Here is a 115,343-nt window from a genome sequence, read left to right as displayed (position 1 = left end):
ACCGCTCATTTCCCAAAGAACCTCCGTTGAAACAGCAGTCTTCGGCGCAAATTCAGGACTATCCAGGTAGCGAAAAAGGCTGTGGAACAACTGCCGCTTCACGAGACAATTCTCAGCCCCGCTCAAATCGAGGCCGCAAACCAACAGTTTACCCTTCCCTAGGGACGCTTCCCAGAGAAGCCCTAGATCTCGGTTCGTGTACCAGTCGTCGATAACCCTTACGATGGGATCGACCTGTCCCGCCAAGAGCTCTAGGTTCAATGGCGTCGCCCCTCGCAAGGCGTACCACCATTGCCAATCCGTGTGGCAGTCGGTCGGAAAGCGCTTCAGAGCTGGGTGCTCCGGATCGCAAAGGATCCCTAGCGTGTGGGGGGCTTGCTGCTGCGTGCAAGCGGTATTCCAAAAAATAGGGGTAAATCCGAGCGCAACGTCGCTGCCCATCCAAGCCGCATCTGCATACCAGAGAACCTTCATACCGGCTTCCATAGCCGTCAACGCGTCAGAACAATTGGATACGACAGCAACTCCCGAAGCATCCAAGGAGACGAGGGGGTCCGAGTAAACCCAGATATCCCAGCTGTTGGCGACAGACTCCCCTCCCGAGCTGAGCTCGACTTCGAGGCGACAGCGGCAGGCATTGACCACTTTGCTCAACGAGCAAGCTAAGCTTGCTACCTCCCGCAAGCCTCCTCGTTCGAGACTCGGAATATCCACCTCACCCTGATCCACGATCGCCCCCGCTTGCGAAACCAGCTTCCAGGAGAGTCGTGCTTCCTTCCAATCCCTCAGACCGAAATGAGCGACTTCGACGATCGCCTCCAAGCTTTCCGCAGCGGAATACACTCGCTTATCGAGGCGGGCCAAAACAACGACCTCTCCGCAGAAGCGCCGCATCTCAGCTGCTTCGAGATAGCCCTTGCTCTCCCAAAACGCGTCAAGCACCCCTACAGGGGCCGTTCCCTGCCCCGGAAAATCCTGCAGGCCCAAAAGCTGGAACCCGGCCATCCCCGGCGTACGCAGGGCCGACTCGATTTCTTCCTTGTAGCACAATGCCTGCAGCTTGCCGGAAGCCCGAACAAAGTCCGATACCCATTCCTCAAGGCCGCTGGCCGCCAGACCTGCGCCGAAGATCTCGTAGTTTCGTGCCTTCAAATGTCCACAGTATTTGCCTGTGTCATAAAGCGGTGGATACGCGGACCATTGACCATTTTCATGAGCGATGACCGGTACCTGACGCTTGGATACGCAATCGCGATAATCGTAGGTCGTCGCTGGAGGCGAACCGTTGAGTCGACAGTCTAGGCCATCGCCCCATTGATGCACGCGGGGCTCTGAAACCACTTGAAAATCGTTCGCGTCCAATTCCGGCCACCCCGCAGCCCCGGTGTAGAGGCGACGTGGGTCACGCTTGCGAAAGTGCTTCACCCACTTGGTCAGGAACGCCTCGTGCTGGGGACCGCCCGGCTCGTTCCCGCAGGCCATCATCACGAAACAAGGGTGGTTTCCGTAAGCCCGCAATACGCGTTCGCCCTCCCGATAAACCCAATCGTCCACCTCCTCGCCATCTCCGATCCCCGCTGGCGAATTGAAGGCGAGTACCGCTTCCGCGTTCGGCCAAACCGCGCACTCGACTTGAAAGTAGAGCCCCAGCTCGTCCCCCGCCTCGAAGGCCGCTTTCGGCGGACACCAGGAATGAAAGCGAACATGGTTAAATCCGTGGGCTTTGATGCGTCCTAGGATTTCGCGCCAAGAGTCCTGATCCATGGGGGGGTGACCCGTTTTCGGAAAAACGCAGCAATCGAGGGCTCCTCTCAAAAACGTCCTGCTTCCATTGATACAAAATTGGGTCCCTTCCACCGTAAACCTTCGCAGGCCAAAAACCTCCGTTCTCCGGAAATCCCCGCATCGAAGTTCCAACTCGTAAAGATGCGGGCCAAATTCATCCCAGAGCAACGCATCGGCTCCCAGCCGTATTTCACCTTCGAAAACGCCCCCCTCGCCTACCGCGGTTTCTTGCACCACCAGAGCCGCGCCACCTTGCACTTCCATCCCGCGTCGCGCCCGAACCGCGAGCTGCAGCGTCGCCCCTTGAAGGGCTCCTTGCAGGGCGCCTTCGACGCGGATGCTGCGGCTTTCCAGCAAGGCAAACACTTCCAATCGCTCGCAACGCAAGCCCTCCGTCGCCAACAATTCGATACGCCCCACCACTCCATTCCAGTTTCCCTGAGTATGGTCGCTGAGGCTGTGGGCGTTCTCTCCCAGCGGAATGCTGAGTCGATTGTCGACGCGAAGCGTGAGGCGATACCTTTGCCCCGCCTGCAAACGTCCCAAGTCCAGCTCGACCGCCGCGGAAAGACTCTCCCCGCTCCCGATCTCGCGTTCGTCCAGCCACGCTTGGACCTGCCAATGCACCCGCTCCAAAAAAAGAGTCAGCGCTTTTCCGTTCCACCCTTCAGGCACTTCGAATTCCTTCTGGTACCAAGCGACACCCACAAATCGCGTCTCAGGCTGCAGGCAAAACGGAACCTTGAAGTTGCTCCCCTCGCGGTAGGAAGCGTACTTTTCCGCATCGAAAAAGGAGCGATCGAATATCGTTCCAGTCCACTTGCTATTCAGATCAACAAGCTCCCCAATCCCCTGTCCATCGAGCGATCCCGGCAATTCGACTTCCCTCGAGAACGAACGGCGAAACCAATCTTCGGATACGCCCCGATCGTTTGGGTCCAACTCAAGCTGCCACGATCCCGCAAGGGAAAGCGAAACGGGAGACTCGTCGGAACTCATGACGCTTGCCTCCCCTCGGATTTGAAAGGCGTCAAGGGCGCGCGTTCGACAGTCTGGCTCTGGGGGCTTGTTGAGATAGGAAGCAACACGCCCCCCAGCAAGCCACCCAACGCCACAGCCTCAATGAAATCCTTTTCGGAACGTCCGACTTCCATCCGCCGGTCAGCCCGCTTCAATGGCAGTTCGCAAGCGGTCAATTTCGATGGGCACATTGTTGAGAAAATCTACGAATTTTTGAGCTTCCACGGACAGCACCATCGATCAGGTACACCAGACGTTCCTCCGCTCCGACTCCACGTCGGACAGCTGGGTGGTCTCAGCCACGAGCATGGAAACCGCCCAGGCCGGGCAGCATGAGAAAAGAGTTAAAAGACGAGACATGGGGAGGATTGGGGCACTTATCGCTCGCAAAATAGACTTTCCGCCATAGCTCGCAAGGAGTCGAATCGTCAGCGAACACTCTTACATGTGTGCCTTGTCAATGGCCGGCCATTCTTCCCGTCAAATTCTCGGTAGCCAAAACAAATGCCTTCAAACCCAACGCCGTCCCGCCCACCCAATCCTTCGCCCTGCCGGAAACGCTGCGAGCTGGACCAGCGTGGCGTCTGCCGCGGCTGCGGCCGCACCCTGCACGAAATCTCCCTCTGGAGCCGCGCCCCCGAAAGCCTGCGGGCGACCATCGCCCAAGCCGCTCGCCACCGTCTGGCAAAGGCCCCTTGAGTCTCATGCGGCAGATGCCCGTTCCATTCCGCAGTTGCTGCAACCGAATGCTGGAGATCTTCACGAAGAGCCCTCGAATCCAAGAAAAAGACTCGCCCTCATCCTTTTCCACCGCTTGATCATTGGGCTCTAGCGGACAAACCTGTAGCTGTCTTCCTCCCTCCTCCCGTTCTCGAAAGTTAGTAGTGAAATTCTTGGATCCGAAATACATCGTCGTCGGCAACTCGTCCGACGACCCCTTCGCAATCGATGTCGCTTACGGCATGGGACAGATCGAGGACGTGGCTGACAAAATCAGCATGAAGCGCTTCGCCAATACCGAGTTCTGCCCACGCTTCATTTCCGACGAAACCGACTTCGAAAACATCGGCAACAAGATGGCGGGCAAGTCCATCATCATCGTCAGCGCCAGCAGCCTGGGCATGAGCCGCCAGAGCCTCGCCATGCGCACCTTCATGATCGCCCGCGCCGCCAAGGAAAACGGCGCCGCCGAGGTCATCTTGGTGGAGCCCGACCTTTTCTACAGCGCCCAAGACCGCGGAGCCCGCCCCGAGCTCGGCAACACCGCCCACGACCGCGACAGCAAGGACCTCAAGAAATTCGACGGGCAACCCTTCACCGCCAAGCTCTACGCCGAGCTGCTCAAGCTCTCCGGAGTGGACGCCGTGCTCACCGTGCACAACCACTCCAAGTCCGTGCGTAGCATGTTCACCGAAGTATTCGGCGGACGCTTCTACGACCTCATCCCTTACGAGATCTACGTCGACTACTTCCTGAACTCCGACATCGTCGACTACGGCGACGAGGGAGAGGGCCTCGCCCTCTGCGCCCCCGACAAGGGAGCCCGCGAGTTCGTGAAGGAAATGTTCAGCCGACTTGGCCTGTCCAAGGCTAAGTTTGTCCTCCTAGACAAGGAGCGCACCGGCGAGCGCGAGGTGCAGATAAAGCTGCACGCGGAGAGCGAAACCACTTTCGAGGACATCCGCGGCCACGACATCATCCTCTTCGACGACATGGTCCGCACCGGCTCCACCGTCGTAAAGTCCTGCCAATTCCTCAAGCAGATCGAGCCCGGCAAGACTGTCTTCGCTGTCAGCCACTTCTACGCCAGCGAAGAGGGCCGCGTGAAGATGGCCAACACCGCCATCGACGAAATCCTCACTCTCAACACCATTCCCACCATCCTCAACCGCGACGTGCAAGGACGCCTGCGCAAGAAGCTGGTCGTGCTGAAGATAGAGAAGTGGCTAGCCCTCAACCTTTGCCGCATCCTCAATATCGAGGAGCCCAAGGGCGACGACGAAAGCCTGTACCAGATCGACATGTCTTCCAAGAATTCACGCTGGAAGCGCAAGATCTGGCTCAGCGAACAGCTCCGCACCCTACATCAGGAAAAAGGAGGAGCTCACGCTTCTCGAGCGTCAACACGGTAGCGTCTTCCGGACGCGGCGGGCTCCTGCGCCTCTCTCCCTCAATAATCGAAGACTCCCGTCGAAGGCCGGGCCAAGCGAGGTCCCTCAACCTTGGTTCGGACCGTCCGATGCGCCACGGTTCTCGACGTCTCCCGCGTCGTCCCGTCGCTTGTGCTGCTCGCTCTTCTTGACCTGCTTGAGCATTTCCTTGCGGGCCAGATAGACCACCACCACCATGATCGCGATCCCGAGCAGAGCGGAGAAAACGAAACCAACGAAATCCTCAAGCATCGTCCTCTTGGCCCCCTCCAAGTTCGAGCTCTCCGTACACTTCCTCGAAGGGGACCCAAGTGTCGTTCTTGAGGTCCGGCTCGTTCAAACGCACGATGTTCAAGCTTATCTGCAATTCCTTGAGGGCCGTGTCGAATCGGCTTTTGCTGCAGCCAAATCGCTCCATAGCCTCCCGCCTCACCTCAGCAGTCGTCCCCGGACTTAAGCGCACAATCTCGTAGACTTGCTGGGCGAGCGGCTTGCAGGCGGAAACCACATAGGCGTGCTTTGGGTAGTGCACTTCCTTGAAATACCGCATGCTCATCAAGGCCGCATGCCCTCCCTTGATCTTACCGTAGTATATGTCTTCTGGATACAAGGTGGGCAGCTCGATCTTCCACTCCCAAACCGCTTCCATGCGAGCTCCCCATTTGGTTCTCCCGCCACTACGATCCGGCAAGTCGACCGCATCGTAAAAGGAACCGATCCCCGGAACGCTCTCGCTGAAAATCGTGCAGATGCCCACCTTCTGGATAAAGTCGTAGGCTTCTTCGATTGTTTGCACACCCGCCATTGAAGGCTCAACAAATCGCTTCCTAGCCGAAAGAGAAAGCTCAAAAAGCGGCTTTGGCACGCGAACGCCTGCATCAGGCCAGGTCCAACACGCGCCGCAGGGAATCAAGCATGACGGGCTTCGGCAGGTAATCGTTCATCCCCACCATCAGGCACTCCTCCCTGTCGTGCTTGCTCGTGTAAGCCGTCACGCCAACAATCGGCACTTCGCGATTTATCGGACAAACCTCTCCCGAACGAACGATGCGCGTCAGGCTCAATCCGTCCATGCGAGGCATTTGCACATCCAACAGAACAATGTCGTAGGGATGCTCCGCCAACAGGTCGCGGGCTTCCAGACCATTGCGAGCATGGTCGGTATTCACGAACCCAAGACACTTGGCCATCGACTGCAGGACCTCCAAGTTCGTCTCGTCGTCATCGACGATCAGTACCCGAGAGCTCGCGCGATCTCGGATGGGAACGTCTCCCGGGCCGGAGGGATCGGCCTCGGTTACGTTGTCGAACTTGAGGTCGATGGTGAACACCGTCCCCTCGTTCAGGACGCTGCGGCAGGCGATCTCGCCGTCCATCGCCACCACGAGGCGCTTGACGATCGCCAAGCCCATCCCGATGCCCCCCAAGTTTCGTCCGCGCTCTCCGCTGACCTGGCGGAAGGGCTCGAAGATCTTGCGCTGATGCGCCTCCTCGATGCCGATCCCCGTGTCCTTCACCTCGATGAAAAACTCTGTGGCATCCGGCTCGATCCGGGAAAAGACCCGTACCTGTGCCCCGCCACGTTCCGTGAACTTGAACGCGTTTTGCAGCAGGTTGCTGACGACCTGGCGCAAGCTAACCGCATCGAAATGCACCGGCACATGGCGCCCCTCGAAACAAAAGTCCAAGACCAGGCCCTTCCCCCGATACATCTCCTCGAAACTCTGCACCGTGGAGCGCAGGACATCCAGCGGGTCCCCAGGCTTGTACCAGCGCTTCACGTCCCCGCTCGACAGGTGGGAGTACTCCAGCACGCTGTCGATCAAGCCCTTCATGTGTCGGCCGCTCTCCTCGATCGTCTGGGCAATGCCCTCGATTTCGCCGCCCACGGCCCGAGACTTCAGCAGCTGAGCGTAGCCCATCATGGCGTTCAAGGGGGTCCTCACCTCGTGCCCCATCATCCCTAGAAATTCGCTCTGCACCCGCTCCGCTTCACTCACCTGCTGGCGGGAACGCTCAAGCTCGTCCTGCATCTTGCGCATTTGGTAGGCGCTGGAAACGACTTGGGCAAACTGGCAAAGCAAGGGACCTGCGCGGTCGTTGACGCTCTCCGTATCGATCAAGTCGTCTACCGAGATGAAGCCGAATATCTCGGCCTTCGCCATGAGCGGAACCGTGATGCGCACTCCCCGCCCCACGACCGCCGAGTCCGCAGCCCTTAAGGAATCGATCGGCTTCTCGAAGTAATGAGGCGAGCGCCGCCACGCCTCCATCATGTCGCGAATGTAGCCGGAGTTGTCGAAGATCCGCTCCCCTCGCTCGTCGATGACCTTGCCTTCCATGTCCACCCCAAAGGTCCCGGTAGCGCAGGCTCCGTCGTCATCCAGCAGCCAAATGCCCATGCGAACGAAGCCTAGCCGTTCGCGCCCGAGGACCACGGAGGCTCTCATCAAATCGTCCACGCCATCGCAATCGCAGAGCGCCGTGGCGATCCCAGGCAGTTTGCTCAACTGGCCGGCAAGCCAACCTCGTTCCACTCGTGGCAATTGATTCCGGAAGCTGACACTGCGGTCGAGAGGCGAACGTTTGAGCATTGAAAAAAGGACTGAAAGATCGGGCCGGACCTACTTCATTGCAGCTGTCGCGGCTTTCCCGAAACCGGGAGCCCTATTGATAGCGACTTTTCGCTTATTTTCAAACGAAGCGCCCTAAGTTTTGTTCACACGCTCGCGCACCCCCTGGCCCCCTTAAGCTCCTAGCGGCTCCCCAGGCCGAGCGAGCGCCTTACTCCTTCAGCACCATGTCGATGCACATAACCGCCGCGATGATCAGCTTACGCAACGGATGGTCTGGCTCCAAGGAGGGAGCTACCTGCAGCATGTAATTGTCGGCCGATGTGAATAACTCTTTTCCGAAGCCCGACCACTGCTTGCTCACGTGAGCGAACTCCATGCCGTCGATCCCGAAGGAAAAATCCCAACCGGTCCACTTACCCTTGAGCGAGCAAAGCACCTCCCCCTCCGCCGAGTAGACGTCGAACTTTCCCCCGATGGAAAAGAACTTCTGCTTGAAGCTTCCCAGCAGGTTTCCCTCGCCGTCAAAAACTTCCACCTCGGAAAGCAGGAAGGAAACGCCCCGCTTGATCTCGATCAAGGTCTCGCCGCCCGGCTCCCGGATCTCGATGTGGAACGGCGTCATCCGCTTGTAGTCCGTGAAACGGAGCAACTTGGTGAAGCCGCCCAGCTTTTCCTCGCGACACTCCAGCACCAGCCGACCGCTCTGAGGATCGTACATGTCGAAATTGTTCGCCGCCTTGAACATGCCGACATGCTCCTTGACCACGAAGCTATTGAGCGAAAGAGGGGAATTGGCCCAGGGATCCATCGCCTCAAAAAAACGATCCCACTCTTCCCCGGCAACTCCCATTTAATTTTCCAGAAAACTACCCAGCGCCCCAGGTTCCAGACTGACCAAGTTCCTCTTGTGGACTCCTATTGTGGGAAGCGGCCTTGCGCCGCGATAAGGTCGCGCATTCTCTGAGCAAGGCCGCTTTCCACACCCTTTCGATCTGCCCACTGTGCGACGAATCCCAGTAAACCGCACTCGCCTTCACGCCATGAGCTCACTCAAAACCCAGAAAAACGCCCAAAGCGTCAGCGCCTTCCTCAACGCCATCGTAGATCCGCAAAAACGAAAGGACACCAAGACCATTTGCCAGTGGATGAAAACCGCCTCCCGAGAAAAACCCGCCATGTGGGGGGACGCCATCATCGGCTACGGCAGCTACCACTACCGCTACGCCAGCGGGCGCGAAGGAGACTGGTTTCGCATCGGCGTCTCTCCCCGCAAGCAATACCTCTCCGTATACCTGCTCGCCGGATTCGAGAACCAGCAAGACCTGCTCGCCAAACTCGGCAAGCACAAGACAGGCAGCTGTTGCCTCAACATCAAGCGCCTCTCGGACGTCGACGAAACCGTCCTGCAAGAACTCATAAACCGAGCCGCCCAAGCCAAAATTTGCTCCGAACAATAATCATCCCAAGAAAACAATTCCCCAAGTCACCAAAAACAAAAAATCGGTGCCAATCGTCCCCATCAGTGGTTCAAAAACCGCCACCAAAGCTCCTCTCCCCAATCCCCCCTCACCCCTCATCCTTCCAATTCCCCCTTCCTCCTTCAAAATTCCTCCTTCACTTTTCCCCCATCTCCGTCCATCAACCCCGCCTTCATGAGCGAAGCAAACGTCAGTCGAGCTAAGACGCCCCTTCCCGCCCCTATCGAGGCCGGACAGCCACTCACTGCCCTAGCGCCCATGCAGGATGTCACCGACAAACCCTTCATGGCGGTCATCGCCGACTGCGGAGCGCCCGACTATTTCGTCACCGAATACTTCCGCGTGCACGTGCAGTCGCGGCTTGAAAAGCACATCCTCGAAGCCGTTACCGAAAACAACACCGGACGCCCCGTCTTCGCCCAAATGATCGGCGAAGACATCTACCACCTCACCCGCGCCGCCAAGGACCTGCAAGCCCACCCCATCGCCGGCGTCGACCTCAACATGGGCTGCCCCTCCCCCACCGTCTACAAGAAGCAATGCGGCGGCGGACTCCTGCGCGACCCGCAAAAAGTCGACCAAGTCCTCGGCGCCCTGCGCGAAGCCGTGCCAGGACTTTTCACGGTCAAAATGCGTATTGGCTTCCAGGATACGGAAAACTTCGATGCCATCCTCGACCTCGTCAACAAGCACGAGGTTGACCTGCTCAGCCTGCACGGCCGCACCGTCAAGGAAATGTACCGCAGCCAAGTCCACTACGACTTCATCAAGCGCGCCGCCGAACGCGTGAACTGCCCCTTGCTCGCAAACGGCGACGTCACCTCCGCCGCCAAAGCCCGCTGGGTGCTCGACTATACCGGTGCCGCCGGAGTCATGGTCGGCCGCCACGCCATCCGCAACCCCTGGATCTTCCGCCAAATCCGCGAAGACCAAGCTGGCCTCCCTGTATCCAAAATCACCCTTCACCAAGTCAACCGCTACGTGAAGGATCTTTACGCAGCCGTTGCCAAGCCGCACGCCCCCGAGCAAGCCCAGGTCAACAAGATGAAGAAGTACCTCAACTTCGTAGGGCAAGGCGTCGATCCCGAAGGCAAGTTCCTCTACGAGATGCGTCGGGCCAAGACCAAGCAGCAACTCTTCGATATTTGCGACCGCCATATGCCCGAAGACGGCGACGCCCTCTTCGCCGACGAACCCTACTCCGGCGTCATCGCCCGCCCCAATTGCGAGAGCTAGACAGGGCCGCAACCCTATCCACTAATCTCCCAATCACCCAACAATGGATGCTTCAACTTGATGTATCCATCCGACGCCGACAAAACTGACCAGGGAGCCGCTGCCGCAAAATCTTTTCCCGCGTAGCTTAAGCTTACCAAGGTCACCGTTTCCAGTGGGGCCAATTCCTTGAGCAGCAATCCCGTAACATGCAAGGGGGCCTGGATGCTGCGACGCGGTCCATCCGCTTCGCTCGAGCGTTCATCAACGGCGGTCGAATCATAGCCTGATACCGCCTGCAAGGCGATAGCCTTTACGTCGGTTCGAGCTTGCACCCATCCCTCCTTTTCCTCGACCCTGATTGACTCGGAATCGTGATAGCTGAGCGGGTAAGACCCGAAGCGCAAAGTCACCTCTTGGCAGGATTTGCAACGGTGGACCGCCAACTGCCAGTCCCCCTTCCAGTGGAGATTCGTTTCAACCGAAACCTGCAAGCCATCGACCTTCCCCCCCAAGCTGTACATGCAAGCCATACGGTCGCTCTCCAAGACAAGCGGAACGGTGCCGTGCCGCCCATAAACAAATTCGCTTCCTTTCATTTGAGCGGTCAGCGATCCATCAAACGGATACACATCGTTGCTCCGAGGAATCGTAAATCCCCAACCGGACTTGTAACTAAGGCGGCCCCACTTGTGGGCCCCAAATCGAGTATTGGAGGAGCCGATCTGCGTGCCCGCATTGATGATCTCAGAGGCTCCGTTGACCTTGCGCACGATCAATTTCGGTCCCTTTAAAGCTACGCTACTATCGCTCGGCAGGCTCTCCTCCCCGTCCGTCCAAAACGGGTCGCTAGGAGGAAGCAACAAGGGGGCGAAGCCTTTGGCTGCCCAGTACGGGGAGCCTCCGCAAGAGTAGCTCTCGGTCAAATCTGGAAACGCATCCACCCAGCCCAAGGACAAGCACCCTTGGCTCTGCTCGATAGGACAGTCCAAAAAGAACTTTAGGTTTCGGGTGCAGAGTTCTCGCGACACTGCAGGGCTCAAGGGCGATGCCCCTTGTTGGTGGGCCAACGCAATTGGGGCCGACGCGTTGAAGCGGTAAGCAATCGAACGCCCAAAGGCAGGATGCTCCCCGCTATCCGCGAAGAAGCTAGCATACGTTTCCAAAAACAAGCGGGTTCGTTTCGCCAAACGCTCGCAGCGAGCGGGATCCTTTTCGCCATATAGACGTATCCACCACATAGGATAGAAGTGCCAAGCGTAGGCGTTGTAGAAATCGAAGGCCTGGTTGTTTCCGTCCATGTACCAACCGTCGCCCGCGTACATCTTTTCCAGTTCCTCGAAGTACCAATCGATAGCAGCCCGGCAACGAGCATTCTCGCCGCGCTCGGCCGCAAGAAACTCCAGCAAGAAAACGCCGAAAAAGAGATGGTTGTTCCAATGGTGCCCGTTGCCCGCATCCGATTCCAACCAAACCAAAACCTGTTCGCGCTCGAAATCCGAATACGATTCCCACAACCAGTTTCGACTCATCTCGAAGGCGATGCCGAGCAAGCCCATCTCAACCGAATGCTGGCGGTAGTTCGTGGAGTATCCAAAAAACTGATCCGACTCGGAATCCGTTCCTAAGAGCAAGGCCTGCCGAAACCACGCCTTGCCTTTTTCCAAGGCTTCCCTGTCGCTCTCCTCGCAGTGATGCCCTAGCGAGACCTCCCAATGGCAAAATAACAGAAACGGACGCGCAAACGCCTCCAAGCGATCCGCATCCAGGCAGTGATCGCTAGCCTTCCCCTCGATCGGCAGATGCGCTAACCCCGTTTGCATCAGGTCCAGCAGCGGCTGCAACAGCTCTTTCGCGGCGTCTTGCCAATAGCGGTAGGATGCGGGCACCGTAGCGCAAGTGAGATTCGATTGTAGGTTCATCAAAAAAGTTAGGTCGAGCGATCGTAGACTTCTGAGGTGATCGGCGCGATCAATGCCTCTCCCGACCGATAGCGTTTGAGATTTTCCAAAGCCCGATCCCCTGCATCGCAGCGGCGGTCCGTCGTCGGTCCACTCAAATGCGGCAAGAGGGTTACGTTGCGACATCCCCGCAACGGATGGTCAGCCGCCAGCGGTTCAGCGGCGAAAACGTCCAGCCCGACTTGCAGCTCGGTACTTTTCACCACCCGCAACAATGCCTCTTCATCGACCAAAGCGCCGCGGGCGACGTTGATAAAGGCGCCGCCTTCCGGAATGCTGCGCAGCAGGTCCTCGCCTATGATTTGATGCCGATCAGGCGTGAGGGCTTCTAGCTCGATGACTACATCGTGCTGAGAGAAGAGCTCTTGCAAGCTATTCGCCTTCCTTACTCCAAATTCTTGATACACTTCGTCCGGCATGCCTTCCGTGTAAGCAGAGATGCGCGAAGTGAAAGGTCTCAACAAGGGGACAAGCTCTTTGGCAATTGCCCCGAAACCGTGCAAGCCTACCCTCCGTTCGAAGAGAGAAAGCGTCACCGTGCTCGAATCTTTCCACCCCCCCTCGTCGTGCATCTGATGCGACCAATACGTAAGACGGCGCATGCAAGAAAGGGTCAGCAGCAGGGCGCACTCCGAAATGGTCCGGCTAATGGAGTTTCCCCAATTCGTAACGAGCAGACCTGCATCGATCTGCTCCCGAGAAACCAGATGCCGCACGGAGCCAGGCAGGTAACAAAGGTAGCGCAAGGCTGGAGCCAGGGCGCTCATCGTATCTTCCGGCAAGGGATGCATGCCCCACCCACCGACGATGATCTCAGGATTGCTCTCCGCTAAAAGCTCAGCCCATTCCTTTTTGGAGCAAGTTTCGGCATCCACTAGAAGACAGGGTTCCAACAGAGCTTGCAACGACTCGAGTCGCCCCCCCTTTAGGAAGGTGTCGCGTTCCCTATCCTTTAAGACAATCAGATTGGTAGAGTTCATGCGGATCCAGCCCTCCTCACTTCGTTTTTGGGGATCGTTTTCCCGTCTTAGCTAGAGCGTATCCAATTCCCAACAACACGCCGCCGCAAAAGAGGAAGGCGAAACGTCCGCTCGCGGGATTTGGAATAAGCGCCAGCACTGCAACGAAGCCACCGTAGATCATGGAAAGAATGCCCAGGGCCTTGCCTTGCGACGCATCGCGTTCTCCCGATCCCGTCTCGTTTGCCTCCACTGGCGTTTGCAGATTGGCGAAAAAGGTATCGACTTCGACCTTGCGCGACTCCTTGGGCTCCTTGTAGAGCAAGGAGGAGCCAAGGTAGACCAGTGAACCGAAGGAGATATTGATCACGACACCTAGAATCAGCTTGAGGTCGCCTGCCTCCCGATCGGAAAAGTCCGCATCCAAGCCAAGAAATTCGTGCACGAACTCTGGCGTCACCCAAGTCTTGACCGAGAAGGAAACGATGAGCCCCAAAAGGATCGACACCCAACTCGCCCAGTCCGGGACCCGCTTCACCACCAGCCCCCAAATCAGCGGCACCTGCATTGGAATCGCCACCAATGCCCCAAACTGCAGCATCAGGTCGAACAAGCCAATGTCCTTGAGTTGGCTGAATTGGATACCTGCGAAAATGATCGCTCCCCCCAGCACCAAAGTCGTGATTTTGCCCACCAGCAAAAGCTCCTTCTCATCGGCCTGCGGACGCAGGACCGGCAAATAGAAGTTACGTACAAAGATGCCCGCGTTTCGATTGAGGCCACTATCCATGGAAGACATGGTAGCCGCAAAAATTCCAGACATGAGCAGACCGAGCATGCCAGCTGGCAAGGTCATGATGCAAATCGCCACGTAGCTCGCTTCCTCGGGCTTCTTTAGCTGCGGAAACATTTCTCCAAGATCTGGATACAGGATTGCGGACGCCATGGGAGGGATGAACCAGACAACCGGGCCGATGACGAAAAGAGCCGACGCCAACAAGGCTCCCTTGCGCGCCTCCTTCGTGTCGCGAGCGCAGAGGTAGCGCGACGCGTCCATCAAGTTATTGGTAGAAGCGAATTGCTTTATGATGATGACCACCACCCAGATCCAAATGAGCGAAGAGTAGTTCGTGCCCCCGCCAAAGAGACGTTCGGCCGGGAATTCCTCCACGAAAGCGCTTACGCCCCCTACTTCCTTCAGGGCAAAGAATGCGCAAACGACACTGATCGGCATCAGAACCAACACTTGCATAAAGTCCGAAGCGACGACCGCCCAGCTTCCTCCGGTCACCGAAAGGAAGAGCACTACCAAGCCCGTCACTAGAACGGTCGTCTCTATATCGAACCCAAAAACGGCGGCGAAGAATACGCCCAATCCGTTTAACCAAATTCCCGCGTAGAGAGTCCCGATGGGAAGCTGCAGCCAGGTGAACATCTGCTCCGCTGTCTTTCCGAAACGGATACGCATCGCCTCCACCGGCGTCACGACCCGAGACTGGCGGCACTTCGCCGCAAACCACCAGAAGTTTCCGAGAAAGCCGATCGCATTGCCAAAGAAGATAACGAGGATCAACACTCCGTCCTGATAGGCCTTGCTGGCTGCACCCGTGAAAGTCCAGGCGCTGAACTGCACCATAAAGGCGCTGCTGCCCGCCATCCACCACGCCATCTGCCCGCCACCGCGGAAGTAATCGCTGGTGTCGCCGATAAACTTCCGAAAGAGAAGCCCTATCGCCAACATGAACAGGAAATAAAAGGCGACTACGCCGTAGTCGAAATTGGTAAGCGAAATATCCATGAAGACCTAATTTTCGGAGGAGCTCGCACCCCAAAGGGCAAGTTCCTTCTCCAAATGCTCAGGCAATCCACCCAAGCGAAGGGAAAGCTGAGCCTCGAAGAGCGATTCTGGTTTTACCGGCGAACCGAGGCTTTCTATCGCACCTAGGCTAGCTTCGTTAAATTTAGTTTCGATTCCGTGAAATCCCACGAAGTTCGCATCGAGAAACAGGTCGCGCTTGTTGTATTCCTGTCTCCAAAAATTGAATTCAGTTTCTTTTCCGCCCGTTCGCTCGAAATTCCAAACGGTCAAGCCGCGCAGGTGATTCGGCATGCCCTTGAGCGGACCTCCACTACGACCGTACATCCAACCACCGCGGCAAGCATCCAGCAAGGTCGCATACGGCCCCGTAGAATGGGCATCGAAAGAGTTGTTGGGCGTGTGCTCGCAACGCCAAAAAACGGTCGACGCGCTCATGTACCCGACTCCAGGACCGTGATAATGCCCCGCCCTATCTTCAATTAACCCGAAGAGAACGCCGTAACCGCCTCGAGCATGCATGGCGTGATGCCCCAGCGTCCCACCGAAACGCACTCGCAAAACACTGAAAGCGGAACAATCGTCTAGGCGGATCCCATAGTTCCAGTCATTCATCACTACGTCGCGTATCCATCCATTCCTGACACTGCGCACTCGTATGCCGCTCCAGCCGCCATCGTCCAAGGCACTGCGGTGGTGAACGAAGCTCCCCTTCCAGCCGCCCACGAAGCGAAGCCCCTCGATTCCGATTTCCTCCAAAGCGGGATAGTCGCATACCGTCCAATCAAAAACGGCGTCAACCGTCGTCTGCAAGGGAGCGCGCAAGGCGAGCCGACTCCCCTCAACGCTCACAATTTGATGCCGTTCGGAAACGCCAATCCCTTGGGTCTTCAGCCTTTCCCAATCCGGCTGGACGGGACGATCTCCAAATACGGACGGCACCGCTTTCGGATCCTGCAGTCGCAAGGTAATCCAGTCTCCCGCAGCGAACGCCTGCGGATTCGTGACGCTTAGCTCGAAGGAGCCACGCTCGGATCTTCCAAGCACCTTCGACAGCGTTTTTTCTTCCGTCGTCGACGGTTCGATATGGAGCACGAACGGGGTCGAGTACATCCGATCCGGAAACTCTGGCTCCAAATGCCGCTCGAACACCAGCTGCGTCCCCTCTTCTCCAGACCCCGCGCCTCGAATCACCACGTTTCCCTTGCTCAAACGAAGCGGCTTCTCCGATCCTCCAGTTGTATTCAACAAATAACGACCGTTATTGAAACGTACCACGCCACCTGCGACAGACGCCGCATCGAGGGCGGCCTGAACCGCATCGCGATCCGATTGGCCATCGTCCGGCTTCGCCCCGAAGGCTTCTACCTCGAAGATAGGGCCTGGACCTTCTGGAATGGGTGACTCCAAGAAATCGTAGCCCGCATAGGAATAGTCCGGCAAAACGCCCGCTTCGCCGCGCGCCTTCGCCTGCGCGAACTCCTTCCACAAGACCGATTGCTTCCCCTCGCTCGTGCAAGCATTGAGGTAGAGAATCGAGGCAGAAAGCGCCAGTGTCGAAATGTACTTCATGGGAATAAGCCGCGCAGCGCCTTCGCAGGGTCAAAGGTCGCTTCGCTTTCTTTGCGTAATCGAATGAGGATTGGGCCTTAAATCAGAAAAGCCATGTGCAGGGTTTTAGCAATCAATTGAATAAAAAGGGCGGGAAACCTCCCGCCCTCGAATACAGATTTTCGAACAGGACCTACATCTTCACGCGGTAGCGGAAAATGAATCGCTGCGGATCACCCCGCTTGGCAGAGGCTCGCGTGTATTCCTCGTCGAAGATGTTCTTGGCGGTCAGCTGCAAGGTGTGCTTGCGATCCTGTCCCCAGTTGTAGCCAACGCCACCTTCGAAGAGCGTGTAACCGTCTTGGATAATCGTTTCGCGGCCGCCCGAGTTCGAGTAGCGAGACTCGCCGGTGTCGCGAATGCCGAAGGTATAGAACAAGCCCTTGGCCTTCCCCTCGCGGATCGAGTACTTCATTACGATATTGGCGCTGTAGTCAGGAATCTCCGCTACTGGCAATCCTTCAAGGACCGCATTGTCCGTGATCGCAATTTCCGAATCCACAAATCCAATACCACCGGTAATGCTAAGGGCCCGAGACGCTTGGAAGTTGAAGTCAAACTCGTAACCCGTCGCTTGCTCCAAACCGTTTTGCGCCTTGTAAGTGAAGGTTTCTCCCGGATTGTTCGGATCCGGCGCGCTGACGTTGATGACCACATCCTCGCGCTTGATGTCGAAGTAGGCCAGCGTGAAGCTTAGCTTGTCGCCGAAGCCGTCCCCCTTAAAGCCAATCTCCATTCCGTCGCCCTTCTCGTTTTCAAAGATCTGAGCTTCGGCGAGCGGCTCGCCCGTGACCGGATCAACCGTATTGAAGTCGCGGCTCGGCAAGAAGGAGGTGCTGGTGTTTCCGTAAACCATCAAGCCTTCGGCAAGCTTGTAGTTGATGCCGAACTGGTAGGTTTCTTCGGAAACGGATTCGCTCGTGGTGCTGGGCGCGCTTTGCGCGGAGGAGCTCAAGCTGAACGGTGCGTTGTAGAGATCGGTCGTCACTTCGTCATAGCGAACGCCCATGTTGATATTCAAGTCGCCGTCGAGAGCCTTCATCTGGTTCGCGATGAACACGCCTTCCACATCAACTGTACGGTCGGAATTTGTATCAATAACTCCAATACCGACGGGGTCGGTGTTGTCACCCACAATTCCGAAGGTGTCCGTTTCGCGAACGAGGTCGCGGGACTGCTGGTCGATCCAGCTGTAGTCGGGATTGGAAACGTCGAAGCGACGGTCCTGCATCGCGTTGAAGAAGGAATTGCGGCGCAGGTCCTTGTTCGTAATGTCGATGCCGAAACGCTCTTCCAGCATCGCCTGCTGTTCGGCAGTGGTATTGCGGTTCAAGCGCGAACGCACGCGGATGTCACGCTGCTCGTTCTTGTCGAAGGTGACCAAGAGTCGGTTTTGGATACGCTCCGTGTTGAATTCCTTCAGGAAGTCGACCTGGAAGGAATCGCCGGATTCCCAAATCTCGTAGTTTACAGGTTCGACGAAGCGAACAACGCCCTCCTCCATCACCACCTCTGCAGTGATTTCGCTCGGATCGCGGCCGTCCACGTCGATAGCGATTTCTCCCGGGTAGCCTGTGAACTGATCGAAGTAGCGATCGTAGTTGTTGTACGCGGCTCGCATCGAAAAGGTCTCGCTGAACTTGTGCGAGAAACGGAAGTCGGTGGTGTCGATGTCGCGGTCGTTGATTTCGTCCGGGCCGAGGAAGCTGTAGTTGTAGAGCTCCGTGGCGAGGCGAAGGTAGTCGCGAGAGCCTCCGCTATCGCGTATCGGCAAAAGCGAACGCCCGCGCGATTGAGCGCGTTCCAGGTACTCCTTCTCCAGGGTGAACTGAGTGTTCTCGGAAAGGTTGTACTCCAGTACGCCAGAGACGGCAAACTGTTCGCGACCGGTGAAGCCCCAGTCGTCGCGCGTCAGCCAAGCGCTGTCCAATCGATAGAGCAGCTTCTCGTCCTTGGTGATCGGACCGGTAGTTGCCAAGGCAAGACGCGTGTAGTCGTCCGTGCCCACTTCCACCGAGTACTCTTGCTGAGGCGTGGAAGAAGGCGACTTGGTGACGATGTTGATGATGCCGCCTGGGTTGATCTTGCCATAGCTGCCTGCCGCAGGGCCTTTGATGACCTCCGCCCGCGATACCGTTACACGATCGATGAGACCGAGACGCGTGAACCCGTTGCGCAACTGCGTCTGCTGCTTGAATCCACGAAGCTGATACCAGCCTTCCACCTCGTCGCCCGCAAAGGAGCTGACATAGGCAAACTGGTCGTCGAGGGAGTCGGCTGCGAAGTCTTCCAAGAACTCGTTCGTCACCACGTTTACCGCATAGGGCAATTCCGCGATGCGAGTCCGAATGCGCGAACCCGTGATCGACTCCGCAGCCGAGTAACCACCTTCGTCCGTAGCCGTTACCGAAAACGGACTCAGAGTGAACACTTCTTCCTCGCCCTCCTGGGCGAAGCTAGGCATCGCCAGCAAGGCGACGAGCAAAGAACCGGCAACGGCCGATCCTAGTACGGACCCACGAGAGGTCCTCAAGTCGGGGGGACTAAATTTCATGATGAGATGTAGGGTTGGGGTGTTCTGGCAAATCGCGTGGACAGGCCCCGCCTGCCTTGCACGACCGAAGAAGCGCCCAGGAGCGCCGCCTCTAGTAGGATAAGAAGCCACCACGTGCGACCGCAGCGACCCCGCAACTTTCGCCCCAAGGAAGCTTCGCCGTCAATCGAAAATTAATAGTTATTAACTTTTACTTTCATATTATTAATTCAAGCACTCTCATACTCGGCCCTCATTAATAACACTATACCCTATCATTCAGATACTTACAAAGTTTCTGAAAATTTATTAACTAACACTTGCTACTAATAAACTGATACCTATTAATTGGCCCCGATCATGAGCTCCAAATCTAATAAACGCGTATCCCAAGCCCAAATCGCCCGCGAGGCGGGCTGCTCGCAGGCTCTCGTTTCGCTTATCCTCAACGGCCGCACCAAGGGGATCGCCGCCAAGTCCCTGGAGAAGGTGAGGCGCATCGCCGCCCAGCACGGCTACTCGCCTCGGGGCATGAAGCTCGACGAAATTGTGGGGGCCGACCCCATCCGCACGGTAGGCTATCTCCTCCGCTCCCCCCTGAAGCTGGCGAACAAAAGCAACTTCTTCAGCCACATCCACCAAGGCCTTCACGAGCACCTCAGCCAACACCAAATCAAGACCGTCTACCTCGGCTCCGAGGACGACTTTACCGGCGAACGCCATTCTCTGAGCGAGCACCTTCCAAGCGCCCTCAAGGCGATTGCGGTCATGGGCCAGATCAATCCCGGCCTGCTGGAGGAACTCCGCCTGGTCGGAAAGCCGCTCGTTTACATATCCGCTCGCGCTACCGGCAAGTGCCACTCCGTGCTCTCCAACGAAGCGGATTCCGCCGAGCTCCTGGTTGACCACCTCTACGAACTAGGGCACCGCAGCTTCGCTTGGATCGGCGGCACGCCCATCGGCCGTCGCGAGGAACGCCTGACTGCCCTGAAGGCCGCCCTCAAACAAAGGGGACTGAAGCTGGCTCCCTCTTTCAACATCGCCACCGTGGAGGCCGACCGCAACCAAGGCTTCGACGCCGCCCAGCAAATCCACCAGACCGCCCTCTCGAAGGGACTGGAGATGCCCACCGCCTGGATCGGCTTCAACGCGCTCATGGCCCGCGGAGCCATCAACTACCTCTTCCAAAACGGATTCCGTATTCCCGGCGACATGAGCTTCGCCGCCTTCGATATGACTCGCGTCTGCACCGAGGAGCGGCCTGAAATCACCTCCGCCGGCTCCGACCCGGAAAAGATCGGCAGGGAAGCGGGACGCATCATTTTGCAAGCAATCGAGGAGGAGTCCGAATCGTTGTGCGACCTCACCCTCCCCGCTCACCTCAGCGTGCGAGACACGACCGCGGCCGCCAAGCCCGCCGCCCGAGGGTAGGGCTGTCTGGTCTAGCCTGAACAAAGGTCGAAGGGCCCAGACAGCCGCGTCGATCCAAACGAGAGAACTTTGGACACTAGCCCAAGGAACGCATCCAAGCGACGTATGCCGGCAAAGCCACCTCCGGCTCCTCCAAGTCCGCGTGCCAGCGCTTCTCGTGTTCGAAAACGTACCACCCTTGGTAGCCCACTGACTGCAGCACGGAAACCGCCTCCTTAAGAGGAAGCTGCCCTCGGCCCGGCAAGGCATAGCGCCAACCGTCCTTCATGGCGAATTCCTGATTCTCGTCGAAGATCGCATCCTTCAGGTGCACGCAGGGAATTCGGGACCCGAGAGCCGCAAAGGTCTCCATGGGTGACTCCGTCCCGATGCGGGTGGTGTGACCGATGTCCCAGAGGATTTGAAAACGGGGATGGTCCACCCCGTCGATCAGCAAGCGGCAATCCGAGGAGGCGACCCAATAGTCGTGCATCTCCAGCAGCCAGTCGATTTGATCCGCCCCATCCAACTCCAAGATCGCGCCCATGCATCGCACTCCCTGCCGCACGCGGTCTTCGGTCGAGGCGTCTTCGTCGCCGTATCCAAAAACGCGGACTTGCTTGGCGCCGAGGGCTAAAGCCACCGGAATCGTCCGCTTGGCCTCTTCCAAGTTGCTTCCAAACTTGTCGGTATCGCAAATGCGGATACTCGAACTCACGCCGCTAACCACTAGCCCCTTGTCCTCGATGCGTTTACGCGTCGCCTCGATACCCGTGGTGAAAGCGGATTGCGTCGTCACGTCTATCCCCTCGCTGGTTCCACGAAAATCAATACCATCGAAGCCGTAATCGGCCGCGCTATCGATAATTGTCTCCAAGTCCCAACCGGGACACGCCAAGGTCGTAAATGCTAACTTCATCGGAAGACCACTAAACCGCTATCGCTTAGGTCGAGTCGATAAACTTTTCCCCCGCAACGAGCGATGCCTTGGAGCGGAACCGAGGTGGAGAAATAAAAGTAGACGCCATTCCTGCTCGTTTCCGTAGCCATCGTAACCGGACCATTGAACTCAAATTCGACGCCCTCGCCGACGCGGAGGTAAGTAGCCTCTACCGCAGCTGCCCGCAGCCGACCTTCCGTTCCTGATCTCACAAAAGTGAACAAGGCGTCAGACTCCCAGCCGCCTTCGCCGATTCTCGCCCGAGTGGCGTTGGCCGCGATCCACTCGCTTCCTTCGCTGTTGCGAACCACGATCGTGGTATCCGACTTTCGTTCATAGGCGTAATCGACGCCCACTTCGCTTTTAGCAACGGGGTCCAAGAGCGTCAGCCCGAGGCCGTTCGCTCCCTGCTTCTCATGCTTCACGTACGGAAAGGCGGCGTAATCGCCCTTGATGTAGGTCAGCTCGCCAGCGAGCTCTTTCGTCTTAAACCCTTTTCCCCAGAACCACTGCCTCAATCCAGCAGCCGGTCCGTAGTCGTCGTCTTGATACGTCCAGGCCATCAGCTCCTCGCCGCGATCCAGGCTCGCTCGCCCGCCGTGCATCACGATTTCCATGCGTCCCGGCTCCGGCAATTCAACCAAATCCAAGATAGCGAAGCGATCCCCTTCCAGCATCGCGACCAAACGCTGGTGACTGCCCCCCGCCGCGTAGGGAGCCTGCTTTATCTCGCTGGAGAAAAAAGGCGACATCAGCTGCGAACGCGACAATGGAGCCAAATTCGCCGCGACATCGACCGGGGCCTCGCCATTCGCCAAAACGACGTTGTGAGCCTCGGCCGTCAGATACCACTCCTTGCGCATTGGCTCGCCGTAACTCTTCCTCGTGTATCCAGCGTCCGACGACATCATTTGATTTTCCGCATGCAAGACGAAGCTCAAGTGGTCGTAGTGCTCGTGATTGTCAGCCTCCGCGACACCCTGAAAAATCAGGGTACGCGACTTCGGGTCGCCCGATTTCCAGTCGCTGCGAAACACGCTTTGCCCCGAGCCCAAAAACTGCACCGGGGCCACGTCCGGAGCCGTCGCCGCGATGCTGGGCTCATAACAGAGGTATTCGACAAGGGCCTTTGGATAATCCCAGCTCGCTCCCGTGTAGTTGAAGCCCGAACGCTCCTCGGACTTGTCGAAGGCTTCATAGTCCGTGTTCCGAAAATTCCACTGCAACACCTCAGAAAGAGGAGCCTCGGTGTGCAATCGGGTCGGAGCGTAACGATACGCCTTCGCGACCAGCTGCGATGGATAGGGACGAATGAAACTGTCCTCGAAGTTTGGCATCCACCCCTTGCCGTTGCGGGTCAAGACGGGCCACTCGAAGGCTGGCTGGAAAGGCCCAAACGCGTTGTATCCGCTCGTGTTCTCGTAATGATAGAGAAACGGCAGAAAGTTGATCATCGAGAAAATATAGTAGTGCGATCCCTCGCGATAGATGCCGTCTCCACTGAAGAAATAGCGCGTATTCGCGTTCGAGGCGGCCACCGCTCGCTCAAGCCAAGCCTTGGCCTCCGGATGGTCCGACAAGCACAATGCCGTGCTGCCCAATCCCCATGCGGGCTTGGAAAGATGGTTGTGCGGGCTGCTGGCCCAAGACCAAAGGTTCTCGTACATATAACGGGCATGCTCCACCAAGTGCCCTCGAATCAGTGCATCGTCTTCAGCTGACAGAGCCGGTTGCACCCAGTCGTAAGCGGCCGCGAAGTTCTGGGCCCAAACCCCTTGGTAGATCTCATCCACCGCGCTGCCTTTCACGATAGGATCGAGCTGGTAAAGCGGTCCCGCGTATCCGCGCTTCAAGGCTTCCACCGCCTTCTCGAGGTAAGCCTGCTTCTTGTCGTCATTGCTCACTTGATACAGGAAGGCGTTGTAGGCCGCAACCTGCGTCAAGGTTCCGTAGTACTTGTGCACAACCTGCTTTTCGTCCTCCAGCCTTGGGATCGGGGGAAGTTGGGCCAACACGTACTCGCTGTTCAAAACAGCCTCCCAATAGGCCCTGGACACCTCGTCGCCGGAACGCTTTTGGGAGATCGCCCAGATCTCTTGCTCCGAGAACCAAAGCGATGGGTGCACCTCTTCCTCCGGCATGACAACTTCCGCCGGAAGCTCGAAACCGTCGTAGGTATGGTAAAACTCTTCCTCGTCCAAACCGAACGCCGCGGCACATGCCCAGGCACCCGCCAATACTAGTGAAATCGTTTTAGCAGCCATACACGCCTCCGTTGATGTCCAAAGTCGCGCCACTAATGAAACCGTCGTATTCAGAAGCTAAGAACAGAACCGCTCGAGCCACGTCGTCCGGATTGCCCGCTCGCTCGAGCGGGAGCGAGCGAACCGTTGCGTCCGCCGACTCTTGCGTCGTGTGCGTGTTGTGAAAAGAGGTTCCCAAGATCAGACCGGGAGCCACCGCGTTCACCCTCACCCCTTTGGGTCCAAGCTCCGTGGCAAGCGACCGCGTCCAAGTAAGGATTCCTCCCTTCGCCGCCGAGTAGACGATCGACCCTGCGTGTCCGCCTTTGCGGCCCGCCAAGGACGAGAGGTTTACGATACTGCTCCCCTCGTTCTCCACCAGGAGATCGAGCACCGCTTGGGTAATCAGGAAATTCGAAGTCACGTTGACATCCCAAACCGACTTCCAGAACGCGTCTTCGATATCGCTTAAATCGCGGCGGCCGATCAAGGAGCCGGCATTGTTGACCAATACGTCGAGGCCGCCCAAAGCGGACCTTACCTCGGACGCAACCCGCTTCGCATCCTCGCGCTTGCTAAGATCGCCTTGTACCGCCACCGCCTTCAAGCCCTTCGACTCGGCCAGCTCGACCAATGATCGAGCCACCGTGTCACTGGAAAAATAGTGAACCGCCACATGGGCGCCCGCTTCAATAAAGCGTCGCGTGATCGCCTCTCCAATTCCTTGCGCCCCTGCTGTCACCAGTACGCGCTTACCCTTTAACTTCTCAGATATCATAACTGAATCTTTCGTACCTTAAATCAATCTACACTCGGAAGAGAGTCGTCTTCCACGGTCCACTCGCCCAGCAATGGGTGCTCTAACTTCCAAAGCCCCTCGCTCAGCGAACTCACAGCCCAAGCCTGTCCCTCTTCCTCGTTCGTTCCTGCCCAGTGCAGGAGCGCCAAATCCCGCGTCTCGTTGGCGCCCAATTCAGCCTCCAAGATCGCAGTTGCATGAAATGGCGTTTGAATGTGGCGACGCGGTCCATCCGCTTCCTTCAAGCGATTATCGTAGCTGGCATTGCCGAATCCACAAAGCGAATACAGAGCGACCCCCTGACTTCCGTTGCTCGCCGACACCATCGGAAAAGACTCGGACAAACGCGCCTCCTGATCATTTGAAACAGGCAAAGCATAACTTCCATGGCGAAGCGTAGCAGCATCCTTGGCGATCGCCCGATGCACGATCAATTGCCAATTCCCCTTCCACCAAACCCGAGTTTCCACCGAAACCTGAAACTGCTCGAGCTTACCGCCCAAACTGTAAAGGCAGCCCATGCGATCTTCCTCGATGGAAAAGGGAGCTGTGTAGTGGCGCCCGTAAACAATCTCCGATCCTCGTTTCTGAGCCGTCAATCCTCCGTCGAACGGATACAGGGAGGCATCCTTGGCCAAGGCAAATCCCCAAGCGCTTTTGTAGCTGAGGCGACCCCATTTGTGGGGGCCGAAACGCGTATTGGTGGAGGCGATTTGCGAGCCGGCATTGATGATTTCGACCTCCCGATCGGCCTTTCGCACGATCAAGCACGGCGCCTTCAAAGCGATAGCCGATCTAGCGCTTCCACCTTCCGAACCAGCCTCATCTTCCGCCCAGAACGGATCGTCCGGCGAGAGGAGCAGCGGCGAAAAAGCCTTGGCCGCCCAATAGGGCGAACCTCCTGTCGAGTACACTTCGACCATAGGAAGAAATTCGTCGTACCAACCGAGCGACAGGCAGCCTTGGCTTTGGGCGATCGGCTTGGAGAGGAAAAACTCGAGGCTTCTCTGGCAGAGGCCGCGGGCCGCGGCTGCCTCCATCGGCAAAGCTCCCATCGCTTGAGCCAATCCAAAAGGAGCGGTGGCATTGAAGCGATAAGCGATGGATCGACCAAATGCTGGATGCTCTCCGCTATCGGCGAAAAAGGCGGGATAATCCTGCAAGAAGCGACGCGTCCGAACCTTGAATCGATCGCAACGCCCCGTATCCGATTCGCCATACAAGGCCACCCACCACATGCTGTAGTAGTGCCAGGCGTAGGCATTGTAGAAATCGAAGGCTTGGTTCATACCGTCCATGTACCAGCCTTCGTCCGCGTACATCCCTTCCAGCTCCTCGAACCAGCGGTCTACCACTCCACGATAGGCTTCGCGGAGGCGTCCTTCGCGCTGCAAAAACTCGAGCACGAAAATACCGAAGAACATGTGGTTGTTCCAATGGTGCCCATTTCCCACATCCGACTCGAGCCACGAAAGAATTCTTTCACGTTCGCTCGCGGAAAGCTCATCCCATAGCCAATCGCGGCTCAACTCCAGGCCAATGACCAACAAACCCATTTCCACGGAGTGCTGATGGAAATTGGCTGAGTATCCAAAAAACTGATCCGACTCGGGGTCGCTTCCAATCAACAACGCTTCGCGAAACCAAGCCTTGGACTTCGCCAACAAGCTTGCATCCCTTTCGTCTTGGTACGCCTTGGTGGAACGCTCCCAGTGACAAAAAAGAACGAAGGGCCGAGCAAGCGCCTCCAAGCGATCGGCATTGGCGTCGTGGTCGCTGGCCATTCCTTCTATGTCGAGCTGCGCCTTGCCTGGCTCCATCAACGCGACAAGCGGCTCCATCAAGGACCGGGCATGATTCTGCCAAGTCCTAAAGGACGCAGGCACCGCATCGCGGCGGACATCTGCGTGATCAAAGAAACGCGGTGTTAATTCTTTCGTATCCATTTTTCTGTAAATTCGTTCAAGTCGAGCGATCGTACACCTCAAGGGTTATAGCGTCGCGAAGCGGCTCATCGCGTTGGAAGCGACGAAGATTCTCCAAGGCTCGATCTGCAGCATCGCGGCGACGATCGGTGGTAGGACCTCCCAAATGCGGCAGCATGTTAATGTTGCGACAGCCTCGGAACGGGTGGTCCGGCGGCAAGGGCTCCACCGAATAGACATCTAAGCCCACCTGGATGCGCCCTTCTTCGGCAACCCGCACCAATGCGTCCTCGTCCACAAGCGCGCCGCGGGCTACGTTGACGAACGCGCCTCCCTCCGGAATGCTTCTGAGCAGCTTCTCGCCCACGATTTTGTGTCGCTCCGGCGTCAAGGCCTCCAATTCGATAATCAAGTCGTTCTCGGCAAAGAGGCGCTCCAGGCTGTCCACCTTGCGAATTCCATGCTCCTCGAAAACAGCTTCCGGAACGCCTTCCGTGTAGGTTGAAATTTCGTTGGTGAAGGGACGCAAAAGCCGCAGCAACTCCTTGGCGATCGCTCCGAACCCATGGATGCCGACCCGACGGTCAAACAAGGACTGCGTCTGCGTCGTCGCGTCCTTCCAGCCTCCTCGGTCGTGCATCTGGTGGGCCCAGTAGGCCGCTCTCCGCATGCACGAAAGACTGAGCAACAAAGCGCATTCCGCTACGATACGGCTTATCGAAGAGCTCCAATTCGTAACTTGGACGCCCTCCTCGATCAATTCCCTCGGAACGAAATGCCGAATCGAGCCCGGCAAATAGCAAATGTACTCCAAGGCCGGAGCGATCGCCGAGCGGGTGTTCACCGGCAACGGCTTCACCTTCCAACCCGCTACCAGGATCTTCGGATTGGTCTCCCGCAACAGTTCGATCCAGGATTCCTGCGAATAGGATTCCACGTCAACGACCCGACAGGGAGCGACTAGCCCTTTGAGTTCCTCGAGCCGACCGTCCACCAAAAAAGTGTCACGCTCGACGGATGTTACAACGATGAGATTGGTAGAAGTCATCAAAATGTTCCTCAGAGGACTGGCCCTGCAAGTTCCAGAAACTCGAGTCCAGCATGGGTTTTAAAGCTTACTTCGCCAGCCTCTGCGGCTACGAACACACGGTCATACTGCTTCAATTCGCAGACTTGCCCACCTATTTCCACCGTTCCCGATCCCGCTGTCACGACCAAGATGTAGAACCCATCCTCGCTTTTCGTAACCGCTTTCTCAATACGAGTGGATCGAGCCTCGAAGCAGCGAGTGCGATCCTCCCCGATCAGCAGCTTCTGCACGGAGCCGTCCGCAAATTCGTGCAACACCCGCGGTTGGCACGCAAAGTCCGCAACCGATTTCGGGCGCAGATCGAAAACGTTCAGGCAAAAGTCCAGTCCGCGCCCCATGAAGCGTGACTCTTCCGGAAGCACATATCCGCCGCGCTCGAATTCGAAACGCACCACCAGGTCACTCGCTTCCATGAGCTCGACCATCAAGATCCCCTCGCCAAGCGCGTGCGGACAACCGCCCGGAATGAGGAAGACGTCGCCAACCTTGACAGGTATCTTGTCAAAACAAGCCTCCAAGGAGGCGATGTCTTGCGTCTCGATCCACTTCCTCAACTCCCCTTTGCTCGGCGGACGCTGAAAACCCGCGTAGATGTAAGGCTGCTCGATTTCGTCGCGGATCGCCAAGATGACATAGGCCTCCGTCTTCCCCTTGTTGATGCCAAGGTTTTTCGCGGAGAATGCCGTGGTGGGATGCACCTGGAAATGCAAGCGGATCGCCGAATCCAAGTACTTGGCAAGTATCCTCATATCCGTACCGAAACGAGCGACATGCTCCTTGCCCAAGTAAAACTCGGGGTCGCTCTCGACCAAATCTGAAAACAGAACCAATTCGCCATCCTCGTTGGTGAGCTTAGCCAAGCCTTCGTCCGGGTCCCCTTGCACCGGATTGTTCGCCAAGGTTAAGGAAGCAATCCAGTCTTCCGGAAAGTTGCCGTCAGCCGGTTGCGGTTGGCCCTCGATCTCATCCAAGGATCGCCCCCCAAGATAGCTCCGCCAAACACGATTCGCTTGCAGCGGTAGCAGGCAGTTACGTGTCAGCTTCATGCCTTAGCCTTTCCTTTTCCTTGCTGCGCGAGAGCGTATCCAATCCCCAACAACACCAAACCGCAAAAGACAAAGGCAAGGCGTCCAAGCAGTGGATTGGGAATTGCTGCCAAGAGAAAGACAAACCCGCCGTATATCATCGACAGAATGCCCAGCGCTTTTCCTTGAGAGGAGTCACGCTCCGCCGAGCCGGTCTCGCTCGCTTCAACTGGAGTGTTCAGGCTTACGAAGAAATCGTCTACCTCCTTCTTCCGATGCTCAGACTGGTCCTTGTAAAAGACGGTAGAGCCAAGATAGACCGCGGAACCGATCGTCAGGTTGATAACGACCCCGAGGATCAAAGAAAGGTCGCTTCCTTCGCGTCCCGAAAAGGGAGTATCCAAACCGAGGATACCTTGAATCCAATCAGGCGTCATCCACGTCTTGATCACGAAGGAGACGCAAAGCCCCACCAAGATCGTCACCCAACTGGCCCAGTCCGGCACCTTCTTCACCAGAATACCCCAAATCAAGGGCACCTGCATAGGAATCGCGATCAGGGCGCCAAACTGCAGCATAAGGTCGAACAAGCCAATGTCCTTCAATTGGCTAAACTGGATACCCGCCACGATGATGCACAAGCCGAAGACCACCGTGGAAACCTTGCTCACAAGCAGCAGTTCCTTCTCGCTCGCCTGCGGCCTGAGAATCGGCAAATAGAAGTTGCGCACGAATATGCCGGCGTTGCGGTTTAGACCACTATCCATGGAAGACATGGTAGCCGCAAAGATGCCGGACATCAACAGTCCCAGCATGCCTGCCGGCAAAGTCATGATACAGATCGCGACGTAGCTAGCTTCCTCGGGCTTCTTGAGCTGCGGAAACATTTCTCCAAGATCTGGATACAAAATGGCTGAGGCCATTGGCGGAATGAACCAAACAGCCGGACCGATGACGAAGAGAGCGGACGCCAGGAGAGCTCCCTTGCGAGCCTCCTTCGAGTCCCGAGCGCAAAGGTAGCGGGAGGCATCCATCAGGTTGTTGGTCGAGGCAAATTGCTTGAGCAAGATCACTACCACCCAAATCCAGATCAGGGTCGAATAATTGGTGTCGCCGCCCCAAAAGCGATCCGCCGGAAAACGTTCCACCAGTTCGCCAACGCCCCCCACTTCCTTCAGGGCAAAGAATGCCGCCACCACGCTGATCGGCATCAGCACCAGCACTTGCATGAAATCGGAAGCGACGACCGCCCAGCTCCCTCCCGTAACGGAGAGAATGAGCACTACCAAGCCCGTAACCAAAACGGTCGTCGCGATGTCGAACCCAAATACGGCGCTAAAGAACACGCCGAGTCCATTTAACCAAATACCCGCGTAAAGCGTTCCGATCGGCAACTGCAGCCAGGTAAAGACCTGCTCAGCTGTCTTGCCAAAACGGATACGCATGGCCTCAACCGCCGTAACGACACGCGTTTGCCGACACTTGGCCGCAAAATACCAGTAGTTGGCGAGAAAGCCGACTGCGTTGCCCAAGAATATGACCAAGACCAAAAGCCCATCCTGGTAGGCCTTGCTCGCAGCCCCCGTAAAAGTCCAAGCGCTGAACTGCACCATGAAGGCGCTGCTGCCAGCCATCCACCAAGCCATCTGGCCGCCGCCACGGAAAAAGTCGCTCGTGTTGCCGATGAACTTCCGAAAAAGCAGACCAATGGCCAACATGAACAAAAAATAGAAGGCGACGACGCCGTAGTCGAACTGAGTGAGGGTAGTATCCATCGAGCTGATAAGTATTGGGTAGGAGCCGATTCGATCGGCCCTAATTGAAGCGGTCAAAACAGGGGTTTCGCTTAAAATGACCAACTTATAATTATCAGCTATTATCAGAGTCAACTCTTTTAGGCGGAATCTATGCGCTCCGATCCTTGCCGCAGCAAGATTTGCAGCTTCACATCCACAGATTCTGATATATATAAAGAGGAAACTGATAAATTCAGACTTCCTCGAATGACCCAACCCAAGAAGAAACGCATTTCCCAAGCCCAAATCGCCAAGGAGATCGGCTGCTCCCAAGCCTTGGTATCGATGGCGCTCAACGGCCACACCAAAGGCATCTCCGAAAAGACCTACAACGCCATCCGCGAACTGGCAGCCCAGCAAGGCTACACCCCCAAGGGCATGAAGATCGAGGGCTCGCTGGGCGAATTCCAGCAACGCACCATCGGCTACATCCTGCGTTCCCCGCTGAAGCTCGCCAACAAGAGCAACTTTTTCAGCCACATCCACCAAGGCCTCCACGAGCACCTCTTGGAGCACAAGCTCAAGACCGTCTACCTCGGCTCCGAGGACGACATCAACAGCTCGGCGGGCAGCTTCGCCTCCCATTTCCCGGAGTCGGTTCGCGGCATCGCTATCATGGGCGAGGTCAGGCCCACTTTCCTCAGCCAAGTGCTGGAGACGGACCGGCCAGTCGTCTATGTGTCCGCCCGAGCTTCCGGACAGTGCCACTCCGTGCTCTCGAACGAGTTCGAATCCGGAGAGCTCCTAGTCAAGCACCTCTACGATCTAGGCCATCGAAGCTTCGCTTGGCTGGGCGGCGGCAAGCCCAAGGGGCGACACGACGATCGCCTGACAGCCGTAGAAGCTGCCTTGGCCAAAAGAGGGCTCAGCTTGGAAAAGCCAGCCAAGGTCACTCTCGACGGCGCCGACCGCAACGAGGGCTACCAAGCCGCCAAACAAATCATTTCGCAGATGGATCCCTTGCCCACCGCATGGATCTGCCTGAACGCCTTGATGGCCCGCGGAGCCATCAACCGCCTGCTGCAGCATCAAGTCGAAATCGGAACCACTGTCAGCATCGCCGCCTTCGACATGACGCGGGTCTGCGAGGAAGAGCACCCCACCCTCACCTCCGCCGGAGCGGACCCCGAGGTCATGGGCCGGGAAGCTGGCCGTATCCTAACGCACTCCCTGGAGACGAAATCACCAGGCCTCACCGACGTCACTCTGCCCGCAGTCCTGAAAGTCAGAGAATCGACCGGACCGGTCCCTACCGCAGTCGCAAGATAGCGGAATTAGCTCTCGCATAGCGGACGACAAGGAGGTCCTCCCACCATCGATACACGTCCGGGAGGGATCGATGAACGTGTCGCTACGCTCGGCACTACCCGGTCCGACGCGCAGGATCAGCTTCCTCCATAAACCAACAAAAAAAAGCGCGCAGCCGCTCGGGCTACGCGCTTGTAGTCAAAACTCAGATACTGAACCTATGAGTCGCTTGGCTAGAACTTCCCCTTGACGCCCACCGCCCACTGGACGCCGAACTCTTCAATGCGGTCCGGCACCATGATGCTACGGTCCGCGTTGGCAACGAACTGCTTCTGCTCCTTGTTGAAGATGTTACGTCCGCTGACGAAGATCTTCGCCTTGTCGTTGATCTTGTAGTCAATGTTAAGGTCAACTTGCTCGAGCTTGTCGCGGTAGAGCTGGAAGTTGCTCACGAAGTCTCCGTTGGAGTCGAAGGTCCTCATGTCCGAGAATCCGCCGACCAGCTGCTCGCCCTTGCTGTTGAACTTCAACTGGATCTTCAGCGGATCACGGTCGTAGGTCAGGCCGAGGTTGTAACTCTCTTCCACCATGTCTTCCAACTCGTTGATGACCGTTCCGTTGATGTTGCGCTTCACGTCGATGAAGGTCGCGTTGGCCAAGACGCTGAAGCTGCTCAACCAATCCGGCATGCCGCTGCCGTTCAAGGAACGGAAGTAGCTGAACTCCATGCCATCGATTGTCGCCTCACCGCCATTGATTTGAGTTTCGAACTGGTACTCCGGCGTATCGGCCAAGAAGTTCGGCAAGTCAAAAGCGGCAAACTCCGCATCGCTGAGCTGGCTCAAGATACCATTGTATCCAATGATGTAGTTCGAGATCTCCTTGCGGAAGAGACCTGCGGAAATGGTGCCACCCGCATCTGGATAGAACTCGAAGGTCAAATCGTAGTTGTCCGCATCCTGCGGTTTGAGGCCCGTGTTGTTGAACTCAACAGAACCGTCCGACTCCATCTCGCTTTCGTCTGGCGTGTCGATTTCGATCTGGGGAATGATGGAGCTGAAGTCTTGGCGTCCGATCGTATTCGCGTAAGCAAGACGCATCAAGAAGTGCTCGTTGAAGTCGTATACGAAGTGAATGCTTGGATACAGATCGTCGTACGAAGTAGAGGATACCTTGCGTTGACTCCACTGAGCCATCAAGCGCTCTGTTTCGTCCGTGATTCCGTCCCCTAGCGACTCGTTGAAGAAGCCGCCCTCGCCTGTCATCTCCGTTTTTTCGTAGCGGAAACCACCAGTGACCTTGAGTTTGGAATCCATGAAGTTCAACTGCCCCATCATGTAGGCCGCTGAGATCTTTTCTTCCGCAGTGTAGAGCTGGTTCGCCATCTCGACGATGTTTTCCTCCGTACGGCTGCCCCATTCGAAGTTGTCCTGGTTCGCCGCGTAGTAGTCGTAGATATCCTCGTAGTCGGGCCATTGGATAATGCCAGGGCCAATGTGTATGGCGCCTTCCCCGGAGTAATACTGCTCAGCTGGCAATCCAGTGTCGTCATAGGTCGAGCTAACGTGGCGCAAACGAGTACGGTTACGATCCGCGTGACGCTCCTGCTTTTGGTAGCGAACTCCCATCTTGAAGTAGCCCGTGCTGTCGCCGACTCGGATGTTACGCTTCATGTCGAAGTTGAAGCCAGTGAAGTCGTCCTGAGCGTCTTGCTCGCGTGTTTGCACTTCGTCGAGGTCGAAAGTGGAGAGGCTACCAACGCCGTAGGTTGGGTCCACAGCTCCACTGGAATCGTAAAGCGTCAACGTAGGGGTATATTCAATACGTCCTCCCATCGGATCGCCCAGATTGCTGAATTCGAAGCGGCCCGTGTAGTCGTCATCGCCGATCACGGCCATGATCATGCCCTGCGAAAAGTCATCGTAGAAGTTGGTTGCCGTCGAAGAGAAGGCTCCCGCTTCGTAGGTCCAAACGTCGCCGTAGTGCTTGATCTTGAAATCGCCATGCCAGGTGTCCCCGTACTTGTTTCTCCAGGAACCGCCGAGGTCGATGTCGCCACGTCCCACGTCGCCTAGCATGTAATCAGGTGAAATGACCGAATCCGCGTCGTTGCCGTCGCTGTCGGTCGTGCTCGTGATGTTCGTATCCCAAGTGATGTTGCGGTTGCGGAACTCGGAAGAGTAGTCGTTGAACTGCAAGCTACCGGAAATCACCGTGTTCTCGCCGAGCTTGTAGTCGGTCTTGACATGGTACGACTCGCGGTGCGTGTACTTGGGCCCGTCCTGGATCTGGTAGCGACGCAAGATCGGCGTGCCGATCCCCTCCCCGGAGTTGTCAGTTACCCAACGCGAACGAGCGCGGTGCTGTTCGTTGAACTGGTTGGAGTTCGTGTAGTTGAAGATAACCCCCAAGGTTCCGTCCTTGAAGACGTCGGAATAAGTCAGGTCGAAACCTGGCTTGATCTTGTGGCTGGTGAAGTCGCCATGACCTGGAGTCGACCCCAAGTCCAAGTCCTCGCTGTTGCCGCTAAAGTAGACTCGGTACTTGATCTCACGGCCATCGCGCTCGAAGGCGCTCTTGCTCACGAGATTAACCGCGCCTCCCAAAGAGTCCGCTGCGATGTCCGGAGTGGGCACCTTGGCCACTTCCACACGTTCGATGTTGTTGATGGAAAGCTGCTCCAGCTCGAAGTCGCGAGCCTTGGCGCCCGATGCGGCGCTCGCCATGCGATTGCCGTCCACTGTGACCGGCGTAAAGTTGTCCGCCATGCCCCGAACCGTGATGGTGCGAGCGTCCGCCGCCACGTAGTTGATGTTCACGCCCGGCAGGAACTTGACGAACTCGCCCACGTTGCCCTCCGTCACGTCGCCGAAGGCGCCCGAGTCTACCACGTTTACGTTGTAGTCGGACACCCGCTGCTGGTTGATCGCGCGGCTGTAAGCGTCGGCTTCGTTTTTCACCTCGAAGGCCTCTAGCTCGAACACTTCGTCGCTGTCATTGAAGGTGTTGCGGCTTTTGAGAACGACGGTAGCAGGGGTCGCGGTCTGTCCCGCGGTGACCTCTACCATGATCGAACGCGAAAAGTAGCCCACGTGCTCGATGTCCAAGGAGTAGGTTCCTGAGGGCAGCCCCGACAAACGGTAGGTTCCGTCCGAAACGGTTCTTACCGAATCGCCAGTTTCCGTCACCGTCACCGTCACGTTTTCCATGTAGCGATCGGACGAGGCATCCTGTACACGCCCAGTGATGCGACCATTGTCCTGGCCAAAGGCGCTAATACCCATGGCCATCACGGCCACGAATAGGCTTAAAAAGCGAGGCAACGCACACGCGTTGGCAGATACTCGCGCAAATCTCCCACGAGAAGATAGTTTCATAAGTCGATAGGGTTAGGGTTGTCTTATTGGGGGGTAATCCAATCGGCCGAACATTACCCAAGCCGGCCAACTTGGCTCCTTATAATTATCAGCAAACGCACCCTGTCAATGAAATCTGATATTTATAATTCCAGACCTGATAGTAATAACCCCATTTTAAAGCAGCCCCGTAGGCGTTTCCGTCGGCATACAAAAAAAGCGACCCGCTGGCTGGCGGGTCGCTCTTCGCAGAAATAAACTGGCTAGGCCTCAGGTGATTCCGAGGATCTTGCGGCCTTCCTCCGAAATCATCTGGGGATTCCAGACGGGGTCCCAGACGATGTCCACCGTCGCCTCCGCGACCTGGTCCAGCTGCTGGATGCGGGTACGGGCATCTTCCGCGATCACCGGCCCCATGCCGCAACCTTGGGCCGTCAGCGTCATCTTCACAAAGACCGACGACTGCCCCCCCTCCGCATCTTCGATGCGCAAGTCGTAAATAAGGCCGAGATCGACGATGTTGATGGGAATTTCCGGATCGAAGCACTGGCGCAGGGCGCCCCAAACCTGATCCTCCAAAGACTCGCCAGAGTCGACGCCCGCAGCGTCGTCCTCCCCTAGCTCTACTCCCTCCAAGGCATCCACGTCAAAGCTGGCGATACGAAACAGACCGCGGTCGGTCCGCACCGTAACGTTTCCTCCGAGGGTTTGAGCGATAAATACTTGCGTGCCCTTTTCTAGCGTCACCGCGTCGCCGGCCGGGATCGCCGTCGCGCTGCAGTCTCGTGTAAGTACCGTTTCCATTTCTATTTGTTCTAGCAGGTGATTATTCTGGTCAGTCGATCGAAACCGTGTAGGGCAAAACCGCGTACACCCCCTTCGGATCGTTGAAGCGAGCGGTCATTTCACTGGCTTCCCGGTAGAGGTCAACCAAAGGCTGCAAGGCTACGTTGGCGGACGCGTCCGCCGTTTGCTGGGAAACGTTCTTGAACAGCTCGTCGAGGAAGTTCTTCGCCCTGGGAAGCTCCATCACGGCAGGCGCCTCCCCTAACCCCGCCTTTTCGCCGGCAAAAGCGATGGCATCGCCCAGGCCGCCCAGCTCGTCGACGAGCCCGATGTCCAAGGCGTCCACACCAGACCAGATCCGCCCTTCCGCAATCTTGGCTACCTCCGCAAGCTCCAGGCCTCGCCCTTCCGCCACCTTGGCCAGAAAAGAGTCGTAGACGAGATCCACCTGACGCTGCACCAACTCCATCTCTCGATCAGTCTTGGCTCGGAACATGCCCATAAAGTCAGCGTGCTCGGTGGTCTTCACGGTATCGAAATTCACGCCATGCTTGGCGGCCAACTCTTCATAGTTGAAAAAAACGCCGATCACCCCGATCGACCCGGTCAAGGTGTTCGGCTGGGCGTAAATCTTGTCCGCGTATGCAGAAATCCAATACCCGCCCGATGCCGCGAGGCTCCCCATGGAGACGACTACTGGCACCTTTTCCTTGGCTAGGCGCATTTCTCGCTGGATGACCTCGCTCGCTAAGGCGCTGCCGCCCGGCGAGTTCACTCGCAGGACGATCGCCTTTACCTTGTCGTTCTGCCTCGCCTTGCGAATTTCGCGGGCGAGCGAACTTCCGCCCACTTGCCCGTCCTCGCCTTCTCCATTCACGATCGACCCCTCCGCGTAGATAACGGCGACAAAGCCTTGGCTCGAATACTCAGGGCGAACCGATTCCAGCAAATAATCGTCCAGCGAGGTTTGCGCGAAGGACTGCGTCGCTTCGTCCACTCCCGAAACCGACTGCATCTTGGCGATCAACTCGTCGGTGTAGAGCAGCTCGTCAACCAAACCCAGTTCCTGAGCATCCTTGGCTACCAGCATGCCGAGCTCGTTCAGCTTCGCCTCGTAACGTTCCGGGGCGATTCCCGACCCTTCCGCAAGGGCTTCGAGGTACTCCGCCCAAAAGTCTTCCAACACGGCTGCATTCGCCTCGCGAGAAGGGTCGCTCATGCCTTCCAGCACGAAACTCTCCGCCGCCGCCTTGTAATCGCCAGCACGCGTCACCTGCACTCCGATCCCATACTTCTTCATGAACCCACCGAGGTACGGGTAGCTCATCGACATGCCGGTATCCGAAACCACGCCCTCCGGATTCATGTAAATCGTGTCAGCCACCGACGTCACGTACATGTCCCGAGCGCTTGGATACACGACATAGGCAGCTACCGGCTTGCCCGACTCCTTGAACGCTTCGATCGCTTCTCTCACTTCCTTCAGAGCCGCGAAACCCGAACCGTAGCCATCCACCGAAAACGAGCCGGTGAGCAGCAATCCTTCGATGCGATCGTCCTCTCCTGCCGCAATCAAGGCCCGCTTCAAGGACAGGAGCGAAAAGGCCCGCTGCCGCTTGCCTCCGATCGCCTCGTCGATGATCGCGTCGCGCGTCATGCCGACCGGGCGATCTTGCACCGTCGCCGACATGTCGAAGACCAGCACGCTGCCGTCGCGCACCTGAGGCACCGGCTGGCTCATCGCAGCAAGCATGCCGAACAAGACGACAATGAACAGCGCCAAGCCTCCAGCGGCGAAAACGATCGCCAACAAGGACGCGAGAAACGTCTTAAAAAATCCCTTCATAGCTACAACAGTTAGGTAAAAACAAAATCCCAGCCCATAGGGGCCGGCAACACTAGACACCTTCATCGGCCTCCAGTCGCAAACCTAAACTGCCAGCCTCCTCCTATCAGAGCGCCGATCAAAACGGTGTCCTGTATTCGCGAGGGTAGGGCTGTCTGGCCCAGACAGCCGTGTTGCAGGATCATCCATCCACGGCGGACAGAGCCAGTCCGCTCTAGCTACGCACAGGCTTAATCACACCTCTACTTCAGAGCGCCGATTTATAAATGGCACCCCGCGAAACCGGATTCTTAGCAAAATCCGCATCATTCCCGGAATAGCGGAAGTCGCGAGACCTTCGAAGAATCTCTAGCACGACCGGCCACCATCTACCTGGGACCCTCGTCGAGGCAAAGGCTCCAAGGCTTCCTCCAAAACGCCGCGGGCCCTAGGCCAACAAAGGATGGCTTCCGCCACCATCCACACCTCTAGAGCAAGCGTGGCCACGGCGATGAAAATGAGCGGCCAGTTCTTGGTTTCCTCGGCAAGCCATCCTCCTTCCGTGAACAATTGGTAGCCCATCGCCCAAGCCGGCATCACCAGCATGAAAACCGTCGGGATCGCCACGAACCAAACCGGCAGGCGGCGCCTCCACATCCAAAAAGCGATCACCAGAAAAGCCAAGCCGCCGAGCAGCTGGTTCGTCGCCCCAAACATCGGCCACAAGATCAGCCCGCCTTTGCCGACGTTGCCCCAGGTCCAATCCATTCCTTGCGGAGGAATGGCCGCCACCCAAAAGGCGAGGATCACCGCAAAGATAGTAGCCCCGTGCTTGTCCGTCAGCCAAAAGAGCGGATTGCCCGACAGGGCCGTCTTCCCTTCCCCATCCTTGGCCACGAACGTGCTCGCCAACTCCTGCACGACGTAGCGTTGCAAACGGCAGGCCGTATCGAGGGTCGTCGCCGCGAACGAGGCCACCAATACCCCCATCAGAGCCACCGCGAACTGGGGAGCCAGCCCTAAGGCCTTCAGGAAATTCGCGGCCCCGTCCACGAAAGCGCCTACCTTGGCAGCCAGACCGCCAGCTGCCGCCCACGACTCGTAGCGAGCCGCATAGGCGGCTTCGCCCAAGAGAACCTCTCCCCCTGCTCCTTGAATTCCAAGCCCCAAGCCCGCCACGCAAGCCAGGATCACCAGGGTCGCCAAGAAGCCTTCGAGCAACATCGAGCCAAATCCCACGAACTGGGCATCCGTCTCGCAACGCAGCTGCTTGCTGGAAGTGCCGCTGGACACCAGGCAATGGAACCCGCTGATCGCACCGCAAGCGATGGTGATGAAAAGGAAGGGAAACATTACGGGAGCGCCTGCCACGCCGGCGCGAAAAGCCGGAGCCGCAATGTCCAAGCTGGGGCGCAATTCCGAGTCGCCGATCGGGCTACCGCCAACAAAAGCAGCAACCACCAAGCCCACGACGACCAGAGCGAGAGCGGTGATCAGCTGCAGGCTGTTGATGAAGTCCCGCGGCTGCAGCAAAGACCAAACGGGCAAGACCGAAGCGATGTAGGAATAGGCAAGCAACAACGCCACCCAGTGAGCCACCGGCCAGGCAGCCAAAGTCATATTGAAGCTATGTATCCAGCCTTCACGGTCGCCAAAGACCACTGAGAGATACATCAGCGCCAAGGCGATCAAAGAGGGAACCATCAATCCAATCCCCTTGCGATGAAGCCAAACGCCGATCGCCACCGCGAGCGGGATCTGCACCAAACATGGGAAGATCGCTCCCGGATAGGTCTTGAACACGACCGCGATCACCAGCCCGAAAATCGCCAGCACGATCGTCAGAGCCAGGAAAAGGATCAGCAAAAAGAGGAACCGTATCCGAGGATTCAATACACGCCCCGAAATCTCGCCAACGGTTTGCCCGCGATTGCGCATGGACACCACCAAGGAGCCAAAGTCGTGCACGGCCCCCAGCAGCACGGACCCGAACAGCACCCACAACAATGCGGGGACCCATCCCCATATCACCGCGATCGCCGGTCCCACGATCGGCCCCGTTCCTGCTATGGACGTGAAATGATGCCCAAAAACCACGAACTTGTCAGTCGGCACAAAATCCTTGTCGTCGTTCAAAGCCACGCTCGGCGCCTCCACGTCGTCGCGCAGCTTGAAGATCCTGCGGGCAAGGAAACGACCGTAGGTATGGTAGACGACAAGGTACAGGGCGCCGACGCCGAGGGCGATCAGAAGGGTAGACATAACGCAAGCAGGGGTCTCGGTTCAAAAAGGAGTAAGCCCAGCCATGTAATCCCCCGCAGCGACCTAAGCAATCCTTTTCGCCCGGGCGTCCAGACACGCAATTGTCGCTCACAAGCCCGATCCCAGTTTGACTCATCGGTGAGCCCCGTAGAAATTGCCAGCTCAGACGCCTAAACAACGACCTAAGACCACGAACATGGAAACCCACGCGGAACCACAAGAGTTTCTCACCACCAACCGCAAGGCCCTCACCATCAATCTCGACAACGAGAAGTACGGAACCTTCGCCGAAATCGGAGCCGGACAGGAGACCTGCCGCAATTTCTTCCAAGCCGGCGGAGCCGCCGGAACCATCGCCAAGACCATCTCCGCCTACGACATGACCTTCAGTGACTCGATCTACGGGAAGGTCGGCCGCTACGTTTCCCTGGAACGCGTCATCAAGATGATCGACCACGAGTATGCCCTGCTGGAGGAGCGGCTGAAGGAGGATGTTGGGGAAGAAAAAACCTTCTTCGCCTACGCGAACACGATGAAGGCCAAGAGCTACAAAGGCGGCGACGACACCCACGGCTGGATGGGCATCCGCTTCCAGACCTCACCGGGCTGCGAGCCCAGCGAGATCTACCTGCACTGCCGCATGTGGGATCCCGAAAACGTGCAGCAACAGCACGCCGTAGGCATCCTCGGCACCAACTTGATCTACGGAGCCTGCTACCTGAACGAAAACGTGGAGGCCTTCATCGAGTCCCTCGTCGACAACGTCGGGAACGAACGGATAGAGGTCGACTTCATCAAGTTCCGCGGCCCCGCCTTCAAGGGCGTTGACGACCGCATCGCCAACCTGCACCTCGTTCGCCGCGGCCTGACCAACGCCGTCCTCTTCTCGCCCGAAGGCGAGATCACCCAGCCCTCCGAAGCCCTCTACAAAAAAGCGATTCTCGTGGAGCGCGGCAGCTTCCGCCCCGTCACGCGCGTCAATATCGACATGCTCAAGTGCTCCGGAGCCCAGTTCATCCAAGAACCTTCCGTGCAAGGCAAAGACGTCATCGTGCTAGCGGAAATCACCATGAACAACCTGCTCGCATCCGGAAAGCTCGACTACGAAGACTACCTGGCCCGCATCGACACCATCGGAGCCACCGGCAACTACGTTCTCATCTCCAACTACTTCGAGTTTTATCGCCTTACGTCATACTTCCGTCGATACACCGGCGAGATGATCGGCGTTTGCATGGGCATCAACAACCTCCTCGAAATCTTCAACGAGAAATACTACGCCAACCTCGCTGGCGGCATCCTGGAATCCTTCGGCCGGCTTCTCAAAAACTCGGTTCGCCTATACATTTATCCCATGAAACAGAAAGCCTACCGCCGCTATCTGAAAATCCACAAAGGGGAAGGAAACGGCGAAGACTCTCCCCCAAAAAGCGCTTCCTCCGAGACCAAAGGCAGCCTCACCGACGACCTTCTCATCACCTGCAACAACCTGCGCGTAAAACCGCAGCTCTCCAACCTTTACCTCCACCTCCTGGAAAACGGATACATCGAACACATCCGCGGCATCGACGACCAGCTCCTCGAGATATTCTCTCGAGACATTCTCGCCGCCATTGCCGACAAAGACCCGATCTGGGAACAGATGGTACCACCGGCAGCCATCGAATTCATCAAGTCGAAACAACTTTTTGGATACACCCACTAGTGCCGCCCCGCCAATCTACTACGCCTATGACAGACGCTCCAGAACCACGTACGGACAAGCCGGCCAAGTCGCCGCTCAAGCTCCTCGCTCAAAAACTCGGTGTCGTTCAGCGCGAGGCCGGCAGCCTCGGCATCCCTAGCCTCGTCATCATCGAAGGGCTCGACGCATCCACAAAAGGAAAACTGCTCAACCAGATCCTGCTCGAGATCGATAGCCGCTCCTTCAAGGTCTACTCCACGCATGCCTCGCACGAAGAGCCGCGCAACTATCCCCTGCTCCACCGCTTCTGGAACAACACCCCCGCCAAAGGCAAAATTCAATTCTACGACCGGGGACCCTACTACCTCGTGCTCGACGCCTGGGCAGAAGGCAAGCTGCACGAAAGCCAGCTTGGGCAGTACTGGAGCGATATCGTAAACTTCGAACGGCAACTACATGACAGCGGGGTGGAAATCATGAAGATCTTCCTCGACGTATCCAAAAAGTCCCAAGCCAGACGCTTCCGAAAACTGGAAGAAAACCCCAAGACATCATGGCGAGTGACCCCAAAAGACTGGCGTCGCCATCGCCAGTACCGCGGCTACCGCGACACCGCCCTCAAGGCCATCGAAACCACCGATCGCGATTACGCAAAGTGGCACATCATCGATACCGAACACTTCAAGGGCGCCCTCGTCGAAATCTACAATCGCATCATCGATAGCCTGCAGTCTGCCATTAGCCGCAAAAAGAAGGAGCTGAGCAGCCCCGCCGCCAAAAGCGTCACCAACGCCTGGATACCCTACAAAGGACACAACTTTCTGGCCGACACCGAATTCCAAGGCCCCATGGACCGCCAAAAGTACAAGGCGACCCTGAGGAAGCGCCAGGAAAAGATACACGAGCTCGTTCACGAAATCCATACCCACCAAATCCCTGTCGTCATCGTATTTTGCGGATGGGATGCAGCCGGAAAAGGCGGTTGCATAAAACGCCTCGTGCAAAGCATCGACCCGCGTGGATACGACGTCACTCCGGTCGCCGCCCCCACGAAGGTCGAGCTCAGCCACCACTACCTCTGGCGGTTCTGGAAAGAAATGCCGCGTCGCGGCAAGATCGCCATCTTCGACCGCTCCTGGTACGGACGCGTGCTCGTCGAGCGGGTAGAAGCGCTCTGCACCAACGACGAATGGAAAGCAGCCTACCAAGAGATCGACGAAATGGAGCAACACCTCGTGAACTACGGCACCACTATCGTTAAATTCTGGCTCCATATCGACAAGGACACTCAGCTGGAGCGCTTCGAAGCTCGCCAAGTCGATCCGCTCAAGAACTGGAAGATAACCGAGGAAGATTGGCGCAACCGCGAGAAATGGGAAAAGTACGAGGAATCGATCAACGAGATGATCGAAAAAACGAATACGCCTTACGCCCCTTGGCACATAGTGCCCGCAACTTGTAAAATGCGTGCCCGCATCGAAGTTTTAGATACAGTGATCCACGCCCTCAAAAAAGCGATCAAGCGAGCCCACAAGGCCCCTCTCTGAGCCGCGAGCCGCAGCCGCGGAGGAAACGCAGCTAGCCTGCATCTTTGCCATTGGGGAGGGACCGGCTCCACCCGTTCCGCTTCTCGGGAGTAAATGCCGCGCGCGGAGTCAAGCGCCTGAAGACAGGCACCATCATCCACTGCCAATACGAGCGAAAAAAAAAGCCGAGGCTCACGAGCCTCGGCTTTGTTTTTGAAAAGGATTGAAGCGATTACTTCTTCTTTTTCTTGGCGACCTTCTTAGCTGCCTTTTTGGCAGGCGCCTTCTTGGCAACCTTCTTAGCAGCCTTCTTAGCTACTTTCTTGGCGGCTTTCTTAGGAGCTGCCTTCTTGGCGGCTGCCTTCTTGGGAGCTGCCTTCTTAGCGGCTTTCTTGGGAGCTGCCTTCTTGGCGGCCTTGGTTGCCGCTTTCTTAGCTACCTTCTTGGCAGCTTTCTTGGCAACCTTCTTAGCTGCCTTCTTAGGAGCAGCTTTCTTTGCGGCCTTCTTCGCAGCCTTCTTGGCAGGTGCCTTCTTAGCGGCTTTCTTCGCAGCCTTCTTGGCGGCCTTCTTGGCTGCCTTCGGCTTTGGAGCCGCCTTTTCGATTCCAGACTTCGCAGGAACAGTCGGCAACTTCTCGAGAGCTGCGCGAAGCAGTTCACCGATGCTTACCTTCTTGCCCTTGGCGAGCTTTACGAGGTCCTTCTTCTGGTCGAGCGGAAGACGTACCGAGATTTGACGATGGTCTTCAGCTGCTGGAGCAAATCCAGCGTAGTCAAAGCCGGCGATCGCGTGGCGAATAATTTCGCTTTTGGATACACCAAGCTGCTTTTGGTATTTGTCGAGGACAGCGATCAAGTCTGCCTTCAGATCGAATGTGAGAGGAGAACTCTCAGCGCCTTTTTTTGCGGCCATAACAGTATGTATGGTTTGGATTAACGGTTTATTCGGTGAGAAATATTAAACCTAAGGTAGCGTTCAATTACCGAAAAACCTTAGTTTTTCAATCATATTCCTGTTAGTATTTTTTGGGTACAGCAAGTTTTTACAAAAAATTGTGCCGTTTTTCGCCCGTATTCAGATTCTCGAACCCTTTCGGGAGCCCAAATCCTCACAACGTATCCAGATCATAAAACCGGATACATGGGTAATACTTCCCAAACGAATCACGCCCGCAACCGTAAAAAAAGGGGGGTAACAGGATCCTCGATACACAGCTTCCGTATCCAATTTTCCGAACCCAAAAACTAACACTCTCCCATCACACCAAACCTCCTCCAAAGCGATCGTCGACACCTTCAGCGAGCGTTAAAAGAGCTCTCGGACAATCGGATTGACAGTCTCCCGCCTAAAGCACGAGCTTAGTCTCGCACTACTCGCCAGCCCCGCCTCCAACACACGAACCACCAAGCAGAAATGGCTACCGTCGAACTCAAGAAGCTGCTGAAAATCTACCCGAACCGAAAAGGCGAAGGCGTAAAAGCAGTAAACGAAATAGACCTTTCGATAAGGGACCGGGAGTTCATGGTCCTCGTCGGTCCATCCGGTTGCGGAAAATCGACTTCGCTGCGCATGATCGCAGGACTGGAGGACATAACTGGCGGCGAAATTCGCATCGACGGAAAAGTCATCAATGACGTTCAGCCCAAAGACCGCGACATCGCCATGGTCTTCCAGAACTACGCCTTGTATCCGCACATGAGCGTCTACCAGAACATGGCCTTTGGCTTGAAACTCAGGAAGTACAGCAAAGCGGAAATCGACCGTCGCGTGAAAGACGCCGCAGAGATTCTAGGGATTGAAGACCTGCTGCAACGCAAGCCAGCAGCCCTCTCGGGCGGGCAACGTCAGCGGGTCGCCGTCGGCCGCGCCATCGTTCGAAAGCCCAAAGTGTTCCTTTTCGACGAACCGCTATCCAACTTGGACGCCAAGATGCGCGTATCCACGCGAGCTGAAATCTCCAAGCTGCACGCCCGCCTAGCCTCCACCATGATCTACGTCACTCACGATCAAGTGGAAGCGATGACTATGGGCGACCGCATTTGCGTGATGAACGGCGGCGACATCATGCAGGTCGACGAACCGCTTACGCTCTACAATCAACCAGCAAACATGTTCGTCGCATCCTTCATCGGCAGTCCGCCCATGAACCTCTTGCCTGGGCGCATCGAGCGCAAGGAGGGCACCCTGTACTTCCAAGCGACGGACTCCATGATTACGCTAAGACTGAGCAATCGCCTCGCCGAAGCTGCCGCAGAATACGTCGATCGCGATATTATCTTCGGCGTCCGCCCAGAGAACATCCATCAGGCAGAAGAGAGCAGCAACTACGAAACGGAGCACACCGCCAAGCTGACCATCGACGTTGCGGAACCGATGGGCAACGAAACGATGCTCTACCTTTCAAACGGCAGCCAAAGCCTGATTGGTCGTATCCACAGCGACGTACGTCCGCAAATAAACAAGACCATCACCGTCTGGTTCGACCAAGCCAAGGCCCACCTTTTCGACCCACAAACCGAGGCGAACCTTACCGCCTACTGAATTCAAGCCATCGCTTCCCGCTCCCGCAAAGCTTGGCCCAAACACAAGGCCTTGCATCGCTTCAAGTCGAGCTTGCCAGTGCCCAGCAACGGCAAGGCATCAACCTTGACCACATCCTGCGGTATCCAGAGGTTGGGCAATCCGCGCCCCCTCAGCCGCCTCCCTAGGTCAGCCAGCTCCACGACCTTCGTTGCCAGCAGCACCAAAGCTTCCCCTTTGCGCCCGCATTCGCGCGAGCCAACGAATACCTCGGTTTCTGGATACAACTTTCCGATCTCGGATTCCACGTTCGCATGCGAAACCATTTCACCGGCAATCTTGGAAAAGCGGGACAGACGCCCTTCTATCACCAAGCAACCATCTTCGTCCAAGCGACCGATGTCGCCCGTGTTAAACCAGCCTCCTTCTTCAAATCGATTCTCGATCGCGGGGTCCAGGTAGACACGAAAAACGTTGGGGCCTTTCGCAAGGATCAATCCCGACTCTCCCCGCGGCTTGCGAACCAGAAGATTCTCTTCGTCGACAATGCGTATCCAAACGCCCGGCATCGGCCGCCCCGCGGTCCCCATCTTATAGCCAACTTGACTCAATGCGTAGCGCCCCAGCATCTCCCGACTGTGCAGGCAATTCGCGGTCAGCACCGGCGAACACTCGGTCAAACCATAGCCTTCGAGAACGGGGATTCCGAAACGGGCCTCCCACTCTTCCGCCAAATCCGCTGGCAACTTCTCCGCTCCCGCCACCGTTAAACGCAAGCTCGCAAAGTCTTCCGCATCCGCACGCTTGAGGTAAGCGCGCAAAAAGGTCGGCGTGCCCAACATCACTGTGACCGCCTCCTTCCGAACAGCCGCCACGTTTTCCTTCGCTTGGAGAGGCGACGGCGTGGACACCACTTGCATCCCCTTAAGCAAGGGCAAAAGGAATCCTCCGGTCAGCCCGAAGCTGTGGAACAACGGCAGGTTCGCCAACAGGCGATCCGTCGAGCGCATCAAGTAGCACTCCGATAGCTGAGTTGCGTTCGCCACCAGGTTTCGATGCGAAAGCGGGATGCCTTTCGGCGCAGCGGAACTGCCGCTGGAAAAAAGCAATGCAGCCTCACGATCGCCACCCGTAAGAGAAATCGAATACATGCGGCGAAGCATCCTTAGGGGCAGCAACGCTACCGCAACCAGATCGAGCAACAAACCCGGCCCTCGCATCTGCGGCATGACGTCCTCTACAAATACGAGCTGCACGCTAGAAAAGTCCAAATCCTTGAATCGATCCAAGGCCTTGCGCGAGGTGATGACCGATCGCACGCCCGAAGCCTCAAGCATCTGGGAGAAGGCTTCGCTACTCACGGTCGGGTTCAAGTTGACGCTCGACCTGCCCGCCCACAACGCGCCGAGGTTTGCCGCAAATCCGGGCAGTCCTGGCGGCAACAAGATTCCAACGCGACGCGCCGTATCCGTTTTCTTGATCAAGCGAGCAAAGCCCAATCCCAAACCTAAGAGAGCGAACCCCCTTACCTTTATATTTCCAAGACCACGATCCACCAGACGCAACGCGAACAACCTTATCTTGAGCGCCTTGAAGACCAGCAACCCAAGATTCTGACTCAACTCCGCACGAGCGCAGAAGGCGACATGCTCCAATTCCGTCACCGCCTCCTGCATCGTATCCGCAGTCGCCTCTTCATCTCGCAAAGGACGGCCAAAGGACACGCTCACCGCACGCCGTAGCGGCATGCCCAATCGGTATCGAAAAGGCTTGTCCGCAAAACTGAATACGGATCCCCACATCCCATCAATGGCCGCAGGCAAAACAGCCGCCCCCGACAAGCGAGCCATCAATTCGGCCCCCTTCTTGAACGGCATGATCATGCCCGTGCGTGTCAAAGCGCCTTCCGGAAAGATGCAGACAACATCTCCCGCCTTCAAAGCCTTTACCGACTTCGACACCGCTTCCTTCGCAGCTTTCGGCGAAACCGCAATGACGTTAAATTTTCGATACGCCCAACGCATCAGCGGAAAGCGTAGCATCTCGTCAGTCCCCATGAATCGTACCGGGCGAGGCGAAGCCAGATAGATCAAAATCGCATCTACATAGCTGACATGATTTGCCACCACCAGCACGCCGCCGGATTGCGGCATGTTTTCCAGTCCCTTTAAGCGCATCGGATAAAACACCTTGGCGATGCCCAGCAAGAGGACCCGCAACAAACTTTCCGGCACCAAGACCGTCATGAAACCGACGACCACAATCGTCGTGACCGCAACCACCCAAAGCTGCGCTTGCGGGCTCCAAGCCAGGTATCCCATCAAGGAGGCCAAGCCTACAAACGCGCCCGACATCAGGTTGATGAAAAGGTTATTCGCGGCGATTGAGCCAACTCGGACTTCGTCTCTCGCGGAGGCGACGAAGAGAGCGTTGAGCGGAGCTGAAAAAAGCCCGCCGCCCACACCGAGCATAAAAACGCAAAGGACCGCCCCCCAACCGGCATTCCAAAACAGGGCCGTCGCTGGAACCAACACCACCAACATCAACGCTCCCAAAAACGACAGCCCGACCTCGATGCGCCGGCGACAAAGGTAAGCCGCCAATCCGCTGCCCGACGCGACTCCCAGCCCCAATAAGGCTGCCATCATCCCCCCCTGACTGGCCGACCCGATTTCCTGACCGTGATCCCAGCGACTGTCCTGCAAAAGGATCATCACTAACATCGCTCCCACTCCGTAAAACCAGGCGAGCCCCAAAGACGACCAGCGAAGCACGGGCAGCGAAAGCACTTCCTTTAGCACGCTCCCAAACGGGGCATCCGTTTCGCTGGAAGCTTCGGAATCCACCCGTATTCCCGAAACCACGACATAAGCCAAAGCCGAAATGGCCGCAGCGCCCAACCCGGCAACCGAAGCTGCCGACCAAGGCGAGCCGAGCAGGCTCCAAACCTGATCGAAAGACCAACCTCCCAAAGCCAAGCCAGCGAGGGTCGCCCCCACGCCCGCCAAACCCAGCAGCCCCATCATTTGGCCGATCCGAGCCTCACCGCACAGGTCTTTCAGCAAGGCATTTCGCGAAGGAGCCAAGAAACTGGATTGGCAAGCCACCGCCGCCAACGACAGCAAAACGCCGACAAAGGAGTGGAGCAAGGCGCTCACCGAAAGCAGCGTCATAGCCGTCGTCTGCATCAGCAAGCTCCCGCGCACCACCGCCACCTTAGAGAAACGGTTGGTCAAGCGCCCTGCGACCGGCGCGAGGAAAATATACGGCAGAACATACAAGGCTGAAACGACGCCTACCCAAACCGCAGCTTGCCGTTCGGGAAAACAAGCGGCCACCAAGGCGGAGGCGGTGATCTTTGCCGCGTGATCGCCGAAGGCGTTCAAGCCCTGCGTCACGATCAAACGATAGGAAGAAGAAAGAGGTGCATGTGTGCTCATGCTCCCCCATTCGCTCAGCTCGCGCCAATCCGAGCCTGCCTACTGTATATCAACACCTTACCGAACATCCCCACCAAAGGGAGACAATGCTTCATGCATTATTTGTACATTGTCCGCACGCAATTTCTACAATCCATCGCTCCATCCAGGCCCCCATCCGCTGATCAATCAAGGTTCCTCAATCCACCCCCACCACGTATCTCTTGGCAGTCCGGCGATCAACTTGCAGGACACGAGCCGTCTCTTCGTAACTGCCGCCGCGGCGATAGACCTCCTGCGCGTAACGGCTCAACAGTTGGTTCGCCGTCAGGGAATTGTCCGCACCTTCCTTAACACGCTCCGCGTCGTCGCGACTTACGCTGAGATCCTCCGCTTCGTAGCTCCCATGTATCAGGATATTGCGGACACATTGTTCGAGCTCCCTGAAATTACCAGGCCAGCGGTAAGCCTGCCCCAGATTCTTAGAGATCCAAGCCACCGACTCCTCCGCCAAAGAGTCGCCGTCAATGGGACCTGCGACCTTGAAGGCGATGTGACGCACCAACACCTCCAACTCGTCTCCACTGCCCGCCAGCACTTCCTTCAAGCTCGGAGTGCGAATCCTGTCCGCGCAAAGCCGAAAATAGAAGTCCTCTCGAAAGTTCCCACCGGCAATCTCATCCGGCAAATCGCGATTGGTCGCGGCCATCACCTTACCCACGAAAGGACGCAAAGCCGTATCCCCCAAGCGCTGGAACTGACGGGTCTGCAGCACCCGCAAAAGCTTCACTTGAATGGAGGCGTCCGTTTCCCCTATCTCGTCCAAGAAAACCGTGCCAAATCGGCCGCACTCCTCCAAGTAGCCTTCCCTATCCTGCAAGGCTCCCGTAAACGCTCCTTTGCGATGCCCGAACAACTCCGACTCGATCAAAGTCGGGGATAGCGCCGACAAGTTCAGCGGATAAAACGCGGCTCCGAAATCCACCGCGAACCGCCCGGCCTGCACGTCAAACGGGACAAAGCGAGACATTCCCACCGCCCGAGCGACCAGTTCCTTGCCCGTTCCCGAAGGTCCGGTGATCAAGGTCACAATATCGCTCATGCGGTTGTATAGAGATCTTTGATACCGTCGCATGTCATGCGTGAAGCAACTGCTCCAAATGCGACTGCGCAAAGCGCTGATCGCCTCCGAGCCGCCTACCAAGTAGCGATAGATATTCAGCCACGCCCGACGCAACTGGTAGTAGAGAGCGAAGTACAGCCCTTCTTGCTCCGGCGAAAAACGAGTCGCCGCGTGCACCGACAGGAAATAGCGCTGCCGATCCCTGTATTCATAAAAAAACGACACTCCACCCGGCTGCGGTTTGCCCTCCAAGGAGTACTCGATCAACTTGTCGTACTTTTCCATGAACTCGTGGTAGACCACGAAGTGCACCAAGTTTTCGTAAGCGACCCGCTCCGCCTCGCTCACTTCCTGCACCTTCGCTAAGCGAGCTCGGGCCGGCTCCATCAAGGACAAGGCCAAGCCAATCAGACGCTTCAGGTTGGGAGCAAGCAACTCCTCAGCCTCGCCCGGCCCCACGTAACGCTCCCGCTCCTGATAGTCCTTGCCCAAACATTCCCGCTCCAGCTCCCAGCGAGACTCCTCAAACGGGTTGCAATAAACGATATCCGCCAACTTTTGAGCGAGCGGCCAATGGTCCCGGGAAAAAATCTTCTGAGGCATCTCTGTACACTATTTGTACACGTCGATCCGTCAATGGTTGACATGCACGCGAGAACTTTCGCCAAAGAATCCCACCAACTATTCGCTTATACCTGAAGAAGAACAACTTAAGAAACGCCACCTCCCATTGGCATCGAGCCTGCAATCCTGCTTGCATGAGCAAGCTAACCGCAATCCACCAAAGCATTTCCCTTCGCATCGTGAAAGTCTGCCTCAGCTGTTTCAGCATCGCAGGTACCGCGGTTCTAATGTCGGGGGTCCTCAAGATGGGAGTGCTCAACAACGACCGGAAAATCGACCACGGTTTGCGCTTCCTGCGCCCCCTAAGCGACGCGATCCAGCAAGCCGCGGAACAGCTCCTCTACTAGACATGAAAAAGCTTCCAGTTTGCCTGCTTGCTGCGTCCACCTTCCTTATCGGCTGCGCCAGCGTAAAAAACCCGGGCCCCTCCGCCTTCCCAAGCTTCAGCGAACCCGATGTGTCGCAAACCTTGAAGCTCACCGTACACGTCAAGAAGCCCCAGAGGGAAGATTTGGACGACATCATACCTGAGGAAACCAAAACCTGGATCTACAATCGAGCCGTCTACGAATCGGAACGACTGGCAATGCTGCTCCGCAAGTGCCAGCTCTTCGAACAGGTGCTTACCGGCGAGCCAAATGAGAGGAAAAACGGCAGCCTTACCCTCAAAGCACTCCCGCGTCTCCATGAGCGGACTGGCTTCGACGATCCCATGATCTTGATATACCTCGGCGTCTTTCCGCTTTGGGAAAAAGAAAACCACGGAGTGGCCTTTCAGGTGCTGGAAACGCAAGACGAGTTCCAATTCTCATGGCAGGAGGAACGCGTCATCGGCATGGTCGCTCCTCTCATCTCCGCCACAAACCAAAACTGGAGCTCGAAACGGGCCAACGAGGCCTACTGGAAAGAGCTCCGAGCAGAGCTGTACCGCTTCTTCAAGGCCTACGAAAAAGTGCCAGAGTGAACAGCAACCACGGATTTCACTCCGTCGCTCCCTCCTTCGCCGGAGCTCGCAGCCGAGCCACCTCCGTACCGTAGATGTCCCGCTCCAAGCCTTCCGGAGAAAACACCCAATCCGGCACTTCGACTCCGATCGCCGCATCCGTCACGCGGAACCGCGTCTTGTCTCGGGTGAGCTCATTGCGCACGTCGACCTGGCTGAGCACGCCCTGCCCGTCCACGATTTTGAAGGCCACCACGGTGATCGTCTTGGCCAAATTCTCCTCCGCATCGTAAACCTCGACCCGATTCAAAGCATTGAACTCCTCGTCCAGATAAATGCGCACCCGCGAAACCTTCTCCTGCAATGCCTTGTCCTCGCTCGGCGGATACAAGCTGAAGACGTGGGTAGGCCGGCTTCGCATGGTGGTGCGACCCTCGTACCTGAACTCCTGCCAAAAGGAGAAAGGCATCAAAAGGTCAAACACGGTGAAATCGCTTCCCGCTATTTTCTCGAAAAACGCGTCGGATTCGATCAAGCGCGCCTCTTCAGCCCCGGACCTCCAAGCATCCACCTCCAGGGCGTTGGCGAAGATTCCATTCTGCAGCAAAAGCCGCTTCACCTTGGCTGGAACCAGTTCCCCCTGTTCCGTAACATCGGCTGGCTCGAGGGCGATATCGATGCGCGAAAGCGGGCCAAAAGTCGTTTGCGTTCCCAGCAAGACGCCAGAGACCGTGGTCGTCTTGTCGCGACGCGGACGAATCTCCAACTTGAAGCTCAACCGATACTCGCCCGCGATACCCAAGCGGCGAAACGCATTCAGGATCTCCAAGCCATCGGCTTGGCTGACCTCCTCGCCCAAAGTATCGAGCGGACTCGATCCGTGGCGGCGCTGCGCAGTGAGCTCAACGGAGGCGACCGCTAACAACAAAAAGGCTGCCCAGAAAGACTTGGCAGCAGGCATAAAAAAAGCCGGGCGCAATCCCATGGGAAGGATAGACCCGGCCATTCGAAAAAGTTTCCGGCTGAAAGCTATTCAGCAGCTTTAGGTGCCGCTTCCGCCGCGTCCTCGACTGCGTTCTCGGTTGCGGCAGCAGCCTCAGTTGCCTCGGCTTCCGTTTCTTCGGCCGCTTCTTCAGCCTGAGAGACCAGTTCGCGGAAAGCGTCAGACGCAGGGCTTGGCTCAGTCGACTCAATGGTCGGCAACGCTCCGTCTTGCTCGACCTTTGCCAGCTCGTGCTGGTGGAGCTTGGAAAGGTAAAGCCCGAATCCAAGAACGAAGAAGACGATAGCCGTATTCTTGGTCCACTTGGAAAGCACGCTGGAAGTCTCGGCGCCCAAGGCCGATTCAGCCATGCCGCCACCCATCGCAGCTCCTAGGCCACCATTCGCGTTTCCGCGCTGCATCAGAACCAGGAGGATCATGAAGAGAGAAACGAGGACCAGTACTACTGTGAGAAAGCCGTTGAGAAAATCCATAATGAGAGCCGGAGACAGTCGAAAAAGGAAATAGCCTTGTCAAGTACCGAAACCGACAAGCTGAGCCAATGTTCCCTTTAATAATGTAGCAGGCGCCCACCCCAAAAAAGGAGAGCCGGAAACGCGCCCTAGCGCTCCTCGAGGCCTATCCGGTCGAGAATGCGCTGCAAGTCGTCGTTGCCGGTATACTCGATCACGATCTTGCCCTTCTTGGGAGCATGCTTGAGCGCCACCTTGGCGTTCAGGTAGGAAACCATGCGCTTTTCGATGTCCTCGATCGCCGCCGCTTCGGCCGGAGTCACCGTCCGCCCGCCAGATTGCTTCCCCTTGCCGGAACGCTTGAGAGACTCGATCAAGCCCTCGGCCCCGCGCACGCTGACCCCTTCTTCGATGATGCGACGGGCGATCAGGGTCTGCTCCTGCTTCGCCTCCAAACCGAGCAAGACCTTCGCGTGACCGGTAGAGAGCAAGCCCGTGGAAAGATAGCCACGAACTTCGTCGGGCAAAGTGAGCAAGCGCAAGGAGTTGGCGATGGTCGCGCGCCCTTTGCCCACGCGTTCCGCCACTTGCTCTTGAGTCAGATCAAAATCCCTCAGCAAGCTTGCGTAACCCATAGATTCCTCGATCGGGTTCAGGTTCTCGCGCTGCAAGTTTTCGATCAGGGCCATGGAGGCCGAAGAGGAATCCCCTGCCTTGATGATACGAGCCGGGATCTTGCTGAGCTTCAGCATCTTGAAGGCTCGCAAGCGCCTCTCTCCGGCGATCAGCTGAAACCGACCGTCCACCTCGCGCACCACGATCGGCTGGATCAACCCCTCGCTGCGGATACTCTCCGCCAAATCGGTGAGTTGGCTCTCCTCGAACTCGCGACGCGGCTGGTGCGGATTGGGCTCAACCTTGGCCACCGCCAGCTCCATGAAATCCGGATTTCCTGCCGGCGCCTTCTCGGTAGCCGGAGCTGGCGCTTGGGCGACCGCCGGCTTCGCCTTGGCAGCGCCAGCAGCAGCCTTTTTCGCTGGCGCCTTGGAAGGAGCAGGCTTGGCAGCTGGAGAATCCGCTTTCTTTGCTGTGTTGCCGGAGATGAGGCCGGCTAGCCCTTTACCCAATCTGGGTTTCGCTTTCGCCATGTGTCGTGTGGGGATCTATTCGGATGCTTGAGGAATAAAGATTTTTTGTCCGACCTGAAGGAGTCGAGGGTCCGAGATCTTGTTGGCGTTTTGAATCCAGTCGACACGAGAATTCAACTTCTTCGCAATTCCCGCCAAGCTGTCGCCCGGAGCCACATCGTAGGGGATTCCCGTCTTGGGATAATTGTCCGGAAAATCGGTTTTCACGTTGGGATCCGGCTTGGAAACGGTCGGCACCGTCGCGACCGCATCTTGCACGTCCTTGGCAAACTTCTTCAGCTCGCGATTCACCATGGCGGTCAGCTCGCGCTGGATCACTTCGTCGCGAGCCGACAAGTCGGCAGCTGTCTTGCGCACGAGCTCGTTCACCTGAGCCACCGTTGCGTAGCTGCCGGACTGGCGAGCCGCCTTCGCCTCGAAGTCTTCCACCAACGCCCGCAAACGGGCATTCTCGCGGCGCATCTCATCCATCTCCGCCAACAAGCCGCGCATTTGCTCCATCATCAATCGCTGGTCCTCCATGATGTTGGCGACCTGGTACTGCAGATTGGTCGACTGCGCCTTCACTTGGAACGCGAGGCAAAAGGCGGCGAAGACGAGGGCGGCGATAAAGGGAAAGGATCGTGTCATGGTACTAAAATGCTGGGTAATTCTGATTTCGAAAACAAGCGTTTAGAGGATGCGGGAGCGCGCTTGTCGGGCGAATCTGCAGCTAATCGCGCGACAAGCCCGCTCCCACGACAAAAACCTACCCCTTGACGCGCTGGGAGGTCACAAGTTCCGACATCTCTCGCGATTCGAACATCGCATTCTTCGGCAGCTCGAAACCGCGGGCGAAATCCGCAGCGTCCAGCATCTTGCCCCCCGGACGTTGCAGCTTCTTCAACAGCAGCGACCCGGCGCCGCAAGCGATGCGCAAGCCACCCGCCTCAACCCCGATCACCGTACCGGGTTCGCCCGCGAACGACTGCGCCTCCGCGACGGCCAAGCCGAGCTTGATCGAGACATCTCCCAAGCGCGCTCGCGTCGCCGGCCACGGAAACAACCCGTTGATACGACGCGCCAAGACCGAAGCCGGAGCCTTGAAGTCGAGCTCGCCATCTTCCTTTACCAGTTTGCGAACAAAGCTCACTTGGGAGGCATCCTGCTCCACAACCTTCGCCTTCTCCGCATGCACCAGAGGCAGTCCCTTTTCCAAAAGCGGAGCGCAAGCCGCCGCAAGGCGAGCTTCAACATCAAGTGCCGTATCCTCTTCTCCGATACAGACTCGCTCGACATCCAAAACCGGTCCCGCATCCATCTCGAGCACGAGCTTCATCAAGGAAACGCCCGTTTCGCTGTCACCACTCGCCACCGCGCACTGGATCGGAGAAGCCCCTCGATACTTGGGAAGGAGAGACGTATGAAGATTCCAAATACCCAAACGTGGCGTATCGATGAGCTTTTGCGACAAGAGATGTCCATAAGCCATGACCAAGATGGAATCGACCTGCATCGCTTCGATCTCCAGCCGCTCCACCTTGCCCATCTTCTCCGGCTGGCAAACCGGCAGACCGTGTTCAAGGGCCCAAGTCTTGATTTCGTTGGGCACGACCTTCTTGCCGCGACCCCGCGGACGATCGGGCTGCGTGTAGACCGCGACCAATTCGATGTCGCCGCATCGCCCCGCAACAATCGCCTCTATTCCGGGCAAGGCGATGGGGTCAGAACCCATGAATATCATTCGATAACTCATAATAAAGGCAGGTAGGAAGCGACCTTCCGTCGCGACTTATGGGTCCAATCGCAGAGCAAGGCCGCTTCCCACAATCCTAATCTTCCTCCCGCACGTAGGGGTTCGTCTTGTTGACCAAGTCGAAAACCATGGGACAACCGTCCAACTCGAACTCTTGCACCAAACCCTTGAGCAGGAAGCGGCGATAGGAGTCGTCCAGCTTCTTGGCCTGGTTGCAGAAGATCTTGAAGCGATACGGATAGTTTCCGGTGTGCACCGCGTAGTAGATACGAAAACGCTTCCCATCCCGTTTCGGCGCGGGCAAGCGTTCCGACATCTTGTAGAGTTTGTTGTTCAAGCGGCCCGTCGGGATGCGACGGCTTTGGCGCTTGTTCAACTGGCGAGCGGACAAGAGGATTTTCTCAACGTCGATTCCCTCTTTCGCTGAAACGAAACGTATCGGAGAACCGGGTACAAAGAAGAGCTCGCGCTGGATGCCCTTCTCGAAAGCTTCTCGGAATTCCTTCTCGGTTTCGAAACCGTCGATTTCTTCCTTTTCCCACGCTTCCAGGGCAAGGTCCCACTTGTTGACTACGATAACCACCGGCTTGTTCGCCTTGGTCGCCTCGCCAGCAATCGCTTTGTCCTGATTGGTGGGTCCTTCCTTGGCGTCGATCACCATGAAGACCACATCCACTCCGCGAATAGCGTCCAAAGAGCGGACCCGAGAAAAGTACTCAACCGAAGAGTTCAGCTTGGTCTGCTTCCGAATACCCGCCGTATCGGTCAGCATGAAATGCCAATCCTCGCCGCGCTTCGACTTCCAAACGAAAGGCATTTCGATAGAGTCGCGAGTGGTCCCCGGAACGTCGCTCACGATGAAGCGATCGGACTGCACCAAGCAGTTGCTCAAGGAGGACTTGCCAACGTTCGGACGGCCGATGAAGCAAACCTTCAGGACCTTCTTGCCATCGTCCTCTTCCTTGATGGGAGGCCCCGCAACTTCGTCGCGCAGCTTTAAGATCGCCTTGCGTAGGGTACTGATTCCACGTCCGTGTTCCGCGGATACAAGGTGCGGTTCGCCGAAGCCGTAGCGATAGAACTCCTTGTCGTTGATGGCAGTGGTCTCGGTATCGACCTTGTTAACGATCAGCATTACCCGCTTCTCGCTGCGGCGAAGACGCTCGGCCATTTGCTTGTCCAGAGCCATCAAGCCTTCGCGTCCATCGACCACGAACAGAACCAAGTCCGCCGCGTCGATGGAGAAGTCGATCTGCCCCTCCACCGCGTTGACGATCTTGCCCGGCGTGTCGCTCATTCCCTCGAGCAGGCCCATGCCTCCCGTATCCATCAGCGTATAGCCATCGTCCAGATCACGGGTGATAACGTCGCGCGTGACCCCCGGCATATCGTGAACGATGGAAATGCGCTTGCCCGCCAATCGGTTAAAAAGGCGGCTTTTGCCGACGTTGGGTCGGCCTACGATTGCCACATTGAAGTTCATATCCAGAAAGTTGTTACGCGAGTTCGTTCGCCTTACTTGAGTTTGTTTACAAAGCGCTCGATGCGGTTGCAGGCCTCCACGATCTGATCGTAGCCGGTTGCGAAACTACAGCGAACGAAGCCTTCGCCATACTTGCCGAAAGCGGTACCCGGCACCATAGCCACGCGTTCCTCTTCAAGCAAGCGCTTGGAGAAGGTAACGGAGTCGAGCCCCGTAGAAGTGATGTTCGGGAAAGCGTAGAAGGTAGCGTTCGGATTGTGGCAGGTAAGCCCGATTTCATTGAAGCGACGGACCACGAGATCGCGGCGACGCTTGTAAGCTTGCCGCATCTTGGCCACCGCTTCGTCCCCGTTGCGCAAAGCTTCGATCCCAGCGTCCTGAGCCACGATCGAAGCGCACATCATAGAATACTGATGCACCTTCATCATCGCTTCCGTCAACGGAGCAGGCGCGCAGGCGTAGCCCAAGCGCCAGCCGGTCATGGCCCAGCCCTTCGAGAAACCATGCAAGAAAATGGTACGCTCCCTCATGCCTGGGAAGATCCCGATGCTCACGTGCTCCCCCTCGTAGGTCATCTCCGCGTAGATCTCGTCGCTGATGACCAGCATGTCCTTCTCGACCGCGAACTTGGCGATCTCCTCCAGCTCCTTGCGCTCGGCTACGCCACCCGTAGGATTACAAGGAAGATTGATCATCAGCACCTTGCAGCCGGGCTCCCATGCTTTCTTCACTTCTTCCGCCTTCAACGTAAACGCCGACTTGGCATCGGTCTTGATGGGCACCCCAACTCCGTGAGCGAGCAGGACCGTCGGATGATAGGAGACGAAACAAGGGTCTTGGTAGAGCACCTTGTCTCCTGGATTTATCACCGCCCTCAGGGCAATGTCCATAGCCTCGGAAACGCCCACCGCAACGAGCACTTCGTTGTTCGGATTGTACTGCAAACCAAAGTTACGCCCCACGTAAGCGGAGATTTCGCGACGCAACTCGATGAGCCCGAGGTTCGAAGTGTAGTGGGTGCGACCCTTCTCCAACGCATAGATCGCCGCCTCGCGTATGTGCCAGGGGGTGGTGAAGTCCGGCTCGCCGATGCCCAGCGAAATGACGTCCTTCATCGCCGCCACCAGCTCGAAGAAGTCGCGGATTCCCGAACGCGGGAGCCCGATAACATGATCGGCGATAAAACGGTTTTGATCTTGAGACATTGTATTTTTGGTTTTGGTGAAATGCAGCTCTCTTGCGGCTGCGTATTCGAAAATTGGCTACATATAGAAACTCGAAGAGCGGCGTGACTAGTGTCGCGGCCGCTCGAAAGGAGTCGAAATCTGCTTTCGCTTCCCGCTACGGCGTCACGTCGAGACGCGCCTTGTCTTCCGCTGGCTGCTCGATCAAGTAACCTTGTTCCTTGTACGCTCGCAGCATGAAGTGGGTCGCGGTGGAGAGAACGCCCTCGATGGTAGAGAGGCGCTCGGAGACGAAGCTGGCAACCTTGTGCAAGGAAGAGCCCTTCACCACCACCAGCAAATCGTAACCACCGGACATCAAGTAGCAGGATTCGACTTCGTCGAAACGGCTGATGCGTTGGGCCAAGCGGTTGAAGCCGCCGTCGCGTTCCGGAGAGATCTTTACCTCGATCGCGGCGCGAACCATCAGGGAATCGTCCTTCTCAGGATTGAGCACGGGAATCCAGCCGAGGAGCAGCTCCTTCTCCTTCAGCGCAGCCAATTGCAGCTCAACCTCCTCCTTCGACAGGCCCAATATTTCGGCCATTTGGCTTTCGTTGAGTCGCTCGCCCTCTGCTAGCAGCTTGAATACCTCGTTCATAATGGGCCGTCACATTGCGCGTTTCCCTTGGAAGATCCAGAAGGAAATTCGCTCTACCACTACGAGAGCCGACTACAAGCGCTAAAGGGGAATGACTCCTTGACGATAAGTTTACAAAATAGGATAAATTACACCCTCGAATACTTCATTAATACCTAGTATGACAAAGTCGTTCCTCGCCCTCCTCGCCGGTGTAGTAGTCGTTGCCAGCCAAGCTTATTCCGCCGAACCCACGGTTGCCGCGCTACACCTCAAGAATAACGCCGGCCCCAGCTTGGAAAGCTACTTGGGGGCCTTCGAAGATTCGATCAGCTCCCGCTTCAGCAGCGCCGGACTTCGCATCGTCAGCGCCCGTGGCGCCCTGGAGGCCTTCAGCGGCGATAACGATGCAGCGGCCGACAGCGTGACGGACGGCTCCAGCCTGCAGCGGGTCGCCCAAAACCTAGGGGCCGACTTCGCCCTCTCCGCCACGATCACCAGCTACAATAAGAACACCAAGAGCTTCGACTCCTACGGAGTGAAAGGAACGAACGAGATCCACACCCTGCGGGTTTCCTACCAGTTGCTCGATGTTGCTGACGGAGCGAGCGTGTTGGCCGACACCGTTTCCGCCCAAGCCACCATTCGCCAGACCGGCAACCTCAACGACGACGGAGGGAGCATGCTTCCAAATCTCCTCGACGAGGCCGCGAGCAAGCTGGCCACCGCATTCGCAAACAAGACAAAATCCACGGACATCGGGGCGATCGCAGCCAAGAAGAGCGAGAAGGAAGTCACCTTCACCCTCGCCATCACTTCCCAAACCATCGCCATCCCCTCCGTGACCGCCCGCGAAGACGGCACCTTCGACGTCAAGCCTTCCACCTACAGCGTGGAACCCGCGGACTTCACCGTGGAGCTCGATGGCCTCACCATCGGCAGCGCCGGCTCCGCCACCGAGTTCACCGCCCTGCCCGGCCTCCACCGACTCAAAATTACCCGCGAAGGCTACAAGGACTGGTCTCGCATGGTGAACATCCGCGAGGGCATGACGCTTAAGATCGAAGCCGCTCAAACCGCCGCCGAATTGGCGAAAATGAAAGAGCTCGTCTCCTACTTCCAAGGCTTGAGCAAACAAACCACCCTCAGCGCCGCCGAAGCGGAAGTCCTCAAAGGCAGAGCCCAAGCCCTACGCCAGAGCGGCTACCGCATCGATACGCAAATAAAGTCCGACTCCGTCGAGGAAACGGACCTGCACATCGGCGACACCCCGCAAACCCTCGACCTGCTCCGCGACGTCTTCAGCAACTAACTTCCTATGACCTCCTACCGAACTCTGATCACCCTCGCCGCCTGCGGCCTCCTTGCCACCGCGAGCCACGCTCAGCGCAAGACCATCGGCATCGCCGAGATCCAGACCAACGACGCCGTCGAGGCCAACGCCCAATCGAACGGCTACCTCGACTCGCTCAACCTCGTCCGCCAGTCCCTGAAGGACCAAGTCATCACCGCCCTAAACCAAACCCGTAAGTTCGAGATCGTGGCCCGCACCGACCTCGACTCCGTGATGAAGGAAATGGACCTCCAGAATTCGGGCCTCGTTACCTCGCCGCAGGCCAACGAGGTCGCAGCTGCGGAGTACCTGCTCGATATCGACATCGATAGCTTCCAAGACTACAAGGAAGAAGCCGAGTTCAAGAACATCGGCAAAGCTGCCAAGACTCGCATCATCCGCTTCTCCGTGATCGCTAAGATCTACGACCTTACCCAAGGAGGGAAGCTCATCGAGTCTGTCAGCGTGCAACGCAACGAACGCAAGATGGAAAAAGTAAACGACTTCGTGCAAGGGGACGGCGAGCTTTCCGACGTACTCATGCGCGACATCTCCGCCTCCATCGCCCAAGAAGTTTCCAACAAAGTCGCCGACCGCATCTTCCCTCCCAGAGTCATCGCCATCAGCGACGACCAAGCCACCATCAACCGAGGCGAGGGCACCGGCATCGCCGTCGGACAGATCTGGAAGGCCTACGCCCTCGGCGAGGAAATGATCGATTTCGATACGGGAGAAAATCTGGGACGCGAAGAAACCGAGGTCGGAACCATCGAAATCACGCAAGTCCTCCCCAAGTTCGCCAAGGGCAAAGTCCTCGCTGACTTCGGCATCGAGCGCGGACAGGTCTCCCGCCCCTACCAGCCCCAGCAATAAGCCATCCCCTTTCTCACATCCTCCAAACAAACCTGCTCTAGACAAATGAAACCACCTCTACGATTCGTAGCCCTCGCTACCATCCCCCTCCTCGCTTGCTCGCTCCATGCAGGCTTCAAGATCAAGAAACCCGCCTTCGGTGGCGGAGGCGGCGGAGCCGAGACATCTAAAGAAGAGTTCGTCGAACAATGGGTCGCCACCGACTTCGACAAAGCTCACGACACCGCCTTCGGAAACCTCACCAAAAACGGCGCCGAAAAGGATAAGATCGAATGGGGCATGGAAGCCTCCCTCGCCCTGCGGGCCGCCGGCGAATACCAGAAGAGCATCGATTTCTTCGATCGCGTTGACGAGCTTATCCTCGAGCACGACGCCGCCGCGGAAGTACAGGTGTCGAAGGAAGCCGCCTCGCTCTTCAGCAACCTGCGAGCCCTCCCCTACGACGGATTTTTCTACGAGCGAATCATGGTCTCGGTCTACAAAGGCCTGAACTACCTCAGCCTCGGGGACCGCGAAGCCGCCCGCGTCGCGTTCCGCCAAGCCTACGAACGCCAGCGCGACGCCGTCACGCAATTCGAGAAGAAGATCGCCAACGAGCAAGCGGCCCTCGACAAGGCAACCGACAAGAAGGACAAGAAAAACGCCGAAAAAATGGACAAGGCCCTGCAGGACGAGCGCGTGCAAGGAGCCCTCGAAGAAGAGTACCGTCGCATCAAGGAACTCGCCATCTACGCCGACTACGTGAACCCCTTCGCCGTATACCTCGACGGCCTCTACTACATGACCAACGGCGTGGATGCAACCGACTGGGAACGCGCCGCGCTCTCCCTCAGACGCGTCGCCGACATGAACGCCGGTCACTCCGACTTCGTAGAGCAAGACGTCGAACTCATCGAAAAACTTCTCACGGAAGAAATCTCCGAAAGCGACATCCCAGCCACCGTCTATGTCGTTTTCGAAACCGGACGCTCCGCTTCCCGCATTCAGAACGATGTGAAACTGCCCCTCGGCTTTCTCGTTCCAGAGCTGAACAACATCTCCTTTCCGCTCCCCAACTTGCAGGAAAACGACAACTACGACGAGCACCTGACCGTTCAAGTCGGCGACACGGAGCTGACGACCCAGCTCATCTGCAGCATGGACAGCGTCATCGCCAAGGAATTCCAAAACACCAACCCATCCGTAGTCAGCCGTACCATCCGCACCGTCGGAGCCAAAGCGTGGGCGACCGATAAGGCCTCCAAAAAGATCGGGGGACAATTCGGGCTCGCCGGGTCCATGCTGGCCGGAGCTGGCAAGAAGGCCTTCAACAAGGCCACCAACAAAGCCGACCTCCGCTGCTGGAGCGCCTTGCCGAAAGAATTCCAATCTGCCCGGCTTCCACTCCCCGAGGACGCCACCCTCACCCTCACGACCGCTGGCGGTCAGACAAAGACCGTAGAACTGAATGCGGACGCCCAATGCCAAGTCGTCTACGTGCAGACCATAAACAAGGGTGACGAACCAATGATCCAAACTTTCGACCTGCTATGAAATCCATCCTAATCACCCTCACCACCGCTTTCGCCCTTCTTTTCGCCGGCTGCGAGTCAACTGGAGTCAACACCGTCAGCTCCGCCACCGGCGGAACCGACTACGCCTGGTACACGCCAGATTCCGACACCCGCAAGCACGTCTTCGTCGAATCGGTCAACACCGCTAAAACCGAAGGCGGGATCACCAAGGTCCAAGTCGTGCTCAAGAACAAGGGCGGAAAGGAACGCGCCTTCAACTACAAGTTCGAGTGGCAGGACGCCAATGGGTTTGCAGTTCGCAGCGCGACCTCTACCATGAAGACCGTTCGCCTCATGCCGCAGGAAACGATCACCATCACCGGGATCGCTCCCAATCCGAAAGCCGAGGGCTACACCCTCAAGCTCGTTAAAACAACCTAGCCACCACACGGATGCTCAATTTGAAAAACGTCACTCGCCTCGCCCTCTGGGCTGTCGCCTCCTCCCTCGTCCTCGTCGGCACCCTCGAAGCCAAAAAGAAACCAAAGGACGACGACAAGTACATCGACTCCAAGGGCACCGACACCATCATCGACGCTTCCCGCATCGACGTACAGGATTGGGCCCAAGCGGCGGACTTGCTCACCTCTTCCCTGCTCGCCTCAGACGTGTTCGAAAAAACCGAGGCCGATCCCGACATCCTCGTGATCGGACGCTTCGTCAACGACACCACCACACAAGTCGATACCGACAACCTGATTAAAAAGATCCGCGTCGGCCTCAACGGCAGCGGCAAAGCCCTGACCACTACCGCCATGGCACACGGAGGAAAGGTCGAAGACGAAACCGCCGCCGAAGCCGCCGCTTACGCCGCCTACCTCGAAGGCGAAGAAGCTGACATCAAGCTCCCCACCCTTTCGCTGACCGGCAAACTCCTGGAAGACCGCGTTCGCGTGAAGAAAACCTACCAATCCACCTTCACCTTCCAACTCACCCTCACCCAGATCAAAACTGGCCTCGCCATCTGGGAAGACGAGGTACAGATCACCAAACAAGGCAAGAAGCCCTCCGTGGGCTGGTGAGCCGCCGCCCCAAGAATCAACTCTAAACCGAAAAGCCCGATCGCCAGCAGATCGGGCTTTTTCGTTCAGGCAACGCCGGTCCGAGCCGCCAGCGGCCCTACGCGCTTCGGACCTCCAACGATTTGCAAAATCCCGAGCGCATCAATTTGCCGCTAAGCAGGCTTTACCAACGCCCACAATGCCCTAACCTCCCCGCCTTATGTTCGAAAGCCTCACAGACAAGCTCACCAACGCCATGCGCCACTTGCGCGGCACCGCCAAGCTTTCCGAGGAAAACATGGCCGAAGCGCTCAAGGAAGTCCGCGCCGCCCTGCTTTCCGCCGACGTGCACTTCAAGGTGGCCCGCTCCTTCATCGAACGCGTCAAAGAGAAGTGCGTAGGCCAAGACGTCCTCAAGACCGTCACCCCGGGCCAGCAGATCATCAAGATCATCAACGACGAGCTCACCGCCCTCCTCGGAGAAGGCTCCACCGAACTTTCCAAGAAGAAGCCGCTCAAGATCATGATGGTCGGCCTGCAAGGCGGCGGCAAGACCACCACCTCCGCCAAGCTCGCCAAGGCCCTCAAGAAAGACGGCTACAAGCCACACCTCGTAGCCTGTGACGTCTATCGCCCCGCCGCCATCGACCAGCTCGAAACCGTGGCCCGCCAGATCGACGTGCCCTGCTTCGCCAAACGCGGCACTCCGGACGTTCCCGCCATCGGCGAAGAAGGTCTCTCCGTCGCCAAGGCCTCCGGCGACGACCTTATCATCTTCGACACCGCCGGCCGCTTGCAGATCGACGACCAGTTGATCGAGGAAATCAAGGAGCTCAAGCGCCGCGTCCAACCCGACGAAGTCCTGCTCGTCGTCGACGGGGCCATCGGCCAGGAAGCCGTCAACGTCGCCAAGACCTTTAACGAGGCCGTGCAGTTGACCGGTATCGTGATGACCAAGCTCGACGGCGACGCCCGCGGCGGCGCCGCCCTCTCCATGAAGGAGATCACGGAAGTCCCCATCAAGTTTGCGGGTACCGGCGAAAAGCTCGACGACTTCGACGTCTTCCACCCGGACCGTATGGCCAGCCGCATCCTCGGCATGGGCGACGTGGTTTCCCTCGTCGAAAAAGCCCAGGAAACGATCGACGAAAAAGACGCCGCCAACATGGCCGAGCGCATGATGTCGGGCGACTTCAACTTCGAGGATATGCTCAAGCAGTTCCGCCAAATCAAGAAACTCGGCTCCATGTCCTCCATCATGGGCATGCTGCCCGGCATGGGTAAGTTGGCCGGCAACATGGGCATGGACGACAAGGCGGAGAAGCAGATGAAACGCAGCGAGGCGATCATCCTCTCCATGACCAAGATCGAACGCCAAAAGCCTCAGCTTCTCAATTCCAGCCGACGCACCCGCATCGCCCGCGGCTCCGGCGTCAAGCTCGCCGAAGTCAACCAACTCATCAAGCAGCACATGCAGATGAAAAAGATGATGAAAAAGATGCAAGGCGGCGGGAAGAAAGCCGGCAACATGAAGAAGATGATGAAGCAAATGAAAGCTTCCGGCATGGACCCGAACCAAATGGGAGGCATGGGAGGAATGGGCGGCAGCATGCCCAACCTCGACAACTTGAAGTTCTAGGGCACCGCTGCAGCGCGGAAGCCGAGGGCCATACCCCGTAGCTCAGCCCGCGGCCTCGCTGCAGAGTTCGAACTCCGATTGCCCGCAAATGAAGAAGGCGACCCCGCGTGGAGTCGCCCTTCTAAGTTCAATGATCCAATCCGACTAGCGCGCTTTCACGCGGCGAATGTCGCTTGCGACGTAGCGCTGAGCTTTAGCCAGCGACCGCAGAGGACAGATCCTGCAGCGTGGACGCCGACTAAAGCTCGACGCTCCACTTGACGCATCACACGTCACTTAATCGCCGGTCGGCAATTCCGCTTGGTCGTCCGTCGCCTTCTTTTCGCGCATGGACGCCTTTGCCTTTTTCAGGGCGTCGCTCAAGGCGGTTCCCACCTTGCGGAAATCGACGTTGGCCGTAGAGCCAGCGTTCATATCCGTGCCGTAATCGTGCTCGCCCGCGAAGAATCGCTCTTCGGAGCGGGCCGTCACCTGAATATTGGCCGCCGCTACCGGATCGAGCTCGGCAAGACGAGCGAGACGTTGGCGTGGCTTCGGATCGAGCTTCTCGATCAAAAGGTCTAGATTGCGCACCTCGTAAGCCTGCGCGTTGACCGCTCCCAGCTCGATGACTTCCAGGTTGTCGAAGTTCATATGCGGAGCGAGCTCCTCCGCCGCGCGCTCGTTTTCCGCCTTGTAGGTTTCGAACAGCTCGTTGACGGTTGCCGCGTCAAAAGACTTGGTCCCGACCGTGGCGGATTCCGCAGGGGGAGCTTCCACTTCCTTGGATTCCGACTCAACGAGGGGAGAAACGTCCTCCGCCTCCTTGTCCTGAGCAAACAGGGATGCCGCTGAAAAAATTGAAGCGAAAACGAACGAGCTGAGGCACTTTGTCTTTGGCATAAGGCGTATGGGGCAGAGATTAGTGATTCAATGAAAATACCCTAAGGGTAAAAACTCCACTAAAAAACTAGGAGTTCCCTGAAGGAGCTTCCGATAGAGAGACTCTGACCTGCGAAATACGTTCAAGATCCTTCACGCCTGGCTCAATTTCCAGCGAACTGTTGAAGTCCAGGCAGGTCGCCCCCGTCTGGGCGAGAGCCTCGGCAGCGTTTTCTGGCGAAATTCCGCCAGCGAGGATCCAGCGCTTCTCTGGGTAACGCTCACGCATTTGCCTAAAAGACTCCCAATCGCTGAGCGATCCAGTACCGCCAAAGGTGCTGGCGTCCTTCTTGAAAGCGTCCCAAAGAAATCCGTCCGCAAACTCCATCCACCGCGGATCCAACTCGCCTTGCGGCGGCATCTTCGGAGCCAGCCAGAGACGCTCTTTCCCCACCAATTTCGACCAGGCCGGGATCTCTTCCGCCAAGCCCAGAGGGAAATGAATCTGAAAATAGTCGAAGCCAGCCCCCTCCAGCTGGGAGAGCGTGTAAAGGTCGGGAGCCACCGTCACCGCCACTTTCGGCACGTCCGGCAATCGCGGCTGAATGTCTCGGTACCGCTCGAAGCGAATGCAGCGAGGCGACTTCGGGTAGAAAATGAACCCCAGATAGTCAGCACCCGCCGCCGCCGCCGCCTGGGCGTCACGGGCGCGCGTGAGGCCGCAAACCTTGAACTGGATTCCGTTGATCATCCGCCAAGCTTACTGAAACGCATTTAGCTTTTCGATAACGTAATTGACCTCTTCATCCGTGAGTTCCGGCACGATCGGCAGGCTGAGGCAGGTTTTCGCCAACTCTTCCGCCACCGGAAAGTCCCCCTCCTTGTAGCCTAGGAAGTTGAAGCATGGCTGAAGGTGCAAGGGATGCGGATAGACGATATCGCTCCCGATTCCCTCCTCTGCCAAGTAAGCTTTCAGGCGGTCGCGTTCGGCATGTCTAATCGTGAACATGTGGTAGACCGATTCTCCATAGCGAGCAGGTACCGGAAGCGAAATGCTGGGATTTTCTATCCCTCCGAGGTAACAGCGGGCGATCCGTTGGCGACGCGCCGTCTTGCCGCGTAGGTGCGGAAGCTTCACATTGAGCGAAGCGGCTTGCAGCCCTTCCATTCGATTATTGTAGCCCACGAAATGGTTGAGGTAACGCTCCTTGGAACCATGGGCCCGCAAGACCTTGATCTTCTCCAGCAGCTCCGCATTGCGAGAAGTGACCGCCCCTCCTTCTCCCAAACCGCCGAGGTTCTTCGTCGGATAAAAGGAAAACGCTCCCGCGTCGCCAATGTCTCCAACCGTACGTCCATTGTATTGGGCGAGGTGGGCTTGGGCGGCGTCTTCCACAACCTTGATGCCGCGCTTTGCCGCGAGCGCGAGGATAGGCTCCATGTTCGCGGCCTGCCCAAAAAGGTGGGTCACGACAATTGCCTTGGTCTTGTCCGTGACGAGCTCTTCCAGCCCCTCCGGATCTAAAGTGAAAGTCTGCGGATTGATGTCGGCAAAGACAATCTTGGCGCCAACATACTGGGCGAACCAGGCGGAAGCGATGAAGGTAAAAGCCGGCACGATCACCTCGTCTCCGGGACCGATTCCCATAGCGAGCGCGATCAGGTGCAACGCTTCGGTTCCACTGCCCACGCCCACGCATCCCGCAACTTCTTGCACCTCGGCAAAACCTTGCTCGAAGGCATCTACATCCGGCCCCAGGCAAAAGCCACCATGGTCGAGCGTGTTTGCGAACGCCGCGAGCAACTCTTCCCTAAGCGGTTCGTGCGCCCGCTGCAGATCGATAAAAGGAACCTTCATCTCAAATAAAACATTCTCGTGGGAGCGTGCTTGTCACGCGTTCCCCTTACAACCAATCGCGTGACAAGCACGCTCCTTCAAAAAGAATTACTTACCAAACCGCTTCACGACCGATTCTACAAGGCTTTCCAAACTCGCCTCCTTCGCCTCCAGATCCACCGGCATCCCGATTTGCTTCATGGTCGCGGAGGTGATGGGACCGATGCTGATCGTCTTGGGGCGCAAAGCGTCGCCCGAAAGTTGCAGGTGCTTCGCTTGGTCGATGAAGGAACGAACCCCTGAAGAGCTAGTGAAGAGGATTCCGTCCGCTCCTTGCTCGCGAAACATCTTCGCTGCCGGGTTCTCGCTCAAGTCGGTCTGCTCCGTCTTATAAACCTCGAATCGATCCACAATGGCGCGCGCTTCCTCCAACTTGTCGAGCAGCACGTCACGGCCGAGATTGCCCGCGACCACCAGCACCTTCGCGCTGTCCAAGCTGTCCGTCGCCACCAACGCTTCCGCCAAGCTCTCCGCATTGGCTTGCTCCGGTACCAGGTCTGTGGAGACAAAGTACTTCTTTATTTCCTTAGCTGTCGACTTGCCGACCGCAGCGATGCGGAGGAAGCCGAGCGAACGGATGTCTTCAAATTTCTTGAAGAAGGCCTCGAAGAAGTAACGCACCCCATTCGGACTGGAAAATACCAACCAATCGTAGGAGGCGATTTCCGAAAATACGTCCTCCGCCGTTTTGGGATTCACGTTTCCGGAGATTGTAATCAACGGCAGGCCGATCACTTCCGCTCCGAGCTTCTCCAACATGGAACTCAATTCGCTCGCTTGCCCTTGGCTGCGGGTGACGACCAACCGACGCCCTTGCAGCGGCTTCTTTTCAAACCATGACAAATCTTCACTCATACCCGCTGTTTCTCCTACTATAATTATGGCCGGAGCCTTCAGGCCAAAAGCCTTAGCCGTTTCTGAAATCGTACCCAGCTGGCCACGACAAATGCGTTGATGCCCCATGGTCGCCCATTCGACACAGGCAACTGGCGTATCCATAGAAAAACCACCTTCCGAGAGACGCCCAGCGATCCGCGAAAGGTTAGCCACCCCCATGTAGATGCAAATCGTAGCGTTCTGCTTAGGCAAGCTTCCCCAATCCACGGTCGTATCCATCTTTTCAGGATCTTCGTGCCCGGTCACAAAGACCAGCGTCGCATTGGTATTGCGATTCGTCAGAGGAATCCCGCTGAAAGCGGACGCCCCCATCGCGGATGTGATGCCTGGCACCACTTCGAACGGAATGCCCGCTTCCGCCAAGGCAAGCGCTTCCTCGCCTCCTCGACCGAAAATAAACGGATCTCCACCTTTCAGCCGAACCACCCGCTTTCCTTCGCCCGCCTTCGCCAAGAGAATCTCTTGGATCTCCTCCTGCTTCTTGGAATGGAAGCCCTTGCGCTTTCCGACGCAAATTTGCTCGCAGCCCTCCGGAAGCAAATGGGTAAAGGCCGGGTGCACCAAATAATCGTACACCAAAACCTCCGCCGACTCGATCAGTTGCTTGGCTCGCACGGTAAGCAAGTCCGGATTTCCCGGCCCTGCCCCCACGAGATAGACGACTCCTTTAGGCATCTTTGAGTTCGAGCTGCTCGATCAGCTTAGCAGCGATTTTCTCGTAGTGAGTCGCTACATACTCTTCAGGAAGCTCACGCACTTCCTTGCCGCATTGCTTGTGGTAGATGCGTAGCTTCCCTCCGACATAGTTGACTGCGAAAGCAACCTGGCAACCACCCCCCAGCTCCTGAAGAAACGCGCGCTCCAAATTGACGGCCGTCGCCGTTTGAGGATCGAGATGCGCCGCAAACGTATCTACATCTTCCGCCCGACATTGAATTGCCACAGCCGCCTGTCCGACTGCAGGTACGCACTCGTCTAGAGTGAGCTTGCGGAAGCTGACGCCCTCCCAAGATTCGATACCAAGACGATTCAATCCAGCAGAGGCCAATACGGTCGCGTCCGCATCGCCGCGGGCGATCTTGTTCAGACGCGTATCCACATTGCCCCGGATCTCCGTGAACTCCGCCTCCGGAAAAAGGTAGCGCAGTTGGATGCGACGCCGCGGACTACCCGTCGCAATCAACTTGGGCTTCTCCACACCCTCGCGCAGGACCAAGACATCCTCGCAGGTTTGACGCGGCAAGAAACCTGCCAAAGCGAGGCCCTCCGGCATTTCAGAGGGAAGGTCCTTGGCGCTGTGCACCGCAAAGTCCGCCCTCCCCTCAAGCAAGGCGTCTTCCAGCTCCTTCGTGAACAGCCCTTTCCCGCCCTGCTTTTCTAGCGACCACTCTTGACGTTTGTCTCCGGTGGTCACCATTTTTTCGATACGGAAGATCGCGTCCGGCATTCCGCGCTCGAATAGCTCCTTGGCCAGATGAGTCTGGGCCATGGCTAACGGGCTTTTGCGCGTAGCGATGACGTATTCCCGAGCGGGCTTGATCATCCTGAGTAAGTGTTCGGCAAAAATGAAGGAGGAACCTAGCGCTCCATGGCGAGGTTGCCCGTACGCCCCAACTCGATGATTCCGAAGGATTCGATGAGATTGAGGAAGGCTTCGATCTTACCTTCGTCACCTGTGATCTCGGCTACGACATCGGAATGCGTTACGCTGATGATCTTGGCGCGGAAAAGGTCGCAGATCTGGATAATCTCGCCGCGATTCTCGGAAGTCGTCTTCAGCTTGACCATCACGAGCTCGCGGGAGACCGCCTGCCCTGTCTTGAAGTCATGCACCTCTACAACATTGATCAGCTTCTTGAGCTGCTTGGTGATCTGGTCGAGCACCGCGTCGTCGCCGCGAACCACTGCCGTGACACGGGACAACTCCGAGTCGTGAGTCGGAGCCACGTTGAGCGTGTCGATATTGAAACCGCGGCCGCTGAAGAGGCCAGCGATGCGTGCCAGTACGCCAAATTTGTTTTCTACGAGGACGGAAATGGTGTGTCGCATGAGTGATCAGGATTAAAAAAAGGGCGCCTTCTTAGCCGAGCGGTTCGGGTCATGCAAGGAGCATGTTTACCCGAACTCGATTTTCTTAAATTTTGCCTTGCCAAGCCGCATTCTCAGATTCTTATTTGCGGCCTTTCCCATCGGACGGGTAGCTCAGTTGGTTAGAGCAACTGGTTTACACCCAGTAGGTCGGGGGTTCGAGTCCCTTCCCGTCCACCATTTCTCGTTATGCGAGAAATTCGCCACCGCCTCAGGCCGTGGCTCCAATAAAAGACACGGCTTAGCAGCCAAGTTCTACTTGAAAGGCAACCTGCGTTCGCCCATGCCATTGGGGTCTTGCCCTTTCCAACATGCCTGCCGACGCCGAACCCAAACCAGACCCGATTCCCATCACGCCTTGGAAAAAGGCGATGCTCCTCGCAGTGGCCCTGCTGTTCGGCGGAACCCTCTTCGAGTACTACCGCGGCGGAATCAACGAAACAGGCGGCTGGCTCTGGCCCATGCTGTTCATTCCCCTCATTCTCTATTTGCTGGGAATCGTTTACGGCGACGTGCCTGCTCGCTACTACGACCTGAAGGTACTGAAACCCTTTCCCGTACCCTTCGCCCGCCAGTTCGACCGCTGCGTGCTCGCCATCATCGTGCTCTTCACCGGCCTCTTCCTCAATATGGTGCTGCTAGCGGTATCGGCATTCATCGGGGCAAAACTGATGCTCACCGTGTTCTACCTGCTGTACATGGTGCTCATGCTAGCGGAGCTCCCCAACTCCCTTCGCATCTTTCGCTTCATCCAACACGTCAACACCGTACAATACGTCTCCGCCATCCACCCCAACACCTTCAAGAAGGCCATCGCCTACTACTCGCCCGAACAAGACAAACTCTGCGGCGAAGAACTAGCCCGCCACCTCGCGAGCCTGTACGAAAGCCTTGTCGCGGAAGCCGAAGAACTCGTCGTCAAGGAATCCCCCCTGACCCGAGAACAGCAGATCGCCCTCAACCTCGCAGTGCGGGCAGGCGAAGCGATTCGCCGCTCGCGCATCGCAAACCAGAGCCACGAGTGCGAACGCCTGCGGGCCAACATTTTCCTCCTCGAAGCCCTGGAAGCAAAGGCTGGCCTGCAAATCCCAGAAGACGTGCAGAGCCTTCGCAATAAGATCAAAGGCATCGGCCCAGAGGCCGCTTAAAGCCTCGCAGGCCCGCAAAAAGGCACCCGAGGCCGCTCGACCCGACAAAATGGCGCCAGGAGCATCCCTAGACGACACGGTCGAGACCTCTAGCAACGCCTGAAGACGCGAAGGCACCGCACTGTTCCCGGCTCCCGGAAGGACTGGCCCCACCCGGCACCAATAGAGCAACCCGAGAGAGTCCCGCAGTCCGGACTGGCGAACCACCGACTCTGAGCTGCGACTTGAAGGCAGCCGACTGAAAACGGATAACGAACCAGCCGCCCCTTTCATGCAAAGGCGCTTACTCAATAAAAAAAAAGACCGACCTTCCACGAGGGAAAGTCGGCCAGAAAAAGGAATGAACCTTGTCGGCTAAGCCTAGAGAGCAGAGTCGCCTGCTTCGTCAGTACGGATACGGATCGCTTCCTCGAGAGGTACAACGAACACCTTGCCGTCGCCGATCTTGCCAGTCTTGGCAGACTTCACGATAGCCTCCGCAGCCTTAGAGACGATATCGTCAGGAACGGCGATCTCGATCTTAACCTTTGGAAGGAAGTCGACGGTGTACTCGCTGCCGCGGTAGATTTCCGTGTGACCCTTTTGGCGTCCGAAGCCTTTTACCTCGGTCACGGTCATACCTTCGATGCCGATTTCTGAGAGCGCTTCTTTAACCTCTTCCAACTTGAAGGGTTTGATAATGGCTACAACTAATTTCATAGGGAAATAACTTTGAGGGTTAGATTGTTTAGTACGGATTGAGTTACTTTATGCAAGTAAATGTCCTTCTTAACCTTACAGGCATTCCCTAGCGGGAAGTGATCGAGAAGTCAGGATAAGCTTCCTGACCATGCTCGCCGATGTCGAGGCCTTCGAATTCTTCTTCCTCCGAGACCCGAACTCCCATCACTGCCTTGATAGCGCCGAAGACTACGAGAGAGAAGATGAAAGCGAAAGCTCCGTAAGAAAGTGTGCCGATCAACTGCGTACCGAAGGAATGGTCAGCGTTGGTGGAGAAGATGCCTACTGCGAGGGTACCCCAAATACCGCAGATACCGTGTACAGAGATGGCACCCACTGGGTCGTCGACCTTGATCTTGTCGAAGAAGAGGATAGCGAAGACCACGAGCACACCCGCAACCAAGCCGATGATCACGGAGCTGAAAACGCCGACCGTGTCCGCTCCAGCAGTGATACCAACGAGACCCGCGAGAATACCGTTGAGAGCCATGGAGAGGTCTGGCTTCTTGAGCACGATGGCACTGGTGGCCATGGAAGCGATCGCGCCAGCGCAAGCTGCGAGAGCTGTCGTTACGAAAACGTAGGAGACGAGCAATGGATCAGCGGAGAGAACCGAACCGCCGTTGAATCCGAACCAGCCGAGGAAGAGGAGGAATACACCGATCGTAGCGAGCGGCATGCTGTGACCGAGGATTGGCTTGATCTTCCCATCCTTGGTGTACTTGCCCTTACGCGGGCCGAGGATGAGCACACAAGCCAGAGCTGCAAAACCACCGAAAGCGTGCACGATGGAAGAACCAGCGAAGTCGTAGAAGCCCATGCCGTCGAGCCAGCCACCGCCCCACTTCCAGGAGCCGGCGAGCGGGTAAGCGAATCCCACGAGGATAACCGCGAAGATCATGAAAGAGGAGAGCTTGATACGCTCAGCAACCGCACCCGAAACGATGGTTGCCGCAGTCGCCGCGAACATGGCCTGGAAGATGAAGTCCGTCCACCAGGTGTAGGCCGCATAGGCATCCGTCATGAGAGAGACGTCCGCATTGTCAGCGCCGAACCAGCTGCCCGCCGCGAAGATGCCAGCGGAATCTTCCGCGAAACCGGGGTACATCGCGTTGAATCCCCAGAACGCGTAGGTGAGCACACCCGCCGCGAGGATGAACACGTTCTTGAAGAGGATGTTAACCGTATTCTTCTGCTGAGTCAGGCCAACCTCAAGAGTCGAGAACCCGAGGTGCATGGTGAAAACCAAAGCCGCAGAAATCAGCAGCCAGAGGTTGTTAGCGGTGAATAGGGCGTAGCCTTCTGTTTCAGCAAAGGCTTCGTAGCTTTCGTAGTCAGCTGCAAAGGCCGTTGCAGCGGCCACTCCCGCCAGGGCCAATACAGATACATTTCTAAGGAGGTTTTTCATGTGGATCTATCAGTTGTTATTCAGGAATTGACGCTGCCTCGTGCAGATCAACAACCCCGAGCATTTAGCAACTGGCATGCCAGCCCCCTTTCCGCTCAAAAAAATCGCGAGTAATCCTATCAAGATCCATGAATATTATTTCTACATAGCAGCGAACTAGGTAGATCTAATGACCCGACAGAGCGACCGCGCTCAAATGTAACCGAGCAAAAAAAAGAGCCGCTCGAATTTGAGCGGCTCTTAACAAAATTTTCGCAATCAAGCTCTGTTGAGCCCGATTGACAAGGAAACGCTAGTCCTCGTCGTCAGCCAAAACCGTGGTGTCGATGTGCAGGTCCTTGAGCTGCTTTTCAGTGACCGGCGTCGGGCTGTCCGTCATGAGGCATTGCCCCTTCTGGGTCTTAGGAAAGGCGATCACGTCACGGATGCTCTTCAGGCCAGCCAAAATCATCACCAAACGGTCGAGACCGAAAGCGATGCCGCCATGCGGAGGAGCGCCGTACTTGAAGGCCTCCAGCATGTAGCCGAAGCGCTCCTCGACCACATCCTGAGGAATCTTGAGCACGTCTTCGAAGACCTTCTTCTGCACTGCCGTCTGGTGGATACGGATAGAGCCGCCACCGAGCTCGACTCCGTTGAGCACGAGATCGTAGTGCTGGCCACGCACTCGCTTCGGGTCGCTGTCGAGGTACTGCACGTCCTCCGGAACCGGAGCCGTGAACGGGTGGTGAGTCGCCGCGAAACCGCCACGCTCCTCGTCGTAGGACATGAGCGGGAACTCGATGACCCAGAGGAAATTGAACTGGTCCGCCGGAATCTCGAGACGACCGCGCTTCTTGAGCAGCTCCGCGCACTCCAAACGAGTACGGCCGAGAATCGCGCAAGCCTGCTCCCAATCGGAAGCAGCGAAAAAGACGATATCCCCTTCCTCCAAGGCAAGACGCTCGTTGAGAGCCGCCTTTTCCTCCTCGGAGAAGAACTTTACGATTGGCGACTTCCATTCGCCGCCTTCGGCTACCTTGATAAAGGCAAGGCCCTTTGCCCCTAGGGACTTGGCGGTTTCTTCGAGATTCTTCATCTCGCCTTGGGTCACGTCAGCCAAAGTCGGAGCCTTGAACGCCTTGACCACACCGCCCTTGGCCACCGTGGCCTGGAATACCTTGAAGGAGGAGTTAGCGAAGATTTCCGAGAAGTCCTGGATTTCCAAGCCGAAGCGGGTGTCAGGCTTGTCTACGCCGTAGCGGTTCATCGCGTCCTCGAAAGACATGCGGGGGAAAGGCGTCGGCAGATCGATGTCGAGCACATCCTTCCAGATCTGCTTCATCAAACCTTCCATCAGCTCGTACATGTCCTCGCGGTCGATGAAGGAGAGCTCGATATCGAGCTGGGTGAACTCCATCTGGCGATCCGCTCGCAAGTCTTCGTCACGGAAACAACGAGCGATCTGGTAGTAACGCTCCACACCCGCGACCATCAGCATTTGCTTGAACTGCTGCGGAGACTGCGGAAGCGCATAAAATTCGCCGGGGTTGATACGGCTAGGAACCAGGTACTCGCGAGCTCCTTCCGGAGTGCTCTTGAAGAGAATCGGCGTTTCCACGTCCACGAAACCGTTCGTATCCATGTAGTCGCGGATGGCCCGGGTCGTCGCGTGACGCATGCGAACCACCTTGTTCATCTTGTTGCGACGCAGGTCGAGGTAACGGTAGCGCAGGCGCATGTCCTCGTTCACCTTGTCGCCCTTGTCGTCGTCGATCGGGAAAGGAGGCGTCTCGGAAATGTTGTGGATGACCACTTCCTTGACCTGCACCTCAATCTCGCCAGTCGGCATCTTGGCGTTGGTGGTCCCTTCCGCCCGAGCTTCCACTTCGCCGCGAAACTCCACTACAGACTCAGGCTTGAGCTTGTTGATGGCTGCATTGAACTCCGCATCGTCGCTATTCGGATTCGCCTTCACTTGAGTCAGGCCTTCGCGGTCCCTGAGGTCGATGAAGAGGATGCCGCCGTGATCGCGGATGGAGTCCACCCAACCGATCAGCGATACCGATTTTCCAACGTCGCTGGAGCGAAGTTGGCCGCAATGATGTGTTCGTTTCATAGCTCTTGGAAAAAAGGGCAGCACATTGGGCAAATCCCCCCCGAGAAAGCAAACCCATTCTCCAGACGATGAAAAACCTATCAATCGCCGCGTGAGTCGCGACGTTGTTGAGTTTGGCGCAGTTGAGGCTTAGCTAAGGCAACGCGAGAGCAACCGGCAAAACGCGCCACATTATGACTATCATAATAAGAGACGAACTTCTCAATCCCCCGACTTGGTTCGCTTCCTTCCGCGACCTCACCCTCATTTGCAGCCTCAGGCTGGAGTCGGACATCCTCATAGAAAGCCTGCACGCCGACCTCTATTATAAATGGCTTCGCCCGCGGGGCGGCATGGATTTCATCGCCGACTTCGTCAGCCCGGGCTCCGAGGACGGGCTTCACATCGACATCGAGCACCAATACGCCCCATCCATCGTAGTCGACCGCATCGTCCCCGAAAATACTCACCAGCTTTTCCAAAGCATTCGCAGCGCCGTCGGAATCTAAAAAGGCGGGTTTATCAATCTGGCGACCACGCTGCTCGAGCCGAACGAGGCGGTAACGCTTGGCATCCGCTTGCAGCGGAAGGAGAAAGGACGAAAAAAGGCCGCCGAGGAAATCCGTTTCCCTCCATCCTTGACACGCCTCCCCCCTTAGCCAGTATCCGCGCATTCCTAAAAACGGGCATGTCAGATAACTTCAAAGATACCCTGAATCTTCCCAAAACCGCCTTCCCCATGAGGGCAAATCTTGGCAAGCGCGAGCCAGCCAGAGTCGAACACTGGGACAAGATTGGGTTGTATCAGAAACTGCAGGACAAAAACGCGGACAAGCCCGCCTTCCTCCTCCACGATGGACCTCCGTTCACCAACGGCGAACTCCACCTCGGACACGCCCTGAACAAGACCCTCAAGGAAATCGTCCTGCGCTACAAAGCCGCCCAGGGCTTCCGCACGCCTTACATCCCTGGTTGGGACTGCCACGGCTTGCCCATCGAGCACAAGGTCACCAAGGAACTACAGGCCGAAGGCAAGGACCTGCCTACCGCGGAGCTCCGCGACAAGTGCGACGCCTTTTCCGAGCACTGGATCGACGTGCAACGCTCCCAGTTCAAGCGACTCGGAGTGCTCGGCGACTGGGAAAACGAATACAAAACCAAGAACCCAGCCTACGAAGCGGAAATCCTCCGCACCCTCGCCTCCTTCGTCGAGCAAGACCTCGTCTACCGCTCCAAAAAACCGGTCTACTGGTCCATCCCCTGCGCCACCGCCCTCGCGGAAGCGGAAATCGAGTACAAGGACCACTCCAGCCCCTCCATCTGGGTCGCCTTCGATATTGCCGAAAAAGCTAAGTTCGGCATCGAAAAACCGCTTTCCATCGTCATCTGGACGACCACACCTTGGACCATCCCGGCCAATCTCGCCGTCGCCGTCCACCCTCGCCTCACCTACGCTTTCGTAGACACCGGCGAAAAGGTACACATCGTCGCCAAGGACCTCGCCGAGCAATTCGCCAAGGACCTTGAACTCGATGATTGGAAGATCGTGCACGAATTGCGCGGCGAAGAGCTGGAGAACGTCCAGCCCCACCACCCTTTCATCGATCGCCCGAGTCCCATCGTGCTGGCTGAATACGTCACCACCGAGTCGGGTACCGGCTGCGTTCACACCGCGCCCGGCCACGGTCAGGAGGACTACATGACCGGCCTCAAGTACGGTCTCGACATCTACTGCCCCGTCAACGACGAGGGCAAGTACGCCGACGACGGCCAAATCCCCGACTTCCTCGTCGGCGAATCTGTCCTCGAAGAAAAAGGCTGGGTCCCCGCCAACGGCAAGGTCCTCAAAGCCCTGGACGAAGCAGGAGCCCTTCTCAAAAAGAAGAAGATCAACCACAGCTACCCACACTGCTGGCGCTCCAAAACGCCCGTCATCTTCCGCGCCGTTGACCAATGGTTCGTCGCCATCGACAAGAACGACACCCGCAAAAAGGCAGTCGCCGCCATCGAGAAGGTCAAATGGATCCCGGACTGGGGCCAAAAGCGCATCACCGCCAACGTGGAAGCTCGCCCCGACTGGTGCATCAGCCGCCAACGCTCATGGGGCGTTCCCATTCCCGCATTTTACGACGAGGACGGCGAAGCCTACCTCGACGCAGCCGTCATCAAAGCCATCGCCGACAAGGTCGCCACTGCCGGAACCAACCTCTGGTACACTTCGTCCGTCGAAGAACTTCTGGACGGTATCGCTCTCCCTGAATCTTGGAACGGCAAGAAGCTCAAGGCCGGCACCGACACGCTCGACGTTTGGATCGACTCCGGCTCCAGCCATTTCTCCGTCCTACAAGGCGAGAACGGCCTCGGTTGGCCCTGCGATCTCTATCTAGAGGGAAGCGACCAGCATCGCGGCTGGTTCCAATCTTCCCTTTGGACCGGCGTCATCCGCTCCGGTGGAGCTCCCTACAAGAGCATCCTCACACACGGCTTCCTCGTAAACCAGGACGGATCCAAGCTCTCCAAGAGCGACGGAGCCATGACCCTGATGCACTACATGGACAAGTTCGGCTCCGACGTGGTACGCCTCTGGGTCGCTTCCACCGACTTCCGAGCCGACATCGGCATATCCGAGCAAATCCTCGCCGGCGTGGGCGACGCCTACCGCTTGTTCCGCAACACTTTCCGCTTCCAGCTCTCGAATCTCTACGACTTCGACTACGAGAAGGACGCCCTCAAAATAGACGAACTTCACGAGCTTGACCGTTGGGCTGTGCACAAGGTCGGCGAACTCGCCGAAGCCGTCGAAAAGGCCTACGACAACTACGAGTTCCACAAGGTCTACCAGCTCTGCAACCAGTTCGCGTCCGTTACCCTCTCCTCCCTGTACCACGACATCCTGAAGGATCGCCTTTACACGCTGGCCGCCGACGCTCCCCTGCGCCGCTCCTCGCAGACTGCGATCTACCACATCTTCAAGACCCTCGTCCGCTTGATGGGACCGGTAATCCCGTTCACAACCGACGAGGCATGGTCTTACTTCACCGCCGGCGAGGACTTCACCGAAGACGCCCTCGTCCTGCAAGACTGGCCATCGGATGCCAAGGAATGGCAAGACGTTAACCTGGCAGACGACTTCGTCGAGCTCTTCGCCTTCCGCGACCAGGTGAACGAAAAACTCGAAGCACTTCGCTCCGCAGGTGAAATCGGACGGTCCCTTGACGCGTTCGTGACCATCTCCGGCGATCCCAAAGCGGAAAACTACCTCCGCCTCGATCGCTACCAACACATTCTCGAGGAACTCCTCATCGTCTCTCAAGTCGAACTCGCGGCCGTCGATGGCTCCGAGCTAACGGCTTCTGCAGAAAAAGCTAGCGGCGGCCGCTGCCCTCGCTGCTGGAGATGGGAACCGCAACTTAACAACGGAACCGACAACGAGCGCACATGCTCACGCTGCGACCAAGCCTTAAAGAAAGCCTGATATCAAATGCCCGAAAAGAAGACCTCCGCCAAAAAAGCCGCCAAGAAAGTAGCCAACAAAGCAGCTAAGAAAAAGTCAGCTGCAGCGTCAGGCGGCTTTTCGCTCGACGATGCGCTCGCAGTAGCCAGCACTCGCGGCGAAGAAGAATCCCAAAGCAAGGCGGACATCGCGGCTAAGGAAAAGGCTCGCAAGGCCCTCGAGGAAGCAGAAGCCAAGAAGCAAAAGCAAAGCTTCGGCGCCGCCTCCCTCGCCGACATTCTCGGCTACAACCCCGCAGCCCCCGCCCAGGAAACAAAGAAGCGCGACGCCAGCAAGGTGCCCGCCGACCTGAAAGTTTTCTACGATCTGCTGATCGAGCTGCGCGACCACGTGAAGCACGGGCTCAACGCCCACGCTGAAGAAACGCTCAAGCGCTCCAGCAAGGACGACGCAGGCGACCTCTCCGGCTACAGCCAACACATGGCCGACGCCGGCACCGATACCTTCGACCGCGACTTCGCCCTCAGCATGGTGTCTTCCGAGCAAGATGCCTTGCACGAAATCGAAGCCGCTATCGACCGCATCTTCGCCGGCACCTACGGGATCTGCGAAATGACCGGAAAGCGCATCCGCGACGAGCGACTCATGGCCGTTCCCTTCACGCGCTACTCGATGAAGACCCAAGAGCAGATCGAGAAGAACACCTTCCGCACCCGAGCCCAAGCGGGCGGCGTCTTCGCTGACGCATCCTCGGAAGATTCGCTCAACTACGGCTCCGACGACGACGACAACTAGTACGCCCCGCGTGTCCAAGTTTTCCAAATACAGGCTGCTGCTCATCTTGGCAGCAGCCGTTTTGTTTCTCGACCAAGCCACGAAGCTTTGGGTCGTATACACCTTGCCCGAAGGCTCCTTCTGGGAGCCTCAACGCATCGACGTCATCAGCGGTTTTTTCCACATCGTGCACGTCACGAACACGGGGGCAGCATGGTCCATGTTCTCTGGATACACATGGCCGCTCACCGCGGTTGGCTTCGTGGTCCTTGGCTTCCTCTATTTTTTCCGCAAGGCGCTCGAGCTCGACAAGCCAAAGATACAGCTCGGCTACGGGCTCATCATCGGCGGGATCATCGGCAACATGATCGACCGTATACGTATCCAAAAAGTGATAGACTTCCTAGACTTCCAATTCGGAGACTACCACTTCCCTAGTTTCAATATTGCCGACTCGGGAATCACCGTCGGCGTGATCCTCTACATCTGGTTTTCCTTCCGCCAAGAGAAAGAAAATTAGAACGGAGCACCCGCCCCAGTCCCCGTCGCGCCCTATTCCACGTTCGCGACTTGCTCGCGAATCCGTTCCAGCTCGTTCTTCATCTCGAGGACCAAGCGCGATACTTCGATGGAGCTCGCCTTGCTTCCGCTGGTATTGATCTCGCGCCCAACTTCCTGCAGCAGGAACTCCAAGGGACGCCCCACCGGCTCTTCCTTTGCGATCAGTTCCGCGAACTGCTCAAAATGGCTGTCCAAGCGAGTGATCTCCTCCGAAATGTCGCAGCGGTCCGCGAAGAGAGCGATTTCGCGCAAAACGCGGTCGTCGTTCACGTCCAACTCTAGGCCGCCTTGCTCGAGCCGAGCCAAAAGGTTTTCGCGATACTTGGCGACCATGCCGGGCGCCTGCTCCTTGATCTGCGCAACGAGCGTCACCATATTTTGGCGACGAGACTCGAGATCGGCCTTCAAGGCTGCCCCTTCCTTTTCCCTCATCTCGACGAGTTCCTTGAGGGCCGTATCCACCGCTTGAAACAAAAGCTTTTCCGCAGTCTTTTCCGGTAGGCCTGCATCCTCTTTTTCCAGCAGACGCGAAACCTGCACCAGCAAGTCCGCATCCACCTTGAAATCAGCCCCGTGACGGCCCGCAATCGCCTGCAGACGTTCGATGGCTGCGTCAATTTGCTCGTCGCTCGGAAGGCCTCCGCTGGCGGCGCCGTCCTGGCTGACATCGAGAGAAAACTGGAAACGTCCTCGAGCTGCGACTTCTCGTACCCGCTCCTGCACCTGGCGGTCTAGCTGCTGCAACTCCTTGGGCAAAGAGCACACCACTTCCAGGTTCTTGCGGTTCACCGAACTCACGCGCAGCGATACCACAACCCCATCCGCCGCCACCTCGCAGCGGCCAAATCCAGTCATGCTCCTCATACTAACAAATAACTAAGAATGCCATTAACCACAGATCTCTCAGATTAACTCCGACCGAACCGAGAGATCCCACTTCAGAATACTCTCAGAGATCTGCGTAATCTGAGGTAAAAGATTCACACGTCCGCCCCGAACATTTTTGCGACTTGATTCACGTCCTTGTCGCCGCGACCGCTCAAGCTCATCACCAAGATCTTGTCCTTGTCCATTTCAGGAGCCCGCTTGAGCACGTAGGCCAGCGCATGGCTCGACTCCAAGGCTGGAATAATCCCCTCGGTACGGCTCAATGTCTTGAATGCCTCCAGCACGTCCTCGTCCGTGGCATAAGCGTATTCGATTCGCCCCGTGTCTCGGTAGTAGGCGTGCTCCGGTCCAATCGCCGCGTAGTCAAGGCCCGCCGAGATGGAATGCGTCAGCTCGATCTGACCATCCGGGTTTTGCAAAATGTAAGTTTTGGATCCCTGCAAGACGCCGAGGCGTCCGCCTTCGAAACGTGCCGCGTGCTCGCCGAGCTTGATACCGTGACCGCCGGCCTCCACGCCGACCATCCGCACTCCATCTTCGTCGAGGAAATCGTAGAACAGTCCGATCGCGTTGCTGCCGCCGCCCACGCAGGCTACGAGCTCGTCGGGAAGACGACCTTCCTTTTGGAGGATTTCCTTGCGAGTCTCTTCGCCAATGATCTTGTGGAAGTCTCGCACCATCATGGGGTACGGGTGAGCGCCCAAGGCCGATCCTAGGATGTAGTGCGTGTCGCGAACGTTGGTAACCCAGTCTCGCATCGCCTCGTTGACCGCGTCCTTCAAAGTCTTCTGTCCGCTTTCCACCCCGCGAACCTCCGCTCCGCACAGCTCCATGCGAAAGACGTTGAGCTTTTGGCGCTCCATGTCGACCGCCCCCATGTAAACCACGCATTCGAGACCGAAGTGAGCGCAAACAGTAGCCGTCGCCACCCCGTGCTGGCCCGCGCCCGTCTCCGCGATCACCCGCTTCTTGCCCATGCGTTTCGCCAACAAAGCCTGCCCGATCGCGTTGTTGATCTTGTGAGCTCCGGTGTGCAACAGGTCCTCCCGCTTGAGGTAAATCTTGGCCCCTCCGAGTTCTCGAGTGAGGTTCTCCGCGAAGTAAAGCCCCGTTGGACGGCCGGCAAATTCCTTCAAGTAGTGAGCCAGTTCTGCCTGAAACTCTGGGTCCTTCTTGGCCACCTCATACTCCTTGGTCAGGTCCTCCAAGGCAGTGACCAAGGTTTCGGGCACGTAACTGCCGCCAAACTGGCCAAAGCGCCCGCGTTGGTCGGGCAAAGCTGACTTGTCGATAGAAGTGTTCGGGCTCGCGCTCATGGGTGCATCGAATGCGTAGCCCCTCGTCTAAGCAACCTGAAAAATTGTACGCGTTTTTCCACCTATTTTGCCAAGCGAGACCTTCCTCTCCCCAATCCGGAGGCCTGCTCCCACGTAGTTAAACCCACAATACAGAAAAAACAGCCCCTTGCCTGGAATAAGAACCAAGGCCTTCCCCTCTCTTAATCGGCGCCGGGCAATGAAGCCCTTCTACAAGATCGATCTGAAACAACTCGTCTCAGTATCACACATGTACAAATTAACACGCACCCTATCCCGGGCCGCAGTTCGCGGCCTAGCCGCCGCTGCCTGCTTCGCCGCCGTCAGCGCCCACGCCATCAACTTGAAGATCAAGGTCGAAAACTTGAGCGAGCCGGGCGGACTCTGGCTCACCCCGTTCTTCCTCGGCTTCCACGACGGAGGCTTCGACCTGTTCGAGGCAGGATCCGCAGCTTCGCCGGGGCTCGAGATGCTAGCGGAAGACGGAGTTCCTAGCGGGCTCGCTTCGGAAATCGCCCCCTACGGTCACAGCGCCGTACTCACGGGAAGCGACGGTCCTCCAGGAGTCCTCTTCGCGCCGGGAAGCATGGCCTACACCCTGCTCAGCCTGAACCCGGGCTCCAGCCTCTACTTCAATTTCGCCTCCATGGTGATCCCTTCTAACGACGCCTTCCTTGGAAACGACATGGCCCATATGCTTTTCGACGGAAGCGGAAACTTCACCGGCAACATTTCCTTCGACCTCTACGGCCGCAACGTATGGGACGCCGGGACGGAAGCCAACGACACCTTTGGGGCCGCCTTCTCCACCCTCGGCGGAACAGGCACCCCCACCTCCCTCACCGTGGAGCAACACGGAGGCTTGGTTAATTTCGAAGGATCGCAGCTGCCAGCCGGGCTCGGGACACTCAACACCACCTTCGGCAGCGACACGCCCTTAGCTCGCATCTCAGTCGAGCAAGTGCCTGACTCGACACAGTACATAGGACTTATGGGAGCAATCGCCCTGATCGGTTTCCGCTACGCGAGCAAACGACGCATGGGCCAATCCAAAGCCTAGCAGGCAAGCGAACCGAAAAATCTCGCCGGCGACCTCAGAATCGAGGTCGCCTTTTTCTGTAGCGCGTATCTGCTCCCTCTGCTTGCCGCCCCGCAACAAGCGTCGAGCAATGCGCCCGGTTGCGATCCCAAATTACCTCTTCACTCTTCAGGATTCACGCTCCACTCTCCTCCCATGGATCCTGTTAGCCAAGGCGTGCTCGGCGCTGTCGCCGCCATCTCCGTCGCCAAACCAACGCACTCCCGCATCGCCGCGCTCGTCGGAGCTGCCGGAGGCATGCTGGCCGACCTCGACATTCTCATCTCCTCGAGCGCGGATCCGCTGCTGAACATCGAGTACCATCGCCACTTCAGCCATTCCTTGAGCTTTATTCCATTCGGCGGCTTGCTCGTCGCGCTGGCATTCTTTCCCTTCCTTCGTCGGCGTATTCCTCCGGCGCGACTCTACCTATATTCAACAATCGGATACGCCACCGCCGGACTGCTCGACGCTTGCACGAGCTACGGAACCCAGTTGCTGTGGCCCTTTTCCGACCTGAGAGTTTCGTGGAGCATCATTTCCATCATCGATCCACTCTTCACAATCCCCCTGCTCGCGCTGGCTCTCTTTTCCGCATTCAAGAACCGCCCCCTCTTCGGAAAGGCCGCTGCTTGCTATGCCCTCGCCTACCTTAGCCTAGGGATCGCTCAAAACCTAAGGGCCAGCTCCTACCAGCGCGAGCTCATCGACCAGCGGGGACACCGCTCCGCCACCCGGCTAACCGTCAAGCCCTCCATCGCCAACCTCCTGCTCTGGCGCAGCGTCTATCTCTACGAGGGGCAGTACTTTGTCGACGCGGTACGCGTTGGTTTCCTCAGCCCCAACAAAACCTATCCTGGAACCCAACTGCCCGCCTTCGATCTTTCCGCAGCCCTGGCGAACCTCCCTCCGGATTCGCCCCTCGCTTCCGACCTCCGTCGCTTCGACCACTTTTCCGAGGGCTACCTAGCCTCCTTGCCAAGCGAGCCCAGCTACGTCACCGACCTCCGCTACGCGGCCGTTCCCAATTCCATCGCCCCCCTCTGGGGCTTGAACCTCGCCCAAATAAACGAAGCTGGCCACGCAGCCTTCGAACCCCGGCGGAACGTAAGCGAAGCCGACCGCGAGGACCTCCTCAAAATGCTGAAGGGAGAATAGGTCCCTAGCCTCTCAAAAGCTCTAAAAGAGGCGAAACGACACGGCTTTCGCCCGAGCGGTACAAGAAGACTTCCCGCAATCGCGCCTGCGTCCCAGCAAGCGGCACCGCGACCAATCGCCCTTCCGCTTTTCGCAAGGCGGAGCGAGGCAACAGAGCCACTCCGCAACCCGCCACCACCATACTCAAAATTGCGTCCGCTCCATTTGTCTCCAGGTAGGGACCGTTCCGCCCACCCTCCGTCTCCAACAATTCGTCCAAGAAATCTCGATACGAGGGAGCGAGGGAAGCAGCCAACACCACGACCGTTTCATCCTGCAAGTCGGCGACCTTGATCCGCTTCCGGTTCGCCAAGCGATGCTCCCGCGGCAAGCAAGCCAACACCGGCTCTTCCTTCCACTGGAAACTGGAAAGCCCCTTCGGCAACTCCTTGGGCTTAACTCCGAGAAAGGCGCCATCCAGCTCCGCCGACTCCACTTGGCGAAGCAAGTCGGACGGAGGCAAATCGAACAGGCTCAACTGCGTATCCGGATGCTGGCTACGGTAGCGTTCAAAAACCTCCAACAGCTCTTCCCCCATCAACGCTCCCACAAATCCCAGGCGAAGCACCGACTCCTCTCCCGCAGCCGCCCGCCTCGCCCCTTCAACAGCCCTGCCTAAAATCGCCGGCAGCTGGAAAACCTCCCGCAGGAAAACCTCTCCCGCTGGGCTCAAGGACACCTTGCGCCCCTGCCGCGCAAAAAGCTTGGTCCCGATGTAAGCCTCCAGCTCCCGCACAGTACGGCTTAGCTGGGGCTGAGCCATTCCCAAGCGCCTCGCCGCCTGCGAAAAGTGAAAATCCCGGCACACCTCCAAGAAGGCCCCGATCTGCCGATGCGTCGGCCCCTTCATCCCCACCTCTCCCTCTTCATCTTCATCATCATCATCTTCTTCATCTTCTTCTTCTTCTTCTTCTTCTTCTTCTTCTTCTTCCTCTCGACACCCAACTCATACCATTTTTGTTATCTTTAGTAGATAAAACTGATATTTTCGTTATTTAAAGAACTTTGCTAAGATGCGGCATGAAAACCCCGACTGCGCCTTCACCACGCCTAGCGTCTCGCATCGACAAGCTTACCGGCTCCGTCGCTCGCGACATCCTTTCCCGCACCCAGGACAAAGAGATCATATCCTTCGCCGGAGGCTTGCCGGACGCCTCGCTTTGGCGCGACTTGAAGCTGCCCGAGGTTCCTCCCAGCGCTTTCCAGTATGGCCCCTCCGAGGGAGAACGAAGCCTCCGCGAGATCCTCGCGCGACGCAGCAAAGGCCTCGGCTTGCCCGCCAACGCCGACACCACCTTGATCACTTCCGGCTCCCAACAAGGCCTCGACCTCGCCGCCAAGCTCATCTTGGAACCGGGCACCCCCATCATACTGGAAGCGCCCTCCTACCTAGCGGCCATCCAAGTCTTCAAGCTCTTCCAGGCCGACCTGCACAGTCTGCCGCTCGATAGCGAAGGTATCTGTCCGCGAGCTCTCGATCGACTTCTAAACGAAACGCAAGCGCCCGTAATCTACCTGAATCCGACGTTCCAGAATCCGTCCGGCACCAGCTACAGCCTCGAGCGACGCAAGCAAATCGCCGCCGTTCTAGATAAGCACGCAACCCTGCTGCTTGAGGACGATCCTTACCGAGATATCGCCTACGACGCACCGCCCCCACCTCCCATCGCCAGCTTCTTGCAAACCAGTCCCTGGATCTACTTGGCAAGCGTCTCCAAGACCCTCATACCCGGACTACGCCTCGGCAGCTTGACCTGTTCTCCCGAACTTTTCTCGCCCTTGCTCAAGCTCAAGCAAGCGGCGGACCTGCACAGCAACCGCCCCGCCCAGTTCATCGCAACCCAGATGCTGGCTGATCCCGCCGTCAACCAAGCCCGCATCGACGGCCTTTGCCAACACTACCGCCAGAAACGGGACCTCATGCAAACGCTGCTCGCCGCCCATTTTTCGGGCCTCGCCAGCTGGGAAGTTCCGAGCGGCGGCATGTTCTTCTGGCTACGCTTCACCCAACGAATCGACCTCGCCCAAGCCCTCAACGACACACTTTCCCGTGGCGTCGCCTTCATGCCTGGCGCTCCCTTTTTCGCAGATCCAGAGGATGTCGGCACCAGCATGCGCCTAAATTTCTCCCTCGTCTCCCCCGAGCGCATGGAAGAAGGCATCCGCATCCTCGCCGCGGTCGTCCGCGACTTGCATCAGACCGCCGCCTGCGCAGAGTCGGCCTCATGAAGCCCGCGAAACCGCAAAACCCCGTTGACCTGTATTTCATGGACGCCCGGTCCAAGCTGATCGACATCGCCGCTTTCATGGACCGCGTCGAGCGCGACGGAGCCACCGGAGACTTCCGCTACCAAGCCTTCCTCCAAGCCCTCCAGGAACTCGGCAAAGGCGATCGAGCCACCTCGGTTCTCCTCTCCCTCAGCGACCCCACCACCGAGCTCATCCCCGCCGCCACGACCAAAGCCGCTTGCGGAGCTTGGCCCGGCCACGCTTAGGTTTTGAAACCGGTTTGCGCTCTATCGATAGAGAGGAACCGGGCGGAGGCTTGCCGGGGCGATAACGCGTTCTAATTCCTACCATCAACAGGCCTTTTCGCTAAAAGCGTTTGAGTAGCAGCCGTTAATAGAGGGGTAATGACCTCCCTTACCGCCTGCTCCACCACGCCCACTCGACGTCTCTTGCCATCTGTCGGGGCAGCGCTTGCCCTTCTGCCTTGCCTCCTCGCAGACGATTTCGAGCAACGTCTCGCCGCCTTGGCCGAGCAGAACGAAGCTTTGCTCAAGCTGGCCCAGCAACAGCAGGCGCAGATCGCCGAGCTCAAAGCTCGGCTCGACTCGCAAGCCTTGGAGGTCGCCGAACAAGAGGAGGCGATCGCGGAATTGCGAGAAACAAGCCTCCCCGCCAGCACCTTCGCCCCTTCGCGAGGCAGCGACCGCATCCTTATTTCCGGGGACGCCGGATTCGCATTTTTCGCCGGAGAAGCAAACAACGAATTCCCCAACGAGGAGTTTCGAGTCGACGACGCACGCCTCACTGTGGAAGCACAGGTCCATCACAACGCCTACCTCGTCTCCACCCTCGAGCTCTTTCGCCGCGAGTCCGGAAACGAATCCATCGAGGTCGGCTCGCTCTACCTCGACGTGGAAAACATCTTCGGACCAGACTACGGCCACCTTTTCAACTTCCGCATCGGACGCTTCGACATCCCTTTCGGCGAGGAATACCTGAACCGCTATGTAATGGAGAATCCACTCGTTTCCCACAGCGTCGCCGACCTCTGGGGCATCGACCAAGGGATCGAACTCTACGGAGACGAAGGAAACTTTTCCTACGCAGTCGCCATCCAAAACGGAGGCACTTCGCTGCTGCGCGATTTCGACAGCGACAAGTCGATCGCCGGACGCGTCGCCTACCAATTCAACGAAAACTTCAAGCTCAGCGGTAGCCTCATGCGAACGGGCGACATCGACGTCGCCGGCGACGCCCAATCCGAGCTTTGGATCGGCAACGTAGTATTCCTCTCCCTCGGCTCCACTCAAACCACCAAGTTCTGGGCCGACCTTGCCGAGCTCGACTTCACCTACGAATGGGATAGCGGACTACTCACCGGCCACTACGGCCAAGCCTGGTACGACAACAACGACCCTCAAGGCGACAGCAGCCGCGACTTCGAGTTCTACAGCATCGAAGCGCGCCAGACCCTCGGCGAACGCTTCTACGCGGCGGCGCGCTACAGCGCCATGGAGGTCGATGGAGGCTACCCATTCTCCGGCAACGGGGCCCGCAGCATCTACCTCTTCGGAGGCATCCTGACCGAAAAGCTAGAGCGCCTGTCCCTAGGCTTCGGCTACTGGGCCTTCGACGATGTCGTATTCAAACTCGAATACAGCATCGAGGAAGGCGACCAAACCAATGGGCGAGATCGCAAGGACACTGACCAAATCGCAGCTGAAGTAGGAGTCCGTTTCTAATGCGCGTTCTAATTGCCATCACTTCGCTCTGCAGCGTCCTCACTCTTCCTGCCAACCTCATTGCGGGCACAATCAAAGGCACCATACAAGCCTCCCGTCCCGCAAGCGACGAAAGCAGTCCTGGAGGAGCGTATCAAAGCCGCAGATACAAGTTCCTGGAGCAGATCGACTACGATTCCCTCGGCGATTTTGTGGTTAGCATCGACGAGGTCGAGCATCCCGCTACCGAAGCATCCGGCCGCCCCAAGGCCAGCGTCGTGCAGCGAGACGGAAGCTTCTTCCCTCACATCACACCCATCGTGGCAGGTTCGGAGATCGAATGGCCAAACCGAGACGACATTTACCACAACGTTTTTTCGATGTCCGATGTGAAGCCCTTCGACTTGGGCATGTACAAGAGCTCTGACGACGCAAAAAGCCTTGTCTTCGAAAAAACGGGAAAGATCGACGTTTTCTGCGCCATTCACAGCCAAATGCACTGCGTCGTGCTGGTCCTTCCCAACCCCTGGTTTTCCAAGAGCGATCGCAAGGGGCGATTCGAAATTCCTGACGTGCCGCCTGGAAAATACCGCCTGAAAGCTTGGCACGAGCGGCTCCCCAGCAAGTTCATCGACATCGAGGTTCCCGCAGAGGGGGAAATCGAGATCGACATCGAGATGGGCTTTGCAGACCTACCCAAAATATAGCCTCGTGACCTTCGCCCGCCGCATCAGCCATCTCCCCTTCCACACCAAGGTTCTGCTACCCGTCTTGGCGATTTTGGCGGCGCTCCCCATCATTACCGTTTCGCTCGTAGACGAGCACGTCGAGCAACGTACTCTGCTGGCCGCCCAAGAACGCCTCTCCGCCGCTGAAGCGGTCTTGCTCAATTCCCTGGAAATCCGCGAACGCGCTCTGCAGGAGCAGTTCAAGAACGCCGTCAACGAACCCCGGTTCAAGGCAGTCAGCCAACTCCGCGACGCCAACACCATGCGGGCCTACCTCCGCGACGCGCTCGACGAATTCGGTACCGACGTGGAAGCATTGCTCTACACTCCTATCGACGGGAGCCCCAGCAGCTCCGTGCGACGGAGCTCGCGTTTCGACTTGGCAAACTTCGAGAAATCGATCGGGCCCAACATCGAGGCTGCCCTGGGAGGCGAGCTCAACAATGCCTTGTCTGTGTATTCTAATTCCGCATACAATACCATTACCGTGCCCGTCTTCCTCGCCAACGCCGGTTACCCGAACGGGTGTTTAAGTATCGCCATCGCGTTTGGCAACCAAGCAGTTGCAGAACTCAAATCCCTCACCCACACCGACATCATTCTCGCAATCGACTCGGGAATCCTTGCCAGTTCACTCGATCACGAAACGGCCCAAACCTTTTTGGCGGAAAACGAAAGACTGGAAATCGGATCCGTAAACCGCGCCCTCGCCTTCGAAGAACACTTCCACGCGCTGCGCAATTCCCTGGCCCCCAACTTCAACACGAGCAAGCCCCTCAGCTACGTGCTGCTCTCTTCCTACGAAACAGAGCTCAACGCCCTCAAACGCACCCGACTCCTTCTGCTCTTCGTCAGCGCCGGAGGGATCGCTGTCAGTGCCCTGATCATCTACCTGCTCATTCGCCGCATCACCAGCCCTTTGCGCCTTTTGAAGGAGGGAGCGGACGCGGTTGGACGAGGCGACCTGACCCACCGAGTCCATTGCTCAAGCAACGACGAATGCGGCGACCTCGCTCGCGCTTTCAACCAAATGACCAGCAATCTTTGCGCCTCCCGCCAAGACTTGGAAACCACCGTGCGCGAGCTGCGAGAGACTCAGGATCAACTTATCGAGCGCGGAAAGCTCCTCCGCGAGAGCGAACAAGGGCTCCGCCTCATCATCGAGGGGGCCCGCGACCACGCCATCTTCACGATCGCTTCCAATGGCAAGGTCGTACGCTGGAATACTGCATCTGAGCGTATCCTCGGTTTCACTACGACAGAAGCGCAAGAGCTAGACTACGAAGTCTTATTCGAAGACCGTCCTACGGCTAAAGCGGACGCCGAAAAGCGACTTCAAGAAGCCGCGTCCAACGGCGAAGCGATCTTCGAAGACTGGAGGCGTCGCAAAGACGGTTCCCTGTTCTGGGCAGACGTCACGCTTTCGAGGCTGGAGGATGGAGGCTTCGTGGAGATAACGCGCGACATCACTGCCCGTCACGAAGCGGAAACCGCCATGCGCCAAGCAAAGGACGCGGCCGAAGCATCCGATCGAGCCAAGAGCGAATTCCTCGCCAATATGAGCCACGAATTCCGCACCCCGATGAACGGCATCATCGGCATGGCAGGACTGCTGTCCTCTCTCGAGCTCACCGAGGAGCAACGCGAATTCACGGAAACCATTCGCGTCAGCGCTGACAACCTCCTCTCCATCATCGACGATGTCCTAGATATCTCAAAGATCGAAGCAGGCGAGCTGGAGGTTTCAACTTCCGCCACCAACTTGATCGAGACCATCGAGGACTCCCTTTCTCTTTTCCAAGAGGATTGCGAAAAGAAGGGAATCGGACTCCATCTCGTAATCAAGAACGAGGTGCCCGCCAGCATCGTGACCGATCCCAATCGACTGCGCCAAGTGATTGTCAACGTCGTCGGAAACGCGATCAAGTTCACGCATCACGGCGGCGTCACCGTATCCGTTGACTACGACTCCTACCTTTCCCGCCTCAGTATCGCCGTTACGGATACAGGCATCGGCATTCCCTTGGAAAAACAGGAGAAGCTCTTCGAGCCGTTTTACCAAGTCGAGTCCTCCGCATCCCGAGAGTTCGGAGGCACCGGACTGGGGCTGGCCATCTCCCGCAACCTGCTTCGCCTCCTCGACGGCAGCTTGAGCGTGGAAAGCGAAGTGGGCGACGGATCGACCTTCACGATTTCCCTCAATGCCCAGAAGCTGGAGACCGTGCCGGCATTCGCTCACTACCCCGGACTTAGAACGCTCCTGCTCGTCGACGACCCAATCGCCGCGGCCGCATTGAAGATCCAGCTACAAGCCTGGGGCATGGATCTCGATTGCAAAAGCTCAAATCCGGGCCCCTTGAAGAACGCCTTGGAAAACGGCGACTATCAACTGCTGCTGGTCGATCCATCTGCCACTCGTCCCGATACCGTCAGAGCCATCATCGACACCCGATCCATCCTGAAAGAAAACTTTCCGCACATCATCCGCTTCGTCGAATCCCATTCCGAAAGCGAACTTATGCACAGCGAGACTTGCATTTCCCTTCCACGTCCCTTGTCGCTCCGAAGATTGAACCGACAGATCAGAGACTCGACCGAGAAGCCAGTCCGCGTATTCAGCCAAGAACTCGTTGGTAACGAAAATCCGGATACTCCAGAAAGCCTCCCTGCAATGGCCACAAAACGGAAACAGGAAACTAAAGAGAGCGAGTCATTCGCGGACCAGCACCCCCTACGCATTCTCGTTGTCGAAGACAATCCCATCAATACCAAGGTCCTGCTGAAGTTCCTCAAAAAGCTGGGCTACACCGCAGAGACAGCCGCAAACGGGGAAGAAGGATTCGCCGCAGCAGAATCGATGGTATTCGACGTAGTTCTGATGGACCTACAAATGCCGGTAATGAATGGGCTCGATTCTGCCCGCCACATCCTCAGCTCCGAATCCATCGAACACCCGATCTACATTTCGGCTTTCACCGCAAATGCGCGGGCCGAGGACCGCGAAGCCTGCCAGGAGGTCGGCATGCACGACTTCGTGGCCAAGCCGGCCCGACTTCCAGAAATCGAAGGCGTCCTCCAGCGCGCCTACGCCTGGCTTGCCGAACAGGCAAAGGCGCTCAGCTGAAAGTCCGCGCCGCTGACCGAGCTAGGGACATTTCCCCAAGTAGCGACATCCCTGGTTCCTCATTTTGCCTCGGATCGCTAGGTAGGAGGACGAATCAGACGATGTGGTTCTGACCTCCTCGGTATCAGCAATGAGAGACTGTTTAAAACGACTGCTGCCTCGAAAAGAAGGCGACCTGCTTCCGGACCTGCCCTCACTCCGCGAACGCTTCGTAGAGCTCGCTTCTGCCTACACGCTCGCCTTCGCCTTTCCTCTCGAACTGATGATAATCTACCGAGGGCTGACCGTGCACTGGGGATGGTCCACCACCGTTCAGACATCTGTCTTTCTGGTTTTGGTCTGCGCCGTCCTGCTGAGAGCCAAGCTGGGAGTAAGAGCCACCTCAGCCATTGTCATTTGCTGCATTGTGGTCGCAGGCCTCAGCGGCATCATAGCCTGGGGACTTTTCGCGAGCGGCCCCATCGTGGTAGTCGGGTTCGCCGTGATCGCCGCCGTGATGCTGGGCACACGTTGGTCGCTGGCCATCGTTGCCCTCGCCACCGCCGTCACCCTCTTCATTGGGGAGCGTTACACGAACGGCGTCATGTCCTACCGATTCGACGCAATCGCCCACCTCAATACAATTTCTCCTTGGGTAAACCGAGCCCTCCACCTGAGCATGATCGGCGCCCTCGTCTGCCTGGTCGTTTCATGGATGACCAAATCCCTGCAACGCTCGATTCTCACCTTGCAAGCGCGAGAGGAGGAACTCGAACACTCCAACCAACAATTGACGCAGCAGGCAGTCCAGCTGGAGGAGCAAGCCGTCCTGCTAGCAGAGGAACGGGACCGAGCACAAATCGCGGCCCGAGCCAAGGACCAGTTTCTCTCAATCGTCAGCCACGAGCTGCGCACTCCCCTCAATCCTGTCATCGGCTTTCTCGACATATTGCAAAAGGAGCGAAATCTCAGCGAGGAAAGCCGCCACCAGATCGAGCTCATGCAGCAATCGAGCGAGCAATTGCTCAAGCTCATCGACCAAATCGTCGACTTCTCGGAACTCGATCGCGGAGAACTCACCTTCAGTCCCGCACCTACTAGCTTGAGCGAATTGGAAAAGGAAGCAGTCGAGACACTAACCAACCTCGCTCAGCTGAACCGGCTCGACTTGAAAGTCGCAACAACGGGAAACCCCGAGCAGCTCATCTTGGTCGACAAGCGACGAATTTCGCAGGTCATCACGGAACTCGGGACGAACGCGATTCGCTTCACGACGCAAGGGCGAGTCACCCTTAACATCGAGCTGCACCAGCCAAACACCGATCCAAACGCAAAGCTTCGTATCCTCGTTTCCGATACCGGTGTCGGCATCCCTCCAGAAAAGAGAAAAAGCATTTTCGACCCCTTCATCCAAGCCGAGAACGATCGCACGCGATCCAGCGGCGGGCTCGGATTGGGCCTGTCCTTCTGCCAGCAAATGCTGAAGTCAATGGACGGCACCTTGGAGTTGCAAAGCGAAGTTGGGGTCGGCACCCGAGCGATTGTGGAAGTCCCCGTTCAAGCGCTCTCGGAAAAACGCCCCTCCACGCCCAAGCCCCCGCTGAACAAGAAACTCAAACTCTCGCAACCACTGGAGGTCCTCGTCGTCGAGGACAACTACACCAACCAGAGAGTCGTCACCACTCTCCTGAAGCGAATTGGAGCAAAGGCAGTCTGCGCCGAAAACGGTCAGGTCGCCCTCGAATTGCTGGATCGGCAAAGCTACGACGTGGTGCTGATGGACCTAAGCATGCCTGTGATGGACGGGATAACAGCCAGCCGCGAAATCCGGCTCCAGCCCCACCTAGACAAGCTACCCATCATCGCCCTCACCGCCCACTCCTATCGCAGCTCGGAGAAACAATGCCGTGAAGCGGGCATGAACGGCTTCCTCACCAAGCCCGTCAACAAGCTACGCCTCTTCGAAGCCCTTTCACAAGCTTGCCCACACGAGCAAGAAGCCTTGGTCGCAAGCACCGCGACAGCATCTCCCTCCTAGAGACGCTGCATTGATTCGCTTTCCGGTTTGCCAAGACATGCCAGTCGCGCAGCAATCGTGGTATGCGCTACATCGAACCCCATGCCCATATGGTAAGTCGCACCACGGACGACTACGTCGCCATGGTCACAGCCGGCTGCAAGGCCGTCTGCGAACCGGCCTTCTGGGCCGGCTTCGACCGTAGCTCATCGAGGGGCTTCTACGACTATTTCCGTCAACTGACCGAGTACGAGCCGGCCCGCGCCGCCAAGTTCCACCTGCCCCACTTTTGCTGGCTTTGCATCAATCCCAAGGAGTCGGAGGACCTTGTCCTCGCCAACGAAGTCCTCGACCTCATCCCCGAATTCCTCGACAAGCCAAACGTCCTCGGCATCGGCGAAATCGGACTCAACAAGAACAGCCGCAACGAGATGACAATCTTGGAACGGCATGTCGACCTCGCCGCCAAACACCAACAGCTCATCCTCGTCCACACGCCCCATCTCGAGGACAAGCTCAAGGGCACGAAGTTGATCGTCGACCTCATCAAGTCCGACTCCCGCATCGATCCCTCCCGCGTCCTCATCGACCACGTGGAGGAACACACCGCAAAGTACGTCATGGACGCCGGCATGTGGGGCGGCATCACGCTTTATCCCGAGTCGAAAGCCACTTCTCCGCGGGCCATCGACATGATCGAAACCTACGGAGCGGATCGCCTTTGGATGAACTCCGCCTGCGACTGGGGCGTCTCCGTCCCCCTCGCCGTCCCCTATGCCGCCATGGAAATGAGGCGACGCGGCTACGACGACGAAACGATTGACCAGGTTTTCTTCAAGACCCCCAGCTCCTTCCTCAGCCAATGCCCCAATTTTAAGCTGAACTAAGGCCCTTAGCAGTTTGCCTTTCTGGCGTATTTACCCGAAACTACGTGGAAATACGCGATCAAGAATATGCTGCTTTCACCCCACCCACCGGGAAATCACCCCAAATCCCCCGATTTCTTGAAAGATTCCGCGGCCCAGGTTCCACTGCTCAAGGAACTCTGGCAAAACTCCCCGCTTGGGATCATCATCATCGTTCCGGGTCCCGACGACAAACACCCCATTCTCATCGGAGACTGCAACCCCGCCGTTTGCGAAACCCACGGCTACACCCGGGACGAGTTGGTCGGGCAATCCATGGACTTGATACATGCCGTCCCTTGGACCCCAACCGTAGATCGCGATTGGTTCAACACGCCCAACCAAGGCGAAAGCATTCGGGGCATGTCGCTTCATCGCCGCAAGGACGATTCCACCGTGATGATCGAGTACCATCTCACCTTCACGGAAATCAACGGAGTTCGCTGCGCCATCGGCTTCGACAAGGTTCAGGAGCAAACCGAAGACCAGAACAAACTCCACGGCATCGCCAACCGCTGGGTCAACGCCATGGAGTCCAGCGAAGAGGGCGTATGGGAAATCGATATCGCAAAGGACGAAATCTGGACGTCTCCCCGCTGGCAATGGATTCTGGGTCGCCCGCAACGCGAGGAGCTGCAAACCCTCGCCAATCTCGGCCGCGACTTGCATGCCGAGGACAAGCCTGCGCTCGACCAAGCAATCGAAGCCATTCGATCCGACCGAGCCAGCACGCTGCAATTCGAAGGCCGCATCCGCGACGTCAAAGGGCAATGGGTCTGGATCCTTCTCCGAGGAAAAGTCACCTACTCCGCAGACGGCGCCCCCAGCAAAATTCTCGGTAGCATGCTCAATGTCACCGAACGCAAGAAAACGGAACGAGAACTAGAACAAGCCCGACTCAGGGCAGAGGAGGCCAGCAAGTCGAAAAGCCAGTTCCTGGCAGCCATGAGCCACGAGATCCGCACTCCCATGAACGGCGTTCTCGGCATGGCTAGCCTACTGGCCGATACCGAGCTGGACGAAAACCAAAGAGCCTTCCTGAAAACGATCAGCGAGAGCGGCGACTCCCTTCTCACCATCATCGACGAAATCCTCAGCTTCTCAAAGCTGGAGGCCGGCGGCGTCGCTCTCGAGGAGGAGACCTTCGATATCGAGCTGTGCTTGCACCAGGCCCTCGAGGTCATCCGTCCCCTCGCTTCAGCAAAACGCCTCAAGCTTCACTTTTCGGTCGACGCCAGCACCCCGAGAAAGGTGATCGGGGACAAAACGCGTCTCCGCCAAATCATCGTCAACATCCTCGGAAACGCCGTCAAGTTCACCCGAGAAGGAGCCATCGAACTCTCGCTCTCCGCCAGCGCCGCAACGCCGAGCCCGCGCGGCAAGCCCCGTTGCGAGTACCGTTTCGCGGTGAAAGACACCGGCGTAGGAATCCCTCCTGAAAGCTTGGACAAACTCTTCCAACCCTTCACCCAAGCCGACGCCTCCACCACCCGAGAATTCGGAGGAACCGGCCTGGGCCTCGCCATCTGCCAAAAGCTCGCCACCCTCATGGGCGGCTCCGTCACCGTGCAAAGCGAATGCGGAACGGGCAGCACCTTCACCTGCACCGCCCTTCTCGAAACCGAAAAGCGAAAGCCGTCCCTGCCCACTCACCCCGAATTCTCTCCCATGCGAGTCCTCGCCATCGCTCCCTCTGGACGCGACAAAGAGATACTCTGCCAAACGCTCCGCGACCTTGGCCTACAAGTCACCGAAGTCGAAGCCCCGGAACAAACCCTTGAAATCCTGCAGAAGGAGGCCCGCTTCGACTGCGTTTTCATCGACCTCGAAGCAAGCAGCGAACAGGCCACCGCTCTCGCCCAAAAAATCGAGAACTCCCGCCCCCCCTTCCCACTTCCCCTCGTTCGCATCCACTCCCTAGAGAATCATAGAAGCACGTCCATCGACAGCGAATTCCATAGCCGCTTGATAAAGCCTATCGCTCCCTACCAGCTAGCCTCCATCATCAACGAGATACGCAGCGCCCCTCGCAGAGGGGCTCCCGTGAGCAATAAGAACCTAGGCAAAGCCACCGAGCTGATCCATCCCGAAAACGTGCTCATCGTAGAGGACAACGAAGTGAACCAACTGGTAGCAAGCCGGCTGCTCAGGAAGTTCGGCTACCACTCCGATCTCGCTGACAACGGATTCGCTGCCGTCGATTTCTGCGCAAAAAAGCCCTACGACATCATTTTCATGGATATTCAGATGCCTGGAATGACAGGCATCGAGGCCCACCATAAGATCCAAGGCCAACGCTCCCCCGACTCCCCCAAACCTTGGGTCATCGCCCTCACTGCGGGCGCCATGGAGGGCGACAAGGAAAGCTGCCTCGAGGCCGGCATGGACGACTACCTCACAAAGCCCATCCGCCCCGAGCGGCTTCAAGCCGCCCTTAAGCGAGCGAGAGAGTACCTCGCCCGGCGTAGCTAGGCGCAGCGTAGCCTTGCCTCGTACAGCTCCTGCTCTACACCTTCGGTTAACTACGATTAACCGACCCCTTCATGCGCCTTCAGCACAACGCTCACCTCGCCTACTGCACAAACGTCCACCCGGGAAAGGACTGGGAACAAACCTTCCGCTCACTCCAGCAAGACGTGCTCGCCGTTCGCCGAAACGTGTGCCCAGACAGCGAATACGCTATCGGACTACGCCTCAGCGCTTCCGCCGCCCAAGAGCTCTCCCAAGCCCAAGCCCTCACCGCCTTCAAACGCTGGCTCGAAGACAACCACTGCTACGTCTTCACCATCAACGGCTTCCCCTATGGCGACTTTCACGGCACCCGCGTGAAAGAACAAGTCTATCGCCCCGATTGGACGACCCAAGATCGCCTCGACTACACGAAGCTGCTTTTCGAGCTGCTTACTCAATTCCTCCCCAAAGGCGAATCCGGCTCCGTATCCACCCTGCCCGGCTCCTTCAAGCGCTTCATCGATTCGCCCGAGCAACACGCAGCCATCCACCAAAACCTGTATCAGCTTTACCAACACATCGAGAAACTCTCCGAAAAAACCGGGCACGACCTTCACCTCGGCCTCGAACCCGAACCCCTCGGGCTTTTCGAAAATACCGACGAAAGCCTCGCATTCTACGAGCAATTCCTCCAAGGACGCGCCGACGCCGACGCCATCCGCCAACGCATCGGCATCAACTACGACACCTGCCACTTCGCCCTCGAATACGAAGACCCCGCCACCGCCCTCGAGCGCTTCTCCGCCCACAACATTCGCATCTCCAAAATCCACCTCTCCTCCGCCCTCAAGGTACGCGAACTCAACCCCACCACTCTCGACCAACTAGAAACCTTCTGCGAGCCCACCTACCTCCACCAAGTCCTCGCCGCCACCCACTCGCCAACTCACGCTTCAGAATTCACCATTCAGCGCTACGAAGACCTCCCCGACGCCCTCGACGCCCACCGCGCCGACCGTGACACAGCCGACGAATGGCGTATCCACTTTCACATCCCCCTCCACTCAGCCCCCCAAGCCCCCCTTCTTTCGACTAACGATCATCTCCTCGGCACCCTCGACTACATCTCAAGAAACCCAAAAATCTGCCAACACTTCGAAATGGAGACCTATACTTGGGCCGTAATGCCACCTCAACTACACAGCAAAACTGTGGTCGAGCAAGTTACCGCCGAATACCAGTGGCTCATCCCTCAGCTCAAAAACCGCAGCCTGATCTAAGCCTTCCCCCTTCGGTCCCACATCCGCATTCCACTTCCCATGCTCCGTACTCATCTAACCCTTGCACGCGCCTCCAACTTGCCAACCGTCTGGTCCAACATCCTCTGCGCCTGGATCATCGTCGGCGGCTACAGCACCTTGCAACTCGCCAGCTACCTCGTCGGAGCCAGCCTCCTCTACATCGGCGGCATGTACCTCAACGACTACTGCGATCGCGAAATCGACGCCCTGCAACGCGCCGAACGCCCCATCCCCACCGGAAAAATCGCCGCCGCCACCGTCCGCAACTTCGCCTTCGCCCAACTCGCCCTCGGCTTCGCCGCCATCGCCTGGACCGGCCTGCTCAACGACCCCGGCCCCACCCAATGGCTCCCCTCTGCCTTCGCCGCAGGCGTCGTCCTCTGCATCGTCCTCTACGACACCAACCACAAGGGCAACCCCATCGCCCCCATCTTCATGGCAGCTTGCCGCGCCCTGCTCTACTTGGCCGTGGCTTCCGCTTTCGCCAACGGCATCGACGCCAACAATCTCATCGCCACCGGCACCATCTTCGTCTTCGTCATGGGCGTCACCTTCCTCGCCCGCACCGAAGCCACCACCAATGCCATCGACTACCCTGCCCTCGCCATGATCGCAGCTCCCGCTCTCGGCGCTATCTACTACAACAGCCACGGTTTCACCGCGGAACAAACCGCCGCCCTCGCCCTCTTTATCGCCTGGATCGCCCGTTCCTTCCTGCGAGCCCGCGTCGACGGACGTCTCGTCATCGGAAAAACCATCGGCCCCCTGCTCGCCTCCATCCCCCTGCTCGACCTCACCATTCTCGCCACCCTCAGCCTCGCCACCCATGGACACCTCGTCCTATTCGCCGTCCTCTTTGCCCTCACCACCGCCGCCCAACGCTTGATCCCCGCAACCTGAGCCCACAGTTCCAACTCAATCAAAATCAGAGCTCATCAGTGTAATTCAGTGGTTAAAAAAATTCCCGACTCACACTCTCAATGACTTTTGCTAGCATCGAACACGCCATCGCCATCCCCTACCAGCTGCGCGTCCTCTTCACCGAAAACGCCTTCGCCACCGATAACCCGCTCCTGCGCAACCTGCTCTGCTCCAAGGAATCCGGCTCCCGCCGCAAAGCCATCTTCTACCTCGACGAAGGCGTCGCTGCCGCCAATCCCCAGCTCGTCCCCCAGATCCAAGCCTACTTCCAACACCACAATGAAGACCTAAACCTGCGCGGCATCCACCTGCTCCCCGCCGGCGAACCCATCAAGAACAACACCGACTACCTCAAGGAAATCTACGCCCAGATCGAAGAGCAAAAGATCTGCCGCCACTCCTACCTCATCGCCATCGGAGGCGGAGCCCTGCTCGACACCGTCGGCTTTGCCGCCGCCACCGCCCACCGCGGCATCCGCCATATCCGCTTTCCCACTACAACCCTCGGCCAAGGCGACGCCGGAGTCGGGGTCAAAAACGGCTTCAACTTCCGCGGCAAGAAAAACTTCGTCGGCACCTTCGCCCCGCCCTTCGCCGTCGTAAACGACTTCGCCTTCCTCGACACCCTTCCCGAAAAGCACCTGCGCAACGGCTATATCGAAGCCATCAAAGTCGCCCTCATCCGCGACGCCACCTTCTTCGACTGGATCGAAAGCCAAGCCAACGCCCTCAACGCCTTCCAGCCCGCCGCCGTGCGCGAGCTCGTGCACCGCTCCGCCCAACACCACGTCACCCACATCGCCACCTCCGGCGACCCCTTCGAGATGGGCTCCGTTCGCCCCCTCGACTTCGGGCATTGGGCCGCCCACAAGCTCGAGCAACTCTCCGACTTCCGCATCTCCCACGGCGAGGCCGTCGCCATCGGCATCGCCATCGACACTCTCTACTCCCAAAAGATGGGCTACCTCGACCAAGCCAGCGTCGACCGTATCCTAAACCTCATTACCAAGCTCAAGCTCCCCACCTACGCCCCCGAGCTCGAACAAAAAACCGCCGACCAGCAAAACGCCACCCTCGCCGGACTCGAAGAATTCCGCGAACACCTCGGCGGTCTCCTCACAATAACTCTCTTAAAACAAATCGGCCAACGCTTCGAAGTCCACGAAATGGATACCGAAAAAATCCTCCAATCCATCCAAGACCTGCCGAGGTAGAAACGCGATCCCACAAACCAATTCCTTAGTGCCCCTTCGTGGGCAAAAACAAATGCAACGTCTCGCAGTCATCAACGTAGTCGGACTCACCCAAGGCCTCATCGGCCCCCACACGCCCCGTATCCAAAAACACGCTACCGCTCATAACTCCGCCTACGTCAAGCCCGCCTTCCCCGCCGTCACCTGTACCGCCCAGTCCGACTACCTCACCGGAACCACCGCATCCCAACACGGCATCGTCGCCAACGGCTGGTACAACCGCGACTACTCCGAGATCCAATTCTGGAAACAATCCAACCACCTCGTCCAGCAACCCAAGCTCTGGGAAAAGCTCCGCGACGCCAACCCCGGCTTCACAACCGCCAAGCTTTTCTGGTGGTATAACATGTATTCCAGCGCCGAATACACCATCACCCCCCGGCCCATGTATCCCGCCGACGGACGCAAAGTCTTCGACGTCTACACCCAGCCCATGGGCATGCGAGAGGAGATCAAGTCCGACCTCGGCGACTTCCCCTTCTTCACCTTCTGGGGCCCAAAAGCCGGAATCCCCTGCTCCCAATGGATCGCCAAATCCGCCCAATGGGTCGAAGAAAAACACAGCCCAGACCTCAACCTCGTCTACCTCCCCCACCTCGACTACAATCTCCAGCGCCTCGGTCCCATTCACCCCGACATCGCCCAAGACCTGCAAGAAATCGACACCGTCGTCGGCGAGCTACTCGACTTCTTCGAATCTCGAAACGTGCAAGTCGTATTGCTCTCCGAATACGGCATCACCCAAGTAGAGACCCCCATCCACATCAACCGCGCCCTGCGAGAAAAAGGCTGGATCACCGTCAAAGACGAGCTCGGCCTCGAACAACTCGACGCCGGAGCCAGCAAAGCCTTCGCCGTCGCCGACCACCAAGTCGCCCACATCTACCTCAACGATCCCCAGCTCGAACCCCAAGTCCGCGAAGCCGTGGCCGCCCTCCCCGGCGTCGCCCAGGTCCTCGACCGCCAACAGCAAGCCGACGCCGGTATCGCCCACGAGCGTAGCGGCGACCTCATCGCCGTGTCACAAGAAAACGCCTGGTTCACCTACTACTACTGGCTCGACGACGCCCTCGCCCCCGACTTCGCCCGCACCATCGACATCCACCGCAAAGCCGGCTACGACCCCGTCGAGCTCTTCATCGACCCCAAGATAAAATTTCCGCCCGCCAAGATCGCCAAGTTCCTTTTGAAGAAAAAGCTCGGCTTCCGCGCCCTGCTCGACGTCATCCCCCTCGACGCCACCCTCGTCAAAGGCTCCCACGGCACCTGCCCAAAAAACCGCTCCGACTGGCCCGTCTACATCTCCCCGCAAAACCTGCCCGACCAACTCACCTCCCCCCAAGTCCACCACCAACTCCTCGCCCACTTCCAGAGGTAGGTACCGAGCACCGCGACACTCGAGGAGCGTAGTGACGAGACACGACCTTGGTCGCGATCCATTCAACCTTCATCCTCCCACTCCCCCTTCCTCCAACTCGTAACAAAAAATCTCCTCGCTCTCCTTCGTGATCCTTCGTGTCCTTCGTGGGCAAAATGACCACGTCCACCAGCACTTCTCCTTTTCACCCAATCCGGGCCGTCGCCATCGACCTCGACGGCACCTTGCTCTCGCCCGACCACAGCATCAGCGCCGAAAACCGGGCCGCCATCGAGGCCATGCACGACGCCGGAGTGGAAATCATCCTCGCCTCCGGCCGCCACTACCAAAGCATGCTGCCCTTCGCCCGCAGCCTACCGCAAGTCCGCTACATGGTCTCCGCCCAAGGCGCCTACGCCTCCGACGTGGACAACACCCAAACCTTCTTCGAGTCGCACATGCCGACCGCCGACGCCAAGGCAGCCATCGCATTCGGCCTCGAAAACGAGCTCTCCATCGTCGCCTACGCCGCCACCGGCCTCTACTCCCTCACCCCTCCCTCCCAGTGGCTCGACTACTATACGAAGCTCGCCGGCATCACTCCCACGCCCACCACGCCGGAGGCCATCCTCGAGGAATCCATCTTCAAGATCGTCTACTTCGAGGAGAGCGAACGACTCGACTCCGTGCAAAAACACCCGTTCCTGCGCGACAGCCAGCTCTACACCGTGCGCTCCATGGACAACATCTTCGAGCAAGCCGATCCCAAGACTTCCAAAGCGTCCGCCCTCAAGCCGCTCATCGCCCACCTCGGCATCGACGCCTCCGAGTTGGCCACTTTCGGCGACGGCAACAACGACATCCCCATGTTCGAATTCTCCGGATTCTCCGCCGCCATGGACCGAGCCTGGGCCGCCCCCAAGCAAGCAGCCACCCTCGTCACCCCAGACGGTCCCCCCGAAACCTCCTTCGCCCGCGCCGTGCAAGCCATGCAGGAGCACTACCAAATATAGCGACAGTCGATCGCCCAACGCGCCTCTCCGCTCCACCGCAAGATTTCGCAAGGACCTGTTGAAATGCAGGAGCCTTTCCGGCAATCATTTGTCGGATCGTCCAACCACGCCTTGTGAATCCCCGCCTCCGAAAGCTTAGCCGCATCCTTCTTCGCTCCCTCGCTGCCCTATTCCTAATCCTACTGCTGGGAGCGCTCGCCGCATGGGGACTGCGAGCCCGCATCGCCACCGCTCTCGCCAAAGACTACCTGCAAGAACAAGGCATCGAGGAACCGCAGTTCACCATCAGCCAACTGCAAACCGATTCCCTCACCATCGAATCCATCGCCCTGCGCCACCCGCAGGCAACACTCGCCGCCGATCGCCTCCAGCTCACCTTCACCCTCTCCGAGCTGCTCAACTCCTACCGCATCGGCTCCGCCACCCTGCAAAACCTGACCCTCAGCCTCGACGCGTCGCAGCTCCCCGCCGACAACTCCCAACCTGCCCCCGAACCGCTTTCTCTCGAAAAAGTATTCCAGCTCCTCGACCCGAGCCCCTTCCTCCCCCTTCCCTTCGACCGTATCCAGATAGCGGATTCGACGCTCAACCTAAAAACACCAGAGGAAACGCTCACCTTCCCCTTCGAGATCGAAGCGGCTGCTGACTCAGCGGATTCCCTGCAAATCGCAACCACCCTGCAGCATGCCTCCCACACGCTCGAACTCGAGGCCACCCTCGCCGATCCTGCCCGCACCCGCCTCCAAGCCCATCTCCAGGTCGACGCCCCCGTCGCCTTCCTCGATCGCTACCTGCCGCATTGGAAAAGCGATCTCCCCGACCTGCACCAACTCTCCCTCTCCTCCCTCGAGCTACAAGCCACCCTAAGCAAACCGCTCGACAGCCCCGCTCAGCTCGAAGCCACCCTCCGGCTCCACTCCCTCGCTGCAAACTACGAGGAAGCAACCGCCTCCTTCCCCCTCCTCACGCTCGAAACGCTTTTCTTCGATTTCAACGAGATCCCGCTCCACATCACCGCGACGCCTCAATCCATCCTACGCGACACCCTCGCCGTCCTCCCGGAACAAACCCTCGACCTGGACATCACGCTCTCAAACCTGAACGTATTCGAAATCCAAACACGCAGCCCGATCAGCTGGACCTACGACTCCGGCTACCTTTCCGCCGCCAGTAACTTCCAACTCAGCTACCAACTCGAAAACACCCTCCGCCCCCTGCAAGGCCAAATAGAGACCCTGCGCCTCCAGCTAGACGACCAAGAGCTCGCCCCCTTCTCCCTTACCGCCAGCGGCACGACCGATCAACTGAACTTCCAAACCAGCCCACTCTCTCTCGCAAACGCCAGCCCCGCCACCCTCGAGGGCGTCACTGGCACCCTCAACATCCCCGAAGCTCCGGCGGAGCCCATCGTGCTGGCCCTCACCGGCACGCTCCATCCCGCCCCTCTCGCCCTCAACGGCGAAGAAGCCTTCCTTCCGCAAGCTGCCCTCCAACTCGAAAGCCTTATCTTCGAGACCGGCACCGAAACCAAGCTTTCCCTCGCTTCCCTGCAGTCAGATCCCCTCACCCAACTCCCCGGCATCGCCCGGCTCGCGGGCGACCTCAAGCTCGACCTTTTCCTCGAGCAACCCAGCGACTCCGACCTCGCTTCCGGCAACGTCAAGCTCGACGCATCCAATATCTCGATACAATCGGAGCAGCTAAACGGCGACGGAATCGCCATACAAAGCGAACTCAGCTTCCAGCAATGGGACACCAATGAGCTCTCCAATATCGATCTCACAAACGAAGCCGCCCTCTATTCACTCCTCCGTCGCACCCAAGCCAGCCTCGACTGGCAGGCCAACAAGCTCTCCAGCCCTCCCTTCTCCGCCCAATGGTCCGGCGGCAGCCTAGCCCTCGCCCCTCAAGACGAACAGCTGAAGATCTCCACCAGTTTCGGAGCAGGCATCCTCCGCTACGACAAGCTCCGCCTCGACCAAGTCTACATCGAAAACGAACACCGCGGCACCCTCGCCCAGCTTGGCGGCACCGCCTCCTTCTCCGCCATGCTCGAAGGCGTCACCCTGCAAGCGGATTCCCAGCACCAAATCGATTCGCCGCTTTCCGAGCTGTCGTTGTCGGGCAACTACACGCTCTCCCCCTTCCAACTCGTTCACTCCGACTTGCCCGCCCGCTTCCTGCCCGAGCTAGCAGGCCTTTCCCTTTCTGCCGCCCTGCAAGCCGAGGGCGACTTTCAAGCCAACGCCCAAGACGCCGACGCCAGCCTCTCCCTCACGCTACGCGACGGAGCCATCGCCTACCCCGCCTCCCAAGTGAACGCCCGCGGGCTCGAGCTCGACCTCCACCTCGCCTCTCTCGCCCAGCTCGACAGCGGCCCGCTCAGCTCCCGCCTCCGCATCGAAGACATCGAAGCCGGCGACCTGAAATCCCTCCAAGCCGAAAGCCAGTTCTCCTTCCAAAACGGCACCCAACTTGCCGTCGACTTCGCCACCGTCTCCCTTTTCGGCGGGCAAGCCCAGCTCCGCTCCGCCCAAATCCCCATCGATGGTTCCGACTTCCAAAGCACCCTCGACCTCGAAAACTTCGACCTCGACCAAATCGCCCGCTACATCGACTTCTTCGACGGCCGCATGCAAGGCAAGGTCAGCGGACACCTGCCCTTCCGCCTTAGGGACGGCGCCTTCGAGCTGCTGCGCGGCGACCTCCGCCTGCCCGACGGAGCCCCCGCCTCCCTCCGCTACAACACCCAAGGGCTGCTCACCCAAGACGCCAACGCCATGCCGGGAACCAAGCCCACCCTATCCGACCGCATCCTCAAATTCCTCAAAATCAACCCCGAAAAAACCGCCGAACAAGCCATCGGCAACATCACCATCACCGAGTTCTACGCCGACCTCTTCCCCGAAAACGAACCCGAGACTCCCATAAAAATCCGCATCGGCGGCACCGCCCATACCGACCTCGGCGACGTCCCCGTCGTCATCAACACCCAACTGCACGGCTCCCTCACCGAACTCTACAACTTCGTCATCCGCCTCAATTCCCTCTGAATTTTGGAGCGTGCGCCGCCGTCTATTCTCCTGCAAGCTACACACTTTCCGAAACAAGACACAGTTCACACGGTCAAACCAACACTACGCCAACCCTATCCAGTCTCGTGAAAAAAAGCATCGTCCTCACTTCACTCGCGCTCGTAGCGCTCGCCAGCAGCGGCTGCATAAACGTGCGCACCCACAGCAGCTTCGACCCCATTTACATGAACCTCACCATCGACCTCCGCGTTAAACTCCAAAAGGAGCTCGCCGACGTCTTCGGCGATATCGACGCCGCCTCCGCGACCGTAAACGAAACCGAATAACGACCCCCAACCCATTTTTCTACGACTATGAAAACCGTTTCATTCCTTCGCATCCTTCCCCTTTTCGCGTTGCTCTGCGCCCTGCTGCCCAGTTTCGCTTCCGCCCAATCCGCAGACGAAGAAGCGATCAAGCAACGCCTCATCGACCGCGTCGCCAGCATTGACGCCCTCAAGCTCGCCGGTAAAGTCGGCGAAAACAACGCCGGCCTGCTGGAGCAACGCGCCATGCTCAAGCCAGATGAAACCAAGCTCATGAACGCAGAAAACGCCGACCGCCGCGCCCTCTACACGCTAGTAGGACAACGCCTCGGCCTTACCGCCACCGTCGTCGGCCAAGGCCGCGCCGAAGAACTCCGCAAAAAATCGGCATCCGGAGTCTGGATACAAGCCCCCGACGGCTCCTGGTCGAAAAAAGCCTGACGCCCGCCTGGAGGGACGACTTCCACGTCGTCCGCATTGCAAATTCCCCTCGCTACGGACTCCGGTTGAAGCTCAGTGATACGACTCAGCCTCGATCCTCACCGTAGCTGCCTTCAGCCCCTCGCCTTCCGCCTTCAAAACAATCGACCCTGCTTCCCCCGTGCTCTGCACGATGATCTGAGCAATTCCGTTGAAAGCCTTGCGGCGATACTGCTCCGCAGGCGATTCGAGGGCGATCAGAGCGGGCGAAAGCATGGCCACATCCTCGCGATCCCCCCAATCGTCGAAATGATCCGCCTTCATTCGCAATACGTTGCCTTCTGGCTTCAGGCCCAGCTCCGCTAGCGGCGTCCTCCTCGCCAGCATCTCCAGCGGCAAGGCCTTACCGTTCAGGCTAAGCTCCAAATTCTTGCCAATCCCATTGAGCAGCAAGAAGGCCGAACCACCCTCCGCCACTTCCGGCGCGTCGAAACGCGCCTCGAAACTCAAGGGCTTGTCCGTCTCCCACGCAGCAGGCGCCTGCCAATCCTTACCGAGCTGGATCGATCCATAGCTCCCATGAAACTGGTCCGCCTCGTGAGAAGAAGGATTCCCGTTGCCCACGCCAATGATCTTACCCGGGCCTGAAATGCTGAACCACGCTTGATCATCCGCAGTGGGCACCACATCGCCCCGCTCGTCCACAACGCGTAAGGTAACGACGGATACATCTGCACCATCCGCTGCGATCACGCCACGGTCAGCCTCCAGTTGGAACGCCGCCGACTCGCCAGTCGTGCGTACCCGTTTCTCCATGGCCAGCGCTCCATCCTTGTATCCATGAGCCAGCAGCTCGCCGGGCTGGTATTCCACCTGCCAAGCGAGGTGCTCATTGAGCGGCATCGCTTTGCGACCTTGCGAAACACCATTCACGAAAAGCTCCACCTCATCAAAGTTCGAGTGGGCCCGCACTTCGATCGTTTCGCCCTCCTTGCCGGGCCAATTCCAATGCGGGAAGACGTGCAACACAGGTTCATCCGTCCACCAAGACTTCAAGTAATAATAGCCGTCTTTTGGAAATCCGCATGTATCCAGAATTCCAAACTGAGACAACACCGCTGGCCAACCGTATGGCGTCGGCTCCCCGCGATAGTCGAAGCCGGTCCAGAAAAACACGCCTGCCGTGTAATCGCGCTCCGCATAGAAGCGCCAGCCGCGTTCCGCATTGCCACCAGAGGATCCATCTTCCCTCGGATGCTGGTGGGCCAAAGCGGCGTTCTCGAAATAGATGCCCCGCGTTTGCTGCGTAGTGGTTTCTTCAGTACCGAGGATGATTTGCTCCGGGAACTCGCGGTGCTGCTTGTCTACGTCGCCATGTCGAATGTAGTTAACCCCAAAGGCTTCGATGGTCGTCGAAATACCACCCCAACCGCCGCTGACCGCCGCCGTAACGCGACGCGTCGGATCGAGCCGATGAGCGAAGTCCTGCATGCGCTTGGCGATACGGGCGCCTGAAATGTTTCCTTCGATGCCCCACTCTTCGTTCCCCACCGACCACATGATGATACTTGGATGGTTGCGTCCACGTACGATCAAGTGCTCGAGCTGGTCGAAGTGGTAGTCGTTGATTCCCATCAAACGCGTCTCGTCGATCACCAGCATCCCCAAACGGTCGCACGCTTCCAACAGCGCTGGCGAAGCGTGGTGATGAGAAACTCGATACGCGTTCATGCCCATCTCCTTGAGCTTGCGAATGCGATATTCTTGCATCGCATCCGGCAAGGCCGCGCCGATGCCCGCGTGGTCGTGGTGATTGTTCGAGCCCTTGAGCTTCACCGAGCGGCCGTTTAGAAAGAAGCCTTCATTCGGGTCGAAACGGATTTCCCTCACGCCGAACGAAGTCCGGTATTCATCGAGCACTGTGCCCTCACCCGACAGAACGAACGTACGCATCTCGTAAAGGTAAGGCGTATCCAAATCCCAAACACGTGCATCCACAATACGAAGAGCTTGGTCGAGTTCCTCCACCTGACCCGCTGAAATTACCAGCGACGCCGCATCCGCTTTGGCCACCACGTTTCCGTTTTCATCGACGATCTCCTGCGACACGCGAACTGCAGCGGGAGTGTCCCCATCGTTTTTCACCTTCGTCGAGATGGAAACCGCCGCGTCTTCCCCTTCCATCGCTGTTCGCACAAAGGTTCCATAGCGGGCCACATGTACCGGATCGGTCTTCAGCAAATAAACATGGCGATAGATTCCCGCCCCTTCGTAGTACCAGCCCTCCTCCATGGAGGCGTCCGCCCGCACCGCGATCACGTTGCGTCCTCCGAAGTCCAAGTACTCCGTGATGTCGTAGCTCTGGGAGACGAAACCGCTCGGCTCCTGCCCCACGAAAAATCCGTTCACGAAAACCGCGGCGTCCCGGTAAATTCCATCGAATTCGATCCGTATCCGTTTTCCCAAGTCATCCGCTGCGATGTCGATCTCCCGACGATACCAGCCCGCGCTGCTCTCTGGAAATCCGGGACCGATCGCCTTGAAGCCATGGCTGTAGCTCGCCTTCGCATCGAAGCCAGCCTCCGCAGCCCAATCGTGCGGCAAATCCACCACCCGCCAGGCCCGGTCGTCAAAGGTCGCCGACGCCGCTCCGTCTCCAAAGCCCGTTTTGGCGAGGTAGGAAAAATAGCCCAAGCCATGGCCAAAGTCTTTTTGCTTATCGGTGGCATGACCCAAAGCGAAGCGCCAGCCATCGTTGATTCGCTCCCGCGAACGACCGGAGGCCTGCGAGGCGTTGAAGGTAGACAGCGCGACCGCCACGATCGCCAGGAGGGTAGGGAATTTTTGGAAGCTCATAAAACAAGTAGACTGCCAACAGCTAAACCGAAGCTACGGATAAGGCCAACTCCCCTGCTGGGTGATCTGCCCTCTTATATGAGAATGAAAGCCAACCTGGAGCCCCGCCCCTCTCATCGAGCCGCCTCTGTCCCCCCAAAAGCAATCCTTGCCCAGCGACAACGGATCCCCTAAAGGCTCTCTCCAATGAAGATCGTTATCGTTGGAGCCGGCGAAGTCGGCACCCATTTGAGCGAAACCCTGAGCATCGCCGACCACGACGTCACCGTGATCGAGCGCGACGACACGCTCGCCAATACCCTTTCCGAAACGGTGGATGTGCGGGTGGTCAAGGGCAACGGAGCCTCCGCAGGCACTCTCCTCAAAGCAGGGGCCAACAAATGCGACTTCTTCCTCGCCATGACCAGCAGCGACGAGACCAACCTCGTTTCCGCCTCCTTGGCCAAAGCCCTCGGCGCCACCAAAACCTTCGCTCGAGCCCACGACGCCACCTACCGCGACAACTCGCTCATCAACCATCAGCGCCACTTCGGCATCGACCACTTGGTCAACCCGGAGGCCCTCGCCGCGGTCGAGCTGGCCAAGCGCATCCGCAATCCCGGCCGCGTCGCCGTCGAAGACTTCGGACGCGGCCAAATCGAGGTAAAGTCCATCGAAATCCAGCCGGGCGCCAAGGTTTGCAACGTCCCGCTCAAGGATCTGAAACTGCCCGGCAACATCCGCATCGGCCTCATCCAACGGGGAGAGAGCAACATCGTCGCCAACGCCAATACCACCCTCACGGTGGGCGACCAGGTGACCGTCTTCGGGCATCCCGATTCCCTCTTCGAGACCAAGGCCCTCTTCGATCCCTCCTCCAAAGGATCAGCCAAGATCACCGTCACCATCCTCAGCGGCACCGAGATCGCTATCTCCCTCGCCCGACTCCTCTCCAACCCGCGCTTCAAGATCCGCATCATCGAGAAGGACCTCAAGCTCTGCCACACCCTCGCCGAGCGGTTGCCCAGCGTAACCATGATCCACGGCGACGGAACCTCCCTGCGCGTGCTGGAGGAAGAGGAAGTCGGCCACTCCGACTTTTTCGTAGCCTGCCGCAAAGACGACGAGGACAACATCATGACTTGCCTCCAAGCCTTCAAGCTAGGAGCCAAGCACACCATGCTCGCCATCAACCGAGCGGACTACATCGAAATCCTCGAGAAGCTGAACACCAACCTCGGCGTCGAGCTCGCCGTCTCCCCACGCATCGCCGCCACCAACGAAGTCCTGCGCTACATCGGCAAGAAGCCCTTTATCGAGCTCGAGGACCAAGTTCGCCAAGAAGCCGACAACAACGTGATCATCGAGCTCGATATCGCGGAAAAGTCGGAGGTCGTCGACAAGCGGATTAGGGACATCAAGTGGCCCGCCGAGTGCGTGATCGTCGGCCACGAGCACAACTACATGCCCAAAACCCCGACCGGGGACGACATCTTGCAGGCAGGCGACTCCATCATCGCCATCATCTGCAAAGGCCGCATCAAAGAGCTGCTCAAGCTCACGAAGTAAGCCGCGGCATGCGCATCCTCTCCTCTGACATGCCTACCGGTTTCAATCCTCATTTCCCAGCCCTCACTCCTCAAAAGTGAACTTCCCTCTCGTATCGAAACTTCTCGGCGTCGTGATGCTCATCCTCGCGATCGCCTTCGCGGTATGCCTCGCCACCGCATTCTGGCTCGATTCTCCGCAGCAGCTGGAGCTCACCATCCGAGCCTTCGTGGCATCCGTGGGGATTTCCCTCTTCGCCGCCGCCCTCTTCTTCTGGGTCGGTCGCAGCCACACCAAAAAGTTCTTTCGCAAGGAGGCCCTCTGCACCATCGGCCTAGCATGGTTGCTCGCAAGCCTCATCGGAGCCGTTCCCTACGTCATGGTGCTTCCTGACGCCGACATGGCGGACGCCATCTTTGAGAGCAGCTCCGGACTGACCACCACTGGAGCCTCCGTATTCGGCGACCTGGAGAGATTCCCTCCGAGCCTGATGTTCTGGCGCTGCCTGAGCCAGTGGGTGGGGGGCATGGGGGTCGTAGTCTTCTTCGTAGCCGTGCTCGGCTTCATCGGAGTCGGAGCGAAAATGCTCTACGCCAACGAAGCCTCCGGCACCGTCAGCGAATTCGAAGAAAGCCGCATCCAGTCAACGGTCGCCAAGCTCGTCTGGGTCTACGTTGGCCTTTCCGCCGCATGCTGCCTCGCCTACTGGGGCGCCGACATGCCTTGGTTCGACGCCATCTGCCACACCTTCACCACCGTGTCTACCGCCGGTTTCAGCACCCGCTCCACGAGCTTCGCCGCCTTCGATAGCCCCACCATCGAGTGGATATCGATCATTTTTATGACCCTGGCTGGCCTGAACTTCATTCTGATCCTACGCATCTGCATGGGCCGCTTCCGCTTCGTCCTGCGCAACACGGAGTTCGCGGCCTACATCACCATCCTCGTGATCGCCTGCGTGCTGGTGAGCGCCTTCCTCCGATTCGACGGGACCGGCTGGTCCACCGAACACGCCATCCGCGCCGGGACCTTCCAAGTCGTTTCCATCATGACGACTACCGGATTCGCCACCGAAGACTTCACTCAGTGGACTTCATTGCCCCAAATGATGCTGCTCTTCCTTATGCTAGTGGGCGGCTGCACGGGCTCCACCGCCGGCGGCATCAAGATTTCCCGGCTCGTAATCGCCGTGCGCCAGTCCATTCTCACCATCGAGCGATCCTTCCGTACGCGAGTCGTCCGTCAGATTAGGGTCAACGGACAAACCCTCAGCTCGCAATCGATCAGCGACGTGAATTCCTACCTGGTGCTCATCGCCAGCGTCATCTGCGGTTCCATCCTCCTTGTCTCCGTCTTCGAAACCAGCCACGCGATCGATACCAACCTCAGCATCGTTTTCGCCTGCCTCTTCAACGTCGGCCCCGGCATCGCAGAGGTCGGCCCTACGGAGAACTTCGGCTTCCTGCACTACCACACCAAGCTCTTCCTCTCCCTGCTGATGGTTATGGGACGCCTCGAACTCTACGCCATCCTCGCCCTTTTCGCCCCGCCGCTCTGGAAGCGCTTCTCCTGAACGACAAGTCAACTCCAAGTCCGCCTGCGAGCTAACTTTTCAATGACTTACCAAACTCGCACATGATCTTGAAAATTCCGCTGTCATGACTTTTCAAACGGGCCAAGTCCGACGAGCTGCCGTTGCTCAAATCACAATAGCCAGTAAAACGAGATAGCATCTTGGCGTTGGGAGTCGGGAACCCCATGGTCCATTGAGGGAAATGCCGACTCTTTATCCGAGACGTCTTTACGAGTCGCAGCTCACCGTGCCGCGGATCCCGCATGATGCGCTTGTAAGTAGCCTCTACCTTATCCTCCGGACCCTCCAACATCTGAAAGAACATACCTTTAACGTACGTGAGCATGCCGGATATACCGTCGCGGCTGTTGTTGAACCTTGATTTCTGCAACAAGGCACGCAGCTCCGCCTCGTCAAATGGCCTTGTGGCACGGCTCGTATAAACGAGGCAGCTGAGATTCTGTTGATTAACGATTTCTAGAAGATTGCCCATAACGTTCATACATCGTTCAGCACATCCAAAACTGAAGCTCTCTACTCATTTTTTTGAACAAAACAATTTCAACATTTATATCCTTCGCTTCATTAGTGG

At 57.7% G+C, this 115,343-nt stretch carries 90 protein-coding genes and 1 tRNA gene (1 of these 91 running past the window's edge); 45 read left to right on the top strand and 46 right to left on the bottom strand.

Features of this window, described 5'->3' with window-relative positions; translation table 11 throughout:
* A protein-coding gene (locus tag IEN85_RS21225) for a glycoside hydrolase family 2 TIM barrel-domain containing protein (protein WP_191619106.1) crosses the window boundary here: on the bottom strand, positions 1-2,784 show its 5' portion. The gene continues 48 nt to the left of window position 1, outside the view; the window shows 2,784 of its 2,832 coding nt (coding positions 1-2,784); its start codon is at positions 2,782-2,784; the stop codon falls past the left edge of the window.
* Positions 2,785-2,907: 123 nt separating this feature from the next.
* Between IEN85_RS21225 and IEN85_RS21220 the strand changes: the two genes are divergently transcribed.
* The 3 genes from IEN85_RS21220 (at position 2,908) to IEN85_RS21210 (ending at position 4,937) form a co-directional block, all read left to right on the top strand.
* A complete protein-coding gene (locus IEN85_RS21220) occupies positions 2,908-3,141 on the top strand; it encodes a hypothetical protein (protein ID WP_191619105.1) in 234 nt (77 codons plus the stop codon).
* Positions 3,142-3,309: 168 nt separating this feature from the next.
* Positions 3,310-3,504: a DUF1289 domain-containing protein gene (locus IEN85_RS21215; protein ID WP_191619104.1), complete on the top strand. Its 195-nt coding sequence runs from the start codon at positions 3,310-3,312 to the stop codon at positions 3,502-3,504.
* Positions 3,505-3,689: 185 nt separating this feature from the next.
* The gene (locus IEN85_RS21210; protein ID WP_309025985.1) at positions 3,690-4,937 is read left to right on the top strand and encodes a phosphoribosyltransferase family protein; all 1,248 of its coding nucleotides are present in this window, start codon (positions 3,690-3,692) and stop codon (positions 4,935-4,937) included.
* Between the two features lie 84 nt (positions 4,938-5,021).
* On the opposite strand, the gene IEN85_RS21205 is transcribed toward IEN85_RS21210, so the two are convergent.
* The 4 genes from IEN85_RS21205 to IEN85_RS21190 all read right to left on the bottom strand — a co-directional run bounded on the left by IEN85_RS21205 (position 5,022) and on the right by IEN85_RS21190 (position 8,339).
* Positions 5,022-5,207 (bottom strand): hypothetical protein, encoded by a 186-nt coding sequence (locus IEN85_RS21205; RefSeq protein WP_191619103.1) that lies wholly within the window; start codon positions 5,205-5,207, stop codon positions 5,022-5,024.
* Positions 5,200-5,751, bottom strand: a complete 552-nt coding sequence (locus IEN85_RS21200; protein WP_191619102.1) for an AlkZ-related protein — start codon at positions 5,749-5,751, stop codon at positions 5,200-5,202. Before IEN85_RS21200 ends, IEN85_RS21205 begins: the two co-directional genes overlap by 8 nt.
* Before the next feature lie 82 nt (positions 5,752-5,833).
* Positions 5,834-7,549, bottom strand: coding sequence for a hybrid sensor histidine kinase/response regulator (locus tag IEN85_RS21195; RefSeq protein WP_191619101.1), 1,716 nt, complete (start codon positions 7,547-7,549; stop codon positions 5,834-5,836).
* 190 nt (positions 7,550-7,739) lie between these two features.
* The gene (locus IEN85_RS21190) at positions 7,740-8,339 is read right to left on the bottom strand and encodes an LURP-one-related family protein (protein ID WP_343222574.1); all 600 of its coding nucleotides are present in this window, start codon (positions 8,337-8,339) and stop codon (positions 7,740-7,742) included.
* Positions 8,340-8,571: 232 nt separating this feature from the next.
* On the opposite strand from IEN85_RS21190, the gene IEN85_RS21185 reads away from it, so the two are divergent.
* On the top strand, positions 8,572-8,988 hold the full coding sequence (locus tag IEN85_RS21185) for a DUF1801 domain-containing protein (RefSeq protein WP_191619100.1): 417 nt from the start codon (positions 8,572-8,574) through the stop codon (positions 8,986-8,988).
* Between the two features lie 195 nt (positions 8,989-9,183).
* The gene (locus IEN85_RS21180) at positions 9,184-10,245 is read left to right on the top strand and encodes a tRNA dihydrouridine synthase (RefSeq protein WP_224772758.1); all 1,062 of its coding nucleotides are present in this window, start codon (positions 9,184-9,186) and stop codon (positions 10,243-10,245) included.
* A gap of 14 nt (positions 10,246-10,259) precedes the next feature.
* Here the strand turns inward: IEN85_RS21180 and IEN85_RS21175 are convergent, their stop codons facing one another.
* The 5 genes from IEN85_RS21175 to IEN85_RS21155 all read right to left on the bottom strand — a co-directional run bounded on the left by IEN85_RS21175 (position 10,260) and on the right by IEN85_RS21155 (position 19,125).
* Complete coding sequence (locus IEN85_RS21175) at positions 10,260-12,146, bottom strand: DUF2264 domain-containing protein (RefSeq protein ID WP_191619099.1); 1,887 nt, start codon at positions 12,144-12,146, stop codon at positions 10,260-10,262.
* An 8-nt stretch (positions 12,147-12,154) separates the two neighbouring features.
* The gene (locus IEN85_RS21170) at positions 12,155-13,165 is read right to left on the bottom strand and encodes a hydroxyacid dehydrogenase (protein ID WP_191619098.1); all 1,011 of its coding nucleotides are present in this window, start codon (positions 13,163-13,165) and stop codon (positions 12,155-12,157) included.
* A gap of 16 nt (positions 13,166-13,181) precedes the next feature.
* Positions 13,182-14,942, bottom strand: a complete 1,761-nt coding sequence (locus tag IEN85_RS21165) for a sodium:solute symporter family protein (RefSeq protein WP_191619097.1) — start codon at positions 14,940-14,942, stop codon at positions 13,182-13,184.
* Positions 14,943-14,948: 6 nt separating this feature from the next.
* Positions 14,949-16,532, bottom strand: a complete 1,584-nt coding sequence (locus tag IEN85_RS21160) for a DUF4955 domain-containing protein (RefSeq protein WP_191619096.1) — start codon at positions 16,530-16,532, stop codon at positions 14,949-14,951.
* 172 nt (positions 16,533-16,704) lie between these two features.
* Complete coding sequence (locus IEN85_RS21155) at positions 16,705-19,125, bottom strand: TonB-dependent siderophore receptor (protein ID WP_191619095.1); 2,421 nt, start codon at positions 19,123-19,125, stop codon at positions 16,705-16,707.
* 339 nt (positions 19,126-19,464) lie between these two features.
* Between IEN85_RS21155 and IEN85_RS21150 the strand changes: the two genes are divergently transcribed.
* Entirely contained in the window at positions 19,465-20,535 is a 1,071-nt protein-coding gene (locus IEN85_RS21150) for a LacI family DNA-binding transcriptional regulator (protein WP_191619094.1), read from the top strand.
* A 76-nt stretch (positions 20,536-20,611) separates the two neighbouring features.
* On the opposite strand, the gene IEN85_RS21145 is transcribed toward IEN85_RS21150, so the two are convergent.
* From IEN85_RS21145 to IEN85_RS21115, 7 genes are read right to left on the bottom strand one after another with little or no spacing between them, the layout of a single operon-like run.
* Positions 20,612-21,433: a sugar phosphate isomerase/epimerase family protein gene (locus tag IEN85_RS21145; protein ID WP_191619093.1), complete on the bottom strand. Its 822-nt coding sequence runs from the start codon at positions 21,431-21,433 to the stop codon at positions 20,612-20,614.
* Positions 21,430-23,718 (bottom strand): heparinase II/III domain-containing protein, encoded by a 2,289-nt coding sequence (locus IEN85_RS21140; protein ID WP_191619092.1) that lies wholly within the window; start codon positions 23,716-23,718, stop codon positions 21,430-21,432. The genes IEN85_RS21145 and IEN85_RS21140 overlap by 4 nt, the downstream gene beginning before the upstream one ends.
* Positions 23,708-24,475 carry an SDR family NAD(P)-dependent oxidoreductase gene (locus tag IEN85_RS21135; RefSeq protein ID WP_191619091.1) on the bottom strand — a complete coding sequence of 256 codons (768 nt, stop codon included), beginning with the start codon at positions 24,473-24,475 and terminating at the stop codon, positions 23,708-23,710. Before IEN85_RS21135 ends, IEN85_RS21140 begins: the two co-directional genes overlap by 11 nt.
* A gap of 23 nt (positions 24,476-24,498) precedes the next feature.
* A complete protein-coding gene (locus IEN85_RS21130) occupies positions 24,499-26,442 on the bottom strand; it encodes a DUF2264 domain-containing protein (protein ID WP_191619090.1) in 1,944 nt (647 codons plus the stop codon).
* Between the two features lie 16 nt (positions 26,443-26,458).
* On the bottom strand, positions 26,459-27,469 hold the full coding sequence (locus IEN85_RS21125) for a hydroxyacid dehydrogenase (protein WP_191619089.1): 1,011 nt from the start codon (positions 27,467-27,469) through the stop codon (positions 26,459-26,461).
* An 11-nt stretch (positions 27,470-27,480) separates the two neighbouring features.
* Positions 27,481-28,557 (bottom strand): class I mannose-6-phosphate isomerase, encoded by a 1,077-nt coding sequence (locus IEN85_RS21120; protein WP_191619088.1) that lies wholly within the window; start codon positions 28,555-28,557, stop codon positions 27,481-27,483.
* Entirely contained in the window at positions 28,554-30,311 is a 1,758-nt protein-coding gene (locus IEN85_RS21115) for a sodium:solute symporter family protein (RefSeq protein ID WP_191619087.1), read from the bottom strand. Before IEN85_RS21115 ends, IEN85_RS21120 begins: the two co-directional genes overlap by 4 nt.
* A 228-nt stretch (positions 30,312-30,539) precedes the next feature.
* On the opposite strand from IEN85_RS21115, the gene IEN85_RS21110 reads away from it, so the two are divergent.
* The gene (locus IEN85_RS21110) at positions 30,540-31,601 is read left to right on the top strand and encodes a LacI family DNA-binding transcriptional regulator (protein ID WP_191619086.1); all 1,062 of its coding nucleotides are present in this window, start codon (positions 30,540-30,542) and stop codon (positions 31,599-31,601) included.
* A gap of 212 nt (positions 31,602-31,813) precedes the next feature.
* Here the strand turns inward: IEN85_RS21110 and IEN85_RS21105 are convergent, their stop codons facing one another.
* From IEN85_RS21105 to IEN85_RS21090, 4 genes are all read right to left on the bottom strand, one after another.
* Positions 31,814-34,864, bottom strand: coding sequence for a TonB-dependent receptor (locus tag IEN85_RS21105; protein ID WP_224772757.1), 3,051 nt, complete (start codon positions 34,862-34,864; stop codon positions 31,814-31,816).
* A 342-nt stretch (positions 34,865-35,206) separates the two neighbouring features.
* On the bottom strand, positions 35,207-35,740 hold the full coding sequence (locus tag IEN85_RS21100; protein ID WP_191619084.1) for an iron-sulfur cluster assembly protein: 534 nt from the start codon (positions 35,738-35,740) through the stop codon (positions 35,207-35,209).
* Positions 35,741-35,771: 31 nt separating this feature from the next.
* Entirely contained in the window at positions 35,772-37,568 is a 1,797-nt protein-coding gene (gene sppA / locus IEN85_RS21095; protein ID WP_191619083.1) for a signal peptide peptidase SppA, read from the bottom strand.
* 348 nt (positions 37,569-37,916) lie between these two features.
* Entirely contained in the window at positions 37,917-39,809 is a 1,893-nt protein-coding gene (locus tag IEN85_RS21090) for a carbon starvation CstA family protein (RefSeq protein WP_191619082.1), read from the bottom strand.
* A gap of 196 nt (positions 39,810-40,005) precedes the next feature.
* On the opposite strand from IEN85_RS21090, the gene IEN85_RS21085 reads away from it, so the two are divergent.
* Together IEN85_RS21085 and IEN85_RS21080 are read left to right on the top strand one after the other, a co-directional pair.
* Positions 40,006-41,514 (top strand): TonB-dependent receptor, encoded by a 1,509-nt coding sequence (locus tag IEN85_RS21085; protein WP_191619081.1) that lies wholly within the window; start codon positions 40,006-40,008, stop codon positions 41,512-41,514.
* A 26-nt stretch (positions 41,515-41,540) separates the two neighbouring features.
* Positions 41,541-43,040, top strand: a complete 1,500-nt coding sequence (locus IEN85_RS21080; RefSeq protein ID WP_191619080.1) for a phosphate--AMP phosphotransferase — start codon at positions 41,541-41,543, stop codon at positions 43,038-43,040.
* A 211-nt stretch (positions 43,041-43,251) separates the two neighbouring features.
* Here the strand turns inward: IEN85_RS21080 and IEN85_RS21075 are convergent, their stop codons facing one another.
* Positions 43,252-43,932 carry a ribbon-helix-helix domain-containing protein gene (locus IEN85_RS21075; protein ID WP_191619079.1) on the bottom strand — a complete coding sequence of 227 codons (681 nt, stop codon included), beginning with the start codon at positions 43,930-43,932 and terminating at the stop codon, positions 43,252-43,254.
* A gap of 501 nt (positions 43,933-44,433) precedes the next feature.
* On the opposite strand from IEN85_RS21075, the gene IEN85_RS21070 reads away from it, so the two are divergent.
* Positions 44,434-45,561 (top strand): ABC transporter ATP-binding protein, encoded by a 1,128-nt coding sequence (locus tag IEN85_RS21070; RefSeq protein ID WP_191619078.1) that lies wholly within the window; start codon positions 44,434-44,436, stop codon positions 45,559-45,561.
* 2 nt (positions 45,562-45,563) lie between these two features.
* On the opposite strand, the gene IEN85_RS21065 is transcribed toward IEN85_RS21070, so the two are convergent.
* Entirely contained in the window at positions 45,564-48,980 is a 3,417-nt protein-coding gene (locus IEN85_RS21065) for an MFS transporter (RefSeq protein ID WP_191619077.1), read from the bottom strand.
* Positions 48,981-49,158: 178 nt separating this feature from the next.
* Positions 49,159-50,685, bottom strand: coding sequence for a sigma-54-dependent transcriptional regulator (locus tag IEN85_RS21060; protein WP_191619076.1), 1,527 nt, complete (start codon positions 50,683-50,685; stop codon positions 49,159-49,161).
* A gap of 155 nt (positions 50,686-50,840) precedes the next feature.
* On the opposite strand from IEN85_RS21060, the gene IEN85_RS21055 reads away from it, so the two are divergent.
* Positions 50,841-51,053: a hypothetical protein gene (locus tag IEN85_RS21055; RefSeq protein ID WP_191619075.1), complete on the top strand. Its 213-nt coding sequence runs from the start codon at positions 50,841-50,843 to the stop codon at positions 51,051-51,053.
* Positions 51,054-51,055: 2 nt separating this feature from the next.
* Positions 51,056-51,670 carry a hypothetical protein gene (locus IEN85_RS21050; RefSeq protein ID WP_191619074.1) on the top strand — a complete coding sequence of 205 codons (615 nt, stop codon included), beginning with the start codon at positions 51,056-51,058 and terminating at the stop codon, positions 51,668-51,670.
* A gap of 16 nt (positions 51,671-51,686) precedes the next feature.
* Here IEN85_RS21050 and IEN85_RS21045 read toward each other — a convergent pair whose 3' ends face one another.
* From IEN85_RS21045 to IEN85_RS21010, 8 genes are all read right to left on the bottom strand, one after another.
* Positions 51,687-52,610, bottom strand: a complete 924-nt coding sequence (locus IEN85_RS21045) for an outer membrane lipoprotein-sorting protein (RefSeq protein WP_191619073.1) — start codon at positions 52,608-52,610, stop codon at positions 51,687-51,689.
* A 68-nt stretch (positions 52,611-52,678) separates the two neighbouring features.
* Complete coding sequence (gene secG, locus IEN85_RS21040; RefSeq protein WP_191619072.1) at positions 52,679-53,125, bottom strand: preprotein translocase subunit SecG; 447 nt, start codon at positions 53,123-53,125, stop codon at positions 52,679-52,681.
* 128 nt (positions 53,126-53,253) lie between these two features.
* The gene (locus IEN85_RS21035; RefSeq protein WP_191619071.1) at positions 53,254-54,252 is read right to left on the bottom strand and encodes a ParB/RepB/Spo0J family partition protein; all 999 of its coding nucleotides are present in this window, start codon (positions 54,250-54,252) and stop codon (positions 53,254-53,256) included.
* 15 nt (positions 54,253-54,267) lie between these two features.
* Entirely contained in the window at positions 54,268-54,882 is a 615-nt protein-coding gene (locus IEN85_RS21030; protein WP_191619070.1) for a LysM peptidoglycan-binding domain-containing protein, read from the bottom strand.
* 118 nt (positions 54,883-55,000) lie between these two features.
* The gene (fmt, locus tag IEN85_RS21025) at positions 55,001-55,987 is read right to left on the bottom strand and encodes a methionyl-tRNA formyltransferase (RefSeq protein WP_224772756.1); all 987 of its coding nucleotides are present in this window, start codon (positions 55,985-55,987) and stop codon (positions 55,001-55,003) included.
* A gap of 76 nt (positions 55,988-56,063) precedes the next feature.
* Positions 56,064-57,470 carry a ribosome biogenesis GTPase Der gene (gene der, locus IEN85_RS21020; RefSeq protein ID WP_191619069.1) on the bottom strand — a complete coding sequence of 469 codons (1,407 nt, stop codon included), beginning with the start codon at positions 57,468-57,470 and terminating at the stop codon, positions 56,064-56,066.
* A gap of 32 nt (positions 57,471-57,502) precedes the next feature.
* Positions 57,503-58,675: an aminotransferase class I/II-fold pyridoxal phosphate-dependent enzyme gene (locus tag IEN85_RS21015; RefSeq protein WP_191619068.1), complete on the bottom strand. Its 1,173-nt coding sequence runs from the start codon at positions 58,673-58,675 to the stop codon at positions 57,503-57,505.
* 136 nt (positions 58,676-58,811) lie between these two features.
* Positions 58,812-59,294 carry an Lrp/AsnC family transcriptional regulator gene (locus IEN85_RS21010; protein WP_191619067.1) on the bottom strand — a complete coding sequence of 161 codons (483 nt, stop codon included), beginning with the start codon at positions 59,292-59,294 and terminating at the stop codon, positions 58,812-58,814.
* Between the two features lie 160 nt (positions 59,295-59,454).
* Here IEN85_RS21010 and IEN85_RS21005 point away from each other — a divergent pair, with 160 nt between their 5' ends.
* The 6 genes from IEN85_RS21005 (at position 59,455) to ffh (ending at position 65,672) form a co-directional block, all read left to right on the top strand.
* Positions 59,455-60,585, top strand: a complete 1,131-nt coding sequence (locus IEN85_RS21005; protein ID WP_191619066.1) for a PEGA domain-containing protein — start codon at positions 59,455-59,457, stop codon at positions 60,583-60,585.
* Positions 60,586-60,591: 6 nt separating this feature from the next.
* Positions 60,592-61,479, top strand: a complete 888-nt coding sequence (locus IEN85_RS21000; protein ID WP_191619065.1) for a CsgG/HfaB family protein — start codon at positions 60,592-60,594, stop codon at positions 61,477-61,479.
* Positions 61,480-61,524: 45 nt separating this feature from the next.
* Positions 61,525-63,012: a COG3014 family protein gene (locus IEN85_RS20995; RefSeq protein ID WP_191619064.1), complete on the top strand. Its 1,488-nt coding sequence runs from the start codon at positions 61,525-61,527 to the stop codon at positions 63,010-63,012.
* A complete protein-coding gene (locus IEN85_RS20990) occupies positions 63,009-63,413 on the top strand; it encodes a DUF1425 domain-containing protein (protein ID WP_191619063.1) in 405 nt (134 codons plus the stop codon). Before IEN85_RS20995 ends, IEN85_RS20990 begins: the two co-directional genes overlap by 4 nt.
* A gap of 11 nt (positions 63,414-63,424) precedes the next feature.
* On the top strand, positions 63,425-64,054 hold the full coding sequence (locus IEN85_RS20985; RefSeq protein ID WP_191619062.1) for a penicillin-binding protein activator LpoB: 630 nt from the start codon (positions 63,425-63,427) through the stop codon (positions 64,052-64,054).
* Positions 64,055-64,253: 199 nt separating this feature from the next.
* Positions 64,254-65,672, top strand: a complete 1,419-nt coding sequence (ffh, locus tag IEN85_RS20980; protein ID WP_191619061.1) for a signal recognition particle protein — start codon at positions 64,254-64,256, stop codon at positions 65,670-65,672.
* Positions 65,673-65,948: 276 nt separating this feature from the next.
* On the opposite strand, the gene IEN85_RS20975 is transcribed toward ffh, so the two are convergent.
* From IEN85_RS20975 to ilvN, 6 genes are all read right to left on the bottom strand, one after another.
* Entirely contained in the window at positions 65,949-66,554 is a 606-nt protein-coding gene (locus IEN85_RS20975) for a hypothetical protein (protein ID WP_191619060.1), read from the bottom strand.
* Between the two features lie 67 nt (positions 66,555-66,621).
* The gene (locus IEN85_RS20970; RefSeq protein WP_191619059.1) at positions 66,622-67,284 is read right to left on the bottom strand and encodes a phosphoribosylanthranilate isomerase; all 663 of its coding nucleotides are present in this window, start codon (positions 67,282-67,284) and stop codon (positions 66,622-66,624) included.
* A gap of 9 nt (positions 67,285-67,293) precedes the next feature.
* Positions 67,294-68,391: a DegT/DnrJ/EryC1/StrS family aminotransferase gene (locus tag IEN85_RS20965; RefSeq protein WP_191619058.1), complete on the bottom strand. Its 1,098-nt coding sequence runs from the start codon at positions 68,389-68,391 to the stop codon at positions 67,294-67,296.
* A gap of 87 nt (positions 68,392-68,478) precedes the next feature.
* Positions 68,479-70,002 (bottom strand): uroporphyrinogen-III C-methyltransferase, encoded by a 1,524-nt coding sequence (gene cobA, locus IEN85_RS20960; RefSeq protein WP_191619057.1) that lies wholly within the window; start codon positions 70,000-70,002, stop codon positions 68,479-68,481.
* The gene (hemC, locus tag IEN85_RS20955) at positions 69,995-70,870 is read right to left on the bottom strand and encodes a hydroxymethylbilane synthase (protein WP_191619056.1); all 876 of its coding nucleotides are present in this window, start codon (positions 70,868-70,870) and stop codon (positions 69,995-69,997) included. The genes cobA and hemC overlap by 8 nt, the downstream gene beginning before the upstream one ends.
* 35 nt (positions 70,871-70,905) lie before the next feature.
* Entirely contained in the window at positions 70,906-71,376 is a 471-nt protein-coding gene (gene ilvN / locus IEN85_RS20950; protein WP_191619055.1) for an acetolactate synthase small subunit, read from the bottom strand.
* A 142-nt stretch (positions 71,377-71,518) separates the two neighbouring features.
* Between ilvN and IEN85_RS20945 the strand changes: the two genes are divergently transcribed.
* Positions 71,519-71,595, top strand: a tRNA-Val gene (locus IEN85_RS20945).
* A gap of 131 nt (positions 71,596-71,726) precedes the next feature.
* Positions 71,727-72,563, top strand: coding sequence for a hypothetical protein (locus tag IEN85_RS20940; protein ID WP_191619054.1), 837 nt, complete (start codon positions 71,727-71,729; stop codon positions 72,561-72,563).
* A 360-nt stretch (positions 72,564-72,923) separates the two neighbouring features.
* Here the strand turns inward: IEN85_RS20940 and IEN85_RS20935 are convergent, their stop codons facing one another.
* From IEN85_RS20935 to aspS, 3 genes are all read right to left on the bottom strand, one after another.
* The gene (locus IEN85_RS20935; RefSeq protein ID WP_191619053.1) at positions 72,924-73,262 is read right to left on the bottom strand and encodes a P-II family nitrogen regulator; all 339 of its coding nucleotides are present in this window, start codon (positions 73,260-73,262) and stop codon (positions 72,924-72,926) included.
* 88 nt (positions 73,263-73,350) lie between these two features.
* Positions 73,351-74,691, bottom strand: coding sequence for an ammonium transporter (locus IEN85_RS20930; protein WP_191619052.1), 1,341 nt, complete (start codon positions 74,689-74,691; stop codon positions 73,351-73,353).
* Between the two features lie 292 nt (positions 74,692-74,983).
* Positions 74,984-76,789, bottom strand: a complete 1,806-nt coding sequence (gene aspS / locus IEN85_RS20925; protein ID WP_191619051.1) for an aspartate--tRNA ligase — start codon at positions 76,787-76,789, stop codon at positions 74,984-74,986.
* 173 nt (positions 76,790-76,962) lie between these two features.
* Between aspS and IEN85_RS20920 the strand changes: the two genes are divergently transcribed.
* The 4 genes from IEN85_RS20920 to lspA all read left to right on the top strand — a co-directional run bounded on the left by IEN85_RS20920 (position 76,963) and on the right by lspA (position 81,516).
* Positions 76,963-77,277, top strand: coding sequence for a hypothetical protein (locus tag IEN85_RS20920; protein WP_191619050.1), 315 nt, complete (start codon positions 76,963-76,965; stop codon positions 77,275-77,277).
* 179 nt (positions 77,278-77,456) lie between these two features.
* Positions 77,457-80,243, top strand: coding sequence for an isoleucine--tRNA ligase (gene ileS, locus IEN85_RS20915; RefSeq protein ID WP_191619049.1), 2,787 nt, complete (start codon positions 77,457-77,459; stop codon positions 80,241-80,243).
* Positions 80,244-80,249: 6 nt separating this feature from the next.
* The gene (locus IEN85_RS20910; protein WP_191619048.1) at positions 80,250-81,017 is read left to right on the top strand and encodes a TraR/DksA family transcriptional regulator; all 768 of its coding nucleotides are present in this window, start codon (positions 80,250-80,252) and stop codon (positions 81,015-81,017) included.
* 10 nt (positions 81,018-81,027) lie between these two features.
* Entirely contained in the window at positions 81,028-81,516 is a 489-nt protein-coding gene (gene lspA / locus IEN85_RS20905; RefSeq protein WP_191619047.1) for a signal peptidase II, read from the top strand.
* A gap of 32 nt (positions 81,517-81,548) precedes the next feature.
* Here the strand turns inward: lspA and IEN85_RS20900 are convergent, their stop codons facing one another.
* Both IEN85_RS20900 and trpB read right to left on the bottom strand, forming a co-directional pair.
* Complete coding sequence (locus IEN85_RS20900) at positions 81,549-82,421, bottom strand: YicC/YloC family endoribonuclease (RefSeq protein WP_191619046.1); 873 nt, start codon at positions 82,419-82,421, stop codon at positions 81,549-81,551.
* 116 nt (positions 82,422-82,537) lie between these two features.
* Entirely contained in the window at positions 82,538-83,761 is a 1,224-nt protein-coding gene (trpB, locus tag IEN85_RS20895; protein ID WP_191619045.1) for a tryptophan synthase subunit beta, read from the bottom strand.
* A 250-nt stretch (positions 83,762-84,011) separates the two neighbouring features.
* Here trpB and IEN85_RS20890 point away from each other — a divergent pair, with 250 nt between their 5' ends.
* Positions 84,012-84,821, top strand: a complete 810-nt coding sequence (locus IEN85_RS20890; protein ID WP_191619044.1) for a spondin domain-containing protein — start codon at positions 84,012-84,014, stop codon at positions 84,819-84,821.
* A gap of 174 nt (positions 84,822-84,995) precedes the next feature.
* Entirely contained in the window at positions 84,996-85,997 is a 1,002-nt protein-coding gene (locus IEN85_RS20885) for a metal-dependent hydrolase (RefSeq protein ID WP_191619043.1), read from the top strand.
* Between the two features lie 4 nt (positions 85,998-86,001).
* Here the strand turns inward: IEN85_RS20885 and IEN85_RS20880 are convergent, their stop codons facing one another.
* A complete protein-coding gene (locus IEN85_RS20880) occupies positions 86,002-86,886 on the bottom strand; it encodes a LysR family transcriptional regulator (protein ID WP_191619042.1) in 885 nt (294 codons plus the stop codon).
* Here IEN85_RS20880 and IEN85_RS20875 point away from each other — a divergent pair.
* The 17 genes from IEN85_RS20875 (at position 86,827) to IEN85_RS20795 (ending at position 108,816) form a co-directional block, all read left to right on the top strand.
* Entirely contained in the window at positions 86,827-87,006 is a 180-nt protein-coding gene (locus tag IEN85_RS20875; RefSeq protein ID WP_191619276.1) for a hypothetical protein, read from the top strand. The two genes, IEN85_RS20880 and IEN85_RS20875, sit on opposite strands and share 60 nt — an antisense overlap.
* A gap of 50 nt (positions 87,007-87,056) precedes the next feature.
* Positions 87,057-88,265, top strand: a complete 1,209-nt coding sequence (locus IEN85_RS20870) for an aminotransferase-like domain-containing protein (protein ID WP_191619041.1) — start codon at positions 87,057-87,059, stop codon at positions 88,263-88,265.
* Entirely contained in the window at positions 88,262-88,531 is a 270-nt protein-coding gene (locus IEN85_RS20865; RefSeq protein WP_191619040.1) for a hypothetical protein, read from the top strand. The genes IEN85_RS20870 and IEN85_RS20865 overlap by 4 nt, the downstream gene beginning before the upstream one ends.
* A 138-nt stretch (positions 88,532-88,669) precedes the next feature.
* Positions 88,670-90,007: a hypothetical protein gene (locus tag IEN85_RS20860; RefSeq protein ID WP_191619039.1), complete on the top strand. Its 1,338-nt coding sequence runs from the start codon at positions 88,670-88,672 to the stop codon at positions 90,005-90,007.
* Complete coding sequence (locus tag IEN85_RS20855; protein WP_191619038.1) at positions 90,007-90,693, top strand: carboxypeptidase regulatory-like domain-containing protein; 687 nt, start codon at positions 90,007-90,009, stop codon at positions 90,691-90,693. Before IEN85_RS20860 ends, IEN85_RS20855 begins: the two co-directional genes overlap by 1 nt.
* Positions 90,694-90,697: 4 nt before the next feature.
* Positions 90,698-93,838, top strand: a complete 3,141-nt coding sequence (locus tag IEN85_RS20850) for an ATP-binding protein (RefSeq protein WP_191619037.1) — start codon at positions 90,698-90,700, stop codon at positions 93,836-93,838.
* Positions 93,839-93,968: 130 nt separating this feature from the next.
* The gene (locus IEN85_RS20845; protein WP_191619036.1) at positions 93,969-95,855 is read left to right on the top strand and encodes a response regulator; all 1,887 of its coding nucleotides are present in this window, start codon (positions 93,969-93,971) and stop codon (positions 95,853-95,855) included.
* 89 nt (positions 95,856-95,944) lie between these two features.
* Positions 95,945-96,721 carry a TatD family hydrolase gene (locus tag IEN85_RS20840; RefSeq protein WP_224772755.1) on the top strand — a complete coding sequence of 259 codons (777 nt, stop codon included), beginning with the start codon at positions 95,945-95,947 and terminating at the stop codon, positions 96,719-96,721.
* A 117-nt stretch (positions 96,722-96,838) separates the two neighbouring features.
* Complete coding sequence (locus tag IEN85_RS20835; protein ID WP_191619034.1) at positions 96,839-99,211, top strand: PAS domain-containing hybrid sensor histidine kinase/response regulator; 2,373 nt, start codon at positions 96,839-96,841, stop codon at positions 99,209-99,211.
* A 71-nt stretch (positions 99,212-99,282) separates the two neighbouring features.
* Positions 99,283-100,470, top strand: coding sequence for a metabolite traffic protein EboE (gene eboE / locus IEN85_RS20830; RefSeq protein ID WP_191619033.1), 1,188 nt, complete (start codon positions 99,283-99,285; stop codon positions 100,468-100,470).
* A 39-nt stretch (positions 100,471-100,509) separates the two neighbouring features.
* A complete protein-coding gene (locus tag IEN85_RS20825) occupies positions 100,510-101,391 on the top strand; it encodes a UbiA family prenyltransferase (protein ID WP_191619032.1) in 882 nt (293 codons plus the stop codon).
* A gap of 80 nt (positions 101,392-101,471) precedes the next feature.
* Positions 101,472-102,626, top strand: coding sequence for a 3-dehydroquinate synthase (locus tag IEN85_RS20820; protein WP_191619031.1), 1,155 nt, complete (start codon positions 101,472-101,474; stop codon positions 102,624-102,626).
* Positions 102,627-102,678: 52 nt separating this feature from the next.
* Positions 102,679-104,043, top strand: a complete 1,365-nt coding sequence (locus IEN85_RS20815) for an alkaline phosphatase family protein (protein WP_191619030.1) — start codon at positions 102,679-102,681, stop codon at positions 104,041-104,043.
* A 155-nt stretch (positions 104,044-104,198) separates the two neighbouring features.
* A complete protein-coding gene (locus IEN85_RS20810; protein ID WP_191619029.1) occupies positions 104,199-105,035 on the top strand; it encodes an HAD family hydrolase in 837 nt (278 codons plus the stop codon).
* Between the two features lie 113 nt (positions 105,036-105,148).
* Positions 105,149-108,088: an intermembrane phospholipid transport protein YdbH family protein gene (locus tag IEN85_RS24830; protein ID WP_191619028.1), complete on the top strand. Its 2,940-nt coding sequence runs from the start codon at positions 105,149-105,151 to the stop codon at positions 108,086-108,088.
* A 107-nt stretch (positions 108,089-108,195) separates the two neighbouring features.
* A complete protein-coding gene (locus IEN85_RS20800; RefSeq protein WP_191619027.1) occupies positions 108,196-108,396 on the top strand; it encodes a hypothetical protein in 201 nt (66 codons plus the stop codon).
* A gap of 27 nt (positions 108,397-108,423) precedes the next feature.
* Positions 108,424-108,816 (top strand): YdbL family probable chaperone protein, encoded by a 393-nt coding sequence (locus IEN85_RS20795; protein ID WP_191619026.1) that lies wholly within the window; start codon positions 108,424-108,426, stop codon positions 108,814-108,816.
* 72 nt (positions 108,817-108,888) lie between these two features.
* Here IEN85_RS20795 and galA read toward each other — a convergent pair whose 3' ends face one another.
* Positions 108,889-111,651, bottom strand: coding sequence for a beta-galactosidase GalA (gene galA / locus IEN85_RS20790; RefSeq protein WP_191619025.1), 2,763 nt, complete (start codon positions 111,649-111,651; stop codon positions 108,889-108,891).
* 186 nt (positions 111,652-111,837) lie between these two features.
* On the opposite strand from galA, the gene trkA reads away from it, so the two are divergent.
* Both trkA and IEN85_RS20780 read left to right on the top strand, forming a co-directional pair.
* A complete protein-coding gene (trkA, locus tag IEN85_RS20785; protein WP_191619024.1) occupies positions 111,838-113,199 on the top strand; it encodes a Trk system potassium transporter TrkA in 1,362 nt (453 codons plus the stop codon).
* Between the two features lie 76 nt (positions 113,200-113,275).
* Positions 113,276-114,751 carry a TrkH family potassium uptake protein gene (locus tag IEN85_RS20780; RefSeq protein ID WP_191619023.1) on the top strand — a complete coding sequence of 492 codons (1,476 nt, stop codon included), beginning with the start codon at positions 113,276-113,278 and terminating at the stop codon, positions 114,749-114,751.
* A gap of 31 nt (positions 114,752-114,782) precedes the next feature.
* Here IEN85_RS20780 and IEN85_RS20775 read toward each other — a convergent pair whose 3' ends face one another.
* Positions 114,783-115,244 (bottom strand): BLUF domain-containing protein, encoded by a 462-nt coding sequence (locus IEN85_RS20775; RefSeq protein ID WP_191619022.1) that lies wholly within the window; start codon positions 115,242-115,244, stop codon positions 114,783-114,785.
* Positions 115,245-115,343 lie beyond the last annotated feature (99 nt).

Origin of the sequence: Pelagicoccus enzymogenes, from assembly GCF_014803405.1 — a bacterium.
GTDB lineage: Bacteria > Verrucomicrobiota > Verrucomicrobiia > Opitutales > Opitutaceae > Pelagicoccus > Pelagicoccus enzymogenes.
Note: the sequence above shows the minus strand (reverse complement) of the source record. Positions and strands in the feature narration are given on the sequence as shown.

Bases quoted from the DNA above. Each gene is read 5' to 3' on its own strand.
- IEN85_RS21125 (WP_191619089.1), bottom strand. From the start codon at position 27,469: ATGACTTCTACCAATCTCATCGTTGTAACATCCGTCGAGCGTGACACT.
- IEN85_RS21070 (WP_191619078.1), top strand. From the start codon at position 44,434: ATGGCTACCGTCGAACTCAAGAAGCTGCTGAAAATCTACCCGAACCGA.
- IEN85_RS20910 (WP_191619048.1), top strand. From the start codon at position 80,250: ATGCCCGAAAAGAAGACCTCCGCCAAAAAAGCCGCCAAGAAAGTAGCC.
- IEN85_RS21165 (WP_191619097.1), bottom strand. From the start codon at position 14,942: ATGGATATTTCGCTTACCAATTTCGACTACGGCGTAGTCGCCTTTTAT.
- IEN85_RS21105 (WP_224772757.1), bottom strand. From the start codon at position 34,864: ATGGGTATTAGCGCCTTTGGCCAGGACAATGGTCGCATCACTGGGCGT.
- IEN85_RS21130 (WP_191619090.1), bottom strand. From the start codon at position 26,442: ATGGATACGAAAGAATTAACACCGCGTTTCTTTGATCACGCAGATGTC.
- IEN85_RS20995 (WP_191619064.1), top strand. From the start codon at position 61,525: ATGAAACCACCTCTACGATTCGTAGCCCTCGCTACCATCCCCCTCCTC.
- IEN85_RS20890 (WP_191619044.1), top strand. From the start codon at position 84,012: ATGTACAAATTAACACGCACCCTATCCCGGGCCGCAGTTCGCGGCCTA.
- IEN85_RS20920 (WP_191619050.1), top strand. From the start codon at position 76,963: ATGACTATCATAATAAGAGACGAACTTCTCAATCCCCCGACTTGGTTC.
- galA (WP_191619025.1), bottom strand. From the start codon at position 111,651: ATGAGCTTCCAAAAATTCCCTACCCTCCTGGCGATCGTGGCGGTCGCG.
- sppA (WP_191619083.1), bottom strand. From the start codon at position 37,568: ATGAAGGGATTTTTTAAGACGTTTCTCGCGTCCTTGTTGGCGATCGTT.
- IEN85_RS20865 (WP_191619040.1), top strand. From the start codon at position 88,262: ATGAAGCCCGCGAAACCGCAAAACCCCGTTGACCTGTATTTCATGGAC.
- IEN85_RS20855 (WP_191619038.1), top strand. From the start codon at position 90,007: ATGCGCGTTCTAATTGCCATCACTTCGCTCTGCAGCGTCCTCACTCTT.
- IEN85_RS21090 (WP_191619082.1), bottom strand. From the start codon at position 39,809: ATGTCTACCCTTCTGATCGCCCTCGGCGTCGGCGCCCTGTACCTTGTC.
- IEN85_RS21145 (WP_191619093.1), bottom strand. From the start codon at position 21,433: ATGAAGTTAGCATTTACGACCTTGGCGTGTCCCGGTTGGGACTTGGAG.
- IEN85_RS21005 (WP_191619066.1), top strand. From the start codon at position 59,455: ATGACAAAGTCGTTCCTCGCCCTCCTCGCCGGTGTAGTAGTCGTTGCC.
- hemC (WP_191619056.1), bottom strand. From the start codon at position 70,870: ATGATCAAGCCCGCTCGGGAATACGTCATCGCTACGCGCAAAAGCCCG.
- IEN85_RS21155 (WP_191619095.1), bottom strand. From the start codon at position 19,125: ATGAAATTTAGTCCCCCCGACTTGAGGACCTCTCGTGGGTCCGTACTA.
- IEN85_RS20990 (WP_191619063.1), top strand. From the start codon at position 63,009: ATGAAATCCATCCTAATCACCCTCACCACCGCTTTCGCCCTTCTTTTC.
- IEN85_RS20880 (WP_191619042.1), bottom strand. From the start codon at position 86,886: ATGAAGGGGCCGACGCATCGGCAGATCGGGGCCTTCTTGGAGGTGTGC.
- IEN85_RS21065 (WP_191619077.1), bottom strand. From the start codon at position 48,980: ATGAGCACACATGCACCTCTTTCTTCTTCCTATCGTTTGATCGTGACG.
- ffh (WP_191619061.1), top strand. From the start codon at position 64,254: ATGTTCGAAAGCCTCACAGACAAGCTCACCAACGCCATGCGCCACTTG.
- IEN85_RS20940 (WP_191619054.1), top strand. From the start codon at position 71,727: ATGCCTGCCGACGCCGAACCCAAACCAGACCCGATTCCCATCACGCCT.
- IEN85_RS21085 (WP_191619081.1), top strand. From the start codon at position 40,006: ATGGAAACCCACGCGGAACCACAAGAGTTTCTCACCACCAACCGCAAG.
- der (WP_191619069.1), bottom strand. From the start codon at position 57,470: ATGAACTTCAATGTGGCAATCGTAGGCCGACCCAACGTCGGCAAAAGC.
- eboE (WP_191619033.1), top strand. From the start codon at position 99,283: ATGCGCCTTCAGCACAACGCTCACCTCGCCTACTGCACAAACGTCCAC.
- IEN85_RS21050 (WP_191619074.1), top strand. From the start codon at position 51,056: ATGAAAAAGCTTCCAGTTTGCCTGCTTGCTGCGTCCACCTTCCTTATC.
- secG (WP_191619072.1), bottom strand. From the start codon at position 53,125: ATGGATTTTCTCAACGGCTTTCTCACAGTAGTACTGGTCCTCGTTTCT.
- IEN85_RS21010 (WP_191619067.1), bottom strand. From the start codon at position 59,294: ATGAACGAGGTATTCAAGCTGCTAGCAGAGGGCGAGCGACTCAACGAA.
- IEN85_RS20860 (WP_191619039.1), top strand. From the start codon at position 88,670: ATGACCTCCCTTACCGCCTGCTCCACCACGCCCACTCGACGTCTCTTG.
- IEN85_RS20965 (WP_191619058.1), bottom strand. From the start codon at position 68,391: ATGAAGGTTCCTTTTATCGATCTGCAGCGGGCGCACGAACCGCTTAGG.
- IEN85_RS21205 (WP_191619103.1), bottom strand. From the start codon at position 5,207: ATGCTTGAGGATTTCGTTGGTTTCGTTTTCTCCGCTCTGCTCGGGATC.
- IEN85_RS21110 (WP_191619086.1), top strand. From the start codon at position 30,540: ATGACCCAACCCAAGAAGAAACGCATTTCCCAAGCCCAAATCGCCAAG.
- IEN85_RS21175 (WP_191619099.1), bottom strand. From the start codon at position 12,146: ATGAACCTACAATCGAATCTCACTTGCGCTACGGTGCCCGCATCCTAC.
- IEN85_RS21195 (WP_191619101.1), bottom strand. From the start codon at position 7,549: ATGCTCAAACGTTCGCCTCTCGACCGCAGTGTCAGCTTCCGGAATCAA.
- IEN85_RS21185 (WP_191619100.1), top strand. From the start codon at position 8,572: ATGAGCTCACTCAAAACCCAGAAAAACGCCCAAAGCGTCAGCGCCTTC.
- IEN85_RS21215 (WP_191619104.1), top strand. From the start codon at position 3,310: ATGCCTTCAAACCCAACGCCGTCCCGCCCACCCAATCCTTCGCCCTGC.
- IEN85_RS21160 (WP_191619096.1), bottom strand. From the start codon at position 16,532: ATGAAGTACATTTCGACACTGGCGCTTTCTGCCTCGATTCTCTACCTC.
- IEN85_RS20930 (WP_191619052.1), bottom strand. From the start codon at position 74,691: ATGAAAAACCTCCTTAGAAATGTATCTGTATTGGCCCTGGCGGGAGTG.
- IEN85_RS20820 (WP_191619031.1), top strand. From the start codon at position 101,472: ATGACTTTTGCTAGCATCGAACACGCCATCGCCATCCCCTACCAGCTG.
- IEN85_RS20900 (WP_191619046.1), bottom strand. From the start codon at position 82,421: ATGAGGAGCATGACTGGATTTGGCCGCTGCGAGGTGGCGGCGGATGGG.
- IEN85_RS21135 (WP_191619091.1), bottom strand. From the start codon at position 24,475: ATGATATCTGAGAAGTTAAAGGGTAAGCGCGTACTGGTGACAGCAGGG.
- IEN85_RS20840 (WP_224772755.1), top strand. From the start codon at position 95,945: ATGGTAAGTCGCACCACGGACGACTACGTCGCCATGGTCACAGCCGGC.
- IEN85_RS21220 (WP_191619105.1), top strand. From the start codon at position 2,908: ATGAAATCCTTTTCGGAACGTCCGACTTCCATCCGCCGGTCAGCCCGC.
- IEN85_RS20870 (WP_191619041.1), top strand. From the start codon at position 87,057: ATGAAAACCCCGACTGCGCCTTCACCACGCCTAGCGTCTCGCATCGAC.
- ileS (WP_191619049.1), top strand. From the start codon at position 77,457: ATGTCAGATAACTTCAAAGATACCCTGAATCTTCCCAAAACCGCCTTC.
- IEN85_RS20815 (WP_191619030.1), top strand. From the start codon at position 102,679: ATGCAACGTCTCGCAGTCATCAACGTAGTCGGACTCACCCAAGGCCTC.
- IEN85_RS20985 (WP_191619062.1), top strand. From the start codon at position 63,425: ATGCTCAATTTGAAAAACGTCACTCGCCTCGCCCTCTGGGCTGTCGCC.
- fmt (WP_224772756.1), bottom strand. From the start codon at position 55,987: ATGAGTTATCGAATGATATTCATGGGTTCTGACCCCATCGCCTTGCCC.
- trpB (WP_191619045.1), bottom strand. From the start codon at position 83,761: ATGAGCGCGAGCCCGAACACTTCTATCGACAAGTCAGCTTTGCCCGAC.
- IEN85_RS20775 (WP_191619022.1), bottom strand. From the start codon at position 115,244: ATGGGCAATCTTCTAGAAATCGTTAATCAACAGAATCTCAGCTGCCTC.
- IEN85_RS21035 (WP_191619071.1), bottom strand. From the start codon at position 54,252: ATGGCGAAAGCGAAACCCAGATTGGGTAAAGGGCTAGCCGGCCTCATC.
- IEN85_RS21170 (WP_191619098.1), bottom strand. From the start codon at position 13,165: ATGAACTCTACCAATCTGATTGTCTTAAAGGATAGGGAACGCGACACC.
- IEN85_RS21120 (WP_191619088.1), bottom strand. From the start codon at position 28,557: ATGAAGCTGACACGTAACTGCCTGCTACCGCTGCAAGCGAATCGTGTT.
- IEN85_RS21080 (WP_191619080.1), top strand. From the start codon at position 41,541: ATGACAGACGCTCCAGAACCACGTACGGACAAGCCGGCCAAGTCGCCG.
- IEN85_RS20845 (WP_191619036.1), top strand. From the start codon at position 93,969: ATGAGAGACTGTTTAAAACGACTGCTGCCTCGAAAAGAAGGCGACCTG.
- IEN85_RS20885 (WP_191619043.1), top strand. From the start codon at position 84,996: ATGGATCCTGTTAGCCAAGGCGTGCTCGGCGCTGTCGCCGCCATCTCC.
- IEN85_RS20825 (WP_191619032.1), top strand. From the start codon at position 100,510: ATGCTCCGTACTCATCTAACCCTTGCACGCGCCTCCAACTTGCCAACC.
- IEN85_RS21000 (WP_191619065.1), top strand. From the start codon at position 60,592: ATGACCTCCTACCGAACTCTGATCACCCTCGCCGCCTGCGGCCTCCTT.
- IEN85_RS21140 (WP_191619092.1), bottom strand. From the start codon at position 23,718: ATGGCTGCTAAAACGATTTCACTAGTATTGGCGGGTGCCTGGGCATGT.
- IEN85_RS21015 (WP_191619068.1), bottom strand. From the start codon at position 58,675: ATGTCTCAAGATCAAAACCGTTTTATCGCCGATCATGTTATCGGGCTC.
- IEN85_RS21190 (WP_343222574.1), bottom strand. From the start codon at position 8,339: ATGGATCCCTGGGCCAATTCCCCTCTTTCGCTCAATAGCTTCGTGGTC.
- IEN85_RS20970 (WP_191619059.1), bottom strand. From the start codon at position 67,284: ATGATCAACGGAATCCAGTTCAAGGTTTGCGGCCTCACGCGCGCCCGT.
- IEN85_RS21030 (WP_191619070.1), bottom strand. From the start codon at position 54,882: ATGACACGATCCTTTCCCTTTATCGCCGCCCTCGTCTTCGCCGCCTTT.
- aspS (WP_191619051.1), bottom strand. From the start codon at position 76,789: ATGAAACGAACACATCATTGCGGCCAACTTCGCTCCAGCGACGTTGGA.
- IEN85_RS21150 (WP_191619094.1), top strand. From the start codon at position 19,465: ATGAGCTCCAAATCTAATAAACGCGTATCCCAAGCCCAAATCGCCCGC.
- IEN85_RS21100 (WP_191619084.1), bottom strand. From the start codon at position 35,740: ATGGAAACGGTACTTACACGAGACTGCAGCGCGACGGCGATCCCGGCC.
- IEN85_RS21060 (WP_191619076.1), bottom strand. From the start codon at position 50,685: ATGCCTCAGAAGATTTTTTCCCGGGACCATTGGCCGCTCGCTCAAAAG.
- ilvN (WP_191619055.1), bottom strand. From the start codon at position 71,376: ATGCGACACACCATTTCCGTCCTCGTAGAAAACAAATTTGGCGTACTG.
- IEN85_RS21180 (WP_224772758.1), top strand. From the start codon at position 9,184: ATGAGCGAAGCAAACGTCAGTCGAGCTAAGACGCCCCTTCCCGCCCCT.
- IEN85_RS21115 (WP_191619087.1), bottom strand. From the start codon at position 30,311: ATGGATACTACCCTCACTCAGTTCGACTACGGCGTCGTCGCCTTCTAT.
- trkA (WP_191619024.1), top strand. From the start codon at position 111,838: ATGAAGATCGTTATCGTTGGAGCCGGCGAAGTCGGCACCCATTTGAGC.
- IEN85_RS20975 (WP_191619060.1), bottom strand. From the start codon at position 66,554: ATGCCAAAGACAAAGTGCCTCAGCTCGTTCGTTTTCGCTTCAATTTTT.
- IEN85_RS21075 (WP_191619079.1), bottom strand. From the start codon at position 43,932: ATGGCCGCAAAAAAAGGCGCTGAGAGTTCTCCTCTCACATTCGATCTG.
- IEN85_RS20935 (WP_191619053.1), bottom strand. From the start codon at position 73,262: ATGAAATTAGTTGTAGCCATTATCAAACCCTTCAAGTTGGAAGAGGTT.
- IEN85_RS20810 (WP_191619029.1), top strand. From the start codon at position 104,199: ATGACCACGTCCACCAGCACTTCTCCTTTTCACCCAATCCGGGCCGTC.
- IEN85_RS21055 (WP_191619075.1), top strand. From the start codon at position 50,841: ATGAGCAAGCTAACCGCAATCCACCAAAGCATTTCCCTTCGCATCGTG.
- cobA (WP_191619057.1), bottom strand. From the start codon at position 70,002: ATGCCTAAAGGAGTCGTCTATCTCGTGGGGGCAGGGCCGGGAAATCCG.
- IEN85_RS20795 (WP_191619026.1), top strand. From the start codon at position 108,424: ATGAAAACCGTTTCATTCCTTCGCATCCTTCCCCTTTTCGCGTTGCTC.
- IEN85_RS21045 (WP_191619073.1), bottom strand. From the start codon at position 52,610: ATGCCTGCTGCCAAGTCTTTCTGGGCAGCCTTTTTGTTGTTAGCGGTC.